Origin of the sequence: Inhella crocodyli (assembly GCF_004004565.1) — a bacterium.
Lineage (GTDB): Bacteria > Pseudomonadota > Gammaproteobacteria > Burkholderiales > Burkholderiaceae_C > Inhella > Inhella crocodyli.
This window is the reverse complement of sequence record NZ_SACM01000005.1, coordinates 1-112,901: the sequence shown is the minus strand read 5'-3', so window position 1 is coordinate 112,901 and position 112,901 is coordinate 1. Positions and strand designations below refer to the sequence as shown.

Annotated in this window: 100 protein-coding genes (1 of these 100 running past the window's edge); 54 read left to right on the top strand and 46 right to left on the bottom strand. The window is 69.2% G+C overall.

Annotated elements, in window-relative coordinates:
- Nucleotides 1-950, bottom strand: partial view of a M3 family metallopeptidase gene (locus EOD73_RS15475; RefSeq protein ID WP_164846104.1) — the 5' portion only. Its footprint begins 1,162 nt before the window's first position; 950 of the gene's 2,112 nt are visible here — the first part of the coding sequence; its start codon is at nt 948-950; the stop codon falls past the left edge of the window.
- A 283-nt stretch (nt 951-1,233) separates the two neighbouring features.
- Between EOD73_RS15475 and EOD73_RS15470 the strand changes: the two genes are divergently transcribed.
- Nucleotides 1,234-1,998 (top strand): N-acyl amino acid synthase FeeM domain-containing protein, encoded by a 765-nt coding sequence (locus tag EOD73_RS15470; protein WP_127683943.1) that lies wholly within the window; start codon nt 1,234-1,236, stop codon nt 1,996-1,998.
- A gap of 7 nt (nt 1,999-2,005) precedes the next feature.
- Here EOD73_RS15470 and EOD73_RS15465 read toward each other — a convergent pair whose 3' ends face one another.
- Together EOD73_RS15465 and EOD73_RS15460 are read right to left on the bottom strand one after the other, a co-directional pair.
- Complete coding sequence (locus EOD73_RS15465) at nt 2,006-5,023, bottom strand: putative bifunctional diguanylate cyclase/phosphodiesterase (RefSeq protein ID WP_164846103.1); 3,018 nt, start codon at nt 5,021-5,023, stop codon at nt 2,006-2,008.
- A gap of 66 nt (nt 5,024-5,089) precedes the next feature.
- Nucleotides 5,090-5,362: a GNAT family N-acetyltransferase gene (locus tag EOD73_RS15460; RefSeq protein WP_164846102.1), complete on the bottom strand. Its 273-nt coding sequence runs from the start codon at nt 5,360-5,362 to the stop codon at nt 5,090-5,092.
- A 36-nt stretch (nt 5,363-5,398) separates the two neighbouring features.
- Between EOD73_RS15460 and EOD73_RS15455 the strand changes: the two genes are divergently transcribed.
- Nucleotides 5,399-7,621 carry a sensor histidine kinase gene (locus EOD73_RS15455; RefSeq protein WP_127683940.1) on the top strand — a complete coding sequence of 741 codons (2,223 nt, stop codon included), beginning with the start codon at nt 5,399-5,401 and terminating at the stop codon, nt 7,619-7,621.
- A gap of 24 nt (nt 7,622-7,645) precedes the next feature.
- Here the strand turns inward: EOD73_RS15455 and EOD73_RS15450 are convergent, their stop codons facing one another.
- Nucleotides 7,646-9,763 carry a prolyl oligopeptidase family serine peptidase gene (locus EOD73_RS15450; RefSeq protein ID WP_127683939.1) on the bottom strand — a complete coding sequence of 706 codons (2,118 nt, stop codon included), beginning with the start codon at nt 9,761-9,763 and terminating at the stop codon, nt 7,646-7,648.
- Between the two features lie 122 nt (nt 9,764-9,885).
- Here EOD73_RS15450 and EOD73_RS17665 point away from each other — a divergent pair, with 122 nt between their 5' ends.
- Both EOD73_RS17665 and EOD73_RS15440 read left to right on the top strand, forming a co-directional pair.
- On the top strand, nt 9,886-10,569 hold the full coding sequence (locus EOD73_RS17665) for a hypothetical protein (protein WP_205702488.1): 684 nt from the start codon (nt 9,886-9,888) through the stop codon (nt 10,567-10,569).
- Nucleotides 10,570-10,572: 3 nt separating this feature from the next.
- On the top strand, nt 10,573-12,624 hold the full coding sequence (locus tag EOD73_RS15440; protein ID WP_127683938.1) for a M3 family metallopeptidase: 2,052 nt from the start codon (nt 10,573-10,575) through the stop codon (nt 12,622-12,624).
- A 10-nt stretch (nt 12,625-12,634) separates the two neighbouring features.
- Here the strand turns inward: EOD73_RS15440 and EOD73_RS15435 are convergent, their stop codons facing one another.
- Nucleotides 12,635-13,015, bottom strand: a complete 381-nt coding sequence (locus EOD73_RS15435) for a response regulator (RefSeq protein WP_127683937.1) — start codon at nt 13,013-13,015, stop codon at nt 12,635-12,637.
- A gap of 120 nt (nt 13,016-13,135) precedes the next feature.
- On the opposite strand from EOD73_RS15435, the gene EOD73_RS17595 reads away from it, so the two are divergent.
- The gene (locus EOD73_RS17595; protein ID WP_164846101.1) at nt 13,136-13,399 is read left to right on the top strand and encodes a hypothetical protein; all 264 of its coding nucleotides are present in this window, start codon (nt 13,136-13,138) and stop codon (nt 13,397-13,399) included.
- Nucleotides 13,396-13,881 (top strand): DUF1993 family protein, encoded by a 486-nt coding sequence (locus EOD73_RS17590; protein ID WP_164846100.1) that lies wholly within the window; start codon nt 13,396-13,398, stop codon nt 13,879-13,881. Before EOD73_RS17595 ends, EOD73_RS17590 begins: the two co-directional genes overlap by 4 nt.
- A gap of 9 nt (nt 13,882-13,890) precedes the next feature.
- Here EOD73_RS17590 and EOD73_RS15425 read toward each other — a convergent pair whose 3' ends face one another.
- Entirely contained in the window at nt 13,891-15,288 is a 1,398-nt protein-coding gene (locus EOD73_RS15425) for a DUF4397 domain-containing protein (RefSeq protein ID WP_127683935.1), read from the bottom strand.
- 101 nt (nt 15,289-15,389) lie between these two features.
- Between EOD73_RS15425 and EOD73_RS15420 the strand changes: the two genes are divergently transcribed.
- Together EOD73_RS15420 and EOD73_RS15415 are read left to right on the top strand one after the other, a co-directional pair.
- Nucleotides 15,390-16,109 carry a response regulator gene (locus tag EOD73_RS15420; RefSeq protein WP_259370334.1) on the top strand — a complete coding sequence of 240 codons (720 nt, stop codon included), beginning with the start codon at nt 15,390-15,392 and terminating at the stop codon, nt 16,107-16,109.
- Nucleotides 16,106-17,575, top strand: a complete 1,470-nt coding sequence (locus tag EOD73_RS15415; RefSeq protein ID WP_127683933.1) for a sensor histidine kinase — start codon at nt 16,106-16,108, stop codon at nt 17,573-17,575. Before EOD73_RS15420 ends, EOD73_RS15415 begins: the two co-directional genes overlap by 4 nt.
- Here EOD73_RS15415 and rsgA read toward each other — a convergent pair.
- Genes rsgA through EOD73_RS15400 form a run of 3 tightly spaced genes read right to left on the bottom strand, consistent with a single transcriptional unit; the run spans nt 17,569 to nt 20,155 of the window.
- A complete protein-coding gene (gene rsgA, locus EOD73_RS15410; RefSeq protein ID WP_240660742.1) occupies nt 17,569-18,516 on the bottom strand; it encodes a ribosome small subunit-dependent GTPase A in 948 nt (315 codons plus the stop codon). The two genes, EOD73_RS15415 and rsgA, sit on opposite strands and share 7 nt — an antisense overlap.
- Complete coding sequence (locus EOD73_RS15405) at nt 18,513-18,851, bottom strand: 4a-hydroxytetrahydrobiopterin dehydratase (protein ID WP_205702487.1); 339 nt, start codon at nt 18,849-18,851, stop codon at nt 18,513-18,515. The genes rsgA and EOD73_RS15405 overlap by 4 nt, the downstream gene beginning before the upstream one ends.
- 11 nt (nt 18,852-18,862) lie before the next feature.
- Nucleotides 18,863-20,155: a M48 family metallopeptidase gene (locus tag EOD73_RS15400; RefSeq protein ID WP_205702486.1), complete on the bottom strand. Its 1,293-nt coding sequence runs from the start codon at nt 20,153-20,155 to the stop codon at nt 18,863-18,865.
- Nucleotides 20,156-20,249: 94 nt separating this feature from the next.
- Here EOD73_RS15400 and orn point away from each other — a divergent pair, with 94 nt between their 5' ends.
- A complete protein-coding gene (orn, locus tag EOD73_RS15395) occupies nt 20,250-20,810 on the top strand; it encodes an oligoribonuclease (RefSeq protein WP_127683931.1) in 561 nt (186 codons plus the stop codon).
- A 7-nt stretch (nt 20,811-20,817) separates the two neighbouring features.
- Nucleotides 20,818-22,617, top strand: a complete 1,800-nt coding sequence (locus EOD73_RS15390; protein ID WP_240660741.1) for a chorismate-binding protein — start codon at nt 20,818-20,820, stop codon at nt 22,615-22,617.
- On the opposite strand, the gene EOD73_RS15385 is transcribed toward EOD73_RS15390, so the two are convergent.
- Nucleotides 22,594-22,860 (bottom strand): TfoX/Sxy family protein, encoded by a 267-nt coding sequence (locus EOD73_RS15385; protein ID WP_127683930.1) that lies wholly within the window; start codon nt 22,858-22,860, stop codon nt 22,594-22,596. The genes EOD73_RS15390 and EOD73_RS15385 overlap by 24 nt on opposite strands.
- A gap of 63 nt (nt 22,861-22,923) precedes the next feature.
- On the opposite strand from EOD73_RS15385, the gene EOD73_RS15380 reads away from it, so the two are divergent.
- The 4 genes from EOD73_RS15380 to EOD73_RS15365 all read left to right on the top strand — a co-directional run bounded on the left by EOD73_RS15380 (nt 22,924) and on the right by EOD73_RS15365 (nt 27,961).
- The gene (locus tag EOD73_RS15380; protein ID WP_127683929.1) at nt 22,924-23,748 is read left to right on the top strand and encodes a M90 family metallopeptidase; all 825 of its coding nucleotides are present in this window, start codon (nt 22,924-22,926) and stop codon (nt 23,746-23,748) included.
- Between the two features lie 150 nt (nt 23,749-23,898).
- Nucleotides 23,899-25,266 (top strand): response regulator c-di-GMP phosphodiesterase, NosR family, encoded by a 1,368-nt coding sequence (gene nosR / locus EOD73_RS15375; RefSeq protein ID WP_127683928.1) that lies wholly within the window; start codon nt 23,899-23,901, stop codon nt 25,264-25,266.
- A gap of 11 nt (nt 25,267-25,277) precedes the next feature.
- Nucleotides 25,278-25,823: a response regulator gene (locus EOD73_RS15370; RefSeq protein WP_127683927.1), complete on the top strand. Its 546-nt coding sequence runs from the start codon at nt 25,278-25,280 to the stop codon at nt 25,821-25,823.
- Between the two features lie 2 nt (nt 25,824-25,825).
- Nucleotides 25,826-27,961 carry a PAS domain S-box protein gene (locus EOD73_RS15365; RefSeq protein WP_127683926.1) on the top strand — a complete coding sequence of 712 codons (2,136 nt, stop codon included), beginning with the start codon at nt 25,826-25,828 and terminating at the stop codon, nt 27,959-27,961.
- 56 nt (nt 27,962-28,017) lie between these two features.
- Here EOD73_RS15365 and EOD73_RS15360 read toward each other — a convergent pair whose 3' ends face one another.
- Nucleotides 28,018-29,358, bottom strand: a complete 1,341-nt coding sequence (locus tag EOD73_RS15360; RefSeq protein ID WP_127683925.1) for a PAS domain S-box protein — start codon at nt 29,356-29,358, stop codon at nt 28,018-28,020.
- Nucleotides 29,359-29,615: 257 nt separating this feature from the next.
- Between EOD73_RS15360 and EOD73_RS15355 the strand changes: the two genes are divergently transcribed.
- Both EOD73_RS15355 and EOD73_RS15350 read left to right on the top strand, forming a co-directional pair.
- Nucleotides 29,616-30,092 carry a response regulator gene (locus tag EOD73_RS15355; protein WP_127683924.1) on the top strand — a complete coding sequence of 159 codons (477 nt, stop codon included), beginning with the start codon at nt 29,616-29,618 and terminating at the stop codon, nt 30,090-30,092.
- A gap of 24 nt (nt 30,093-30,116) precedes the next feature.
- The gene (locus EOD73_RS15350; protein ID WP_127683923.1) at nt 30,117-32,225 is read left to right on the top strand and encodes a PAS domain-containing protein; all 2,109 of its coding nucleotides are present in this window, start codon (nt 30,117-30,119) and stop codon (nt 32,223-32,225) included.
- Here EOD73_RS15350 and EOD73_RS15345 read toward each other — a convergent pair.
- The 4 genes from EOD73_RS15345 to EOD73_RS15330 all read right to left on the bottom strand — a co-directional run bounded on the left by EOD73_RS15345 (nt 32,222) and on the right by EOD73_RS15330 (nt 36,134).
- Nucleotides 32,222-33,493 carry a hypothetical protein gene (locus EOD73_RS15345; protein ID WP_127683922.1) on the bottom strand — a complete coding sequence of 424 codons (1,272 nt, stop codon included), beginning with the start codon at nt 33,491-33,493 and terminating at the stop codon, nt 32,222-32,224. The two genes, EOD73_RS15350 and EOD73_RS15345, sit on opposite strands and share 4 nt — an antisense overlap.
- A gap of 25 nt (nt 33,494-33,518) precedes the next feature.
- The gene (locus tag EOD73_RS15340; protein ID WP_127683921.1) at nt 33,519-34,832 is read right to left on the bottom strand and encodes a hypothetical protein; all 1,314 of its coding nucleotides are present in this window, start codon (nt 34,830-34,832) and stop codon (nt 33,519-33,521) included.
- Nucleotides 34,833-34,897: 65 nt separating this feature from the next.
- Nucleotides 34,898-35,470 carry a hypothetical protein gene (locus EOD73_RS15335; protein WP_127683920.1) on the bottom strand — a complete coding sequence of 191 codons (573 nt, stop codon included), beginning with the start codon at nt 35,468-35,470 and terminating at the stop codon, nt 34,898-34,900.
- Nucleotides 35,471-35,507: 37 nt separating this feature from the next.
- A complete protein-coding gene (locus tag EOD73_RS15330) occupies nt 35,508-36,134 on the bottom strand; it encodes a LysE family translocator (RefSeq protein ID WP_240660740.1) in 627 nt (208 codons plus the stop codon).
- Nucleotides 36,135-36,212: 78 nt separating this feature from the next.
- On the opposite strand from EOD73_RS15330, the gene EOD73_RS15325 reads away from it, so the two are divergent.
- Entirely contained in the window at nt 36,213-37,190 is a 978-nt protein-coding gene (locus tag EOD73_RS15325) for a helix-turn-helix transcriptional regulator (RefSeq protein WP_127683919.1), read from the top strand.
- 18 nt (nt 37,191-37,208) lie between these two features.
- Here EOD73_RS15325 and EOD73_RS15320 read toward each other — a convergent pair whose 3' ends face one another.
- On the bottom strand, nt 37,209-38,081 hold the full coding sequence (locus EOD73_RS15320; protein ID WP_127683918.1) for an alpha/beta hydrolase: 873 nt from the start codon (nt 38,079-38,081) through the stop codon (nt 37,209-37,211).
- 150 nt (nt 38,082-38,231) lie between these two features.
- Here EOD73_RS15320 and EOD73_RS15315 point away from each other — a divergent pair, with 150 nt between their 5' ends.
- The gene (locus EOD73_RS15315) at nt 38,232-41,522 is read left to right on the top strand and encodes an amidohydrolase family protein (RefSeq protein WP_127683917.1); all 3,291 of its coding nucleotides are present in this window, start codon (nt 38,232-38,234) and stop codon (nt 41,520-41,522) included.
- On the top strand, nt 41,500-43,227 hold the full coding sequence (locus tag EOD73_RS15310) for a S10 family peptidase (protein ID WP_127683916.1): 1,728 nt from the start codon (nt 41,500-41,502) through the stop codon (nt 43,225-43,227). Before EOD73_RS15315 ends, EOD73_RS15310 begins: the two co-directional genes overlap by 23 nt.
- A gap of 78 nt (nt 43,228-43,305) precedes the next feature.
- On the opposite strand, the gene EOD73_RS15305 is transcribed toward EOD73_RS15310, so the two are convergent.
- The 4 genes from EOD73_RS15305 to EOD73_RS15290 all read right to left on the bottom strand — a co-directional run bounded on the left by EOD73_RS15305 (nt 43,306) and on the right by EOD73_RS15290 (nt 46,701).
- Nucleotides 43,306-43,851 carry a tetratricopeptide repeat protein gene (locus tag EOD73_RS15305; RefSeq protein WP_127683915.1) on the bottom strand — a complete coding sequence of 182 codons (546 nt, stop codon included), beginning with the start codon at nt 43,849-43,851 and terminating at the stop codon, nt 43,306-43,308.
- A 112-nt stretch (nt 43,852-43,963) separates the two neighbouring features.
- Nucleotides 43,964-44,776, bottom strand: coding sequence for a DUF4261 domain-containing protein (locus tag EOD73_RS15300; RefSeq protein ID WP_127683914.1), 813 nt, complete (start codon nt 44,774-44,776; stop codon nt 43,964-43,966).
- Nucleotides 44,777-45,129: 353 nt separating this feature from the next.
- Complete coding sequence (locus EOD73_RS15295) at nt 45,130-45,657, bottom strand: O-acetyl-ADP-ribose deacetylase (RefSeq protein WP_127683913.1); 528 nt, start codon at nt 45,655-45,657, stop codon at nt 45,130-45,132.
- Between the two features lie 138 nt (nt 45,658-45,795).
- Entirely contained in the window at nt 45,796-46,701 is a 906-nt protein-coding gene (locus EOD73_RS15290) for a LysR family transcriptional regulator (protein ID WP_127683912.1), read from the bottom strand.
- Nucleotides 46,702-46,823: 122 nt separating this feature from the next.
- Here EOD73_RS15290 and EOD73_RS15285 point away from each other — a divergent pair, with 122 nt between their 5' ends.
- A complete protein-coding gene (locus tag EOD73_RS15285) occupies nt 46,824-47,246 on the top strand; it encodes a DoxX family protein (protein ID WP_127683911.1) in 423 nt (140 codons plus the stop codon).
- A gap of 37 nt (nt 47,247-47,283) precedes the next feature.
- On the opposite strand, the gene EOD73_RS15280 is transcribed toward EOD73_RS15285, so the two are convergent.
- Both EOD73_RS15280 and EOD73_RS15275 read right to left on the bottom strand, forming a co-directional pair.
- Nucleotides 47,284-47,943, bottom strand: coding sequence for a trimeric intracellular cation channel family protein (locus EOD73_RS15280; protein WP_127683910.1), 660 nt, complete (start codon nt 47,941-47,943; stop codon nt 47,284-47,286).
- Between the two features lie 2 nt (nt 47,944-47,945).
- Nucleotides 47,946-48,803, bottom strand: coding sequence for a hypothetical protein (locus tag EOD73_RS15275; RefSeq protein ID WP_127683909.1), 858 nt, complete (start codon nt 48,801-48,803; stop codon nt 47,946-47,948).
- A gap of 380 nt (nt 48,804-49,183) precedes the next feature.
- On the opposite strand from EOD73_RS15275, the gene EOD73_RS15270 reads away from it, so the two are divergent.
- From EOD73_RS15270 to EOD73_RS15255, 4 genes are all read left to right on the top strand, one after another.
- Nucleotides 49,184-50,128: an esterase/lipase family protein gene (locus EOD73_RS15270; protein WP_240660739.1), complete on the top strand. Its 945-nt coding sequence runs from the start codon at nt 49,184-49,186 to the stop codon at nt 50,126-50,128.
- Entirely contained in the window at nt 50,125-50,985 is an 861-nt protein-coding gene (locus tag EOD73_RS15265; RefSeq protein ID WP_127683908.1) for a lipase chaperone, read from the top strand. The genes EOD73_RS15270 and EOD73_RS15265 overlap by 4 nt, the downstream gene beginning before the upstream one ends.
- A 182-nt stretch (nt 50,986-51,167) precedes the next feature.
- Nucleotides 51,168-51,800 carry a hypothetical protein gene (locus tag EOD73_RS15260; RefSeq protein ID WP_127683907.1) on the top strand — a complete coding sequence of 211 codons (633 nt, stop codon included), beginning with the start codon at nt 51,168-51,170 and terminating at the stop codon, nt 51,798-51,800.
- Nucleotides 51,801-51,915: 115 nt separating this feature from the next.
- Nucleotides 51,916-53,214, top strand: a complete 1,299-nt coding sequence (locus tag EOD73_RS15255) for a hypothetical protein (RefSeq protein ID WP_127683906.1) — start codon at nt 51,916-51,918, stop codon at nt 53,212-53,214.
- A gap of 155 nt (nt 53,215-53,369) precedes the next feature.
- On the opposite strand, the gene EOD73_RS15250 is transcribed toward EOD73_RS15255, so the two are convergent.
- From EOD73_RS15250 to EOD73_RS15230, 5 genes are all read right to left on the bottom strand, one after another.
- Nucleotides 53,370-53,720 (bottom strand): hypothetical protein, encoded by a 351-nt coding sequence (locus EOD73_RS15250; protein WP_127683905.1) that lies wholly within the window; start codon nt 53,718-53,720, stop codon nt 53,370-53,372.
- Between the two features lie 1,007 nt (nt 53,721-54,727).
- A complete protein-coding gene (locus EOD73_RS15245) occupies nt 54,728-55,438 on the bottom strand; it encodes a DUF599 domain-containing protein (RefSeq protein ID WP_127683904.1) in 711 nt (236 codons plus the stop codon).
- Between the two features lie 27 nt (nt 55,439-55,465).
- Entirely contained in the window at nt 55,466-56,107 is a 642-nt protein-coding gene (locus EOD73_RS15240) for a YitT family protein (RefSeq protein ID WP_127683903.1), read from the bottom strand.
- Between the two features lie 45 nt (nt 56,108-56,152).
- Nucleotides 56,153-56,827: a DsbA family oxidoreductase gene (locus EOD73_RS15235; RefSeq protein WP_127683902.1), complete on the bottom strand. Its 675-nt coding sequence runs from the start codon at nt 56,825-56,827 to the stop codon at nt 56,153-56,155.
- 14 nt (nt 56,828-56,841) lie between these two features.
- Nucleotides 56,842-57,447, bottom strand: a complete 606-nt coding sequence (locus EOD73_RS15230) for a TetR/AcrR family transcriptional regulator (RefSeq protein WP_127683901.1) — start codon at nt 57,445-57,447, stop codon at nt 56,842-56,844.
- A gap of 155 nt (nt 57,448-57,602) precedes the next feature.
- Here EOD73_RS15230 and EOD73_RS15225 point away from each other — a divergent pair, with 155 nt between their 5' ends.
- Together EOD73_RS15225 and EOD73_RS15220 are read left to right on the top strand one after the other, a co-directional pair.
- Nucleotides 57,603-58,946, top strand: coding sequence for a fasciclin domain-containing protein (locus EOD73_RS15225; protein ID WP_127683900.1), 1,344 nt, complete (start codon nt 57,603-57,605; stop codon nt 58,944-58,946).
- 68 nt (nt 58,947-59,014) lie between these two features.
- Entirely contained in the window at nt 59,015-59,467 is a 453-nt protein-coding gene (locus EOD73_RS15220) for a fasciclin domain-containing protein (RefSeq protein WP_127683899.1), read from the top strand.
- 69 nt (nt 59,468-59,536) lie between these two features.
- On the opposite strand, the gene EOD73_RS15215 is transcribed toward EOD73_RS15220, so the two are convergent.
- From EOD73_RS15215 to EOD73_RS15175, 10 genes are all read right to left on the bottom strand, one after another.
- Entirely contained in the window at nt 59,537-60,658 is a 1,122-nt protein-coding gene (locus tag EOD73_RS15215) for an NAD-dependent epimerase/dehydratase family protein (protein ID WP_127683898.1), read from the bottom strand.
- Nucleotides 60,659-60,756: 98 nt separating this feature from the next.
- A complete protein-coding gene (locus tag EOD73_RS15210; RefSeq protein ID WP_127683897.1) occupies nt 60,757-62,019 on the bottom strand; it encodes an AGE family epimerase/isomerase in 1,263 nt (420 codons plus the stop codon).
- Nucleotides 62,020-62,051: 32 nt separating this feature from the next.
- On the bottom strand, nt 62,052-62,195 hold the full coding sequence (locus EOD73_RS17585) for a hypothetical protein (RefSeq protein WP_164846099.1): 144 nt from the start codon (nt 62,193-62,195) through the stop codon (nt 62,052-62,054).
- Nucleotides 62,196-62,275: 80 nt separating this feature from the next.
- Complete coding sequence (locus EOD73_RS15205) at nt 62,276-63,286, bottom strand: inorganic phosphate transporter (RefSeq protein ID WP_127683896.1); 1,011 nt, start codon at nt 63,284-63,286, stop codon at nt 62,276-62,278.
- A 14-nt stretch (nt 63,287-63,300) separates the two neighbouring features.
- Nucleotides 63,301-63,951, bottom strand: a complete 651-nt coding sequence (locus EOD73_RS15200; protein WP_127683895.1) for a DUF47 domain-containing protein — start codon at nt 63,949-63,951, stop codon at nt 63,301-63,303.
- A gap of 96 nt (nt 63,952-64,047) precedes the next feature.
- Nucleotides 64,048-64,926: a substrate-binding periplasmic protein gene (locus EOD73_RS15195; RefSeq protein WP_127683894.1), complete on the bottom strand. Its 879-nt coding sequence runs from the start codon at nt 64,924-64,926 to the stop codon at nt 64,048-64,050.
- Between the two features lies 1 nt (nt 64,927).
- A complete protein-coding gene (locus EOD73_RS15190; protein ID WP_127683893.1) occupies nt 64,928-65,161 on the bottom strand; it encodes a DUF2805 domain-containing protein in 234 nt (77 codons plus the stop codon).
- Nucleotides 65,162-65,237: 76 nt separating this feature from the next.
- On the bottom strand, nt 65,238-66,815 hold the full coding sequence (locus EOD73_RS15185; protein WP_127683892.1) for an ABC transporter substrate-binding protein: 1,578 nt from the start codon (nt 66,813-66,815) through the stop codon (nt 65,238-65,240).
- A 54-nt stretch (nt 66,816-66,869) separates the two neighbouring features.
- The gene (locus tag EOD73_RS15180) at nt 66,870-67,115 is read right to left on the bottom strand and encodes a hypothetical protein (protein ID WP_310733062.1); all 246 of its coding nucleotides are present in this window, start codon (nt 67,113-67,115) and stop codon (nt 66,870-66,872) included.
- A gap of 71 nt (nt 67,116-67,186) precedes the next feature.
- Entirely contained in the window at nt 67,187-68,029 is an 843-nt protein-coding gene (locus EOD73_RS15175) for a 2OG-Fe(II) oxygenase family protein (RefSeq protein WP_127683891.1), read from the bottom strand.
- A gap of 235 nt (nt 68,030-68,264) precedes the next feature.
- Here EOD73_RS15175 and EOD73_RS15170 point away from each other — a divergent pair, with 235 nt between their 5' ends.
- The 5 genes from EOD73_RS15170 to EOD73_RS15150 all read left to right on the top strand — a co-directional run bounded on the left by EOD73_RS15170 (nt 68,265) and on the right by EOD73_RS15150 (nt 75,650).
- Nucleotides 68,265-71,120 carry a 2-oxoglutarate dehydrogenase E1 component gene (locus tag EOD73_RS15170; protein WP_127683890.1) on the top strand — a complete coding sequence of 952 codons (2,856 nt, stop codon included), beginning with the start codon at nt 68,265-68,267 and terminating at the stop codon, nt 71,118-71,120.
- A gap of 21 nt (nt 71,121-71,141) precedes the next feature.
- Nucleotides 71,142-72,389 (top strand): 2-oxoglutarate dehydrogenase complex dihydrolipoyllysine-residue succinyltransferase, encoded by a 1,248-nt coding sequence (gene odhB / locus EOD73_RS15165; RefSeq protein WP_127683889.1) that lies wholly within the window; start codon nt 71,142-71,144, stop codon nt 72,387-72,389.
- 160 nt (nt 72,390-72,549) lie between these two features.
- Complete coding sequence (lpdA, locus tag EOD73_RS15160) at nt 72,550-73,974, top strand: dihydrolipoyl dehydrogenase (RefSeq protein ID WP_127683888.1); 1,425 nt, start codon at nt 72,550-72,552, stop codon at nt 73,972-73,974.
- A gap of 16 nt (nt 73,975-73,990) precedes the next feature.
- Nucleotides 73,991-75,088, top strand: coding sequence for a cell division protein ZapE (gene zapE / locus EOD73_RS15155; RefSeq protein WP_127683887.1), 1,098 nt, complete (start codon nt 73,991-73,993; stop codon nt 75,086-75,088).
- Between the two features lie 139 nt (nt 75,089-75,227).
- The gene (locus EOD73_RS15150) at nt 75,228-75,650 is read left to right on the top strand and encodes a hypothetical protein (protein WP_127683886.1); all 423 of its coding nucleotides are present in this window, start codon (nt 75,228-75,230) and stop codon (nt 75,648-75,650) included.
- Between the two features lie 72 nt (nt 75,651-75,722).
- Here the strand turns inward: EOD73_RS15150 and EOD73_RS15145 are convergent, their stop codons facing one another.
- Nucleotides 75,723-76,253 (bottom strand): GNAT family N-acetyltransferase, encoded by a 531-nt coding sequence (locus EOD73_RS15145; RefSeq protein WP_240660738.1) that lies wholly within the window; start codon nt 76,251-76,253, stop codon nt 75,723-75,725.
- Between the two features lie 5 nt (nt 76,254-76,258).
- On the bottom strand, nt 76,259-78,883 hold the full coding sequence (alaS, locus tag EOD73_RS15140) for an alanine--tRNA ligase (RefSeq protein ID WP_127683884.1): 2,625 nt from the start codon (nt 78,881-78,883) through the stop codon (nt 76,259-76,261).
- Nucleotides 78,884-78,963: 80 nt separating this feature from the next.
- On the opposite strand from alaS, the gene EOD73_RS15135 reads away from it, so the two are divergent.
- Entirely contained in the window at nt 78,964-80,451 is a 1,488-nt protein-coding gene (locus EOD73_RS15135; protein ID WP_127683883.1) for an NAD-dependent succinate-semialdehyde dehydrogenase, read from the top strand.
- Nucleotides 80,448-82,313, top strand: coding sequence for a PAS domain-containing protein (locus tag EOD73_RS15130; protein ID WP_127683882.1), 1,866 nt, complete (start codon nt 80,448-80,450; stop codon nt 82,311-82,313). The genes EOD73_RS15135 and EOD73_RS15130 overlap by 4 nt, the downstream gene beginning before the upstream one ends.
- On the opposite strand, the gene EOD73_RS15125 is transcribed toward EOD73_RS15130, so the two are convergent.
- Nucleotides 82,301-82,993, bottom strand: coding sequence for a pseudouridine synthase (locus EOD73_RS15125; RefSeq protein WP_127683881.1), 693 nt, complete (start codon nt 82,991-82,993; stop codon nt 82,301-82,303). The two genes, EOD73_RS15130 and EOD73_RS15125, sit on opposite strands and share 13 nt — an antisense overlap.
- On the bottom strand, nt 82,986-83,369 hold the full coding sequence (locus EOD73_RS15120; protein ID WP_127683880.1) for a YchJ family protein: 384 nt from the start codon (nt 83,367-83,369) through the stop codon (nt 82,986-82,988). Before EOD73_RS15120 ends, EOD73_RS15125 begins: the two co-directional genes overlap by 8 nt.
- 693 nt (nt 83,370-84,062) lie before the next feature.
- Between EOD73_RS15120 and EOD73_RS15115 the strand changes: the two genes are divergently transcribed.
- Nucleotides 84,063-86,393 carry a UvrD-helicase domain-containing protein gene (locus tag EOD73_RS15115; RefSeq protein ID WP_127683879.1) on the top strand — a complete coding sequence of 777 codons (2,331 nt, stop codon included), beginning with the start codon at nt 84,063-84,065 and terminating at the stop codon, nt 86,391-86,393.
- On the opposite strand, the gene EOD73_RS15110 is transcribed toward EOD73_RS15115, so the two are convergent.
- The 4 genes from EOD73_RS15110 to EOD73_RS15095 are packed head-to-tail and all read right to left on the bottom strand — an operon-like array spanning nt 86,380 to nt 89,213.
- Entirely contained in the window at nt 86,380-86,961 is a 582-nt protein-coding gene (locus EOD73_RS15110) for a tRNA-uridine aminocarboxypropyltransferase (protein WP_127683878.1), read from the bottom strand. The genes EOD73_RS15115 and EOD73_RS15110 overlap by 14 nt on opposite strands.
- Complete coding sequence (locus EOD73_RS15105; RefSeq protein WP_127683877.1) at nt 86,958-87,800, bottom strand: BPSS1780 family membrane protein; 843 nt, start codon at nt 87,798-87,800, stop codon at nt 86,958-86,960. The genes EOD73_RS15110 and EOD73_RS15105 overlap by 4 nt, the downstream gene beginning before the upstream one ends.
- A 7-nt stretch (nt 87,801-87,807) precedes the next feature.
- Complete coding sequence (locus EOD73_RS15100) at nt 87,808-88,773, bottom strand: homoserine kinase (protein ID WP_127683876.1); 966 nt, start codon at nt 88,771-88,773, stop codon at nt 87,808-87,810.
- Nucleotides 88,773-89,213, bottom strand: a complete 441-nt coding sequence (locus EOD73_RS15095; RefSeq protein WP_127683875.1) for a hypothetical protein — start codon at nt 89,211-89,213, stop codon at nt 88,773-88,775. The genes EOD73_RS15100 and EOD73_RS15095 overlap by 1 nt, the downstream gene beginning before the upstream one ends.
- A 39-nt stretch (nt 89,214-89,252) precedes the next feature.
- Here EOD73_RS15095 and polA point away from each other — a divergent pair, with 39 nt between their 5' ends.
- Nucleotides 89,253-92,015: a DNA polymerase I gene (polA, locus tag EOD73_RS15090; protein ID WP_127683874.1), complete on the top strand. Its 2,763-nt coding sequence runs from the start codon at nt 89,253-89,255 to the stop codon at nt 92,013-92,015.
- A gap of 75 nt (nt 92,016-92,090) precedes the next feature.
- Here the strand turns inward: polA and EOD73_RS15085 are convergent, their stop codons facing one another.
- A complete protein-coding gene (locus EOD73_RS15085; RefSeq protein ID WP_127683873.1) occupies nt 92,091-92,639 on the bottom strand; it encodes a hypothetical protein in 549 nt (182 codons plus the stop codon).
- A gap of 200 nt (nt 92,640-92,839) precedes the next feature.
- On the opposite strand from EOD73_RS15085, the gene EOD73_RS15080 reads away from it, so the two are divergent.
- The 19 genes from EOD73_RS15080 to EOD73_RS14990 all read left to right on the top strand — a co-directional run bounded on the left by EOD73_RS15080 (nt 92,840) and on the right by EOD73_RS14990 (nt 112,732).
- Complete coding sequence (locus tag EOD73_RS15080; RefSeq protein ID WP_127683872.1) at nt 92,840-93,226, top strand: DUF2946 domain-containing protein; 387 nt, start codon at nt 92,840-92,842, stop codon at nt 93,224-93,226.
- A gap of 106 nt (nt 93,227-93,332) precedes the next feature.
- Nucleotides 93,333-94,616, top strand: a complete 1,284-nt coding sequence (locus tag EOD73_RS15075; protein ID WP_240660737.1) for a PepSY-associated TM helix domain-containing protein — start codon at nt 93,333-93,335, stop codon at nt 94,614-94,616.
- A 135-nt stretch (nt 94,617-94,751) separates the two neighbouring features.
- Entirely contained in the window at nt 94,752-97,001 is a 2,250-nt protein-coding gene (locus tag EOD73_RS15070) for a TonB-dependent receptor (RefSeq protein ID WP_240660736.1), read from the top strand.
- Nucleotides 97,002-97,033: 32 nt separating this feature from the next.
- On the top strand, nt 97,034-97,477 hold the full coding sequence (locus EOD73_RS15065) for a copper chaperone PCu(A)C (RefSeq protein ID WP_127683869.1): 444 nt from the start codon (nt 97,034-97,036) through the stop codon (nt 97,475-97,477).
- 43 nt (nt 97,478-97,520) lie between these two features.
- Nucleotides 97,521-98,771: a lipoprotein-releasing ABC transporter permease subunit gene (locus EOD73_RS15060; protein WP_127683868.1), complete on the top strand. Its 1,251-nt coding sequence runs from the start codon at nt 97,521-97,523 to the stop codon at nt 98,769-98,771.
- Nucleotides 98,764-99,438: an ABC transporter ATP-binding protein gene (locus EOD73_RS15055; protein WP_127683867.1), complete on the top strand. Its 675-nt coding sequence runs from the start codon at nt 98,764-98,766 to the stop codon at nt 99,436-99,438. Before EOD73_RS15060 ends, EOD73_RS15055 begins: the two co-directional genes overlap by 8 nt.
- The gene (purU, locus tag EOD73_RS15050; RefSeq protein ID WP_127683866.1) at nt 99,435-100,289 is read left to right on the top strand and encodes a formyltetrahydrofolate deformylase; all 855 of its coding nucleotides are present in this window, start codon (nt 99,435-99,437) and stop codon (nt 100,287-100,289) included. Before EOD73_RS15055 ends, purU begins: the two co-directional genes overlap by 4 nt.
- A gap of 24 nt (nt 100,290-100,313) precedes the next feature.
- On the top strand, nt 100,314-101,141 hold the full coding sequence (locus EOD73_RS15045) for a TatD family hydrolase (RefSeq protein ID WP_127683865.1): 828 nt from the start codon (nt 100,314-100,316) through the stop codon (nt 101,139-101,141).
- Nucleotides 101,132-101,617 (top strand): DNA-deoxyinosine glycosylase, encoded by a 486-nt coding sequence (locus EOD73_RS15040; RefSeq protein ID WP_127683864.1) that lies wholly within the window; start codon nt 101,132-101,134, stop codon nt 101,615-101,617. Before EOD73_RS15045 ends, EOD73_RS15040 begins: the two co-directional genes overlap by 10 nt.
- 46 nt (nt 101,618-101,663) lie before the next feature.
- On the top strand, nt 101,664-102,407 hold the full coding sequence (locus tag EOD73_RS15035) for a class I SAM-dependent methyltransferase (RefSeq protein ID WP_127683863.1): 744 nt from the start codon (nt 101,664-101,666) through the stop codon (nt 102,405-102,407).
- Nucleotides 102,408-102,418: 11 nt separating this feature from the next.
- On the top strand, nt 102,419-104,212 hold the full coding sequence (gene tfpB / locus EOD73_RS15030) for a type IV pilus assembly ATPase TfpB (RefSeq protein WP_127683862.1): 1,794 nt from the start codon (nt 102,419-102,421) through the stop codon (nt 104,210-104,212).
- A 3-nt stretch (nt 104,213-104,215) separates the two neighbouring features.
- The gene (locus EOD73_RS15025; RefSeq protein ID WP_127683861.1) at nt 104,216-104,689 is read left to right on the top strand and encodes a tripartite tricarboxylate transporter TctB family protein; all 474 of its coding nucleotides are present in this window, start codon (nt 104,216-104,218) and stop codon (nt 104,687-104,689) included.
- Between the two features lie 3 nt (nt 104,690-104,692).
- The gene (locus EOD73_RS15020) at nt 104,693-106,195 is read left to right on the top strand and encodes a tripartite tricarboxylate transporter permease (RefSeq protein WP_127683860.1); all 1,503 of its coding nucleotides are present in this window, start codon (nt 104,693-104,695) and stop codon (nt 106,193-106,195) included.
- Entirely contained in the window at nt 106,195-107,070 is an 876-nt protein-coding gene (locus tag EOD73_RS15015) for a branched-chain amino acid ABC transporter permease (RefSeq protein WP_127683859.1), read from the top strand. The genes EOD73_RS15020 and EOD73_RS15015 overlap by 1 nt, the downstream gene beginning before the upstream one ends.
- A 13-nt stretch (nt 107,071-107,083) precedes the next feature.
- On the top strand, nt 107,084-108,160 hold the full coding sequence (locus EOD73_RS15010; protein ID WP_127683858.1) for a branched-chain amino acid ABC transporter permease: 1,077 nt from the start codon (nt 107,084-107,086) through the stop codon (nt 108,158-108,160).
- Nucleotides 108,157-108,933 carry an ABC transporter ATP-binding protein gene (locus tag EOD73_RS15005; RefSeq protein ID WP_127683857.1) on the top strand — a complete coding sequence of 259 codons (777 nt, stop codon included), beginning with the start codon at nt 108,157-108,159 and terminating at the stop codon, nt 108,931-108,933. Before EOD73_RS15010 ends, EOD73_RS15005 begins: the two co-directional genes overlap by 4 nt.
- Nucleotides 108,930-109,700, top strand: a complete 771-nt coding sequence (locus EOD73_RS15000) for an ABC transporter ATP-binding protein (protein WP_127683856.1) — start codon at nt 108,930-108,932, stop codon at nt 109,698-109,700. The genes EOD73_RS15005 and EOD73_RS15000 overlap by 4 nt, the downstream gene beginning before the upstream one ends.
- Nucleotides 109,697-111,550 (top strand): AMP-dependent synthetase/ligase, encoded by a 1,854-nt coding sequence (locus EOD73_RS14995; protein WP_127683855.1) that lies wholly within the window; start codon nt 109,697-109,699, stop codon nt 111,548-111,550. The genes EOD73_RS15000 and EOD73_RS14995 overlap by 4 nt, the downstream gene beginning before the upstream one ends.
- Nucleotides 111,551-111,577: 27 nt before the next feature.
- Nucleotides 111,578-112,732, top strand: coding sequence for an ABC transporter substrate-binding protein (locus EOD73_RS14990; protein WP_127683854.1), 1,155 nt, complete (start codon nt 111,578-111,580; stop codon nt 112,730-112,732).
- Nucleotides 112,733-112,901 lie beyond the last annotated feature (169 nt).

Sequence of the window (112,901 nt, the reverse complement as noted above, 5' to 3'; positions counted from 1 at the left end):
GCGTTCACGGTGGCCGTGCTGCCGGCGGTTTCGGTTTCCAGCGTGAAGTCGGCGTGGTGGGCGTGGCCCAGCAGCGCAGCGCGTTCGGCGCGCAGACGCAGCACCTGGCTGATGAGCTCGCGCGTGTCGTTGCCGTCGCCGCGGGCGTTGCGGCTCAGTGAGGCCTGCATCAGGCGCTCGCGCGTGGGGCGGTGGCTCAGCTGCGCCAGCAGGGGCTGGCCGCTGGTGTTTTGCAGGGGCAGGCGGTAGCGGCCGTCGCTCTGGCGCAGGGCATCGATTTGCGCCTCGCTCAGGCCGGCCAGCTCCTCGCGCGTGGCCACGGTCAAGGCGCTGGCGTTGACTTCGGCGAGCACCTTTTGGTTGAAGTCCGCGCCCAGCCGGGAGAGCTCGACGTTGATGGCCCGCAGGCGCGCTTGGGCCGCCGGCGGCAGTTGGGCGCCGGCGCGCAGCAGGTCCGCGTGGCGGCGTTCGAGCAGTCGGCGTTGCTCGGGGTTGAGCCGGAGTTGCTCGCGCTGCCGGTGCAGGGCGTCGATGCGCTGGAACAGGCCCGGGTTGAGCGCGATGGCGTCGCGGTGCTGGGCCAGCAGGGGGGCGAACTCGCGCTGCAGGCGCTGGCGCTCGGGGTTGCTGTCGGCGCCGTTGAGGCTGGACAGCACGGTGAGCGCGCGGTTGAGCAGGCGGCCGCTGCGTTCCAGCGCCTCCATGGTGTTCTCGAAGCTTGGCGCCGCAGGGTTGGCCACGATGGCGGCCACTTCGCGTCGCTGCACCGCCATGCCGGCGCTGAGCGCGGGGGCGAAATCGGCGTCGGCGATGGCGTTGAAGGGCGGGTACTGCAGGGGCAGGGGGCTGGGCTGCAACAGGGCGTTGGCCTGGGCCAGGGCCGGCAGCAGCAGCAGGCTGCCCAGCAGGCGGCGGGGCAGGGCACGGTCAAGCAGGGGACGAAGCAACATGGACGATCCAGGGTCGATGGGGTGGCGCCCCGGTGGGCGCGTGGGCGGTGCTGGGCCGGCGATCGAGCGGCGGTGGAACGGCCGGCGGCACCAGTCTGCCTCGGCATGCTCGCGCGAACGCAAAGTCACGGGGTCCTGCAGGGCCATGGCGCAACGCCTGCCGGGCGACGCGGCGTCCGGTTTGTCGGAATTCGTCTGACACGCGGGATGGGGGCCCGCCCACTGCGTGAATGGGGGGGGTGTTCCTAGAGTTCGGGTCGTCGCAGTCCTCCCGGGAGCTCCCATGTCCGTCGATATCGACCCCTTGGTTCGCCCCCGGCTGGACAGCGCCGGACGCCCCGCGCAGAGCCCCGCTTGGGAGGCGGCGCGCACCGCCGCCGTCCAGCCCGGCGCCCCCACCGCGTGGCTGCCCTTCACGGTGACGCGGGTTCGCAGCGAGGACGACCTGTTGGCCGCCGTCAGCGTGCGCCTTGCCGCCTACGCGCGCCACGTGCCCGACCTGGCGCGCCAGCTCCAAACCCCGGAGCCCGCCGACCTTTTGACCGACACGGTGATCCTCTTGGCGCGCAGCAAGCTCGACGGGTCGCCGCTGGGCACGATGCGCTTTCAAACCAACGAGCACGGGCCCTTGCCCATCGAGCACTCGGTGCCGCTGCCCTACCGGCTGACCCACCGCCGGCTGGCCGAGGCCACGCGACTGGGGGTCACGGCTTCCAGCCAAGGTCGCCTGGTGAAGATGGCCCTGTTCAAAGCCTTTTACCTGCATTGCCAGCAAGCGGGCGTGGACGACATGGTCATCGCCAGCCGCTCGCCGCTGGACCGCCACTACCGCCAGTTGCTGTTCGTGGACGTGTTCGAGCCCGGCTTTCAAGTGCCGCTGCGGCACGCCGCCAACCTGCCGCACGCGATTCTGCGATTCGAGGTGGGCACGGCCTACCAGCGTTGGTGCGCTGCCCGCCACCCGCTGACCGATTTCATGAGCCACACGGCCCACCCCGATCTCTTGGGCGTCGGCGCCCCGGCGGCGGCACCGAGCGCTGCGCACTGAGCCAGGCTCAGTGCCCGCCGCCACCCACCGGGCTGGGGGCGGCACCCACCACCAAGTCCGGCGTGCGCCCCAGGGTCTCCAGCCGGCGGGCCAGCTGGCGCATCTCGTCGGAGCTCAGGAAGTCGGCGCAGGACGCGTGCTGCACCAGGCGCTCGGGCGCCATGGGCTTGGCGATGGCGTAGCCCTGCACGTAGTCCACGCCGATCTCGGCCAAGGTCTCGACCGTGGCCGCGTCCTCGGCCCACTCGGCCACCGTCTTCATGCCCAGGTTGTGCGCCAGGCTGACCACGGCCTCCACGATGGAGATGTGCGCCGGGTGCTGGTTCATGTGCACGATGAAGCTGCCGTCGATCTTCAGCAAGTCGGCCGGCAGCTCGGCCAGGTAAGAGAACGAGGTGTAGCCCGCCCCGAAGTCGTCCAGGGCCACCTTGGCGCCCGTCTGGCGCACTTGGTGGATGAAGCGGCGCGTGTTGGCCAGGTCGTGCAAGGCCACGCTTTCGGTGACCTCCAGGCACAGGTGATGGGCCACGTCCAGGTGCCCCTTCAGCAGCGCGAAGGCGTCTTCCAAAAAGCGCTCGTCGTTCAAGGACGAGCCGCTGAGGTTCATGCAGACGAACTGGGTGCGGGTCAGTTGCGCCTCGTGCTGCCGCAACCAGCCCAGCACGTGCGCCAGCACCCAGCGATCGACCTCGCCCATGCGCCCGGTCTGTTCGGCCGCTTGGATCAGCCGGCCCACGGGGACGCGCTGGCCGTCGGCGTCCTGCATGCGCAGCAGCACTTCAAAATTCAGCGAGCCCCGAGGCTGACTCAGCGACATGATGGGCTGCATCTCCACGAACAGGCCGGTCAGGGGTTGTCGCGTGGCCAGGCGTTGCACCAGGGCCATCTCGGCGTGGTGCTCGGCAAAGTCGCTCGCGTCGTGCTCGTAGACCACCAGGCCCAGCGGGGTGCCGCGCTTGGCGGCGCGGCAAGCACGGTCGGCGGTGGCGATGGCGTCCTTGGCGCTGGTGCCGGCCGCGATCTCGGCCAGGCCCACCGAGCCGCCCACCTGGAAGGCCCGCTCGCCCACGCGGTACACCTCTTGGCCGATGGCGGTGGTCATGCCCTGGCACAGCAAGGCGGCCAAGTCCACCGGCAGCTGCGGCATCAACAACAAGAACTCGTCGCCGCCGACACGCCCGAAGGTCATGCCCGGTGACAGCAGGCCCTGCACGCGCTGGCAGACCTGCAGCAGCACCTCGTCGCCGGCCGGGTGCCCGTACAGGTCGTTGATGAGCTTGAAGCGGTCCAGGTCCAGGTAGGCGATGCACAGGTGCTCGCCCGCGCGCAGGTCGGCCAAGGCCTGCTCCAGGGCCCGCTGGATGCCCCGGCGGTTGAGCACCTGGGTCAGGGAGTCGTGCTCGGCCAGGAAGCGCAGGCGCTCGGTGGCCTTGGCGCGTTCGGTGACGTCTTGCAGGGACCCCTCCAGCACGTCGCCGGCCCAGGTGGCGCGGGCCATCAGGCGCGCCGCGTCGGACTCGGGCCCGGGAGTGGGCACGCTGAACTCGATCGCTTCGCCCGCGGCCGTTGCGTCGATCAAGCGCTGCCAACTGGCGTCACCCAGCCGCGCCGCCCAACGCTCGTGCCCCAGGTCCAGCGGCGGCTCGCCCATCAGGACGTGCATGGCCGGGTTGGCCGCCAGCCAGGTGCCGTCGCGGGCCACGGTGAAGAGCCCGAGGGGCATGGCGTCGTAGGTTTGCAGCAGCTTGGCCTTGGCCTCGCGGCGCGCCACGCGCTCTTGCTTGATTTGTTGGGCCACCGCGGCCACGGCCAGCAGGCTGGCCAGCAGGGCGCTGGTCACGTGGTTGAAGTGGCCGATCAGCGCCTTGTAGCCCCAGGCCGCAGCGACCACTTCGTGCAGGCTGGCCGCCAGCGTCACGCCGATGGCCGCGGCCCACCACAGCGCCACGCGCGAGCGCGTGACCCACAGGATGCGTGCCAAAAGCCCGACCAAGAGCGCGATGCCCAAGGGGGCCAAGACCCAGGTGGCTTTCAGGTAGGCCTCGAACGGCAGCACGGCGGCCAGGCCGGTGTTCAGCGCTGCGACCAGGCCGGCGGCCGCGAGCACCCGCGGATGACGAACCCGGGCCAGTTCCTGCGCGAAGAAGCGGCGGAACAGCGCGTAGGTGCACAGGAAGAAGGCCGCCACCGTGGCGTGGCGCAATGGCGTCAACCATTCGGCAGGGATGCGATGCCCGAGCCACTGCACGTCCCAGCCGCCAGACAACGCGGCCATGCGCAGGTTCAGCACCATCCAGGCGGCGAACAGCAGGTAAGTGACGTTGCGGTTGATCAAGGCGGCCAGCGCCAAGAAGCCGGCCAGGATCATCAGGCCGCCGTCCACGAGGCCCGCGTGGCGCTCGAAGCGTTGCAGGCCTTGCAACCAGGCCCCGTCGTCCAGGGCTTCCACCGTCAAACGGGCCGGGCCTTCCGCGCGCACGCGGCACAGGGCGGTCCGTCCCGCCTCCCCGGGCGGCGTGTTCAGCACGAAGCCCGCGTTGAAGGGCGCGATCTCGCCTTGGCTGGCCGTGCGCGTGGCGTGGCCCAGGCGCTGGCCCTGGGGGGCCAGCCAGCAGGCCCACTCGGTGGCGTGGCGCGAGGGCAGCGACCAACGTTGGGCCGACGTCCCGAGCGGAAAACTCAGCCAGTGGGGCGCGGTGGACAGGTGCGTGTCCAGGTGCTGTTGGGCAGCGGCTTGACCCGGCAGGCGGGCAGCGGCAGCGGCCCAGTCCCATTGGCCTTGCGCGTCCGGAAGCACGCGGAAGGCCACGGGGTGCGGCGATTCGGGGGCTTGGGTGGGGGCCCAACGCAGCCACGCCCCCAGGCTGATGGCCAGCAGCGCCGCAGGGATGCCCACGACCGCCAGCCAAAACAAGGCGCGGTCCAGCCGGGAGAACTCGTGGGTGATGCGGATGGAGGTGGCCCAGCGATCGACGAGGCGGAGGGCGCCCGATGCACGGGGCGGCGAGGGGTCTCGGGATGTCACTCGGTCCATTATGTGGGGGGGCTATGGACCCTCGACATGGGCCTTCCCCCAGGACTTCGCACCGAGTCAGGCGCGCAAATGCGCCCACTCGGGGTGGCGCTCGAGGTAGGTCGCGACATAGCTGCAACCGGCCTGCACGCGCCGGTGCTCGGCTTGCGCCCAGGCCAAGCCGGCTTCCACCAACTCCGCCGCCACCCCTTGGCCACGCAGCCCCGGGTGCACGCCCGTGTGGTGGAAGTTCACCAGCCCGGGGCCCAGGGCGTAGTCGAGTTCGCCGCGAAGGCCGGGCTGGGGTTCCAGCCAAAACTGCTGGCGCTGGGGATCGTGTTGGACGTTCATGGCAGGCCCTAGGATGGCTGAATCACCGACCCCACCATGATGCCTGCCGCCGCTGCCATTCATGCCCCGTCCCTGTCGCGCCAGCTGCTGGTCGGCGTCGGAGCGCTGGTGCTGGCGATGCTCACCGCCCTCATCGGCCTGGCGTACTGGGTCATCGGCCAGCGGGCCGAATCCGTGGCCCGCACGAGCCTGCTGCGCCAGGTGAGCCTGCAGGCGCAGGCGCAGGGGCAGATGCTGGCCGAAGGCGAGCGCAGCGTGCGGCGCCTGCACGCCACCTGGCAGGCCCGCGCCCAAGCGGCGTCGGTGCCCGCCGTGGCGGCGCGCTTTGCGCACTGGTTCGCCCCAGGCGCCGACGGTGTCTGGCGGCTCAAGCCGCAATGGGTGTCGCTGGCCACGCGCCCCACCTTTTACTTGCAGCCCGGTCCGGCCGTCAGCGAAGACACGCGCTTTCGCGCCGTGCTGAGCCTCGAACTGTTGAGCGAGCAGGGCCCGGCCCTGGTGCCGCCCTTCTTTTCGGCCTACGTGGACTTCGTCGAGAAGGGCCTGATGGTCTATTCCCCCGACTTCGACTGGGGGGCTGGCGCCACGCCGCAGACCGACAACTTCGGCTACCCCACCATGCAGGGCAGCGACCCGGCCCGCAACCCGCGCCGCAGCGTGTTTTGGACGCCGGTGTACTTCGATGCCGAGGCCAAAACCTGGATGGTCTCGGTCATCCACCCGCTGGACTGGCAGGGGCGCTGGGTGGGCACCGTGGGCCACGACCTGTCGGTCGATCGCCTGCGCCGCGATGTGGGCGTGGGGGCTGGCACCGGCGTCGTTGGCATGGTGCTGAGCCGAAAGGGCGAGCTCATCGCCCACCGCGACTGGGCGCAGCGCATCGACCAGGCCGAGGGCCAGTTGGCCTTGTCGCGCCTGAACGACCCGATGCTGGACGCGGTGTACCAACAGGTGCAGCGCAGCGGCGCCGAGCCCCAGGTGCAGCGCACGCCCGACGGGCGCTACTGGGTGGCCTCCGCCGGCCTGCCCGGCCCCGGGTGGTGGACGGTGCTGGTCCTGCCGCAGGCGGTGATCGACGCCGAGATGCGCCAGTTCGCCGCGGCCCTCTTGGCCCTGGGCCTGGGCAGCGCGGCGCTCATGCTCTGGGCCCTGCGCCGCGTGGTGCGGCGCACCGTCACGCAGCCACTGCGGCGCCTGCACGCAGGCGTGGCCGCGCTGGCCGAGCAGCGGCGCCCCGAGCCCCTGGCCCTGGCCGGACCGGCCGAACTGGCCCAACTCGGCGACGCCTTCGACCACATGGCGGCCGCCTTGGAGGCCGAGAAGGTGCGCCAGCGCCTGTACGCCCAAGAGCTGGTGCACCAAGTGGCCGAGCGCAAGGAGGCCGAGCAGGCGGTGCGCGAACTGAACCTGGCGCTGGAGCGCGTGGTGGCCGAGCGCACGCAGGCCCTGAGCGAGACCAACCAGCGTTTGGCGGCATCGGTGGACACCTTGCAGCGGGCTCAGCAGGAGCTGGTTCAGCAGGAGACCTTGGCCGGGTTGGGGGCCATGGTGGCGGGCGTGTCCCACGAGCTGAACACGCCGCTGGGCAATGCGCTGATCGCCGCCGACACGGTGCAAGCCCGCCTCCGGGAGTTGGCGCAGGAACTGGTCAGCGCCCGCCCGCGACGCAGCCTCATCGCGTCGCAGCTCGAGCAGGCGCAACAGGCCGTGGCCTTGGCCTGCGGCAATTTGCAGCGCAGTGTGGATTTGGTCGCCGGCTTCAAGCAGGTGGCGGTGGACCGCGCAGGCCTGCAGCGCCGCCCCTTCGACCTGGGGGCCACCGTGCACGAGGTGGTGGCCCTGCTGGGCCTGTCGCTGCGTCACCCAGGAGCAAGCCTCGATGTGGACCTGCCACCGGGCATTGCGATGGACAGCTACCCAGGCGCCCTCGGGCAGGTGCTGACCAACCTTGTGCAGAACGCCGTGCTGCACGGGCTGGCCGGCCGCGAGGACGGCCGCGTGACGGTCGGCTTGGTGTCGAAGGACGACGACCGGGTGGTGCTGGCCGTGGTCGACAACGGCACCGGCATCGCGCCCGAGCACCTGCCCCACATCTTCAAGCCCTTTTTCACCACCAAGCTGGGCCAGGGCGGCAGCGGCTTGGGCTTGCACATCGTGCACAACCTGGTGACCGGGCCCTTGGGGGGGCGCATCGACGTGGACAGCAAAAAGGGGCAAGGGACACGTTTCGTGCTCACCTTGCCCCTGAGGGCGCCCTGAGGGCGCTCGGTCGGCGCTAGCGCGTCAGCGCTGAGCCCCTTGGCCGCCGAGTTGCATCCAGAGGTAGGCGTACTCGATGGCCTGCCACACGGCGCGCTGCTCGTTGTCGGCCGCGCCACCGTGGCCGCCTTCGATGTTTTCCCAGTACAGCGGGGCGTGGCCCTGCTCGATCATGCGCGCCGCCATCTTGCGCGCATGGCCGGGGTGCACGCGGTCGTCGCGGGTGCTGGTGTTGATCAGCATGCGCGGCATCTTCACGCCGGCCTTCACGTTTTGGTACGGGCTGTACTTGGAGATGAAGGCCCAGTCGCCGGGCACGTCGGGGTTGCCGTACTCGGCCATCCACGAGGCGCCGGCCAGCAGCTTGTGGTAGCGCTGCATGTCCAGCAGGGGCACTTGGCAGACCACGGCGTTGAACAGGTCGGGGCGCTGCACGGTGACGGCCCCCATCAGCAGGCCGCCGTTGCTGCCGCCCATGATGCCGAGTTGCTTGGGCGTGGTGATGCCCTTCTTGATCAGGTCTTCGGCGATGGCGATGAAGTCGTCGTAGCTGCGCTGCTTGTTCTCGCGGATGGCGCTCTTGTGCCAACTGGGGCCGAATTCGCCGCCGCCGCGGATGTTGCTCATCACCAGCACGCCGCCGCGCTGCAGCCAGCCGCGGCCCCAGCTGGCGCTGTAGCGCGGGGTCATGCTCACGTCAAAGCCGCCGTAGCCGTACAGCAGGGTGGGGTTCTTGCCGTTGTTGGTCGCGCCCTTGGGGTAGATCACAAAGTAGGGCACCTTGGTGCCATCCTTGCTGGTGGCGAATTGCTGCTCGACGCGCATGCCGGTGCTGTCGAACCAGGTTTGGCGGCTCTTCAGGCGCAGGCGCTCGTCACTGCCGGCCTGCGCCAGGTACAGGGTGTCGGGCGTCAGGAAGTCGGCGTAGTTCACCAGGTAGCGGTCGGCCAGGCTGTCTTGGGCCAGGTCGGGGTCGCGCAAGCTGGCCACGCTCAGGTTGCCGGGGAAGGGGGCCTTGACCTCGCGGCGCTGCGGCGCGCCTTTGCCGGAGAAGTCCCACTCTTCCAACTTGCTGGCCACGTTGTCCGACACGTTCAGCACGACGTGGTGCTGGGTGGTCGTGAAGCCGGCCAGCGAGCGCGTGGCCGTGGGCGTGAACAGGGTGCGCCACGTGGCCTTGCCGGCCAGGAAGTCGGGCCAGGAGCCGACGAGCAGCGAGCCGGCCTTGTGCGTGGTGCCGCCCTCCTTCCAATCGGAGCGAAGCTCCACCAGCAGGCGCTGGTCCCAGCGTTGGAACTGGGCGTCGGCGGGCAGTGCCAGCTTGACCAGCTTGTCGCCCTTCACCAGGTAGCGGTCGAAACGGTAGAAGTCCAGCGCGCGCTGCACGATCACCGTTTGGTCCTTGCCCACGCCCTGCGCCGACGCGAAGACATAGGTGTCCTTCTTGTCGCCCTCGAACAGGGTCTTGGCCGCCGTCAGCGGCGTGCCGCGCTTCCACAGCTTGACGATGCGGGCGTAGCCCGAATCGGTCAGGCTGCCGGGACCGAAGTCGGTGCCCACGAGCACGTGGTTCTCGTCCTGCCAATCCAGCTGCTGCTTGGCTTCGGGCAGCGTGAAGCCGTCCTTCACGAAGGCCTTGGCCTGGGTGTCGAACTCGCGCGCCACGGTGGCGTCGGCCCCGCCGCGGCTCAGTTGCAACAAGCAGCGCTTGTACTCGGGCGCCAGGCAGGCGGCGCCGTTGAAGACCCAGCTTTCCTTTTCGGCCGCGCCCAGCGCGTCCAGGTCCAGCACGGGTTCCCACACGGGGTCGGGCTTGGCGTACTCGGCCAGGGTCGTGCGGCGCCACAGGCCGCGCTTGTTTTTGGCGTCGGTCCACAGGTTGTAGATGTGGTCGCCCATGCGCGTGAAGCGGGGGATGCGATCGCGGGCGTTCAGGCCTTCCAGCAGCTCGGCGCGCAGCGCGTCGAAGCCGGGTTGGGCCTTGAGCACGGCCTCGGTCTCGGCATTGCGTTCGCGCACCCAGGCCAGGGCTTTGTCGCCCGTCACGTCTTCCAGCCACAGGTAAGGGTCGGTGGCGGCGGGGGTCTGGGCGTGGGCCGCGCCCAGGGTCATCAGCGCGGCGGTCAGCAGGGTCTTGTTCATCGCATCCGGGGCGCCTTGTGGGCGCGTAGGGGCCAAAGGAGCGGGGATTATGTCCAGCGTGTGACCGCGTGCCGGAGGCCATGGCATCATGCCCGGCTACCCCGTTTGAAAGGCCTTTTGCCATGCGCTTGACCGCCGTTTTTGCCGCCCTTTGTGCCACCGCGATGTTCACGGCCGTGCACGCCCAGACCGCTCCCGCCAAGCCGGCGGCGCCCAAGGCCCCGGCCAAGCCGGCCGCTGCTGCGCCTGCCCCGGCCGCCAAGGCCAAGTCCAAGTTGATGACGCGCGACGAACTGCGCGCCTGCTTGCAGCGCGCCGACGACAACAAGGCCGAGGCCGACCTGGTCGAAGCCGATGACAAGAAGCTCGCCGAAGAGCGCAAGGCCGTGCTGGCCGAGCGCGACCTCATCAAAGAGAAGAACGCCGCGATCGAGGCCGAAGGCAATGCCTTGAAGGAAGAGATGGCCGCCGTGACCGCCAAGGCCAACGAGCTGACGGCCAAGATGAAGGAAATGAGCAAGAAGGAGCAGGTGGCGGCCAAGGCCGAGTACGACGCCCTGGCGGCCGCGACCAATGCCAAGGTCGATCCGCACAACCAAAAGCGCCGCGCTTTCCTGGAGGAGGTCAAGGCCTTCGAGGCCAAAGTCGACGCCTTCAACAAGCGCAAGGACGACCTGGGCGCGCGCGCCGACCAAGTGGGCGAGAAGCAAGACGCCTGGCGCGCCGAGTGCGGCTCGCGCCCGTACAGCGAAGACGACGAAAAGGCCATCCAGAAGGAAAAGGCCGCCGCCCGCAAGGCGGGCTGAGCGATGGGCGCCGGCAACCCCCTGCTGCAGGACTGGGACACGCCCCAGGGCCTGCCCCCGTTCTCGCAGGTCGAGCCGGCGCACTTCCCGCCGGCCTTCGCCCACGCGATGGCCGCGCAACGCGCCGAGTTGGACGCCATCGGTCGGTCGACCGAGCCGCCCAGCTTCGACAACACCGTCGCTGCCCTGGATGCCAGTGGCCGCTTGCTGGCGCGCATCGAGGCCTTGTTCCACACCCTCAACGCCTCCGTGTCGAGCCCCGCGCTGCAGGCCGTGCAGCGCGACATGGCCGAGCCCCTGGCCGCCCACTGGAGTTGGGTGGCCATGCACGCCGGCGTGTTCGCGCGCCTGGACGCGCTGGTGCAGCGCATCGACACCCTGGGCTTGGAACCGGACCAACGCCGGCTGCTGGAGCGCCTGCACCTGGAGGCCGTCCGCCAAGGCGCGAAGTTGGCGCCCGAGGCCCAACAGCGCTACGCGGCCATCATGCAGCGCCTGGCCAAGCTCAACACGCAGTTCGCCCAGAACGTGCTGGCCGACGAGGCCAGCTACCGCTTGGTGCTGCGCACCGAGGTCGAGTTGGCGGGGCTGCCGGACTTCGCCCGCGCGGTGATGCGCCAGGCGGCGGCCGAGCGAGGCCTGCCCGATGGCGCGCACCTGGTCACCTTGTCGCGCTCGCACATCGTGCCCTTCTTGACCTTCTCCGCCCGGCGGGACCTGCGCGAGCAGGCCTGGCGCGCCTGGGTGGGCCGGGGCGAGCACGAGGGCGACAGCGACAACCGCGAGGTCGCGCGCGAGATCCTCACCCTGCGCAACGAACAAGCCCGGCTCCACGGCCGCGACAGCTTTGCCGATTACGCCTTGGCCGACACCATGGCCCAAACCAAGGAGGCCGTGCAAGGCCTCTTGATGCGCGTCTGGGACGCCGCCTTGCAGGCCACCGAACGCGAACGCCAAGCGGTGCGGGGGGCGGCCCTGGCCCATGGCTTCGTCGACCCCATCGAGGCCTGGGACTGGCGCTTCTACGCCGAGAAGGTGCGCCAGGCGCAGTACGCCCTGGACGAGGCGCAACTCAAGCCCTACTTCCCGCTGGACGCGATGGTGCAGGCCGTGTTCGCCTGCGCGCAGCGCCTGTTCGGCCTGCGCTTCGAGCACCGCCCCGACTGGCCGGTCTACCACCCGGACGTGATGGCCTACGAGGTGCTGGATGCCGACGGCGCGCACCGGGCCGTGTTCCTGCACGACAACTTTGCCCGCGAGGGCAAGCGCAGCGGGGCCTGGATGAATGCCCTGCGCTGGGCGCACCGCAATGGCGCGCGCCAAACGCCGGTGATCCTCAACACCAACAACTTCGCCAAGGGCGCGCCGGGGCAGCCCACGCTGCTGAGCCTGGACGACGTGCGCACCCTGTTCCACGAGTTCGGCCACGGCCTGCACGGCATGCTCAGCGACACGCGCTACGAGCGCCTGTCGGGCACGCAGGTGCTGCGCGACTTTGTGGAACTGCCCTCGCAGCTGATGGAGCACTGGATCGCCGACCCGGCCGTGATGCAGCAGCACGCGCGCCACTGGCAGAGTGGCGCCCCCATCCCGGCCGAGTTGGTCGAGCGCATCAAGGCGGCCGAGCTGTTCAACCAAGGCTACGAAACGGTGCGCTACACCGCCTCGGCCTTGGTGGACCTGGCCATCCATGCGCTGGAAGACGATGAGGCGCCCGACATCACCGCCTTCGAGCGCGACACCTTGGCCCGCTTGGGCGCGCCGGCCGACTGCGGCATGAACCACCGCCTGGCGCACTTCCAGCACCTGTTCGTGGGCGACGGCTACGCCAGTGGCTACTACGTTTACCTGTGGGCCGAGGTGCTGGACTGCGACGCCTTCGAGGCCTTCAAAGAAGCCGGCGACCTGTTCGACCCGGCCACGGCCCGGCGCTTGCGCGAGCACATCCTGGCCAGCGGCAACAGCGTGGAGCCCGGCGCGGCCTTCCGGGCCTTCCGGGGGCGCGACGCGCAGATCGAGCCGATGCTGCGCGGCCGGGGCTTGATCCCGGCCTGAACGGCGAGGTTCAGGCCGTCGGTGGGAAGTGCGCTTCCAGGCCGGCGTAGAAGGCCTTGAAGTCGATGGGCTTGGTCCAGTAGGCATCGAAGCCGCCCTTCAAGGCGGCTTCGACGTCGTCGGGCATGGCGTTGGCGCTCAGGGCGATGCAGGGGATCGCGCGCGTGGCCTCCATGGCGCGCAGGCGCTGCAGCACGGCAAAACCGTCCATGTCGGGCAGTTGCATGTCCAGCAGCACCAACTGCGGGCGCCAAGCTTCGGCCTCGGTCAGGCCGGAGGCCCCGTCTTCGCAGCAGTGCAGCACGATGTCCGGCCGGCGGTTCATCAACTCCTCCACCACCAGGGTGTTGACCGGGTTGTCTTCGATGTAGAGCAATCGGTAGTCGGGCATGGCGCGCGGCAGGCGGTGGCGGTTGGGGGGCGATTCTGCCGCGCGACCGGGACCTTGCCTTGACAATCGGAGTTGCGCCCCCACCTCCGGGCACTCCCTGTCACCCCGCTGCCCCTCGCCGTGCTCAACACCTTGCTCCAAGTGGCCACCCGACTCGTTTTCGGCGTGGCCGTGCTCGTCCTGCTGCTGGGGCTGATGGCCCTGGGGGTGGTGGTGGCCCTGGTTTTCTTGCTCGTCACGCTCGTGACGCGGCGCAAGCCGCAGTGGGGCGCGCGCGCCCAGCACTGGGGCCAGCAGACTTGGCGGCGCTACGGCACGCCGCAGCGCCGCCCGGCGCCCGGGCAGGGCGAGGTCATCGAGGCCGACGTTCGCGAGATCCGGTGACACCCTCAGGCCAAGCGGCCGCCGCGCGGGCCCAGGGGGTCTTCCTCGACTACCTGCCGCGCCTGCGCCAGGCCTTGCTGCGGGCGCAAGAGGCCTTGCCGGCGGCGGTTTGGGCCTCGCGCTTGGCGCCGGACATGGCCCCGCTCTTGGAGCAGGCCGAAATGGCCGTCAATTTCGCCTTGCGCACCCACGCCGCCTTGCTGGCCCAGCCGGTGCGCTGGGGCCCCGCGGCCGGCTCGCCCGAAGGCGTTTTGCGGCGCCTGGAGCACGCAATCGCCGTCTGGCAGCGGCCGCCCTCGCCGGTGGTGGGCACCTGCGAGGACGGCGCCGGCCGGGCCGTGCACCGGGCGCCGCCCGATGCGTTCGTGGACCGCTACGCCTTGCCGAACTACCTTTTCCACCACACCCTGGTGCACGCCTTGCTGCGACACGCGGGCTTGGGCTTGGGCAAGGCCGATTTCGACGGCATCCACGCCTACTGACGGGCGCCCTCAGCGGTCCTTGCGCAACAGGCCGGTGGGCGTGCTGCGGCCGCCCAGCACGAAGGCGGTGTACACGCCTTGTGCCGTCAGGGTCACGTCGTCGTCGGTGTAGACCTGGTCGGCCGAGGTGCTCACGTCCAGGCGCACGCTGCTGCTGGCGTTCAGGGTGCTGAAGGCCGAGGCCGCGCCTTGCACCACCCCGGAGGCGGTGACGCTGTAGTCCACCGCCATGGTCAAGGGCTCGGTTCCCGCGCTGCCGTGGATCAGGCGCAGCTTGACCCGCGCGCTGTTGGTCGGCAGTCGGTTGTCGTCGGCGATCAGGCTCACGGCGCCGCTGCCCCAGACCATCAGCGTGTAGTCCACGCCCACCGCCAGGGTGCGCTGGGCGCTGCTGACGACTTGGCCGTTGACCAGCACGTTCATCGTTTGCGTGCCGGCGTCGACGCTGCTGTACGGGCCCACCGTCGGGCTGGACAGGGCGGCCGCCAGGGGCTGGCCGGCCCAGGTGACGCCCACGGCGCCGCGGCCGTCCGCACTGGCCACCACGCGCACGCGGGACTTGCCGGTGGCCATGGGCGTCACGTTGCCTTGCTGCGTCAGCGCGTAGCCGTTGACCAGCACGCCGCTGCTGGTGCCGGTCAGGATGAGGGTGGTGAAGGTCTTGGCCGTGAGCGCGATGGTGCCCACGTCCAAACGCAGATCGCTCGCGTCGCCGTACCCCGTCACACGCAGGCGGTAGGAGCCGGCGCTCATGTCGCGGTAGCCGCTCAACAGGCCCGATGCGACGGCGCTTTGCGCGGCGGTGGTGTCTTGCAGGTCCACGGCCGTGCTGGTCAGGTAGAGATCGAGCGCGCCGCTGTCGGCGCTGGCGTTGTAGACGCGGATGCGCGCCTTGCCGCTGTCCACGTCGTCGGGGTCTTCGTCTTCGGTCAAGGTCACGAAGGTCAGCGCCGTTTCGCGCCCCCACACCACCAGGGTGTAGTGCGCGTCCTTGGTCAGGGTGCGCTCGCCGCTGGCCAGGGCGATGGTGCTGCCGCTGCGACGCAGGCTGAAGTCGTAGCTGTCGGGGTCGACCTCCTTGTAATCCGTCAGCTGGGCCGTGGTGGCGCCGGTCACCCAGGTGGCGGCGTCCAGGTCGATGTCGAGGCTGGCCACGTCGCTGGAGAGGTTGAGCACGCGGATCTGGGCCTTGCCGGCGCTGTCGCTGCCGCCTCCGCAGGCACTCAGGCCCAGGGCGAGCGCCCCCGGGGCGGTGGCGAGGAGGTGGCGGCGGGACAGGCGAGGGGAACGGAACATGGCGATCGCAAACAAGGGGCTGAACACGGCGGTCATTGCACCCAGCACCAGCGCGGCTTGGGTGACGCGGTCGTGGCACCGGATGACGCCGTGTGACGCCTTGGATGTCATGCCGTGTCACACGGCGACATCGGGGCGGCACCTGCCCGCGGGTCCTGGGCGGCTATCGTGCGACCGTCCCCTGTTCGGCCCTGCCGCCCCGCTGTTTTCCTGTGACCGACGCCCGGCCCCACCACCTCTACGTCGTCGAAGACGACGTCGCCCTGCGCGACATGCTGGCCACCTACCTGGAGCGCCAAGGCATGGCCGTGACCGCCATGGCCAGCGCGGAAGAACTGCTCAAGCGCATGGACCGTTTGCGTCCTGACTTGGTCGTGCTGGACATCAACCTGCCGGGCCTCAGCGGCCTGCAGGCCTGCCAGCAGCTGCGCGCCCAGGGCGACCGCCTGCCCATCATCTTGCTCACGGCGCAAAGCGACGAGATCGACCGCGTGCTGGGCCTGGAGATGGGTGCCGACGACTACCTGGGCAAGCCGTTCAGCGCGCGCGAGCTGCTGGCGCGCATCCGCGCCGTGCTGCGCCGCGTGGGCACCGCGCCCGGCCTGCCGGTGCCCGGCGCCGCCCCCGTGGCGCTGGGCGACCTGCGCTTCGACCCGGCCAGCCGCACCCTGCAGGGTCCCGACGGCGCGCGCGTGCTCAGCACGGTGGAGTTTGCACTGCTGGCCGAGCTGGTGGCCAGCCCGCACGTGCCCTTGAGCCGTGAGCGCTTGCTGGCGGCCACGCACCAGCGCGCCGACAGCGTGGCCGAGCGCACCATCGACGTGGCCGTCATGCGCTTGCGCAAGCTGGTGGAGCCCGACCCTGCCATGCCGCGATTTATTCAAACCGTGCGCGGCCACGGCTACATGTTCGTGCCGGGCGGCAGCGCGTGAGCCGCACGCTGCAGGCCTGGTGGCGCCGGCTCGTCGTGCGGCTGCTCGGCGCGCCGGGCACCACGGTGCGCCGTTTGGCCCTGGGCGTGCTGGGCATTGGCCTGCTGGCCCTGGTGTTGCAGGGCCTCGCGCCCCTCGTTTGGCTGGGGCGCGACAAGGGCGGCCCGGTGCACGGCCTGGCCCGGGAGGTGCAAACCGTGGCGCTGGCCCTGTCGGCGGTGCCCGCTGAAGACCGTCCCGCGCTGGCCGCTCGGTTGCAAGAGGCTGGGGTGCTGCTCACCCGCCTGCCGGCCAGCGTCTCTCCGTCGACCGACGAGGTCAGCGAGCGCGATCCTTGGTTCAACCCGGTGCAGCGTTGGCTCGGGCCCGACTACCGCGTGCGCCTGCTGCGTGGCGAGGGGCCGCCGCGCTTGCTGGTGACCTTGCCGCCGATGGACGGCGAGCAGTGGCAGCTCGAACGCCGGTTCGACGACCGGCCCGGCCCGCCGCGGGTGGGGGCGTCGGCCGACCCTGGGAGCGGCCCCCGCCCAGCGCCGCCCGAGGGGGGCGGGGCCTTGGGTCGCGGCATCGGCACGCCGCCCTTCTTCGTCCCCTGGGGCAGTGTGCTGTGGCTGGTGGCCCTGGCGGCGGTGCTGTTCGCCGTGCAGGCGGTGGCCGTGCGCGCCGTCGCGCGCCCCTTGCAAGACCTGGCCGAGCAGTTGGACCGCCAGCACCCGCTGACCGATGCCGAGGTGCAGCCCTTGCGCGTGGACCCCGGCGCCGGCCAGGAACTGCACCAGTTCGTCGACCGCTTCAACCGCCTGGCCGAAAGGGTGCAGGCCGCGCAGCGCGAGCGCCGCGCGCTGTTGGCCGGCGTGAGCCACGACCTGCGCACGCCCTTGGCCCGCCTGCGCCTGCGCGTGGAAACGCAGCTGGAAGGGCCGGTGGTGGCCAGCCTGGAGGCCGACCTCACGGCCATCGAACACGTCGTCAACCAGTTCCTGGCCTACGTCCAGGGCGAGGCGGCCCCGCGCTTGGGCGAGCCCCAGCCCTTGGCGGCCACCGTGGCACGGGTGGTGGCGCAGGCCCGGCAGGCAGGGCAGGCGTTGCAGGCCCCGCAGCTGCCGCAAGTGCCGGCGGCGCGCCCCTGCCTCTTGCCCGAGCGGGCGGTGGAGCGGGTGCTGAGCAACCTCATCGACAACGCGCTGGCTTACGGCCGCCCCCCCGTGGGCGTGGCCGTCAGCGTGGCCGACGACGGCACCTGGGCCCTGCGCGTCAGCGACGGCGGCCCTGGCATGACGGCCGAGCAGTTCGCGGCGGCTTGCCAGCCCTTCGTGCGCTTGGACAGCACGCGGTCCGACTTGGGCCATTGCGGCCTGGGCCTGGCCATCGTGGCGCAGATGGCGCGGCAATTGAACGCCGAGCTGGCTTGCGTGCCGGCGCGGCCGGGGCAGCCCTTCGCCATCGAGTTGCGCGGCCGTCAGTAGATCGGCGGTCGGCTCAGCTCGTCGAACAGTTCCAGGTAGATCCGGTAGCGGCTGGCCGCGATCTGGCCGCCTTCCACCGCGGCGCGCACAGCGCAGGACGGCTCTTGCCGGTGCGTGCAATTCGCAAAGCGGCAGCGCGTGGCCGGCTCGGCGAAGTCGAGCATCAGCGACGCCAATCGCATGGGCTCGATGTGCTGGATGCCAAAGGTCTGGAATCCCGGCGAATCCATCCACGCGCCGCTGCCGATCGGTCCAGCAGTCAGGCTGTACCACTGCGTGTGCGTGGTGGTGTGCCGGCCGCTGTTCAGCGCCACGCTGATCTCGCCCACCTGCGCCTGCGCGTCGGGCACCAACAGGTTGGTCAGCGTGCTCTTGCCCGTGCCGCTGGGGCCCAGCACCAGGGTGGTTTTGCCCGCCAGCCAGGGCGCCAGCGTGCCCAAGCTGACGGCCGCATCGGCCTTCAGGGCCAGCTCCATCACTTGCACGCCCATGGTGGTGTAGGGCGCCAAGCGCTCTCGCGCCGCTGCCACGCCGGGGAGGTCGGTTTTGTTCAGGGCGATGCGCGTTTCGATGCCGGCCTCGGCGGCGGCCAGCAGCGCGCGGCTGAGCAGGCTTTCGCTGAACACCGGCTCCACGGCCACCAGCACCAGCAGCTGGTCGACGTTGGCGGCGAAGCTCTTGCTGCGCCATTCGTCCTGCCGGTAGAGCAGGTTGCGCCGGGGCTCTAGGCCTTCGATCACGCCCTCGCCAGGGCTGGTGGGCAGCCAGCGCACGCGGTCGCCCACCACGCAGTCGCTCTTCTTGCCGCGCGGCACGCACTGCAGGCGTTGACCGTCGTCGGTTTGCACCAGGTAGTGCCGGCCGTGGCCGCGCACCACCAAGCCGGTGTCCAGCGCCGCGCCCTCGCGCGCCGCTTGCTGCGCCTTGCGCCCCTTGTTCAAGGCGCCGCCTCGGGCAGGTGGCTCACCTGCGCGGCGCAAATCACGTCGTTCAGCGTCACCTGGTGGCCGGCGCTGTGGGTGCTGAAGCGCACCTCGGCCTGCCGGTAGCTCAGGGCCAGGTCGGGGTGGTGGTCGTGCATCTCGGCCACCTCGGCCACGGCGTTGGCGAAGTCCATGACCTCGCGGAAGTTGTCGAAGCCGAAGCGGCCCACCAGGGCGCCGTTCTCCAGGGCCCAGCCCGGCAACTCGGCCAGGTAGAAGTCGCGCTCCTCGGCGCTCAGGGCCGGGGCGTGGGCCGTGCAGCGGGCGGTCAGCAGGTTCAGGGCTTCGGTCATGGCGGGGCTCGTCAGGCGGCTTGCGGGGTGGCTGGGGTTTGGGCGCGAATGGCGGCGAGGCGCTCCACGGCGGGCGGGTGGCTGTAGGTCCAGCGCACCACCAGGGGGTCGGGCGTCAGGGTGCTGGCGTTGTCCTCGTGCAGCTTCAGCAGCGCGCGGGCCAGGGCCTTTCCGTCGCTGTGCTGGCAGGCGTAGGCGTCGGCCTCGAACTCGTGCTTGCGGCTGCCCGCGCTCATCCAGGGGCCCAGCGGGTAGGCCAGCACCGGCACCGCCATCAGAAAGAGCAGCAGGGCCAAGGCCTCGTTGCCGCCGTCCAGGTTGGGGCGCACGCCCAGGCCGGTGTAGAAGCCCGGCTGCTGCGCCAGCCAGCCCAGCAGCGCAAAGCCCAGCAGCGACACCACGGCGAACAGGGCCAAGCGCTTGGGGATGTGGCGGCACTTGAAGTGGCCCAGCTCGTGCGCCAGCACGGCCTCGATTTCGTCGGGGGCCAGGCGCTGCATCAGGGTGTCGAACAGCACCACGCGCTTGGACGCGCCCAGGCCGGTGAAGTAGGCATTGCCGTGGCTGCTGCGGCGGCTGCCGTCCATCACGAAGAGGCCCGAGGCCTGGAAGCCGGCGCGCGCGAACAGCGCCTTCACGCGCGCGGCCAGGCCTTCGTCCTTCAGCGGCTCGAAGCGGTTGAACAGCGGGGCGATCACCAGCGGGTACAGCAGCATCACCAGCAACTGGAAGCCGATCCACAGCGCCCAGGCCCACAGCCACCACTGCGCACCCGCGCCCTTCATCAGCGCCAGCACGGCCCACAGCAGCGGGCCGCCCAGCAGCAGGCCCACGCCGATGCCCTTGACCCAATCGGCCCAGAACAGGCCCGGCGTGGTGCGGTTGAAGCCGTGCGCCGCCTCCACGCGGAAGGTGCCGATCCACTCCAGCGGCAGGTCCAGCAGCATGCCGATGAAGGCAAAGGCCCCCACCAACACCAGGGGGCGGGCGTAGCCGCCCCAGGTGTCGGCCGCGACTTGGGCGTTGACCCATTGGTTCAGCGCCTCCAGCCCGCCCATCAGGGTCCAGCCGATCAGCAGCACGGTGCTCACCATCAGCGACACCGCCCCGAGGCGCGCTTTGGCCAGCGTGTAGTCGGCCGCCTTCTGGTGGGCTTCCAGCGTCACTTGGCCGGCAAAGTCGGCCGGCACCGCATCGCGGTGGCGGGCCACGTGCCGCACCTGGCGGGTCAGCAGCCACAGGCGCAGGCTGGTGGTGACCAGCACGGCCAGGGCAAACACAAGGGCCACGACAGGGGCAGACAAAGGGGCAGTCAACACGGGCAAGTTCGCAGGAAAGGGCGGTCGAAAAGTGTAGGCGGGCACAATTCCGGCCATTCATTCCCACCCGAGAACCCCCATGAGCGCCACGCTGGAACGCAACGACAACAACCTGGTCTGGATCGACTGCGAGATGACCGGCCTGGAGCCCAAGACCGACCGCATCATCGAAGTCGCCGTGGTCGTCACCAGCCCCGACCTGAGCGTGCGCGTCGAAGGCCCGGTGTTCGCCATCCACCAGAGCGACGAGACCTTGGACAAGATGGACGCCTGGAACAAGGGCACCCACGGCAAGAGCGGCCTGATCGACCGCGTGAAGGCCAGCACCGTGGACGAAGCCGCCGCCGCGGCCGCCACCATCGCCTTCCTGGAGCAGTACGTGGGCAAGGGCAAGAGCCCCATGTGCGGCAACTCCGTCTGCCAAGACCGCCGTTTCCTGGTCGAGACCATGCCCACGCTGGAAGCCTTCTTCCACTACCGCAACCTCGACGTGTCCACCCTGAAAGAGCTGGCTCGCCGCTGGAAGCCGGTCGCGATGGACGGCTTCAAGAAGGCCCAGGCGCACACCGCGCTGGCCGACATCCACGAAAGCATCGACGAGCTGGCGCACTACCGCGAGCAGTTCTTGAACTTGGCTTGAACCTGGCTTGAGCGCCCCCTTCGCCGCCTTCGACTTCCCGCGCCACCCCTTGGCGCGCGAGGACGGCGAGCGCGTGCGGGGCCAGTGGGCCACGCCGCCCGACGCTTGGCTGTGCGCACGCAGCGCGGACGAGTTGGCCAGGGTGCTGAACCAGGCCCACGCCGAGGCCCAATCCGGGGCCTGGGTGCTGGGCGGCCTGCGCTACGAGGCCGGCCCGGCGCTGGACCCGCGCTTGAGCGCGCCACCCGCCGAAGGCTGGCTGGCCGCCTTCGCCGTGTACCGCCGCGCGCCCGAGCCTTGGTCGCCCGTCGCGCACGAGGGCGTGCGCAGCGACGCTTGGGTGCAGGCCTTGCACGACGAGGCGCAAGACGCCGCCGCCATCGAGCGGGTGCGCGACTACATCCGCGCCGGCGACTGCTACCAGGTCAACCTCACCACGCGCCTGGCCAGCCGCCTCGCGCCGGGCGTGCCGCTGGCCGCGCTGTTCCACGGCCTGCACGCGGCGCAGCCCGGGGGCTTTTCGCTGTTCCTGGCCGAGATGGCGGGAGAGGGCGGGGTGGCCAGCGTGTCGCCCGAGCTGTTCTTCGACTGGCGCCCGCTGCCCGACCACCCGGCCACCTGGCTGCTGGCCGCCCAGCCCATGAAGGGCACGGCGGCGCGGGGCACTGACCGTGCCAGCGACGAGGCCGCCCAGGCCCACCTGCGCACCAGCGACAAGGAGCGGGCCGAGAACCTGATGATCGTGGACCTGCTGCGCAACGACCTGGGCCGCGTGGCCCGCGTCGGCAGCGTGCGCGTGCCGCGCCTCTTTGAACTGCACGAGCTGCCCACGGTCTGGCAGATGACCAGCACGGTCACAGCCGTCACGCCGCCGCAGCGCACGCTGGCCGAGGTGTTCGCCGCTCTGTTCCCCTGCGGCAGCGTCACCGGCGCGCCCAAGCGCCGGGCGATGGAGGTCATCGCCGAGTTGGAAGGTGCACCGCGCGGTTGGTACTGCGGCGCCCTGGGCCTGATCCAGCCCGGCGGGGCCGCCACCTTCAACGTGCCCATCCGCACCGTGGAGGTGCCCGCCGACGGGGCCTTGCGCGCCGGCGTGGGCAGCGGGATCACCCTGGACGCCGAGCCCGCGCCCGAGCTGGCCGAATGGCGCGCCAAGACGCGCTTCCTGGCCCGCGCGCAGGCGCCCATCGCCGCGCTGGAAACCCTGCGCCTGGACGGCGGGGCCTACCCGATGCGCGCCGCGCATTTGGCCCGGCTGGCCGCCACGGCCCGCCACTTCGGCCTGCGCCACCGGGCGGCCGATGTGCAGCAAGCCCTGGAGGCCGTCGCCAGCGCCCATCCGAAAGGCGCCTGGCGCGTGCGCCTGACCCTGGCCGCCGACGGCCACGCCGCCACCCAGGTGCAGCCGCTGACCGAGCCGCCTTCCAGCGTGGTGCTGAGCTTGGCGCAGCAGCCCATGCCCACGCGCGGTCCGCTGGCCGAGTTCATCCAGCACAAGACCACGCGCCGCGAGGTCTACGAGGCCCAAGCCGCCACCAAGCCGCCCGAGGCCTGGGACCTGGTCTTGTTCAACGAAGCCGGCGAGCTGACCGAAGGCACCTTCGGCAACCTCGCGCTGCGGCTGGACGGCCGCTGGCTCACCCCGCGGCGCGAAGCCGGCCTGCTGCCCGGCGTGGGCCGGGCGCACTGGCTGGCGCAGGGCCGCATCGCCGAGGCCCGGCTGACCCTCGACGACCTGGCCCGGGCCGAGGGCCTGGCCTGGTTCAACGCCCTGCGCGGCTGGCTACCGGCGCTGCTCTTGGAGTGATTCCAGCGCCAGCAGCAGGCTGGTGCGGTGCTCGCGCGCCACGTCCTGCCAGCGCAGGCCGGTCAGCGCGCCTTCCAGCGCCCACAGCAAGTTCAGGCTGGCGCGCGGGTGCAGCGCCTTGACCCGCGCGTAGGCCGCCACGGCGCCGAGGCGGCGCAGCGCCTGCACGGAGTCGATGCCGGCATCGGCCAGCATCTGGCGCGAGACGGGGCCGAGGTTGGGCAGGGCGTCGGGGCGGGGCATCACCGGGCTTGAATTGGGGCGAGGGCGACCCATGTGCGACTCACCCTTCGACGAGATTCCACCATGGCCCTGACCGTGTTGATGCTCTTGGGCCTGGCGGTGGTGGCCTTCCTCGTTGGCCAGCCGCTGTGGCGCTCGCACCGCCGCTGGCGCCTGCGCCAGCAACCGTTTCCGCTGGCCTGGCGCCGCATCCTGCGTCGCCGCGTGCCGCAGGTGGCGCGCCTGCCGGCCGATTTGCAGCTGCGCCTCAAGGGCCTGATGCAGGTCTTCTTGGCCGAGAAGGCCTTCATCGGCTGCGGCGGCCTGGTGGTGACCGACGAGATGCGCGTGACCGTGGCCGCGCAGGCCTGCTTGCCGCTGCTGGGCCACACACGGGGCTATTACCCCAAGCTCACCCAGGTGCTGCTGTACCCCGGCGCCTTCGTGGTCAACCGGCCGTTCAACGCCCCTGGCGGCGTGGTGCAAGACCAGCGCCGCGCGCTGCTCGGCGAAAGCTGGGGCGAGGGGCAGGTGATCCTCTCGTGGGCCGACGTGGTGCATGGTGCCGCCGTGCCCGACGACGGCCGCAACGTGGTCGTGCACGAATTCGCCCACCAGCTCGACCAAGTCAAAGGCGTCGCCAATGGCGCGCCGTGGATGCCGGTTCGGCGCGACCGCGAGCACTGGGCGGCGGTCATGGGCCAGGCCTATGCCGAGTTGCGCCAGACCCTGGCGCGCGGCGAGGTGCCCGCCCTGCTGGACCCCTACGGCGCCACCGACCCCGCCGAATTCTTCGCGGTGGCCTCGGAGGTGTTCTTCGAGCAAGGCGCCGCCTTGCAAGCGCAGCACCCGCCGCTTTACAGGGCCCTGGCGACGTATTACGGTTGCGACAGCGCCGCGTGGTTGTGACGATTAGTTACCCACATCGCCAAGAAAATCACTGAGCGGCGCGAATTTATCGCCTAACGCTTCCCACGGGCGGCGTCAACAGGCGCATGCTCAAGTCGCGCTGGCGGATGCACGGTCGCGGACCCTGGGCCCCAGCAGCAGGAGTCGATCATGGAAACGCCCAGCCTGCCCCTCGCGCCCCCCGCGGACTCGCCGGGATGCGTTTTGTTCGTGGACGACGAGGCCCCCATCCTGAGCGCCGTGCGGCGCCTGCTTCGCCCCCTCGGGCACCGGGTGCTGCTGGCCGAAAGCGGTGCGGCGGCCTTGGAGCTCCTGGCCGCCGAGGAGGTGGACCTGGTGGTGTCCGACATGCGCATGCCGCACATGGACGGGGCCCAGTTTCTGGAGCAAGTGCGGCAGCGCTGGCCCCGCGTGCAGCGGATGCTGCTCACGGGCTACGCCGACATCGGCTCCACCATCGCGGCCATCAACCGCGGCGAGATCCACCGCTACATCGCCAAGCCTTGGGACGACCAGGACCTGCTGCTGGCCGTGCGCGAAGGCCTGTCGCGCCGCCGGCTGGAGCAAGAGAACCAGCGCCTGACCGCGCTGACCCAGGCGCAGAACGCGGAGCTGGCCAAGGCCAATGCCGACTTGGAAGCGCGGGTCAAGGCGCGCACGGCCGAGATCGAGCAAGTCAACGGCATGCTCGAGCAGGCCTATGCGCAGCTCGAAGACAACTTCTTGCTGTCGATGGACGTGTTCGCCGGCCTGCTGGAGCTGCGCCAGGTGGGCGCCGCCGGCTACAGCCGCCAAGTGGCCACGCTGGCGCGCTCCATCGCCGAGACCCTGAAGCTGCCTGCGCGCGACGTGCAAGACGTCTACGTCGCTGGCCTGCTGCACGAGATTGGCAAGATCAGCCTGCCCGACGGCATGCTGAACAAGCCCTTCTCGGCGCTGACCAGCGAGGAGCAGGTGCGCTACCGCCGCCACGCCTTGGCGGCCGAGTCGGCCCTGATGCCCTTGGCCTCCTTGCAGCGGGTGGCGCGCTTGGTGCGCATGCAGCAAGAGCGCTTCGACGGCAATGGCTTCCCCGACGGCTTGGCCGGCGACGACCTGCCGATGACGGCGCAGATCCTGGCCCTGGCCTCGGAGTTCCGCGCCTTGGCCGAAGGACGCTTGAGCGTGCGCCGCCCCACCGAGAAGGAAGCGGTCCAGGTCATCGTCGGCCTGGCCGGCTCGCACTTCAGCCACGCCGTGGTGCAGGCCTTCAAAGACGTGCTGGCGCGCGAGGCGGCGCGCAACAACGACCGGCTGATCGAGGCCAGCGCCTTGCGGGTGGGCATGGTGCTGGCGCGCGACCTGCTCAGCCCCAAGGGCAGCCTGCTGCTGGCGGCGGGTTTCCGCTTCGACCCGCGCGTCGTGCGTCAGATTCACGAGTTCATCCGGCGCGAAGGGGGCAAGCTCACGCTGTACGTCCGCGCCGACGAACCCGGCACCGAGGCCGAGGCCTCGTCCGAGCCCGAAACCATCGCTTGAAGGAGATCGCCATGGACACGCTGCGACTGCTCTTGGTGGACGACGAGCCCCACATCCTCAGTGCCTTGGCGCGCCAGTTGCGCTTCCACTACCGCCAGGACCCCCGCGCCATCGTCATCGACATGGAGAGCGACCCCACCCGGGCCCTGGCCTTGATCGAGGAGCGGGCGTACGCCGTGGTCATCTCCGACTACCGCATGCCCGACCTCACCGGCGTGGAGGTCTTGACCTACATGCGCAGCACCCAGCCGCAGTGCACGCGCCTGATGCTGTCGGGCCAGGTGGACCAAGACGGCCTGACCAAGGCCATCAACTCCGCGCAAGTGCACCGCTTCCTGGCCAAACCCTGGACGGAAGGGGCCCTGGTCGATGCCGTCGAGTCGGCCCTGGCCCAGCACCACGCCGCGCGCGTCGAAGTTGAATTGCTGGACCGCGCGCGCAGCGATCAGGGCGAGATCAGCCCGCAGGAGCTGGAACGCCGCCGCCTGGAACGCCTGGAACCCGGCCTCACCCGCGTCGAGTTCGACCGCGACGGCGCCTACGTCCTGGCGCCCTGACCATGCCGGCCACCGTCCACCCCTGGCCGATCCAGGCCAACGCAACCCCCGCGCCGCGGCCCAGCGCCGACGGCCTGGCGGCGTTCGCCCGGGTGCTGGACGCGGTCAGTGCGCCCACCCTGGTGCACGCAGGGGGCAACCTGCTCTTGGCCAACGGCGCCATGCAGCGCCTGCTGGGCTATTCCTTGGCCGAATTGCAGGCCATGCCCTTCGATGCCTGGGCCGAGCCCGAGCAGCGCGTGGGCCTGCGTGCCTACGGGCTCAAGGCCTTGGAGTCGGCGGAAGAACTGCCGGTGTTGGAGGTGCGCGTCACCACCGGCAGCGGCGCCAGCCGCACCTTGGAGTTGACGGCGCGCCGCCTGGAAGAAGCGGGGGCGGTTTGGGTCTTGATGACGGCCCAGGACCTGAGCGACATGCACTTCGTGCAGCAGAGCCTGATGGACGTCAGCCAGATGCTGCACCAGATCGTCGAGAACGACCCGGTCCCCACCTTCGTGATCGACGCCAGCCACCGCGTGACGCACTGGAATGCGGCCTGTGCCCGGCTGACCGGCTGCCAGGGCTACGCGATGGTCGGTGCCGCCGAGGCCTGGAAGGCCTTCTTTCCGGCGGCCCGCCCGCTGCTGGCCGACCTGGTCGTCGACGGCTCGGCCGATTCCAAAGGCCTCGCGATTTACGGCGACGCCCTGCGGCCCTCGCCCCTGACGCAGCAGGCCTGGGAGGTCGAGGCCTTCGTGCCCCAACTGGGGCGCTGGGTGCACGCCACGGCCGCGCCCTTGCTGGACAGCGACGGCCGGGTCGTCGGCGCCATCCAAACCCTGCAAGACGTGAGCGACCGCCGCGAGGCCGCGGAAGCCCTGACGCGGCACCGCAACGAGTTGGAAGAAACCGTGGCCCAGCGCACCGCCGAGCTGCTGATCTCCAACCACGACCTGGACGCCTTCATGGAGAACGCGCCGGTGGGCGTCGCGGCGACCGAGGGCACGCGCATCGGCCGGCACAACCGCATGTTCGCCCGCATGTTCCAAATCCCCGAGGGCGAGGGCGCGGGCCTGCGCAGCCGCGAGCTGTTCTTCAGCGACGCCGAGTACGGCGCGTTCTTCGAGATGGCCCGCGGCGAGCTGGAGAGTGGCCGCATGTTTTCGCACGAGACGCGCATGCGCACCTTGCAGGGAGAGAGCCTGTGGGTGCAGGCCATCGCCTACGTGGTGGAGGCGGCCGATGGCAGCCCGCGCGTGTGGTGGTTGCTGCAGGACCGCTCCGACGTGATGCGCGCCCAGCGCGACCTGGTCGAGAACAACCGCGCACTGCAAGAAACCAACGACCGCTTGGCCGAGGCGCAGGGGCAGTTGTTGCAGTCGGAAAAGATGGCCTCCATCGGCCAATTGGCCGCCGGCGTGGCGCACGAGATCAACAACCCCATCGGTTTCGTCAACAGCAACTTGGGCTCGATGCGCCGCTACGTGGAAGGCATGTTGGCCCTGCTGCAGGCCTACGAACGCGGCGCCGACACGGCCGAGCTCCAGCCCCTGAGGAAGGCGGCCGATTTGGACTACGTGGCGGAAGACCTGCCCGTCCTGCTCAAGGAGAGCGAAGACGGCCTCAACCGCGTCAAGAAGATCGTCCAGGACTTGAAGGATTTCAGCCGCGTGGACCACTCCGAGTGGCAGGACGCCGACTTGAACGCCGGCCTGGAAAGCACGCTCAACGTGGTGATGAACGAGGTCAAGTACAAGGCGCGCGTGGTGCGCGAGTACGGCACCCTGCCGCCCGTGCGCTGCCTGGCGGGCCAGTTGAACCAGGTGTTCATGAACCTCATCGTCAACGCCGCACATGCCATCGAAAAGGACGGCGTGATCACGCTGCGCACAGGCACCGACGACCTGGGTAGCGAGCGCTTTGCTTGGGTTGAGGTGCAGGACAACGGCTGCGGCATGCCGCCCGAGGTGCAACGGCGCATTTTTGAGCCCTTCTTCACCACCAAGCCGGTCGGTCAGGGCACCGGGCTGGGCCTGTCCCTGTCCTTCTCGATCGTCAAGAAGCACGCGGGCAACATCGAGCTGGACTCGGCGCCGGGCGCGGGCACGCGCTTCCGGGTGTGGGTGCCGCTGCGCGGCCCCAAGACCGACGCGGCCTGAGGGCCGGAGCCGCCTCGGTGCGGGGCCGGTGCGTCAGCGCTTCAGGCCAAAGCAAGTCAATCGGGGGCGGCCAGCGTGGCGCTGCGGGCGCGCAGCTCGTTCTCGGTGCATCGCGTCAGGTCACCGAGAAAGACCAGCAGGCCGGGTTGGTGCTCCCACTCCACGCACACGGCGCTGAAAGCCAGCCACCGCACGGCCCCCGACTCGGCCACCAAGCCGACGGGCTGCTCGCTGACGAAGTGGCTGTCCTTGCCTTGGTCCAGCAAGCCCTGGCAAGCCTTGCGCAGGGTTCGGGCATCGGCTTCCGGCACCATCGAAAACAGGCGATCGACGGCGCGACCGCCGAGGTGCGCGCCGATCAGCCGGTCGGCCTTGGGATTGGCAAACACGATGCAGCCGTCCTGCACGACGAGGATGCCCTCTTGCGCGTGCGTCACCAACGCGCGGTGCAACTCTTCCGAGCGCCGCAGCGCGTGGTCCAGGCCCATGCGCTCGGTGAGGTCGGTGAACACGCCGATGACCGCCGGGCGACCGTCCCACACGATGGCCTCCATGCTGGCCTCGGTCCAGACCACCTTGCCGTCTTTGCGCAACGCGCGGAAGCGGTGGTAGCGCGGCGCCGCTTGCTGCTTCAAATGCTGGCGGATCCAGGCGGCCGTGGCCGGGATGTCGCCCACGTAGGTGGTCTGCTCGAAGGTCTTGCCCAGCAACTCCTCCGCAGCGTAGCCCGTCAGCCGGCAAGCCTTGGAGTTGCACAACACGATGCGGCCGTCTTGGTAGATGCACACGGCCTCGGACACGTGCTCGACCACGTTGCGGTAGCGCGCTTGCTCGGCCTGCATCGCCGCTTGGGCGTCTTGCATCGCCCGGTAGGCGTGGGCGTTGTTGATGCCGATGGCGCCGAAGGCGCACAGGGTGCGGAAGATGTGCCGTTGCGCGTCGCCATAGGCCTGCTCGTCGGGCGACTGGACCGAGAGCACGCCCATCACCTTCGCGCCCACCACCAATGGACCGAAGAGCGCCGAATGCATGGACTGCGTGCCGGGCATGTGCTGCGCGTCCTGCGTGCCGCGCGGCACGTTCAGCACCACCTCCACGCAGTCGCGCGCGCAACGCGCCACGTTGGAGCCCGGGTCGTGCCAGTCCACCCGTCGCGCGGGCAGGGGCTGCCCCGCTTCGTCGCCCAGGCGCAGGCTCAGGCCGGCGCCGTCGGGCTCGCGCCACCACAGCATGAAGGAGGTCGCATCGAGCAGCGATCCGGCCTCGCGGCGCAGGGCCTGGAAGACGCCATCGAGGTCGAGGTTGCCGGTCAGGTTCAGCCCGATCGTGGCGATGTGCTCCAGCAAATCGGCGTCCGGTGCCAACGAGGGGGCCGGCGCGGGAAGGGCAGTGTTCATGGCAACGAGCTCCTTGGCGCGGACGCAAGCCTAAGGACGGCGGCGGGCGCTGTCTGCCAATTCGTTCACGGTCGCGACAAAAGCCGCAGGCGCGGCAGGGAGATCGTGATGTCTTGGCGAACTCGAAAACTTATTCGCGCCGATCTGCGCACAAGGTCACTGCCCAGCGGTCGCGGCGTGGAGAAGAATGGGGCCGTGCATGACGCCGAGCCAGCCCGGGCAAAGCGCGCGTTGGTGGACCCTCACAGGAGCTTGGCATGACCCCTTTGCGCGTCTTGCTTGTCGACGACGAACCCCACATCTTGCAAGCCTTGCACCGGCAAATCCGGCATCACTTTCGCGATGCCTCGATCCCGGTGGAGGTGGACCTGGAGTCCGACCCGGTGGCCGCCGTGCAGCGCATTCAGACGCAGGCCTACGCCGTGGTGGTGTCCGACTACCGCATGCCCGGTCTCAACGGGGCCGACGTTTTGGCCGAGCTCCGCTGCCTGCAGCCGCACTGCGCGCGCATCATGCTTTCAGGCCAGGTGGACCGCGACGGCCTGGCGGCGGCCATCAACGCGGCGCAGGTGCAGCGCTTCTTGATGAAGCCCTGGAACGACGCGGAGTTGATCCTGGCGCTGGAGGCTGGATTGGCCCATTACCTGGGCGAAACGGCGCAGGCCGAGGCCCTGGCCCGCGCCGACTTCCACCCCGGCGAGACCTCGGGCAGCGAGCCCCCCGCGGCCGCCTGACGCGCGACCCTGCGCCGTCCTGCCATGGCCGTCGCCCCCTTTCCCCAGCCGGCCTCGGACCCTTTCGCGCTGCTGGACGCCAGCAGCGCGCCCACCCTGGTGTGCGACGCCCAGGGCCTGCGCTTCGCCAACACCGCTTTGCGCCAACTGCTGGGGCGCGAGGCCCCGGCCGGCACGCCGCTGGCCGGCCTGGACTGGTGGGTGGGCGAGGGCGGCCAGGCCCTTCAGGCTTACCTGGCGCAAGCCTGGGCCGGGGAAGCGGACACGAGTGGGGTCGAACTGCGCCTGCATGGCGCCGACGGCAGGGCGCGGGCGTTTGAGTTCAGCGCCCGGCCCTGGGCCGTCGGGCGTGATCGCGTGCTGGTGCTGACCGGGCGCGACCTGCAAGACATCCATACCAGCCAAGAAACCTTGCTGGAGCTCAGCCAGCTGCTGCACCAGATCATGGAGAACGACCCGGTGCCGGCCTTCGTGCTCGACGAGCGCGGCCGCGTCAGCTACTGGAACGCGGCCTGCGAGCGGCTCACGGGCGTGCCCTCGCGCGACATGATGGGGGCCACCGAGGCCTGGCGCGCCTTCTACGAGGCACCGCGCCCCTTGCTGGCCGACTTGGTGATGGACGGTCGCGTCGATCGCGTCGGGCTGGAGATTTACGGGACCGGGCTCAAACGATCGGCCTCCGACCCCCGGGCTTGGCAGTTCGAAGGCTACTTTCCCAACTTGGGTGGAAGGGGGCGATGGCTGCAAGTGACGGCGGCGCCCCTGCAAGACGAAGGCGGGCGTGTCGTCGGCGCGATCGAAACCCTGCAAGACGTGAGCGACCGCCGCATCGCCGAGGACGAGGTGCGCCGCCATCGCGCCGAGCTCGAGGACATGGTGGCCGCGCGCACGGCCGAGCTGCTGGTCACCCACCACGAACTGGACGCCTTCATGGCCAATGCGCCGGTGGGCATCGTGGCCAGCCGCGGTGGGCGCATCACCCGCGCCAACCGCACCTTCCACCACATGTTCGGCCTGGACGAGGGCGGCCCCGGCGGGCTCGGCGCCCGCCGCTTCTTCTTCAGCCGCGCCGAGTACCGCGACTTTTTGCGAACCGCCCGTGCCGCGCTGCGCGACGGCGACTCCTTCACCCACGAGGTGCACCTGCGCTGCGCCGATGGCAGCAGCCTGTGGGTGCAGTGCATTGCTTACCTGTCGGACGCGATCGACGGCGTGCCCCAGGTCTGGTGGCTGCTGCAAGACCGCACCGGTGTGATGCGGGCCCAGCGCGAGTTGGTCGGCAACTACCGCGCGCTCAAGGAGGTCAATCAGCGCCTGGCCGAGGCCCAGAACCAGCTCATCCAGTCGGAAAAGATGGCCTCGCTGGGACAGTTGGCCGCGGGCTTGGCGCACGAGATCAACAACCCCTTGGGCTTCGTTTGCAGCAACCTCGTGTCCATGCGCCGCTACGCCCTCGGCCTCATCGCCCTGGTGCGGGGCCACGAGCAAGGCGCTGCCCCGCAAGAGCTGGCGCGCCTTCGCCACGCCGCCGACGTGGACTACGTGCTGCAAGACCTGCCGCAATTGCTGGACCAAAGCGACGAGGGGCTGGCGCGGGTCAAGAAGATCATCCTGGACCTCAAGGACTTCAGCCGCGTCGACCAATCCGACTGGCAGGACGCCGACCTCAACGCCGGCCTGGACAGCACGCTGAACATGGCCATGCACGAGCTCAAGTACAAGGCCCGCGTGGTGAAGGCCTACGGCGAGATCCCGCGCGTGCATTGCCTGGCCGGTCAGTTGAACCAGGTGTTCATGAACCTCGTCGTCAACGCGGCCCAGGCCATCGAGCAAGACGGCGAGATCGTGGTGCGCACCGGCGTGGGCGCCCACGAGGGCGTGGATGGGGTGTGGGTCGAGGTGCAAGACAACGGCATGGGCATGACGCCCGAGGTGCAGCGCCGCGTGTTCGAACCTTTCTTCACCACCAAGCCCGTGGGGCAAGGCACGGGCCTGGGCCTGTCGCTGTCGTTCTCGATCATCAAGAAGCACGAGGGCCATATCGAGCTCGACTCCACGCCCGGCGTGGGCACGCGCTTCCGGGTGTGGGTGCCGGTGGCCGGGCCGCAGGGCGCCGGCCGCCCGCTGCACTAAGGTCGCGGGGCCAGCAGGCCCTTGCCCTTGTTGCCCTGGCGGTAACGCTCGCTCAAGGTCAGCAGCGCTTGGGGGTCTTGGGGCAGTCGGGCCTGCCACCAGGCCCAGGCGTCCTGGATCAGGCGCTCGCGGGTCAGCGCCTGGGTCACGGGGCTGGGCATGCAGGCCAGGGCGCGGGGCATGGCGTGCAGCGCCGCTTGCGCATCGTCGGCTTCCATCTGCCACATGGCCTCCACCTGTCGTGCGCGGGCGTCCCAGGCCGGGGAGCGCCCGCTGTGGGCCCGCACCATGGACAGCACCGTCAGCGCACCCATAACGTCGTTCGGGCCGAGGGCCCACATGCGCTCGGCCGCGCGTTCACAGGCCGCCAGCAGCGCGGGGTCGCGGGACCGGCTGCAGGCCTGTGTCATGGCCAGGGCCTGCGAAGGCAAGGCCTCTGCGGAGTAGACGCCCACGGCCCAGGTCTGGTGCATCACGGCCACGAAGCCGCCGCCATGGGGCGGTGCCGTGGCGTCCAGGCGCCGGAAGGCTTCCGGGAGACCGTTGTCGTTGCGCGTGGCCTGGGCCACGCGCGCGAGCAGTTCCTCAATCGGCAGCTTCTCGTGCGTCTGGGCGGCCCAAATCGCCGCCAAGTTCTGCGGCTCCGTGTCCCGCCACAGCAGGCCCAAGCGGGCCGGCCCGTCCTTGCGGTGGGCCAGGGCCAAGGCCAACGGGTCGCGCGTGGACTCGGCCAGCGCGTGCAGGGCGCTGAAGTCGTGGGGGGGCACCAACGTGGCGCGCCACCAAAGTCCCACCGCCTGGCTGGCCACGTCGCCCTTGGCCTGCAGCACTTGCTGCGCGCGCTGCGTCAAGAGGTCGGCCATTCGGCGGGAGTCATCTTCCGAGGGCATCCAGGCGGCCATCAACAGCGGGTGCAAGTCCGGGCTGGCTTGCAGGCTCTCCCGCAAAGGCTGCAGGGCCGCGCACCACTGCCGGTCGTAGGCCAACCAGTCGGCGTCGCTCATGCGGGTCTTGAGCTTCGGCTTGGGCGGGATCGCGGCTCGGGTGGCTTGCTCGGCGGCGGCCAGCAAGGTCCACGCCGTGGGTGCTGATGCGCTCGGTACGGAGGGCGATGCGGTGGCGGGTCGGGCGGGCGCGCTGACAGTTTCGCCCTGGGGCGCAGGAGGGCGATCGCTCAGCATCCAGCCCAGTCCGGCGCCGGCCAACAACAGCAGGGCCCCCCACGCCCAGCGTTGTCGAGCGAACAGGTTGAAGCGTCGGTGGGTCATGGCGATTGGCGGGCGCTGTAGGGCGTCAGAGGCGCGACTTGGACGGCTCGGGATCGATCAGGCTCCGACCCTGCCGCCCGGCCCGGAAGCGCGCCGCCAGGGCCGCCGTCGCCCCGGGCTGCGCACTGAGGTGGCGCTGGACCGTGGCCCATTCCCCCTGCACCCGGCTCTCCACCATCGCGCGCTGCAGGGAGGGCGCAGGCAGGCAAGCGATGCGCTTGGGGGTCTCGTCCATCGTGCGCTGCGCCTCGTCGGCCTGCCACTGGAAGCTCGCCTCCACTTGTTGCGCGCGCTCGTCCCACGCGGTGGAGCGCTGGGCGGGGCGGTCACGCACCATCTTCAGGGCCTCTGAGGCCAGCAGCACGCTGTCGGGTCCTAAGTTCCAGATGCGCTGGGCGGCCTGCTCGCACAAGGCAGCGCGGTCCGGTGCAACCGAGCCTTGGCAGGGTCGCGAGAGCGACCGGGCCCAGGGAACGGCCACGGCCGCCTGGCGTCCTGTGGCGGCCACCTGCGCCGTCCATTCAGAGGGGCCGCCGCGGATGGGCGGTGGCACGCCGAGCAGGAGTGCCATCGCGTCGTCCAGGTAAGTCTCGTGCCGTCCTGCCTGGGCGATGCGCTGCAAGAACACTTCGGGTGCCAGCTTCTCGTCGCCCCGCGCCAGCAGCAATGGGGCCAGGTTGTCGGGCTCCAGTTCGCGCCACAGGGCACGCGCCAGTTGCGCCGACGCTGGGTCGCGCAAGGTCTGCGCAGCCAAGGCCACGACCATGGGGTCGCGGGTGCTTTGCGCCAGCGCCAGCAGCGCGGCACCCGGGGCGGGCTCCGCCGAACCGCTGCGCGCGCTGTGCGCCCACAGTGCCACGGCACGGCTGCGTGCGTGGTCCTTGGTCAGGAGCGCTTGCTCGGTCCGCTGCGCGAGCAGTTCGTGCATCAAGTCCTGCTGGTCCTTGGACAGTTCGAAGCGCTCGGGGTCTTCCATGGCCACGCGCACCGAGTCGAGCCAGCTGCCGCCTCCTTGCAGACGCTCGCGCACCGGGGCCATGGCCGCGCACCATTGGCGGTCGAAGGCTTGCCAGTCGGCCTCGCTCATTTCGGGCTTGACCTGGGGCATGGCGGGTGGTTCGCCGCTTTGCGCGCTTTGCGCGCTTTGCGCCGCGGCCAGCAGCCCCCAAGGGTCGCCGCCAGAGGCGTTCGGTGCAGGCGCGCTGGCGCTGACTGTCGGCACGGGCCAGGGCGCCGTCTGCCCATGGGAAGGGACTTGTGGCGCCAAGCCCCACCACCCTAGCAGCCCCGCCCCGCTCAGCAGGGCGATCCACAGGAAGGCAAGGCGGCGACGGGGCATCGGATCGTTCCGCTGGCGTAGCGGCGCAGGCAGGGCGGGGCGCGCATCCTAGGGCGCGCCCGGGCTCAGCCCACGCGTGTCCAGTCCATGAACCAGTTGCCCTCCCAGGTCTGGCCGCCGTCGCGCGACACCGCCTGGTGCCAGCGGCAGCTGGTGGGCGTGATGCGGTCCCAGACGCCGCGCACGCGGATGGGCTGGCCGTTGTCGTCGTCGTCGGCCTCGAAGGTGCCCACGCCGTCCACGAAGCCGCCGGGCATGCCCGGGGGCGAGAGCACGCCGCTCTTGGCGTTGACCCAGAAGTCGCGCCACACACGCTCCTTCACGTCCAGCAATCGCAGGCCCATGCCCGCAAAGCCGCGGTCGGGGATGCGCAGCTCTTCCACGCTGCCCACGCCGCCCAGGAGGCTCCAACAGGTGGCCTCGCCACGGAACGCGTCCCACTCGCCGGGGGCTTTGAGGCGGCGGTGGGCGATGCGCCACTCGCCGTGCAGGAAGTGGAAGTCACCCGGCTGGCCGGGCGGGATGGCGGGCGCGGTCGTGGGCAACGGGGCGGCGTTGGCGGGCAGCGCCGCGTGGCCGCCGGCGGCCAGGGCGGTGACGGCTTGCAAGAGGGTGCGGCGTTGGGGCAGGTTGGGCATCGAAGGCTCCTGGAGGGGTGGGGGAGAGGGACAGGGGTCAGGCACGCCAGGCTTGGGCCAGGGTGAGCGCGGCGGTGCCCGCCAGCAGCAAGGCCACGCCGCGCTGCAGGTGGGGCCGAGGGGCGCTCCGGGGGCGACCGGCCAGCAAGGCCAGGCCGCCGTACACCGCCACCTGGGTGCTGGCGGTGATGGCCGCCAAGCCCAGCGCGCGCGCCCACCAGTCGGTGGCGCTGGCGCCCGGGGGCGGCAGGAACTGCGGGAAGACGGCCACGCCGAAGAGGTAGGCCTTGGGGTTGAGCAGGCAGGTGAGCGCGCCGCTGGCGAAGGCCTGGCGCGCGGGCCGGCCGGGCGCCGCCGATGCATCCGGCCCGGCCAGCGCTGGGGCGCACCACAGGCCCCAGGCCAGCCAGGCCACGTAGGCGGCGCCGGCCACCAGCAGGCCGTTGAACAGCGCCGGCCAGGCCTGCAGCAACAGGCCCAAGCCGGCCACGCCCAGGCCCACGTGCACCAGGCCGCCGGCCACGATGCCGCCCAAGGCGGCGAAGCCCGCGCGGCGGCCGTGGGCCAGCGCGCTGCCCGTCACCAGGGCCATGTCCATGCCGGGCAGGGCCACGATGCCGGCCACCAGCAAAAAGTACAGCCACAGGGGGTTCGATTCGGTCACGGCAAGGGCCCAGCGTTGATGTGGGTGCGATGCTGCGCCCTCAACCATGACAAGGCGTGTCATGTTTGAATCCGAACCATGCAAGCCAGCCGTTTGTTGTCGATCCTGATGCTGTTGCAGTCCCGCGGGCGCATGACGGCACCGGCCCTGGCGCAGGCGCTGGAGGTCTCGACCCGCACCATCCTGCGAGACATCGACCAGCTCAGCGCCGCGGGCGTGCCGCTGTGGGGGCAGCCGGGGCGGCAAGGAGGCTTCCAGCTGCAAGCCGGCTGGAGCACGGCGCTGACCGGCATGACCGAGCCCGAGGCCCAGGCCCTGCTGCTGGCCGGCCTGCCCGGCGCCGCGGCCGAGTTGGGCCTGGGCGGCGCCGCGGTGAGCGCAAGGCTCAAGCTGCTGGCCAGCGTGCCCTTGCCCCTGCGCGACCTGAGCAACCGCGTGGCCCAGCGCCTGCACCTGGACCCCTTGGACTGGTACCGCGCGCCCGACGAGCCCCGCTTCCTGCAAGAGGTGGCCCATGCCGTGTGGCACGCCCAGCGCCTGCGCCTGCGCTATGCCAGTTGGACCGGCGAGGCCGAGCGCACGCTGGAGCCGCTGGGCCTCGTGATCAAGGCCGGGGCTTGGTACTTGGTGGCCCGGCGTGCGGCGCAAACCGCGGGGCGGACCTACCGAACCTACCGTTTGGCCAGCATCCAAGCCCTGCGCGCCACGGGCGAGGGCTTCGAGCGCCCGGCCGACTTCGATTTGCCCACGTGGTGGCGCGAATCGGCCCAGCGCTTCGAGGCCGAGCTGCGGCGTTTGGAGGTGCGCGTGCGCGTCACACCGCGGGGCCTGGGCTGGCTGCGCAACGCGCGGCTGCTGCACGCGCCGCTGCCGGCGCCGCCCGAAGGGCAGGGCACCGAGCTGAGCTTGGCCTTTGAAAGCGAAGAAATGGCCGCCCGGCAGCTGCTGGCCTTTGGGGCCGAGCTGGAGGTGCTGGCGCCCGAGGGCGTGCGCCAAGCGGTGGCGGACCAAGCGCGCGCGGTGGGCGCGCTGTACGCCCGCCCGCGCCGCGCCTGAGGTGGCGGCTGACGGCCCTCAGTTCGCCTGGGTCACGCTGCGCGCGAGTGCGGTCAAGGCCTCTTTCGTCTCGGGCCGTTGCAGCAAACCGTTGTGCCCGACTTCCGGCACCAGCACCCAGCGCTTGGCCGGGCTCGGCAGGGCATCGAACACGCGGCGCGCGGCGGCCGGCGGCGTGGTGCGGTCCTCGGCCCCGCTGATGACCACCGCCGGCGCTTTCACCGCGGCCACGGCCCGCAGGTTGTCCACGGGCTCCAGCGCCGGGTCGATCTTCAGGGTCACGAAGGGCACGGCGTACCAAGGCAGCTGGCCCCGGATCAAATCGGGCACCGTTGTGCCCGTGCCCACCAGCGCCAGGCCGTCCACCGGGCGCTGCTGCGCCACGTGGCCGGCCACGAAGCTGCCCAGCGAGAAGCCACCCACCAGCAGCGGGCCACTGGTGCGGGCGCGGGCGACGTCGTAGAGCTTCACCGCGTCTTCGGCCACCAAGGCCACGGTGGGGGCGCCCGGGCTGCGGCCGTGGCCCCGGTGGTCCACCAGCACCAGGTTCACCGGCGCGTCGGCCCAGGTGCGCATCAAGCTGGCGGCGGTTTCGTCGGCGCGGAACAGGTTGCCGCCGAAGAACAGCACCGTGCCCTTGGCGCCCGGGCGCTGCACGTGCAGCGCGCGCAGGGCCAGGTCGGGCGCCACGGGCACTTGCCACTCGGCCACGGTGGCCTGGGGCCAGACCTTCTGCGCGGCGGTGCTGTCGAACACCGGCGCCAGCGGCGGGTTCTTCAGCGCGGCGTTGGAGCGCAGCAGGTCTTGCTCGCCCACGGCGATGGTTTGGCAGGCGCTCAGGCCCAGGGTCAGCAACAGGGCGCCGAGGCACTGCAGGGAGGAAAGACGCATGTCGAGCCAGGAAAGTGTCGAAGCCGCGCATCCTGCCCATGCGCAATGCACGTGTCGTCCGTCTTTGTGACGAAGTGCATTCCCAGGCCCCTAGGGTCTGCCCTGAGTGCCAATCGTCAGGGGGGGTGCGGCCTGCCTATCCTCGTGGCCATGACCCAACGCCTTGCCCCGCTTTGTGCCGCCCTCCTGGGCGCTTGCCTGCTCACCGCCCCCGCCTTGGCCCAAGACGCCGCCAAACCCGCCGCGCCCGCCAAGTGGAACGTCAACCAACCCCCGGGCACCGCCAAGACGGTGACGCTCGACACCCGCACCGGCACCTGGATGAGCGTGGACGTCAGCCCCGACGGCAAGACGGTGGTGTTCGACCTGCTGGGCGACCTGTACGTGATGCCCATCACCGGCGGTCCGGCCAAGGCGCTCACGCACTCCATCGCTTGGGAGATGCAGCCCCGCTTCAGCCCCGACGGCAAGCAGATCGCTTTTGTGAGCGACGCTGGCGGCGGCGAGAACGTGTGGGTGATGGACGCCGACGGCAGCAACGCCCGCGCCATCAGCACCGAGGACTACCGGATGATGAACAACCCGGTGTGGCACCCCAACGGGCGTTACATCGCGGCGCGCAAGCACTACACCGGCACCCGCTCGGCCGGCTCGGGCGAGATTTGGCTCTACCACCTGGACGGCGGCAAGGGCGTGCAGCTCAACGAGAAGCCCAACTGGCAAAAGGACCTGGGCGAGCCGGCGATCTCGCCCGACGGTCGCCACCTGTACTACTCGATGGACGCCACCCCCGGCCGCACCTTCGAGTACAACAAAGACAGCAACAAAGAGATCTTCCGCATCGTGCGGCAAGACCTGAAGGACGGCAGCAGCGAGCCCTTCGTCACCGGCCCCGGCGGCGCCATCCGGCCCACGCCCTCGCCCGATGGCAAGCACCTCGCCTTCATCCGCCGCCAGCGCCAGGCCGACGGCACGCAGGCCAGCATGCTGTACCTGAAGGACTTGAAGTCCGGCGCCGAGCGCGCCGTCTGGGGGCCGCTGGAGCGCGACATGCAAGAGGCCTGGTCGGTGCAGGGCGTGTACCCCGGCATCGCCTGGATGCCGGGCAGCCGCGAGATGGTCGTCTGGGCCCGCGGCCAGATCTGGCGCGTGGACGTCACCCAGGGCACGGCCGCCAACATCCCCTTCCACGTGCAGCACACCCGCGAGGTGCGCGAGCCCCTGCGCGTGCAGCACGACGTGGCGCCCGAGCGCTTTGACGTGCGCCAGCTGCGCTGGGTGAACACCTCGCCCGACGGCAAGCAGGCCGTGTACTCGGCCCTGGGCCAGCTCTACGTCAAAGACCTGCCCAACGGAACGCCCCGCCGCCTGACGAACCAGAACGAGCACTTCGAGCTCTTCCCCTCGTTCTCGCGCGACGGCAAGTCCCTCGTCTACAGCACCTGGCACGACGAGAAGCTGGGCGACGTGCGTGTGCGCAACCTGGCCACCGGCAAGGAGGTCGTGGTCACGCAAGAGCGCGGCAAGTTCGTGGCCCCGCGCCTGTCGCCCGATGGCCAGCAGGTCGCCTACGTCAAGGCCCGCGGCGGCTACCTGACCACGCCCTGGCAAGGGCTGGGCACCGGGGTCTTCACCGTGGCGGCCGATGGCAGCGGCAAGCTCACGCGCATCAGCAAAGACGGCGAAGCGCCGCAGTGGGGCGCCGACGCCAGCAGCCTGTACCTGACGCGCACCACCTACCCGAGCGAGGTCGACATGCTGCGCACCCTGGTGCGCATCGACCTGGCCACGCGCGAAGAAACCCCCGTGGCCAAGAGCGACTTCGCCAGCGAGTACGCCGTCTCGCCCGACGGCCAGTGGCTGGGCTTCGTGGAGCGCTTCCACACGTACGTCACCCCCATGCCGCAAACCGGCAAGCTGGTGAGCGTGGGCCCCAAGATGGACGCGCTGCCCGTGCGCCAGCTGGACGTGAACGCCGGCGAGTATTTGCACTGGTCGGGCGACAGCGGCACCCTGCGCTACAGCCTGGGCGACGAGCTGTTCAGCATCCCCGTGGGCGCCGCCTACGCCAAGGACTTCAAGCGCCCCGAACAGGGTCTGAAGATCGGCTTCCAACAGGCCGCTGACAAGCCCCAAGGCGCCACCGCCTTCGTGGGCGGCCGCATCGTCACCATGAAGGGCGACGAGGTCATCGACGGTGGCGTGCTCGTGGTCCAGGGCGACCGCATCGTGGCCGTGGGCCGCCAGGGCGAGGTCGGCATCCCGGCCGGTGCGCAGGTGGTCGACGCCAAGGGCAAGACCCTGGTGCCCGGCTTCATCGACGCCCACTGGCACGGCGCCATGGCCGAGACGCAGTTCATCCCGCAGCAAAGCTGGGTCAACTACGCCAGCCTGGCCTTCGGCGTCACGGCGCTGCACGACCCCAGCAACCGCACCAGCGACATCCACACCGCCGCCGAGATGCAGCGCGCCGGTCGCATCGTCGGGCCGCGCATCTTCAGCACCGGCACCATCCTCTATGGCGCGAAGGCCGACGTCACGGCCGTGGTCAACAACCTCGACGATGCGCTCACCCACCTCAAGCGCCTCAAGGCCGCCGGGGCCATCAGCGTCAAGAGCTACAACCAGCCCCGCCGCGAGCAGCGCCAGCAGGTGCTGGAGGCCGCCCGCCAAACCAACATGATGGTCGTGCCCGAAGGCGGCTCGCTGTTCCAGGCCAACATGACCATGGTGGTGGACGGCCACACCACCGTGGAGCACGCGCTGCCCGTGGCCAAGGTGTACGACGACGTCAAGCAGCTTTGGGGCCAGAACGGCGTGGGCTACACGCCCACGCTGAACGTGGGCTACGGCGGCCTGGACGGCGAGCACTACTGGTACGCCAACACCGAGGTGTGGAAGCACCCCATCCTCAGCCAGTTCGTGCCGCGCAGCGTGCTCGAGCCGCGCGCCGTGCGCCGCCTGACCGCGCCCACCGAGGACTTCAACATCATCCAAGTGGCCAAAACCGCCACCGAGATGCAGCGCGCCGGCATCAAGACCAGCATCGGCGCCCACGGCCAGCGCGAGGGCCTGGGCACCCACTGGGAAATGTGGATGTTCGCCTTGGGCGGCATGACCCCCATCGAAGCCCTGCGCACCGCCACCCTGAACCCCGCCCAGGTGCTTGGCCTGGACAAGGACCTGGGCTCGCTCGAGGTGGGCAAACTGGCCGACGTGGTGGTCATCGACGGCGACGTGCTCAAAGACATCCGCCAGAGCGACCGCATCCGCTTCGTGATGCAAGGCGGCCGCCTGTTCGACGTGCCCACCATGAACGAAGTCGGCGCACGCCCCAAGGCCCGCAAGCCCTTCTTCTTCGAAGGCGCCGCGCGCGATGTGGCGGTGGACGAGCACGCGCTGGACGACGCGTCGGGCTATGGGCACGTTTGCAAGCACTAAAACGCGCGGCGCTGCCGCGCTGCTCGCACTCTTCCTCGCCGCCTGCGGCGGCGGAGGCGGTGGCAGCGCGCCGGCCCCCACACCCGCGCCCCCGCCGGTCCAGCAGACCGACGGCTCGCTGGACGACCCCACGGTCTACAGCAGCGGGGCCGACGCCGCGCTGGCCAGCGCGATCGAGGCCGCGGCCGTCACGCCGCGCAGCCTGGTGCTGGGCGGCCAGCGGCTGGACTACACCGCCACCGCCGGCCACCTGATCGCCCGCGAGCCCGACGGCGCGCAGCGCCCGCAGGCCAGCTTCTTCTACGTGGCCTACACGCTCAACGGCGCCAACCCCGCCACGCGCCCCGTCACCTTCTTCTACAACGGCGGCCCTGGCTCGGCCAGCGTGTGGCTGCACCTGGGCTCCTACGGTCCCAAGCGCCTGGCCACCGGGGCGCCCAGCACCACGGGAACCCAAGACTTCCCCCTCGTCGACAACGCCGACACCCTGCTGCCGCAGACCGACCTCGTCTTCGTCAACGCCATCAGCACCGGGCGCTCGCAGGCCATCGCGCCTTTCAGCAACCGCAGCTTCTGGGGCGTGGACGCCGACGCCGCCGTGTTCCGCGACTTCGTGCGCCGCTACCTCGACGTGAACCAGCGCAACGCCTCGCCCAAGTTCCTCTTCGGCGAAAGCTACGGCGGCCCGCGCACCGCCGTGCTGGCCCGCCGCCTGCAAGACGCCGGCGTGATGCTGGACGGCCTGGTCCTGCAGTCCCCGGCCCTGGACTACAACAGCAACTGCGACATCGGCAGCGCGCCCACCATCGCTTGCACCGGCTACGTGCCCAGCTACGCCGCCACGGGCGCCTGGTTCGGCCTCAGCCGGCCCGTGCCCACCGACCTGGGCGCCTGGGTCAACCAAGTCCGCCAGTTCGCCAGCACCCGCTACGCCCCGGCGGTGCAAACCTTCCTGAGCCAAGGCAGCGTGCCGGCCGACCTGCCGCCGCTGCTGGCCGACTGGACCGGCCTGCCCGCCGTGCAGTGGCAAAGCCAGTTCAACCTGCCGCCCAGCCCCTACCGCAGCCGCTTGCTGCCGGGGCAATTGCTGGGCCGCTACGACGCCCGCATGGCCGCGCCCAACGGCAGCGTCTTGGCCGCCGAGGGCGACCCCAGCAGCACCTTCATCAGCGGCGGCTTTGCCCGCGCCATCGACCGCTACCTGCGCGACGAGCTGCGCTACCGCAACGCGTCCACCTACGTCGTGCTCAGCAACGCCATCCAGCTCTGGGACTTCCGCCACGCCGGCCGCAACCTGCCCGACACCGTGCCCGACCTCGCCGCCGCGCTCGCACAAAACCCCCGCCTGCGCATCCTGGCCGTCAACGGCGTGCACGACCTGGCCACGCCCTTCCACACCACCGAGCTGGACCTCGCCCGCCTGGGCTCCGACCGCGTGCAGGTCAGCAACCACGCCGGCGGCCACATGAGCTACCTGGACGACACCAGTCGCCCCGCCCAGCGCGCCGCGCTGGCGCAGTTCTACGCCCAGGTGCTGGCCAACCGCCCGGCCAGCGCCGCGCCCGAACGCCAAGCCCAAGCCGCCCGCGAGCGGCCCCCGGCCGACCGCGTGGGCGTCTGGCCGCCGCAGCCCCAGGCGCCCGTGGCGCCCGAGCCGGCGGTGCAGGGCGTGCTTTGCGATCCTTGCGTGCCGCCGAGGCGGTGAGGGTCCTAGCGCCGACCGCTGGACTGCCGCGCCACATGGCCCGTCGCCGCCGCCATTGGCATGATGCGGCCGGTTAAGTCAAGTGCCGGAGCGCTCGGTCCGTAGCTGGGCCAAGGCCGCCAATGCGGCATGCGACGACTCGACTTGGTGGTTCAACGCTTCTCGCAAGCGGAGGGCCCTTGCAAAGCGTTCATCTGCGTCGTCAAGCCGGCCTTGCTCGACCAAGCTGCGGCCCCAGTGGTGAAGGGCCATCGCCTCGATGCGTCGCCACCCGCGTCGGTCAGCCAACGCCACAGCCAAGGCGAAGTGGCCATCGGCCAGCTGACGTTCTCCTACGTACTGTTCTGCTGTGGCCAATGCCGTCCAGAACCAAGCGATGGGTTCTTCAAGAGGCAGAGACTGCGCCAGTGCCTCGTGCCCCTGCAGCAAGGTCAGCGCTGCGTGTTCTTGCCGAGCGGTGGTGAGCAAGCCCCCGAGATCGGCAACAAGGTCCAGCACTGTGGCGTCGTCGCCCGCAGCACGTGCGGCCGCCAGGTCTGCACGCGACTGCTCAATGCGACGTGCCAGCGCCTCTGGGTCGGGCGCTGAAAAGCGCATGAATTCAAACGGGGCAGGGTTCGGCATGGACCGAGGCGTGTTGGTGTTGGTGAGGCTGGTCGGCTGCCTTCCATGGGCCGATGCATCAGCAGTTCGGGCGACGTCCCAGGGTCACGATGGACCGGCAGAGGACCGAAGCCTAGGCCACACTCAGCCGCCACAAGCCGTGCGGATTGAAGAAGGGCTCATCGGCCGCGTGTCTTGCGTCTGCCTCCAACTGGATGCGGTAGCGCGGGGCGGTGCTCGTTAGGCTGAACGTGTGTTGGTCGGCGAGCACGGGCGTTTCGGTCAGGCGCCAATGGTTGAACCGGTTCATCAGTTCAGCGGCGGCATCTGGGGACAGCGTGCGCGGCACTTCGCAGTCCGGCAGGGAGAAGTTGTGCATGCCGCACGAGTAATAGTGGTCGCGATCTGCGACCAGTGTGACGACGGCGGCGTACAAGTCGAAAGCGGTCCCGGACACCAACTGGCTCCAGCGCTCCCATGTGTGGGCAACGCCGGTCGATTCGACCTTGATTGCCAGACCCCCCACGCTCTCCAAGAGCTTGGTGAACTTGGCGACCTTGGCCCGCTCCTCCAACAGACGCGGGGGGGCGCGAAGGTAAGCGACGCTGGCATGGCGGTCGATGGCCGCCAGCGCCGCCTCCGTGAGCTTTCCTTGCCCGGCCAACTCAAACGCACGCTTGATCTGCGGATCGCGAGGTTGCACTTCGAGCCCGACGTGCTCCTTCTCTTGCATGTCCGCCAACACCATGCCCGCAAACATGAACCGTCCCTTGGGCTCGTGGGTGACGACGCGTCGAATGAAGTCGGAACGACCGTCCCACATGCCAGGAATGCAGAAGATGGCTTCGGTGACGGGCATTGGCTGGGCCATGGGGGTCTCGGTGAGCAAGAAAGCTGTCGCGCTTGATGTGATGACGCCAAGTGCGCTGCGCCTGGAGGTGTTCATGAGAGCTGGTCGCGTTGATGGCGATGGATTTCACCCCTCGCGGCTTGGGGGGCGGGTCGCTGCCGGGGTGGCTGCCCTGCAATGGGCACCATTTTGGCGAGCCAGCAGGGAGGCTTCGCAGCGAGCTTTCGATGACCGCCCTTGGCGTTATCGGTCATAGGCGTGGTGCTCGTGGTCGCTAAGCGGGACACAACACCAGCCGACTTCGACAAACCGCTGATGGCTCGCAAGCGTTCTCGAACGATCGGCCTACTCGCATGAACTAGGTCCAGGCGATGGCGTGAACGGCGCTTTTCTGTTGAGCGATGGATTCAGGGCAGGGCGCCGGCTGGACGGTAAGGTGGACCGGCGGCCTACCGGGGCTGCGCTGCACCTGCGTTCAGTAAGCGTTCGTAGACGTGCAAATCCCCCGCCGAGAAGCAGCAGAACACCACCTCCTCCAGCGAATCAAACCCCGCGACCGCCGCCTTCACGGTCGACACCGCGACCTGGGCGGCCAGTTCGATCGGGTAGCCGTAGATGCCCGTGCTGATGCTCGGGAAGGCGATCGAGCGACAACCGTTCTGGGCGGCAAGGGCCAGCGACTTTTCGTAGCAGGACTGCAGCAGCGCGGGCTCGCCGTGCTCGCCGCCGCGCCACACCGGGCCCACCGTGTGGACGATGAACTTCGCCGGCAGGCGGTGGCCCTTCGTGAGCTTGGCCTCGCCCGTTTTGCAGCCGCCCAGCAAGCGGCATTCGTGCAGCAGGTCAGGCCCTGCGGCGCGGTGGATGGCGCCGTCCACGCCCCCGCCGCCGAGCAAGGACGAATTCGCGGCGTTGACGATGGCGTCGACGCTCAGGGTGGTGATGTCGGCCTGGAGGGCGTGGATTCGGGTGGGCATCGCAGGGGGAGGAGGGGCGGTTTCAGGCGTCGACAGGGCGGCACGGCCACGCCGCCGTCGGCTCGTCCCCTACGCCGTGGGGGCGCGCCCGTGGCCCGCAGCGGTGGGTCAGGTCCCGTTCGAGGACGCGCCGACGGTTCACGTGGGCCGAGGCCATGGCTGTTCCTGCAGCGCGACGAGCAGACGCCGAGCGCCGAGCCCCAGTGGGTGGATGCGGTCGTGGATGGCAAACAGGCCGATGGACGGCGGCAGCACGCCCGGGTCTTCGATGCGCAATGGCACCAGCGCGCCAGCGTCGAGGTGGGCTTGCACCAGATGGCGGGGCATGGTGCCCCAGCCGAAACCCGCCAGCAGGAACTCCAGGCGCCGGGCGATGTCGACAAAGCGCCAGACCCGGGTGCTCACCACGCTGAAGCGCGGGCCGGGCCGCTGCTGCGGGTCGGTCAAGATCAGTTGCACTTGGTCTTGCAGCAGGTCGCGCGTGATGGGGCCCGTTTCCTGCGCGAGTGGGTGGGAGGGGGCCACCACTGGCACCATCGTGATTTGGGTCAGTGGCATGGCCTGCAGGTCTTGGGCGACTGAGGGCAGCAAGGCGCAAAGCCCGATCGTGGCGCTGCCATCGCGCACCCGGCGCTCGGCCGAGCCCATGCCCTCGGTGAACAGCGTGACCGCCAAGTTGGGGAACTCGGATTGCAAGAGCGCCAGCGCTTGGATGACCGGTGGCGAGGGCACGAAGCTGTCCATGGCAAGGGACAACTCGGGCTCCATGCCGGCCGCGATGTCTTGGGCCGTGCGCTCGAAGCGCTCCGCCTGGCGCAGCACCTGGCGGGCTTGGGCCACCAGCGCCCGGCCCGCGTCGGTGAAGCGTGGCGTGCGTGTGCTGCGATCGAAGAGTTGCACCCCTTGGCTGTCTTCCAGGCCCTGAACGGCGTGGCTGATGGCCGACTGCACCCGCCGCAGGCGCCGACCCGCCGCGGAAAAGCTGCCCGCTTCGTCGATGGCGACGAGCACGCGCAATTGGTCGAGGGTGAGGGCGCCGATCACTATCTATCTACAAACAAGATTAAATTGATCGAAATGTTATCGCTTCCATAAATGGAACGCAGGTCCTACCGTTGCATCCGTGCCGCCGACCGTCGTCGGCCACTGCAACTCAGGAGCATTTCATGACGACCGAATCCCTCGCTCTCGCGCGCCCCCGCAACCTGCTCGGCGCTGGCCTCTGGTTGGCCCAAGGCGGGCTAGCCTTCTTTTTGCTGTGGGGGGCTTACATGAAGCTCGGCATGCCCTTGGACGAGGCCGCCAAGATGGCGCCCTGGGTGGCGGCCCATCCTGGTTTGGCCCGCTTCACCGGTGTGGTGGACCTGCTTGGGGGCTTGGGCATCGTGCTGCCCGCGCTGCTGCGCATCTGGCCCGTGCTGAGCGTTTGGGCCGCCGCGGGCATCACCGCCTTGCAGGTGCTGGCGATGGGCTTTCACATCGTTCGCGGCGAGGCCATGGTGCTGCCCATGAACCTGGTGCTGCTGGCGCTGGCGGTCTTCGTCCTTTGGGGCCGCACGCGGGCGCGGCCCTTCGCGGCGGGACGCTGAGCGGGCATGCGCTGGGTGCGGGGTTGGTGGCCCCGCCTCACTCCCAAGACGGCAACCGAAAGTCCGTCGCCAACGCCAGCAGGCGCAGTCCGCTGGCCAGTCCGGCGCCCACCAGCAGCACCGCCCCTTCGGGCCAGCCCAGGGCCTGGGCGCCCACCACGGCCCAGCCGCCCAGGAAGGCGCACACGGCGTAGGGACGGTGGTCGTGGAAGGCGCTGGGGATGTCGTTGCACACGATGTCGCGCAGCACGCCGCCGCACACGGCGGTGATCACGCCCATCAGCACGGCCACGATGGCCGGCTGGCCCATGGCCAGCGCCAGCTGCGTGCCGGTGGCGGTGAACAGGCCCAGGCCCAGGGCGTCGGGCCATTGCATGGCGCGCTCGGTCACGGCCAGGTGGCGCTTGCGCAGGAACAGCATGGCGCCCAGGCACAGCAGCACCAAGGCCCACAGCCAGTTGGCGTGCTCCACCCAGAAGAAGGGGCGGCGGTCCAGCAGCACGTCGCGCAACGTGCCGCCGCCAAAGGCGGCCAGGCCGGCCACCACGATGAGGCCCACGGCGTCCAGCTTCTTGCGCGCGCCGGCCAACAGACCGGACAGGGCAAAGGCCACAGTGGCGGCGATTTCGATGGCCGACACCAAGGTCGACGGGCTCAGTGCCGGGCTCAGGGCCGAGGGCAGGGCGATCAGCGGCATGTTCAGGGCTCGTTCTCGGGGTCGTTGCGCGCGCGCTGGGCCGCGGCGGCGGCTTGCCGCAAGGGCGCGGCGTCGGCGGCCGGGTCGCGTGCCAGCGCGACCGACGTGGCCTCCACGGCCTCGGCCCATTGCGTCAGGGCCCTGTGGTGCTTGGGCAGCTCGGACTGGCAGGCCGCCAGCACTGGGGGCACCAGGGCCAAATAGGCCTCGAAGAAGGCGCGGTCGCTGGCGGGCTCGCCCAGCGGGAAGAGCTCGGGGTTCAGCTGCACGCGCAGGCTGCGCCACCAGTAGGTGCACACCTCGGCGGGCATGTCCTCGGCCCGCTGCCAGCTGCCGGGCGCGGGGGTGAAGCTGGCGCGCAGCCAGCCCATCACCGGCGCCAGCTGCTCGGCGGGCTTGGCGCCGGGTTGGCGCGCGCGGGCCACGGCGATCAGGCCTTTCAAGGTCCAGTAGTCGGCGTTGGTGCAAGGGTTCTGCGTGGCGCCGTAGGCGGCGTGGCAGTGGTCGGCCATGCGCTCGGCCAGGGCCATCAGGCTTTCGAACTCGGCCGGCTTCAGGTCGGCTTGGAACTCGTTGGCGCGGTCCAGCACGAAGGCCGCGCTGGCGCGCATCTTCACGGGCTGCGCTGGGCCCACCAGGCCCGAGGGCACGGCCGAGAGCGAGTCGGCCTGCGACGTCAGCCAGTCCCGCAAGGCCGTGCGCAGCGGGCCGCGGCGGGGCTGGGCGTCCAGCAGGGCCTCGGCGTCTTTCGACCACCCGTGCAGCTGCTGCCGGAACGCCGACGGCGACTGAGCGCTGGCCGGGCCCGCCATTCCCAGCGCCAGCAGCGCTGCACCGATCCCGATCCGCCAAGCTCCCATGCCCCTGCGCCCCTGAGTTTCAAAAGGGGACGATGCTAGCCAGTCACTTTCGCGAAGGAAGCGCTGCAGGTACGGGAAGTTACGGGTACGTAACCGCATGTACCTCGCCACACTCCGCAGCGCTCCAGTCGCCCCCACGGTCGGCTGGCCCCCGTAGTTGGTTGTAGGGGCGTTGCGCCACAGCCATGCGGTACCGGCCCCTTGCGCGTCGCCTTGTCCTTGTCCTGCCCCCCCCGTTGGGACTGCACTTGCGCCGCTCTGTTCGCCCCGAAGGTTTCGGTGGGCAACACGGGGCTCCGAACCTTCACCCTTCAGTGGGGGTGAAGGGGCGACGGAGCGGCCGAGTCGGTCCCTGATTCGAGCCCTCAGGAGACCTGGCCGTGAACCGAAAGAACTTCCCCTTGCGTTGGGCCGCCGCTGCGGCCTTGTCCGTTGGCATGGCGCTCGCGCCCCTGGGCGCCGCCCAGGCCGACACCTACACCCAGACCAAGCACCCCATCGTGCTGGTGCACGGCCTGCTGGGCTTTGACGCCCTGGGGCCCGTGCAGTACTTCTACGGCGTGCCCAGCAACCTGCGCGGCGGCGGCGCCACGGTCTACACGGCCAGCGTGTCGCAAAGCAACAGCACCGAGGTGCGCGGCGAGCAGCTGCTCAGAGAGTTGCGCGGCCTCAAGGCCCGCTACGGCCACGCCAAGTTCAACCTGCTGGGGCACAGCCACGGGGGCAACACCGCGCGCTACGTGGCCGCCGTGGCGCCGGACCTGGTGGCCAGCGTCACCACCGTGGGCACGCCGCACCAAGGCAGCAAGGTGGCCGACGCCATCCAAGGCATCACCAGCGCCACCGGCACCACGGCCGCCGTGGCCGCCGTGGTGAACGGCTTGTCGGCCGTGGTGGCCTACCTCTCGGGCAGCGGCGCCAACCCGCAGAACGCGCTGGGCTCGCTGCAGTCGCTGTCCACCGCCGGCGCCAAAGACTTCAACCGCCGCTTCCCGCAGGGCGCGCCCACCACCGCCTGCGGCAGCGGCCCGGCCAGCGTCAACGGCGTGCGCTACTACTCCATGGGCGGCACCTGGGTGCTGACGAACGCGCTGGACGTGTCCGACGCCTTCCTGGGCGCCAGCGCCGTGTTCTTCGGCTTCGAGGCCAACGACGGTCTGGTGAGCCGCTGCTCCAACCACTGGGGCACCGTGCTGCGCGACGACTACGGCTGGAACCACATCGACCAGATGAACCACGTGTTCGGCCTGCGCAGCATCTTTGCGTCCGACCCCGTGGCCGTGTACCGCGCCCACGCCAACCGGCTGAAGAACGCCGGCCTGTGAAGCCCGCCGTGCTGCTCGGCGGCGGCCTGCTGGCCGTGGCGCTGGGCTGGGCCGTGTTCGGGGGCCCGCCTCGCGGCGAGCCCGCGCCGGCGGGTGCGCCGACCGCCGTCACGCCCCCGCCCGCCGCCCCGGCGCGGGCGGCCGCGCCCGGCCTTGCCCCCAGCGCGGCCTCGGCTGCCTTCGCGCCGGTGCTGGGCCGCGGCTCGCTGGCCGGCACCGAGCTGGACGGCGATTGGGCCTGGCCCGGCCAAGGCGGCTTGCGCCCCAGCGCCGGCCTGCGCCGCCGCTTCGACCACCTGCTCAGCCGCCAGGGCGAACTGCCCCTGGCGGCGTTGCAGGCTGAGCTGGCGCGCCTGGCCCGCGCCGAGCTGCCGCCGCATGCGGCCGACGAGGTGCTGGCCCTGTGGGGGCGTTACCTCGCCCTGCAGCAGCACCCCTGGCGCACCCACGTGCACCCCCGCCGTCCCGAGACCTGGCGCCCCGCGCTGGCCGAACGCCAGCAGGTGCGCCGCCAGCACCTGGGCCCCGCTTGGGCCGCGGCCTTCTACGCCGACGAGGAGCGCGAACTCAGCGCCACCATCGTCGCGCTGGAATCCGGCCAAGCCGCCCCGGCCGCCCCCGAGCCCACGCCGCCCCTGCACCCCCAAGCCGCCGAGCGCGAAGCCGCCGTGCAGGCCGAGTGGGAAGCCTGGGAACGCCGCCTGGCCCAGGCCCGCGCCGAGCTGGTCCGCCTGCAAGCGGCCCCCGAACTGAGCGCGACGCAGCGCCACGCGGCGGCCGAGCGGCTGATCGCCGAGCGGTTTCAGGGCACGGAAGCGGTGAGGGCGCGGGCGCTGTTGGGCTTGCCGCCCCCCTGACCCCCCGGGGTGTCCCTGAAGGGTGCCGCCTCAGCGGCCGCCGAAGCGCCAACAGCCGACACACCCGCCAGCGCCGGCCCCGCGCAAAACGTCCCTTGAACATCCCATGGCGAGATGGCTGCTCGCGTCACCAACGAGCGCCTCCCTGCTAGCCTCGGCCCCATGCTTGGGATGGGTCGTCCATGAACGCTGTCGAACTCTCGTTTCTGGGCTTGGTCGCGTTCGCCGCCGTTGGCTTGGGCCTCGTCATTTTTTTTGGCACGCGGGCAAGGCGCGCGCAAGAGCTCGAGGGCGAAGCCCTGACCGTGGAGCAGGTGCGTCAGGCGCTCAGTCGCGATCTGCTGCCCGGCCCGCTGGTCTGGGGCGTGTGGCAAGGCCTGCTGTCGGCCGGGGCGATGTGCCTTCGGGTGCGCGATGGACAAGGGCTGCCAGTCGCCAACATCAGCTACCACGCACTGCCCATGGACGGCGTGCGCCAGTCCTTTGAGATGGCCGATCGGCGCTACGAATGCGTCTCACGCGGCGTGCTGAGTGGTCGTTCGCTGCTGCGCGATGCGCAGAGTGGCGAGATCTTGTTCTCTTGCGAGCACCGCGCATTCCGCCTGCGCTTCTTCCGTGGCGACAGCGACGAGCTCCTGTTCGAGCTGACAGGTCTGACCGTTTTCCATTCGTATGCGCGCCTGATGCGAGAAGGCCGCGAGGTGGGCCGCCTGCTTCGCCTCAACGAAGGGGCGGGGGCGCCCGTGGTACTGACACTCGCAGAGCCGGGAACACCGTCCTTGGCGCTTTGCTTCGTGCTGCTCAGCCCGAGCTGACCGCGCCGCAGCACCAAGCGGCGGGCGAGCGGCTGATCGTCGAGCGGCTTCCAGGTACGGAAGCGGTGACGGCGGGCCTTGCCGGGGCTGCCGCCGCCCTGATCACAATGCCGGCATGCCCCACCCCTTGCACGGTTTGCCCCTCTCGTCTCAATTCAAGGACCGCGGCAGGCAATTGCTTTGGCTCGCGCCCGCATTGGTGGTGGCGCTGTGGCTCGGCTGGCAGGTTCAGCAGCGGCTGACCTGGGTGACTCACGGTTTGCACATCCCGGCGCAGGTGATCGAGCTCAGTCGCAGCCATTCGCGCAGCAGCACGGCGAGCGGGCGAAGCGCGCTTCGCCTGGACGTCGTGGTGGACGTCCCCGACCCACGCCGAGAGGGGGCGGTCGAGCGCTTGCACTTCTTGGCGCCCTTGCTTCATGCGGTGCTCCACGTGGGCGATTCGGTCCTGGTGCTGCACGACCCGCTGACCCTGTCGCCGCAGGAGCCCTTTGTTCTCGCGCACCCACTGCAACTGTGGCAAGGCCCGGCCTTTGGCCTGCTGCTGCTGGGCGTTTGCTGGGCGCTGCCATATGCCGCGCTGCACCGCCGCTATCCGGCGCCCGAAGCGCGGCGGCGGGCCTTGCGTCGGCGGCAGTGGGCGCTGGGCGTGGCGGTGATGGTGCCGGTGCTGGTCGGCCAAGCCCTCGCCCTGCGCGACCGAGCCGCGCAGGACGGCGACCGCGCGCTCGAAGCCCGTTGGCCGGCCTGGACCGAGTTGGACGCCGAAGTCCCGCGGCCCTGGTGGTGGTCGCGCCTGCCTTGGCATGGCGTCGATCCCGTGACCGACGAGGCCGGCGCTCAAGCCTGGCGCAGCGCACCCGTGGGCCCAGGTCTCGTGGGCTGGGGGGACGTCGGGGCCTCTGAGCGCCGCTTCAAGTTCGTGCGCGCCCGCATGCTGGCGCTGCGCGAGCAGCCGGGGGCCCTGGCCGGCTTGCTCGGCCAGGGGCACGACCCCAACTTCATCCCGCTCTACCGCTTCTTTCTGACGCACTACCTGGACGCGACATGGAGCGCACCGGGCTGCTCGCGCTGCAACGACAGCAGCCAGGTCACCGAAATGGCCGGCGACCTGATGCTGATGTTGGTGCAAGACGGCCGGCTGGACGAAGCCGCCCGGTGGGCGCCGCGCATCGTGGCCGACAAGCTGCCCGGTGCCGATGCCCGCGCGCGCCTGTCGTTCCTGATCGCCTACCGATCGCTGCTGGAAGCCCAACTCGGTCCCGAGGCGGCGCAGCGTCAGTTGCAGGCCTTGGTTGACGACGCCATCGCTGCGGCACGTGCCCATGGTGAAACCTGGGCCTTGGAGCGCTGGGCCGGCTTTTGGCGGGGCTACGTCGCACGGCCGCGTCGAGGGCTTGCAGCGACGCGCTGATCCAACACGTCCCGGGACGCTGGATCGGCGGTGGGGCCCCGTGGGTCCGTGGCGCCGCAGTCAGCCGGGGGCTGCAAGGATGCGCGGCTCTTAGGGGCAACGGGCCAGACCTGCAGCCAAGGGCTCGCGGTGACTGCCTTGAGCTTGATCCCGGCTCAGGCCTTGGGGCCGCCCGCCTGCTCGGCCGCGGCCCGGCGTTGCTTGAACAACTGCCACTCCGCCCAGGCGTAGACGAAGGGGAAGGGCAGGGCCGGCAGCGTCACGCCGATGCAGGTGTCGCCCGAGCAACTGTGCGCCACCTCGGTCGCGTAGGCCGCCCACACCAGTGCGCACCAGAACACAAAGGCCAACAAGAACGCGAAGCGCACCATGCCCAGCCCAGGCAAGGGCGGGGTGCCTTGGCGCGTGAAGCGTCCCGTCACGGCCTGCGCCGCGCGAATCGGGGCCATGGCCACGCCGGCAAACAGCACGAGGGAGACGGCGAGGCCGGGGAGGCTGAAGGTCATGGCTTGGGTCGACAGGCAAACTTGGGGCAGTTGGGGCTGAAGGAGGGGCGGTTGGCTTTTATGGCGCGCGCTGGTTACCAAAGGGGGCAAAAGGCAAGACCTGACCCTAGTACCCCCAGAGTTTCACTTTCAAAACAAGCCGGCTAGTACTAAAAAGGCCGGGAGGGCAAGCGCGTAAAGCATCAGTGATTTGTCAAACAAGTCTGCCATGTGGGCGTCCTCTTTTCGAATGGATAAAGTGGCCAAAGTGGCTTCCTGTCCATTCAATCTTCGGTGGCATGTGTAGGAACAAATAATCCAAATGCCAGTGACAAGATCAAAACCAAAATCATGGCTTGACCCGTCCTCGCTGCCAAAGTTGCCCAGCTAGCGATGTACAGAATCGGTGATGCATACCGGAGGACTAGCAGCTGCCATCTGCAATGGTTGGAATGTTATCTTTGGGCATCGTTGATATTTGGATGGACAGTTAACGCTAATCTCTCGGTTGCCGAAGTCTCTTGGTAACCATTGCGATGGCTGACAGCAGCATCAGTGCGGTGCCAAGTATGACGGCGATCTGCGCTTTGTCGGTAACGCCCCCAATGGACCGATAGACCGTCACGCTGAGAAGCGTCAATACAACCACTCCGATGAATCGTGCGTGATCAAAGCCCGCCATTGAAAACCAGTATCCGACAAATACAATGATGCCACCCGCGATACCAGTCAGTGCTATCTGCCACTGAAGCAGCCCACCAAGTGCAAACGCGAGCAGTAGGCAACTACTCAGGAGAAAAATGGACGTCGATGAACGCTCAATGCGCATCCATTTCTGCCCGTGCTCACAGTGGGCAGGCGGTTCGTGGACCAAAGCGCTCCAAAGTCGTGTGCGCAAGTTTTTCAAAATGCATCGCCCCCTTTGAATTCGTGGCTTGGTTGAGTGGGTCTGGGGCCGACCGATTGCGGTCGAACCCGGCGATCGCTGCGATGGCACGCAGTGACCCGCGGCATGGGGGCGTTTTCCTTCACAACCCCTCCCTCAACGTCGCCAACACATCGCTGTGGAACTCCCGCCGGTACAGCACCCACACCACGAAGGCGGTGGCGCCGATGAAGGCCCAGGGGGTGAAGAACCAGGCGACGACGGCGAAGGAGAGGTAGTAGGCGCGCAGGCCATCGTTGAAGGTTTCGGCGGCCATGCCCATGAGGCGGCCGGCGCGGTCGGCAAAGGCGTGGCGGGCGGCTTCGTCGGGGAATTGGTCGGCGTCGGGCGCGGCGCCCACCAGGATGGCGCCGAAGCTGTATTGCCGGATGCTCCAGGTGAAGCGGAAGAAGGCGAACACGAAGATGGCCGTGAGCACGGCCAGCTTGAGGTCGAACACCAGCATGCTGGTGCGGGCGGCGAAGGGGATCTCGCGCACCAGCTCGGTGGCCTTCTCGCTGGAGGCCAAGGCGGCGAGCAAACCGCCAATGATCAGGATGCTGGTGCTGGCAAAGAAGGCCGGGCTGGCCGACAGCGACTGCGTGACGGCGGCGTCGACGATCCGGTTGTCGCGCCGGGTGGTTTGCAGCATCCACTCGCGCCGCCAGCGGTTGGTGGTTGCCAAGATGGAGAGCTTCTTGCCCGCGCGCCAGCGCGACCAGTGGGCGTAGCCCCACCAGGCGGCAAAGAACAAGGCGAGCGCGAGCCAGTCGGCCCAGGGCAAGAAGGCGAAGGCGGAAGAGAAGGGCGGCATGCGCCGCAATGTAAGTCGCGGCCCGCGTCAGAAGGCCAGGTAGCGCCCAGGGCGGTGGTTCACGGCCAGGGCCAGGTTCATGGCCACGGCGGCCACGATGGACAGGGCCAGGCGCGGGCCGTCCAGCCAGGGCCAGGCGCCCAGCAGGATGGTGGCGTCCAGCCCCAGCTGCACCCAGCCGGCGCGCCAGCCGAAGCGGTCTTGGCACCACAGCACCAGCACGTTCAGCCCGCCCAGGCTGGCCCGGTGGCGGAACAGGATGACGAAGCCCACGCCCACCAGCAGGCCGCCGGCCACGGCCGCAAAGCCAGGCGCCACGCGGGCCCAGGCCAGCCACTGCGGCAGCTGCGCGCTGGCCAGCGAGAGCAGCGAAACGGCGGCCACGGTTTTGAGCGTGAAGCGCGGGCCCATGCGGCGCCAGGCCAGCGCGTAAAAGGGCAGGTTGAGCGCGAAGAACAGCGCGCCGAAGGGCCAGCCGGTGGCGTAGTGCGCCAAGAAGGCCAGGCCCACGATGCCGCCGGTCATCAGCCCCGCGTGCTGGAACAGGCTCAGCCCCAGGGCCACCAGCAGCACGCTGGTGAGCAGGGCCTGCACGTCTTCGTACAGGCGGTGGCGTTGCAGCGCGGGGGGCGCGGGGGGCGCAGGACTTGGGGTGGGGGCGGCCGGCATGGCCCGCATCGTCGCCGTGCGGCGACGATGCGGCCTTGTTTCAGGTCAAGCGGGGCCGGGCGTGGCGGCCGCGATTTGGCGCAGGGCCTGCTCGAAGGCCTCGGCCGGCTGGCCGCCGCTGATGAGGTGCTTGCGGTTGATGACCACGGCGGGCACCGCGCGGATGCCGGCTTCTTGCCACATGGCCTCGGTCTCGCGCACCTCGTCGGCAAAGCGGCCGCTGGCCAGCACCGCGGCGGCCTCTTGGGCGTCCAAGCCCACCTGGGCGGCCAGGGCGGTCAGCAGCGCGGCGTCGCCTGGGTTGGCGCCGTCGCCGTGGTAGGCCTTCAGCAGCGCTTGCTTGAGTTGCCACTGTGCCCCATCCGGTTGGCCGGGCAAGCCGGCCCAGTGCAGCAGGCGGTGGGCGTCGAAGGTGTTCCAGATGCGCGAGCGGGTGCCGAACTGGAAGCCCACCTCGGCACCGCGCGCGTGCAGCACGGCGCGGTTTTGTTCGATCTGCTCGGGGCCGATGCCGTACTTGGCCGTGAGGTGCTCCACCACGTCTTGCCCCTCGGGCGGCATGGCGGGGTTCAGCTCGAAAGGCTGGCACTCGATGTGCGCGGTGATGCCGGGCGCCACGCGGTTCAGCGCGGTTTGCAGCGCGTGCAGGCCCACGGCGCACCAGGGGCAGGCGATGTCGCTGACGAAGTCGATTTGCAGTTCGATGCGGGGGGTGCTCATGCAGGGGCTTTCGTTCAGCGCGCGGCCAGGCCGTCGAAGCAGGTGCGCAGCAGGCAGCTGATGGCCTGTTCCTCGGTGTAGCTGCCGCCGGCCTTGAGCACGCCGAGCACGGGGTCGCATGCGCGGGAGAACAGGGTGTAGAGCACCACCTCGGCGGGCACCTCGGGGCTGAGGGCGCCGTCGGCCTGCGCGGCCTCGATCCACTCGCCCAGGCGCTCGCTCAGGGCCATGAGGCGGTCCATGTAGTCGCGGTTGGCCACCAGGGCGCTGCGCAGGGTGCTGTTCTGCGCGGGCAGCGAGGGCATTTCGCCGGCCCACTGCACGTGCATGGTCCAGCGAGCCACGGCCTTGAGGCGGTCCAGCGGCTGGGGCAGGGCGGCGGCCTCGGTGTCGCAGAAGGCCTGGGCGCGTTCCAGCACGCGCACCATGGCCGCGGCGGCCAGGGCTTCTTTCGACTCGAAGTGCTTGTAGAGGCTGGCCTTGGCGATGCCGACTTCGGCGGCCACGGCGTCGACCGTCATGGCGTCGAAGCCCTTGTCGGCCAGCAATCGGTTGACGGCGTCCACGATGGCGTCTTCGCGCGCCTGCAGCACCTGTTCGCGGAAAGAAGGCTTGTTCATCCCGGCATTGTAGGAAGTCGCGACTGCCCGTTTCTTTGTGCAACTGATCGGTATCGATAAAAACCACACAGTTCACTAAAGTTACTGGGCGGTATACGCTGCGACTCATTGGTTTGCGGCGCTGGGCCGGCAGACCGCTAACCCGGAGAGCACCCATGACGAATTGGCTACGCCGCTGGAGCGCCGCCTTGTTGGCCGGCCTCACCCTTGCCGCCTGTGGCGGCGGTGACGAGAAAACCACCGTCTTCGACGTGATCAAGGCCGACCCCAGCTCGCAGGTGCTGGCCGAGGCCGTGACCGCCGCGGGCCTGGAGTCGGCCCTGCGCGCCGATGGCGCGATCACGGTGTTCGCCCCGAGCGACGCCGCCTTCACCGCTCTGCTGGCCGAACTGGGCGTGAGCAAGGCCCAACTGCTGGCCGACAAGCCCCTGCTGACCGCCGTGCTGCAGTACCACGTGCTGGGCAGCCGCGTGGCCAAGGCCGACGTGCCGCTGGGCAAGCCCATCACGCCGCTGGGCGGGGGCATCTTCAAGATCGACCAGGTGGGCAGCGACCTGGTGATCACCGACGGTCGCAACCGCACCAGCCGCATCACCGCCGCCGACGTGCCCGCCGACAACGGCCTGGTGCACAAGGTCGACAAGGTGCTGCTGCCGGCCAACCGCACGGTCGTGCAAACGGCGCAGTCGCTGAGCGACTTCAGCATCCTGGTGGAGGCTGTGGTGGCCGCCGACCTGGCGCCGACCCTGTCGGGCAACGGGCCGTTCACGGTGTTCGCCCCCACCAACGCCGCCTTTGCCAACCTGCTGACCGAACTGGGCCTGACCAAGGCCGAGCTGCTGGCCAACAAGCCGCTGCTGACCAAGGTGCTGACCTACCACGTGCTGCCCGGCCGCGTGCTGAAGGCCGAGGTGCCCGTGGGCCCGGCCATCGCCACCGTGCAAGGCGAAAGCTTCACCATCAACAGCGCGCTGGAGATCACCGACCGCAACGGCCGCAAGGCCAAGATCACCGGCACCGACGTGCTGGCCAGCAATGGCGTGATCCACGTGGTGGACAAGGTGATCCTGCCCAAGATCCCGACCGTGGTGGAGATCGCGCAGAGCAGTCCGGACTTCAGCATCCTGGTGGAGGCCGTGGTGGCCGCCGACCTGGCCGGCACGCTGAGCGGCCCGGGCCCGTTCACGGTGTTCGCCCCCACCAACACCGCCTTTGCCAACCTGCTGACCGAGCTGGGTCTGACCAAGGCGCAGTTGCTGGCGAACAAGCCGCTGCTGACGAAGGTGCTGACCTACCACGTGCTGCCTGGCCGCGTGTACCGCAGCGGCGTGCCCCTGGGCGTGCCCGTCACCACCGTGCAGGGTGGCACCTTCACCGTGGGCGCTGACCTGCGCATCACCGACGCCAACGGTCGACGCGCCGGCATCACCGCCACCGACGCCTTGGGCCTCAACGGCGTGGTGCACACGATCGACCGCGTGATCCTTCCCGCGCTCTGAGCTTCACGAGCGCATTTCCCCGGGGCGACCGCGTCGCCCCATTTCTTGACCCCTGAGGAGTGGTACCCATGAAAAAGTTCATCGCCCTGGCCGCCCTGTCCCTGTCGGCCCTGGCCGTGCAAGCCAAGGACATCGTCGACACCGCCGTGGCCGCCGGCCAGTTCAAGACCCTGGCGACGGCCCTGCAAGCCGCCGGCTTGGTCGACACCCTGAAGGGCAAGGGCCCGTTCACGGTGTTCGCGCCCACCGACGCCGCCTTTGCCAAGATCCCCAAGGCGCAGCTGGACGCGCTGCTGGCCGACAAGGCCAAGCTGACCGCCGTGCTGACCTACCACGTGGTGCCGGGAAAGGTGATGGCCAAGGACGTGAAGGCCGGCAAGGTGAAGACCGTGCAGGGCGGCGAGCTGACCCTGGGCACCACGGGCGGCGTGACGGTGGACGGCGCCAAGGTCGTGCAAGCCGACATCGCGGCCGACAACGGCGTGATCCACGTGATCGACAGCGTGGTGCTGCCGAAGTAATTCCGGCGCCCTGAATGCAAAAGCCCCGCGGCGGTGCCGCGGGGCTTTTGCATTGGGTGGGCGTGGGGTTCAGCCGCGCAGGCGTTGCAGCAGTTCGGCCTCGCGGGCCGGGGCCAGGCCAGCGCGCAGGGGTGCCGTGCGACGCTTCTCGTCCAAGCCCTGCCACCAGGCCACGGTGTCGCGGCCGGTGTCGGCCAGGGGCCGGAACGTGAGCCCGGCGGCCACGGCGCGGGCGTTGCTGCGGCGGTGAAAGCCCGCCGTTTCGCCCTGGCCCGGGATCCACACGGGCAGGTCGCCCCAGGCGGAGACTTTTTCCTTCTCGAGCCACTCGGCGCTGGCTTCGACCCATTCCGCCTTCGAGCCCAAGGCGCTGCGCAAGGTGTCGAGCATTTCGCCCATCGTGAGGTTGCCGGTGGGGCCCAGGGCGTTGTAGGCGCCGGTGGCGCGGGCCTCGGCCAGGCGGATCGTCCATTCGGCCAGGTCGCGGGCGTCGATCAGGCGCACGGGGTCGGTGCGCGGCGGCACGAGCGTGGGCCCGCCGCGCTGCACGCGCAGCGGCCAGTAGGTGAAGCGGTCGGTTTCGTCGCCGGGGCCCACGATGAGGCCCGGACGCACGATGGCGCTGTGCGCCGCGCCGTACTGGGCGATCACCTCGTCCTCGCACGCGGCCTTGAGCGGGCCGTAGAGGGCCATGTTCTTGCGCAGGCTGGCCATGGTCTCGGCGAAGCGGTCGGGGCCGGTGTAGCGCTCGCGTTCGGCGCTCTCGTCAGCGCCGACTTGGGCGTTGTCGGCGTAGACCGAGACCGTGCTGATGAACAGGTGGTGGGCGACGTTGCTCTTGAGCACGGCGGCGGCGTCGCGGACCCAGTGCGGCACGGCGCTGGGGTTGTCGATGCAGACGTCGAAGCGCCGGCCTTTCAGCGAGGCGTAGTCGTTGGTGTCGCGGTCGCCGGTGAGTTCTTCCACCTCGGCCGGCCACTCTTTGGGGCGGCGCCCGCGGTTGAACAGCGTGACCTTGTGGCCGCGCGACAGCGCGTAGCGCACTTGGTGCGGGCCGACGAAGCCGGTGCCGCCGAGGATGAGCAGGTGCATGGGGCGGGGTGGGGCGCTCGAGGCCCCTTGCGCCCAAGCGGGCAGGGCGGCCGCGCCGAAGCCGGCGGCCAGCACGTGGCGGCGGGGGAGGTGGGGCATCGTGGCTCCTCGAATCAAAGGAGCCCCAGCCTACGCAGGGGGCGGCCGCCTGCGATTCGTCACGCCGGGAGAACCCGGCTCGGTTCGGGGCCGCCGGCTCAACCGGCCAGGCGCCAGGCGGCCCGGTGCATCTGGGCCATGTGGTACGGGTCGGGCTGCAGGTCTTCGCAGGTGCGGCTCAGGCAGTCGGCGCCGGGGCGCCAGCCGCCGTGCTCGGCGTCCACCAAGGTGCGCTGCACCCAGGCTTGGGTTTGTTCCACGCGGCGCCACAACTCGGGGCGCTGCGTGGCGTCGGCCGCCACCATCAGGCCGTGCAGGCACTCGGCCTGCTGCCACCAGCCTTTGGCGCGGTCGATGCTGCCGTCGGGCAGCAGGCGGTTGAAGCAGCCGCCGTCGATGTCGTCGTAGCCCTTGGCCAGGGCGAACTGCAGCACCCGGTCGGCCACGGCGCCCAGGGTGGGCGACACGCCCAGGCGGTTGGCGTCGATCAGCAGGTGCACCCATTCGAACTGGTGGCCCAGGTCGGTGAAGCCCTTGGCGTCGGTGTGGGGTTTCCACTGCCGGTCGTACCACTCGGGCAGGTGGGCGCTGCCGTCGGGCAGGCCTTGCACCAGGCTGCCCAGCACCCACGGGGCCAGCTGGCGTGCGCCCGCCAGCCCGGCTTGCGCCATGGCGGGTTGCGGCGCTTGCGCCATGGCCAGCAAGGCCTCGAACAAGTGCATGCTGGGGTTTTGCGTACGCGATTCGTCCTGCCCGTGCGCGAAGCGTCGGTCGGCGTTGCTGACCAAGGCGCCGAAGCGGTCGAGCAACTGCTGCGAGATGGTTTGCCAGGTTTGAAACGCGGCGCTGGCCCAGCCGGGGTCGGGGCTGACGCGGGCGAGCTCGCTCAGGGCCAGCAGCGCGAAGGCGTGGCCGTAGCCGCGCTTGGCGTCGGCCTCCGGCTTGCCCTCCAGGTCCACCTGGTGGAAAAAGCCGCCGTGGACGGGGTCGCTGAAGTGCTTCAACAAGAAGCGACCGGCGGATTCGGCGGCTGGCAGGCAGCGCGGGTCGAGCCCGGCGTCGTGACCGGCCACCAGCGCCGCCACCAGGCGGGCCTGGTGCGTGAGCTCGACGGCGGGGCGAGCGTTGGGGCGCAGGCGCCAATCGCGGGTGAAGCCGCTGCGGCAGGCGCCGTTGGGCAGAAGGGCCACGCGCAGCCAGTGCGACAGGTGCCCCTGCACCAGCGCCTGCCGGTGCCAAGGGCCATCCAGTCGCTGGCCGCTGTGGGCCGGCTCGCAGCCGACCAAGGCCATCAGTGGCAGCAGGGGCAGCAGGGCCCCCAGGCGCAGGGCGTGGCGGCGGGGCGGGCCGGGGGGCGTCATGCGGCGCGTGCGCGGGCGGAGCGCCAGGGCGCTCAGGCGCTCTTCTTCTTGCCGCGCTCCATCACCTGCGGCGCGGGCGGGGCGACGGGGGCGCCGCCCAAGATCGGCTTGTTGGTGCCGGCGTCTTTCTTGGGCTTCTTGGACTCTTTGTTGCTGCGCTGTTGACCTTTGGCCATGGTGACGCTCCTGGCCCGCAGGCCGGTGGAAAAGCGCGCAGGGTAGACGATCTCCTGCGCGCTGGCGCTCCGTCAGCGCGTCAGAACAGCTGCAGGCTCAGCCAGTAGGCGCAGCCGGCCACGAAGGCCGAGGCGGGGATGGTCAAGATCCAGGCCCACACGATGTTGCCGGCCACGCCCCAGCGCACGGCGCTGGGGTTGCGCGTGGAGCCCACGCCCACGATGGCGCCGGTGATGGTGTGCGTGGTGGACACCGGGATGCCCAGCATGGTGGCCAGGAACAGGGTCATGGCCCCGCCGGTTTCGGCGCAGAAACCGCCCACGGGCTTGAGCTTGGTGATGCGCTGCCCCATGGTCTTGACGATGCGCCAGCCGCCGAACATGGTGCCGGTGGCGATGGCCACGTAGCAGGCCACGATGGTCCAGGTGGGGGGCGAGGCGTCTTGCGCCGAGGCATAGCCCGTGGCCAGCAGCAGCATCCAGATGATGCCGATGGTCTTTTGCGCGTCGTTGCCACCGTGGCCCAGGCTGTAGGCGCCGGCCGAGACGAGCTGCAGGCGGCGGAACCACTTGTCCACCTTGTGCGGGCGCTGCCGGCGGCAGATCCAGGCCACGGCCACCATCATCAAGGAGCCGAGCAAGAAGCCCAGCAGCGGCGAGATGAAGATGAAGGCCATGGTCTTCAGGATGCCCTTGGCGATGAGCGCGCTCACGCCGGCCTTGGCCATCACGGCGCCCACGATGCCACCCATCAGTGCGTGCGACGAGCTGCTGGGGATGCCGTAGTACCAGGTGATGACGTTCCAGGTGATGGCGCCCACCAGCGCGCCGAAGACCACGTGGGTGTCGACCACCCCGGGCTCGACGAAGCCTTTGCCCACCGTGGCGGCGACGCTGAGGTGGAAGACGAAGATGGCGATGAAGTTGAAGAAGGCGGCGAAGACCACGGCCTGCCCGGGCTTGAGCACCCCGGTCGAGACCACGGTGGCGATGGAGTTGGCCGCGTCATGAAACCCGTTCATGAAGTCGAAGGCCAGCGCCAGCGCCACCAGCAGGACCACCACCGCCAAGGCGGTTTGTGTCGTTTCCATAGCCGGACCTGCGATCAGCTGTTCTCGAGGATGATGCCCTCGATGATGTTGGCGACGTCTTCGCAAACGTCGGTGATCTTTTCCAGCAGCTCGTAGATGGCCTTGAGCTTGATGAGCTCGCGCACGTCCATGTCGGGGGTGCGGAACAGCTTGCTCATGGCCATGCGCATCACGCGGTCGGCGTCGCCTTCGAGCTGGTCGATCTCTTCGCAGGTCTTGAGCGCGGCCTCGGTGGTGGCCGGGTCGGCCAGTTTGGGCAGCAGGCGCACGGCGTCGCGCACGCGCTCGCAGCACTTCAGGCTGAGGTCGGTCAGGCGCGTGATTTCCTCGGTCATCGTCTGCACGTCGTACAGCGCCATGGTCTCGGCCGAGTCCTGCAGCAGGTCGGCCACGTCGTCCATGGTGTTGATCAGCGCGTGGATCTGCTCGCGGTCGATCGGCGTGATGAAGGTGGTGTGCAGCACGCGGTTGACCTCGTGCGTCACGCGGTCGGCGGCGTGCTCGGCCTTGTCCACGGCCTCGTTGTACTTGGCCCGCAGCTCGGGGTTGCTGTAGTTGGCGACCAGGGCGGCGAAGGCCTTGGCGGCTTCGACCGTGTGGTCGGCGTGTTGGTTGAACAGGTCAAAAAAATTGCCCTCGCGGGGCAACAGCTTTCCGAACAACATGCGGGGGCTCCTGGCTGTGTGGGGGATGACACTTCGGTGACATCGCGCAAGGCCGGCATTGTCTGCCGGAATTCCTTGCCCGCCGTGGGGTTGTCGTCAGTGCGAGCCGGTGCCCCGAGCGCCCGGGCGCTTGCCCGGGGTGGCGGGCGGGGTGGCCGCCGGGGTCAGGGGCTGCAGGAAGCCCTCCCGCAGCTTGGCCAGCTCGCCCTGGCGGGCCATGGCCTCCAGCTCTTGGTTGATGGCGCCCATCAGCGCCTGGCCCTCGGGGCGGGCCCGGGTGGCCATCATGTAGAAGCGGCTGGGCGCCCGGTCCTCCAGTGCACCGATGCCCAACTCGGTGTCGCCGCTGAAAGCGGCGTTGCCCAGGGCGGCATGGCCCAGCATGACGCCCTCGTTCACCAGGGCCACGTCGACGCGGCCGAGGTGCAGCATCTGCAGCAAGGAGCGGTAGTTCGGGGCCCGGACGAGCCGGCTTTCGGGAATCAGGTCCAACTGCGAGTAGCTGTAGCCCTGGACCCCGCCGATGCGCAAGGGCGCCAACTCGGCCTGCGTGCGCAGCGTCAGGCCCTCGGGCCGTTGGCGCTTGCTCCACAGGTACAGCAGCCGGGTTTCGTAGATCGGGGTGGACAGCCAGTAGTCCCGCTCCCGCTCGGGCGTGCGGATGGCATTGAGCAGCAGCAGTGCCTCGCCCGAGCGCACGGCTTCGAGGCAACGCTTCCACGGCAGCATGTCGATTTGCAGCCGCCAGCCCTGGCGGGCGGCGATGCGCCGCAGCAACTCCACGGTGAAGCCGGTGACGTGGGCGCTGGGCTGGCCTTGAACGCGCGCGAAGTAGGCGTAGGGCGGCCATTCGTTGGCGTCGTCGCACACCCGGATCGGTTGGCCGGCGAGTTCGGCGCCCCAGACCAGGGGGCTGGCGATCAGACCCACCAGCAGCGCCCAAGCGCGCGCGCCTCGCCGCCAGGCCTTGGGCATCTCAGCGGCCGTAGGGGAAGGTCGAGCGAACGGTGGGCCGCTTGGCCTTCTTGTCGCGCGCGGTCCAGAGCTTGAAGGCGGCGGGGGACAGCTCGCGCTTCATCAGCTGGACCAGGGCCCCCGGGCCGACGCCGTACTCGAGGCGGATGCGGTCGTAAGGGGGGAGTTCGTCCCAGGCGGCGGCCACGACCCGCTGGACGGTGTCGGGGCTGAGGCGGGGAATCGGTTGGGCCATGCCGCGATTGTCGGGGCTGGGCGCTGCCGCCGGCCCGAAGCCTTCGTGAGGAATTGCCTCGGGCGCCCGGCGGGACTCACTTCATTTGCGTGAAGCGCACCTCGGGCTTGTCGTCCGAGCGGTGGGTCGTCTCGATGTTGCGCTTCATGGCCCAGGGGCGGACCTGGTAGTGGATGGGCGCGAACAGGTGCTCGTCGCGCACCCGGCTGAGGGCGCTTTGGATCAAGGCGTTGCGCTTGGTCGCGTCGACTTCGGTCTTGATGTCGTCGATCAGTGCATCCAAGCGGGCGTCGCTGATCTTCCAGTAGTTGCCATTGCCGTCGGCGCCGGCGCCGCGCGTGCGCACCAGGGCCTGCAGCACGTACAGCGCGTCGTAGGTGGGCACGCCCCAGCCGTAGAGGAAGAACTGGTAGTCGAACTTCTGCACCCGCGGGCTGTAGGTGGCGAAGCTTTCGGTCTGCAGCTTGGCCTTGATGCCCACGCGCGCCCACATGCTGACCAGGGCTTGGCAGATTTCCTCGTCGTTGACGTAGCGGTTGTTGGGGCAGTTGAAGGGCAGCTCGATGCCATTCGGGTAGCCGGCCTCGGCCAGCAGCTTCTTGGCGCGCTCGCCGTCGGCCTTGATCACGGTGTCCAGGCTGGCCGTGTAGCCGTTGGCGCCCGGGGGCACCATCAGCCCGGCGGGCTGCGACAGGCCGCGCATGATGGCGCGCTGGATGGCGGCGCGGTCGATGGCCAGGCTCACGGCCTCGCGCACGCGCTTGTCTTTGAAAGGATTGGCGCCCTTGACGCTGCTGTTGCGCAGTTCGTCCGAGCCCTGGTCCATGGCGATGAAGATGGTGCGGACCTCGTTGCCCTCGAGCACCTTCAGCTTGGCGTCGGTCTTGAGCCGGGCCACGTCCTGCGTGGGCAGGTCGGTGACCAGGTCGACCTCGCCGCTGAGCAGGCCCGCCACGCGGGTTTGGTCGCTCTTGATGGGCGTGTAGACCACCTGCTTGACGTTGCTGGCGTTCTTGGCGTCCCACCAGTCGGGGTTCTGCACCATGGTGATGCGCTGCTCGGGCTGCCAGCCGGTGATCTTGTAGGGCCCGGTGCCCATGGCGTTGCGCGTGGCGAAGGTTTCTTCCTTGGCGCTGACGTTGGGCGGGGCGCTGGCTTTGTTCTTGTCGGCCCAGGCCTTGCTCATGATGCGGAAGTCGATGATGGTCCGCGTGAGGATGGGGTTGGGCGCGCTGAGGATGAAGTCGACGGTGTGGCTGTCGACCTTCTTGATCTCGGTGATGCCCGCCACAAAGGGCTTGAGCGTGCTGTGCGGGCTGTTGATGCGGCTGAAGCTGAACACCACGTCGTCGGCGGTGAAGGGGCTACCGTCGTGGAACTTCACGCCCTTGCGCAGGTTGAAGCGGATCTGCGTCGGGCTGATGGCCTTCCAGTCGGTGGCCAGCGCGCCTTCGATTTGGTACGTGCGGTTGTAGCGGGTCAGGCCTTCGTAGGCGTGCTGCAGCAGGGCGCTGGTGGTGCTGTGGTTCTGGCTGTGCGGGTCCAGCGTCAGGATGTCGTTCTGCGCGGCCCAGCGCAGGGTTTGGGCGTGGGCCAAGGGGGCCATGGCGGCCAGGGTGGCGGCCAGCGCCAGGGCGCGGAAGGCGGGCTTCATCAACGGGCACTCCGGAAGGTGGGAGGCCAGGATGCTAGCGAGCCGGCTTTTCCCTCACGGCAATTCGGCTTCCAGGGCGGCGTCGCACCCCAGGCCGGCGGCGATGTGCCGGCGCACCCAAGGCCGCAGCCAGCGGTCCAGGCGCGGCATCGGCCAGCCCAGCAGGTGGCGGGTGGGGGTGCGCAGCACGCCGCAGCGGTAGCAGGCCTGGTCGGGGTCCCACTCCAGCGCGGCGCAAGCGCCTTGGCGCCGGCGGCTGGCCACCATGCCGATGGGGCAGGGCGCCCACAGGCAACACACGCCGCACCCGTTGCACGGCGCGCCCAGCGCCGGCTTGGCCGGCGCCTCGGCTTGGATGTGGACGACCCGCTTCAGCCCTTGACGCCCAGCTCGCGCAGGCGCTCGTCGAGGTAACTGCCCGCGGTGTGCCGGTCGCTCAGCACGACGTCGTTGCGCGGGTGCAGGAACAGCGGCAGGCTCACGCGGCTGCGTTTGGCGCCTTCGCCCGTGGGGTTGAGCACGCGGTGCAGGGTGCTGGGGTAGTAGCCCTGGCTGGCCTCTTCCAGCATGTCGCCGATGTTGATGGCCAGGGTGCCGAAGTCGCAGGGCACGTCGCGCCACTGGTGGTCGGTGCCCTGGATCTGCAGGCCGGGCTCGTTGGCGGCGGGCAGGATGGTCAGCAGGTTGATGTCGCCGTGCGCCGCGGCGCGCAGCGCGCCTTCGGGCTCGTTGCCGGTCAGGGGCGGGTAGCGCAGCACGCGCAGCAGGGTGCCGCGGCTGTCTTTGATCATGTGGCTCAGCGGCTCGCGGTAGTGCTTGGCGATTTCGGGCGGCGTGTAGCGCTCGACCCAGCCCAGCAACTCGGCCGCCAGGGCGTTGGCCTGCTCGTAGTACGCCAACGCGTCGGCCTTGAGGCTGTCGGGGATGCGGCCCCACGGGTAGACGTGGAAGTACTCCTTGATGTCCTTCTGCGTGGCGCCCTTGGCGGTTTCGCTGATGGCGGTGCTGAAGTAGCCGTCTTGGGTCTCTTTGCTGAACGTGAAGTCGTGCTTGGCCTCGCTGTTGAAAAAGTCCAACCACGTGGCGTAAATGCGCTCGACCAGGTCCTGCGGGATGGGGTGGTTCTTCAGCACCCCAAAGCCGGTTTCGTGCAGGCTGCGGGTGAACTTTTCGGCCGCGTCGGGGGCGCGGTAATCAACGACTTGAACGTCCATGTGAAGCTTTCCGGGGTTTTCGGCGGCCAGTCTACGACCAAGGTTTCAAACGGTTTCCGCCGCAAAAAACCCGGGTACAGTCGGCGCCCCATGCCGGATTTCTGGCGTGCGTTTGATTTGTAAAGCCCTTCCCGTCCCCACTTACGGGTCGCAATCCGCTAACCGGTCTGGCCGTGTCGCGGAAGGTTCTGTAACCAGCCAACTGCTTTGGAAGCCGAAGCGTGAGGTCAGCGAAATGATGCAGCAATACAGGTTGAACTCGTACCTCTTTGGGGGCAATGCGCCCTATGTCGAAGAGCTGTACGAGGCCTACCTCGACAACCCCGGCTCGGTGCCGGACAACTGGCGCGCCTACTTCGACGCGCTTCAGCACGTCCCCGCCACCGACGGCAGCGACGCCCGCGACGTGGCGCATGCCCCGGTCGTCGAGAGCTTCGCGCAACGCGCCAAAGCCGGCCAACTGACGCAAAAGGCCTCCAGCGCCGACCTCGCCGTCGCCCGCAAGCAGGTGCACGTGCAGTCGCTGATCGCGGCCTACCGCTTCCTGGGCAACCGCTGGGCCGAGCTCGACCCGCTCAAGCGCGGCGAGCGCCCCAAGATCCCCGAACTCGACCCCGCGTTCTACGACCTGAGCGAGTCCGACATGGACATCAGCTTCTCGGCCGTGAACAGCTACTTCGGCGGCGAGACCATGACCCTGCGCCAGATCGTGCAGGCGCTGCGCGAGACCTACTGCGGCAGCATCGGCGCCGAGTTCATGCACTGCACCGACCCGGCCGAAAAGCGCTGGTGGCAAGAGCGCCTGGAGAAGGCGCGCGGCAAGCCCAGCTTCACCGCCGACGAGAAGAAGCACATCCTCGAGCGCCTGACGGCCGCCGAGGGCCTCGAGCGCTACCTGCACACCAAGTACGTGGGCCAAAAGCGCTTCAGCCTGGAGGGCGGTGACAGCTTCATCGCCGCCATGGACGAGCTGATCCAGCGCGCCGGCGAACGCGGCGTGCAAGAAATCGTCATCGGCATGGCCCACCGCGGCCGCTTGAACGTGCTGGTCAACACCCTGGGCAAGATGCCCGCCGACCTGTTCGCCGAGTTCGAGCACAAGGCGGCGGAAGACCTGCCCGCGGGCGACGTGAAGTACCACCAGGGCTTCAGCTCCGACGTCTCCACCCCCGGCGGCCCGGTTCACCTGAGCCTGGCCTTCAACCCCTCGCACCTGGAAATCGTCAACCCGGTGGTCGAAGGCAGCGTGCGCGCCCGCCAAGACCGTCGCGGCGACAAGGTCGGTGTGCAGGTGCTGCCGGTGCTGGTGCACGGCGACGCCGCCTTTGGCGGCCAAGGCGTGGTGCAAGAAACCCTGGCCTTCAGCCAAACCCGCGGCTACGGCACGGGCGGCACGGTGCACATCGTCATCAACAACCAGATCGGTTTCACGACCAGCGACCCGCGCGACCTGCGCAGCACGCACTACTGCACCGACGTGGTGAAGATGGTCGAGGCCCCGGTGCTGCACGTGAACGGCGACGACCCCGAAGCCGTGGTGTGGGCCATGCAGCTGTGCATGGACTACCGCGCCGAGTTCAAGAAGGACACGGTGCTGGACATTGTCTGCTTCCGCAAGCTGGGCCACAACGAGCAAGACACCCCGTCGCTCACCCAGCCGCTGATGTACAAAAAGATCGGCGCCCACCCGGGCACCCGCAAGCTGTACGCCGACAAGCTGGTGGCCCAGGGCACGGTCGCGGCCGACGAGCCCGACAACATGGTCAAGGCCTACCGCGCCGCCATGGACGAAGGCCGTCACACCGTCGACCCGGTGCTCACCAACTTCAAGAGCAAGTACGCCACCGATTGGTCGCCCTTCTTGGGCAAGAAGTGGACCGACAACTGCGACACCGCCATCCCCGTGGCCGAGTGGAAGCGCCTGTCGGAGCGCCTGACGACCCTGCCCAAGGACTTCGCCGCCCACAACCTGGTGCAGAAGGTCTACGCCGACCGCGCGGCCATGGGCCGGGGGGAGATCAACGTCGACTGGGGCATGGGCGAGCACATGGCCTTTGCCAGCCTGGTGGCCAGCGGCTACCCAGTGCGCCTGTCGGGCGAAGACGCCGGCCGCGGCACCTTCACGCACCGCCACGCCGTCATCCATGACCAGAACCGCACGACCTGGGACGACGGCACCTACATCCCGCTGCAGCACGTGGCCGATGGCCAAGCGCCGTTCACCGTCATCGACTCCATCCTGAGTGAAGAAGCGGTGCTGGGCTTTGAATACGGCTACGCCGCCGCCGAGCCCAACACGCTGACCATCTGGGAAGCGCAGTTCGGCGACTTCGTCAACGGCGCGCAGGTGGTCATCGACCAGTTCATCGCCTCCGGCGAGGTGAAGTGGGGCCGGGCCAACGGCCTGGTGATGATGCTGCCGCACGGCTACGAAGGCCAGGGCCCCGAGCACAGCTCGGCCCGCCTGGAGCGCTTCATGCAGTTGGCCGCGGACAACAACATGCAGATCGTGCAGCCCACCACGGCCGCGCAGATCTTCCACGTGCTGCGCCGCCAGATGCTGCGCATGTTCCGCAAGCCCTTGGTCATCATGACGCCCAAGAGCCTGCTGCGCGCGAAGGACGCCACCAGCCCGCTGACCGACTTCACCAAGGGCGAGTTCAAGACCGTGATCGGCGAGGTCGATGCCTCGATCAACGCCGACAAGGTCAAGCGCGTCATCGTCTGCTCGGGCAAGGTCGCCTACGACCTGATCCGCAAGCGCGAGGAGAAGAAGAGCACCGACGTCGCCATCGTGCGCGTGGAGCAGCTCTACCCCTTCCCGCACAAGGCCTTCGCCGCCGAGCTGAAGAAGTACCCCAACGCCACCGACATCGTGTGGTGCCAGGACGAGCCGCAGAACCAAGGCTCGTGGTTCTTCGTGCAGCACCAGATCCACGAAAACATGGCCGAGGGCCAGAAGCTCGGCTACGCCGGCCGCCCGGCCAGCGCTTCGCCCGCTTGCGGCTACGCCCACCTGCACCAGGAACAGCAAAAAGCCCTGCTGGACCAGGCCTTCGCCAAGCTCAAGGGCTTCGTGCTGACCAAGTAAGAAAAAGGAACGAACAACACCATGGCACTCATTGACGTCAAGGTCCCGCAGCTGTCCGAATCCGTGGCCGAAGCCACCCTGCTGCAATGGAAGAAGCAACCCGGTGAAGCCGTCGCCATCGACGAAATCCTGATCGAAATCGAAACCGACAAGGTCGTGCTCGAAGTGCCGGCGCCCGCCGCCGGCGTGCTGTCGGCCCACGTGGTGGCCGGTGGCGGCACGGTGACCAGCGACCAGGTCATCGCCACCATCGACACCGAGGCCAAGGCCGGTGCCGCAGCGCCTGCGGCGGCCGCCCCCGCCGCCCCGGCGGCCGCGCCCGCCGCGGCCAGCGCCGACAAGAGCGGCGTGGCCATGCCCGCCGCCGCCAAGATCATGGCCGACAACGGCCTGGCCGCCGGCAGCGTGGCCGGCACCGGCAAGGACGGCCGCGTGACCAAGGGCGACGTGCTCGGCGCCCTGGCCAACCCGCCCGCCGCCGTGGCCGCGCCCGTGGCCGCCCCGGTGCCCGCCGCCGTGGCCAAGCCCCTGCCGGCCGTGGCCGCCCCGGTGCCCGTGAACCTGGGCGACCGCCCCGAGCAGCGCGTGCCCATGAGCCGCCTGCGCGCCCGCGTGGCCGAACGCTTGATCCAGTCGCAGTCCACCAACGCCATCTTGACCACCTTCAACGAGGTCAACATGGGCCCGCTGATGGAGATGCGCAAGAAGTTCCAAGAGAAGTTCGAGAAGACGCACGGCGTCAAGCTCGGCTTCATGAGCTTCTTCGTCAAGGCCGCGGTGCACGCGCTCAAGCAGTTCCCGGTGCTGAACGCCTCGGTCGACGGCAACGACATCGTCTACCACGGCTACTTCGACATCGGCATCGCCGTCGGTTCGCCGCGCGGCCTGGTCGTGCCCATCATCCGCAATGCCGACCAGATGTCGTTCGCCGACATCGAGAAGAAGATCGCCGAGTTCGGCCAGAAGGCCAAGGACGGCAAGCTGAGCATGGAAGAGCTCAGCGGCGGCACCTTCTCGATCAGCAACGGCGGCACCTTCGGCTCGATGCTGTCCACGCCCATCATCAACCCGCCGCAGTCGGCCATCCTGGGCGTGCACGCCACCAAGGAGCGCCCGGTGGTGGAGAACGGCCAGATCGTGATCCGCCCGATCAACTACCTGGCCATGTCGTACGACCACCGCATCATCGACGGCCGCGAAGCCGTGCTGGGCCTGGTGGCCATGAAGGACGCGCTCGAAGACCCGGCCCGTCTGCTGTTCGATCTCTGAGCAAGGGCTACTGCGCGACCTCATGGCGTCGTTGCGGGTCCCGTCCTCCGCATCCTCACGTAGCGACGCTACGTTCCGGTGCGTCGGCACCCGCGCCTAGCCCTGAGGTCGCTCGCTACGCCCCACTTCGGTGGGGCTTTTGCGTGAAAAGGAATTCAACATGAGCACCCAGCAATTCGACGTCGTCGTCATCGGCGGCGGCCCCGGCGGCTACATCGCCGCCATCCGCGCCGCGCAACTCGGCTTCAACACCGCCTGCATCGACGAGTGGAAGAACGACAAGGGCGGCCCCGCGCCCGGCGGCACCTGCACCAACGTCGGCTGCATCCCCTCGAAGGCCCTGCTGCAGTCCAGCGAGCACTACGAGCACCTGAACCACCACTTTGCCGAGCACGGCATCACGGCCGACAACGTCCAGATCGACGTGGCCAAGATGCTGGCCCGCAAGGACACCGTGGTGAAGCAGAACAACGATGGCATCCTCTACCTGTTCAAGAAGAACAAGGTCAGCTTCTTCCACGGCCGCGGCGCCTTCGTCGGGGCCAAGGACGGGCTGTACGAGATCAGCGTCAACGGCACACCCACGCTGGCGGCCAAGCACGTGGTCGTGGCCACCGGCTCCAACGCCCGCGCGCTGCCCGGCACGCCCTTCGACGAAGACAAGGTCCTCAGCAACGACGGCGCGTTGCGCATCGGTGCGGCGCCCAAGAAGCTGGGCGTCATCGGCGCCGGCGTCATCGGCCTGGAAATGGGCTCGGTGTGGCGCCGCCTGGGCGCGGAAGTGACCGTGCTCGAGGGCATGCCCACCTTCCTGGCCGCCGTGGACGAGGGCGTGGCCAAAGAGGCCGCCAAGGTCTTCAAGAAGCAGGGCCTGGACATCCAGCTCGGCGTGAAGATCGGCGAGATCAAGACCAGCAAGACCGGCGTGACGGTGGCCTACGCCGACGCCAAGGGCGAGGCCAAGACCCTGGCCGTGGACAAGCTGATCGTCTCCATCGGCCGCGTGCCCAACACCATCGGCTTGAACGTCGAAGCCGTGGGGCTGAAGCTGGACGAGCGCGGCGCCATCGTGGTGGACGCCGACTGCAAGACCAACCTGCCCAACGTGTGGGCGGTGGGCGACGTGGTGCGCGGCCCCATGCTGGCGCACAAGGCCGAGGAAGAGGGCGTGGCCGTGGCCGAGCGCATCGCCGGCCAGCACGGGCACGTCGACTTCGACATCATTCCCTGGGTCATCTACACCAGCCCGGAGATCGCCTGGGTCGGCAAGACCGAGCAGCAGCTCAAGGCCGAAGGCCGCGCCTACAAGGCCGGTCAGTTCCCCTTCATGGCCAACGGCCGCGCGCGGGCGCTGGGCGACACCACCGGCTTCGTCAAGATGCTGGCCGACGCCAAGACCGACGAGATCCTGGGCGTGCACATCATTGGCCCCTTCGCCAGCGAGCTGGTGGCCGAGTGCGTGGTCGCCATGGCCTTCAAGGCCAGCAGCGAGGACATCGCCCGCATCTGCCACGCGCACCCGTCCTTGAGCGAAAGCACCAAGGAAGCCGCGCTGGCCGTGGACAAGCGCACGCTGAACTTCTGAGCCTGGACTTCCGTCGATGACCACGACCTCGGCCTACCAAGCCGAGTTGCAGGCGCGCGGCTTCACGGCCGACGCGGCGCAGCTGCAGGGCCTGGCGGCCCTGCAGCGCTGCGAGGACGCTTGGATTGCCTACAAGGCCCGGCGCAGCAACGCCGTCACCAAGCTCTTGGTGCGACCGCCCCTGCCCAAGGGCGTGTACCTGTACGGCGGGGTGGGCCGGGGCAAGAGCTTCCTGATGGATTGCTTCTTCCAGGCCGTGCCCTTGCAGCGCAAGGTGCGCCTGCACTTCCACGAGTTCATGCGCGAGGTGCACCGCGAGTTGCACGAGCTCAAGGGCATCGCCGATCCCATCGACGAGCTGACGCGCCGCATGGCGCGGCGCTACCGGCTGATCTGCTTCGACGAGTTCCACGTCGCCGACGTGACCGACGCCATGATCCTGCTGCGCTTGCTGGAAGGCATGCAAAAGCACCGCATCAGCATCGTCACCACCAGCAACTTCCGCCCAGACCAGCTCTACCCCAACGGCCTGCACCGCGACCGCATCCTGCCAGCCATCGCCTTGCTGATGGCCACGATGGAGGTGGTCAACGTGGACGCGGGCGTCGACTACCGCCGGCGCACCCTGACCGACGCCAAGCTGTACCACTGCCCACTGGGCCCGATCGCCGAGGCGGCCTTGGCGGCGCTGTTCGACCAGCTGGCCGAGGCGCAGGACGAAGACCCGAAGCTGCTGATCGAGCAGCGCGTGCTGCGGGCCAAGCGCCGTGCAGGGGGCGTGGTGTGGTTCGACTTCACGACCCTGTGCGGCGGGCCGCGCTCGCAGAACGACTACCTGGAGCTGGCCACGCAGTTCCACACCGTGATCCTCTCGGACGTGCCCGAGATGCCCATCCGCCTGGCCAGCGAAGCGCGGCGATTCACCTGGCTGGTGGACGTGCTGTACGACCGTCGCGTCAAGCTGGTCGTGTCGGCCGCGGTGGAGCCGGAGCAGCTCTACACCGAGGGGCCCTTGGCCCACGAGTTCCCCCGCACGGTCAGCCGCTTGCGGGAGATGCAATCGGCCGAGTACCTGGGGCTGGCGCGACGCGACGTCGACACCGGCCTGACCTGAGCGCCGCGGACGGGCCGCCATTGGTCGAGCGGATTGGCAGGTCATCCCGCCATCCGTGCAATTCGTCACTTCGGGATTGGTGTCCAATAGCGGGCTGGGCACATTACGTCCTGTGGCATCGTCCTGGGAACCCGCCTCCATGAAAGCTTTGCGATTTCTGCTCCTGTCGCTGACCGTCGTGTCGGCCAGCTTGGTCCCGCAAGTCCCGTCTCAGGCCAGCGAGCTGGTCAAGTTGGGTCGCTTGCTGGTGACGGGCAAGCGCGCCCCGGCCGCCCCGGTGGTGCCGCCCACCGTCGTCAGCGACGAGGCCAAGCCGGCCGCCCCCGTTGCCCGTCCGAATGCCGAGGCCAGCGAGCGCAGCTCGGCCGCGCCACGGGCGACCGAGGTGATGCAAGAAGCCCGCGAGGGCAGCGCGTCGCCGTCGGCCGCCGAGCGTCCGTCGACCCTGGAGCCCAAGTCCCTGGACCGCGGCAGCGTTGGGGGGGGCGGCAGCGTGTCGTCCTCGGGCGAGCGGGCTGGCTTGATCGGCTTCTCGCTGCGCAGCTGGTTGCGCGGGGTCTGACGCCCGACTCGGGCGCTTAGCCCCAAAGAAAAGCCCGGCTTGGCCGGGCTTTGTCGTTTCTGGGGCTGGGGCTCAGGTGCCCGGGCGCGAAGGCGGCTGGGGGTTCCAGCGGGCCATGGCGTGGCAATCGACCAGCACCCCGTCGCGCAGCGCGTAGCCGCGGTGCGTGCCTTCCATTTCGAAGCCGAAGCGCCGGTACAGGGCGATGGCGGGCGCGTTGTCGACGTTGACGGTCAACTCCAGGCGCAAGACCCCCATCCAGCGGTCGGCCACGTCTACCAAGGCTTGCATCAGGGCCGTGCCCACGCCCTGGCCCTGGGCGCTGCGGGCCACCCACATGCCCAGCATGCGCGCATGGGCCCGCCGCGGTGACGGGCCGACGCTGTGCAGGCCGGCCAGGCCGACCACCTCGCCGTCGCGCTCGGCCAGCAGCATCCAGTCGCTCGCGCCCAGCTTGAGCGTGTCTTCCAGGCGCTGGCGCCAAGCGGCTTCGCTGGGGTAGGGCATCTGCAGCAAACCACCGAACACCGCCGGATCGCCCACACCGGCGGCGATGGCCGGGGCATCGGCCAAGGTGGGGCGGCGGATGGTGACGGCGCCCATGCCCATCAGGCGCGCTGCGCGATCCAGTCTTTGACGCTGGCCAGCGCCGCCGGCACGCCCGCAGGCTGGGTGCCGCCGGCCATGGCCATGTCGGGCTTGCCGCCGCCCTTGCCGCCCACTTGCTGGGCCACGAAGCTGACCAACTCGCCGGCCTTGATCTTGGCCGTCAGGTCGGCCGTCACGGCCGCGCCCAGGTTGACCTTCTCGCCGTCCACGGCGGCCAGCACGATGGCCGCGCTCTTGAGCTTGTCGCGCAGCTTGTCCAGCGCGTCGCGCAGGGTCTTGCTGTCGGCGCCTTCCAGCACGGCGGCCAGCACGCGCACGCCGCTCACGTCCATGGCCTGGCCGACCAGGGCGTCGCTCTGGCTGGAGGCCAGCTTGCCCTTGACGGCGGCCAGCTCCTTGTCCAGCTGCTTGATCTGGTCGAGCAGGGCGTCCACGCGATGTCCCGCATCGGCCGGGGCCACCTTCAGGCGGCTGGCGATCTGTGCGAGGCGGTCTTCCAGGGTCTGCAAGTAGGCCAGGGCGTTGGCGCCGGTCACGGCTTCCACGCGGCGGATGCCGGCAGCCACGGCGCCTTCGGCGACGATCTTGAACAGGCCGATGTCGCCCGCGCGCTGCACGTGGGTGCCGCCGCACAGTTCCTTGCTGCTGCCGATGGTGAGCACGCGCACGGTGTCGGCGTACTTCTCACCGAACAGCATCATGGCGCCGCTCTTCTGGGCGTCTTCGAGGGCCATCACCGCCGCGTCGGTGGCAGCATTGGCCAGGATCTCGGCGTTCACCAGGCGCTCCACTTCGGCGATCTGCTCGGCCGTCAGGGCCTGGCCGTGGGCGAAGTCGAAGCGGGTGCGATCGGCGTTGACCAGCGAGCCCTTTTGCTGCACGTGGGCGCCCAGCACCTCGCGCAGGGCCTTGTGCATCAGGTGGGTGGCGCTGTGGTTGCGGGTGGTGTGGGCGCGGGCTTCGCCGTCCACGCGGGCCACCAGCACGTCGCCCACCTTCAGCTCGCCCTCGGCCACGCTGCCGTGGTGGCCGAACACGTCGGCCTGAATCTTCAGCGTGTCGTGCACGCTGACGCGGCTGGTGGCGTTGCGCAGTTCGCCGCGGTCGCCCACCTGGCCACCGCTCTCGGCGTAGAAGGGGGTGTGGTCGAGCACGACGACCACGTCGTCACCGGCCTGCGCCTTGTCGACGGCGCTGCCGTCCACGTACAGCGCGGTGATCTTGCTGGTCTCGCACACCAGGTGCTCGTAGCCGTGGAAGGCCGTGGGCGTGCCGCTGTAGGCCAGGCCCTGGGCCATCTTGAACTTGCCGGCGGCGCGGGCGCGGGTGCGCTGCTCTTCCAGCAATTCGTTGAATCGGGCCTCGTCCACGGCCACGCCGCGTTCGCGGCAAACGTCGCCGGTCAGGTCGACCGGGAAGCCGTAGGTGTCGTGCAGCTTGAAGGCGGTGTCGCCGTCCACGCCCTGACCGCCGGCCAAGGCCGCTTCCAGGATTTCCATGCCATTGGCGATGGTGCGGAAGAAGCCGGTCTCTTCCTGCTGCAGCACCTCGGTCACGCGGGCTTCGGCTTGGCGCAGCTCCGGGTAGGCCTCGCCCATCTGGGCGACCAGGGCCTTGACGAGCTTGTGGAAGAAGGGCGTGCGTGCGCCCAGCTTGTAGCCGTGGCGGATGGCGCGGCGGGCGATGCGGCGCAGCACGTAGCCGCGACCGGCGTTGCCGGGGATGACGCCGTCACAGACGGTGAAGCTGCAGGCGCGGATGTGGTCGGCGATGACCTTCAGGCTGGGGCTGTTGGCGTCGCAGTCGCCCGCGCCGGCCTCGTCCACGGCCTGCTTGGCGGCGGCCAGCAGGGCTTGGAACAGGTCGATTTCGTAGTTGCTGTGCACGTGCTGCAGCACGGCGGCCAGGCGCTCCAGGCCCATGCCGGTGTCCACGCTGGGTTTGGGCAGCTTGTGCATCACCCCGTCTTCGGTGCGGTTGAACTGCATGAAGACGTTGTTCCAGATCTCGATGTAGCGGTCGCCGTCCTGCTCGGGCGAGCCCGGGGGGCCGCCGGCCACGTCGGGGCCGTGGTCGTAGAAGATCTCGGAGCAGGGGCCACAGGGGCCGGTGTCGCCCATCATCCAGAAGTTGTCGGACATGTAGCGGCCGCCCTTGTTGTCGCCGATGCGCACGATGCGCTCGGCGGGCAGGCCAATGTCCTTCAGCCAGATGTCGTAGGCCTCGTCGTCCTCGGCGTACACCGTGGCCCAGAGCTTGTCGGCCGGCAGCTTGAAGTGAACGGTCAGCAGCTCCCAGGCGTAGGCGATGGCGTCCTTCTTGAAGTAGTCGCCGAAGCTGAAGTTGCCCAGCATCTCGAAGAAGGTGTGGTGGCGCGCGGTGTAGCCGACGTTGTCCAGGTCGTTGTGCTTGCCGCCGGCGCGGATGCACTTCTGGCTGGTGGTGGCGCGGCTGTAGGGGCGCTTGTCGAAGCCCAGGAACACGTCCTTGAACTGGTTCATGCCCGCGTTGGTGAACAGCAGGGTCGGGTCGTCGCCAGGCACCACGGGCGAGCTGGCCACGATGGCGTGGCCTTTGGACTCGAAGAACTTCAGGAAGGTGGCGCGGATCTCGGCGGCTTTCATCGGGGTGCGGCTCGGGTCGGTTACAGATGGAGGGCGGCGCAGCGGCTAGAGTGCGCGGCTCGCCGACCGAGGAGACCCCCATGAGCGATGCCGTGACTGCGCTGCCAGCCCTCCATGATGCCAGCCTGCTGCGCACCGACGCCCTGTTGGGTGGCGAATGGGTGACGGGCCCTAGCCGTTTTGCGGTGCACAACCCGGCCCACGGCGGCGCCTTGGCGGAGGTGAGCAGCGCCGACGCCGACTTGGCCCGGTTGGCCGTGGAGGCCGCCGAGCGGGCCCTGCCGGCCTGGCGCGCGCGCAGCGCGCGCGAGCGCGGGCTGTTGCTGGGCCGCTGGGCGCAGCTCTTGCGCCAGAACGCCGACGACCTGGCCCAGCTGATGACCGCCGAGCAGGGCAAGCCCCTGGCCGAGGCGCGCGGCGAGGTCAGCTACGCCGCCAGCTTCCTGGAGTGGTACGCCGAAGAGGGCAAGCGGGTGTACGGCGAAACCATCCCCAGCAGCGACACCAACAAGCGCCAGTGGGTGTGGCGTCAGCCCGTGGGCGTGTGCGCCGCCATCACGCCCTGGAACTTCCCGCTGGCGATGATCACCCGCAAGGTGGCGCCCGCGCTGGCCGCCGGCTGCACCGTGATGGTCAAACCGGCCGAGCAAACGCCGCTCACGGCGCTGGCGGCCGCCGAACTGGCCTTGCGCGCCGGCCTGCCCGCCGGCGTGCTGGCCGTGCTGCCGGCCAGCGCCGAGGACTCGGTCGTGGTGGGCCAAACCTGGTGCGCCCACCCCACGGTGCGGCACCTGAGCTTCACCGGGTCCACCGAGGTGGGGCGCATCCTGATGGCGCAAAGCGCCAGCACGCTCAAGCGCCTGTCCCTGGAGCTGGGCGGGCACGCGCCCTTCATCGTGTTCGACGACGCCGACCTGGACAGCGCCGTCGAGGGCGCCGTGCAGGCCAAGTACCGCAACACGGGCCAAACCTGCATTTGTGCCAACCGCCTGTTCATCCAAGCCGGCATCCACGACGCCTTCGTCGAGAAGCTGGCCGAGCGCGTGGCGGCGCTGCACCTGGGCGTGGGCACGCAGCCGGGCGTTCAGGTCGGCCCCTTGATCGACGCGCAGGCGCTGGCCAAGGTCAAGGCCCACGTGGACGACGCCCTGGCCCTGGGGGCCACCGCCCGCGTCGGGGGCAACCTGCGCACCGACCTGGGCCCCACCTTCTTCGAACCCACGCTGTTGACGGGCGTGACGCCCAAGATGCGCTGCGCCGTGGAAGAAACCTTCGGCCCTGTCGCGCCGGTGCTCAAGTTCGACACTGAAGCCCAGGTCATTGCCCTGGCCAACGCCAGCGAGTTCGGCCTGGCTGGCTACTTCTACAGTCGCGACATCGGCCGTGTCATCCGCGTGGCCGAGGCCCTGGACTACGGCATGGTCGGCGTCAACACCGGGCTGATCAGCAGCGCCGAACTGCCCTTTGGCGGCATCAAGCAAAGTGGCTTCGGGCGCGAGGGTGGTCACCAAGGCCTGGACGAGTACCTCGACACCAAGCTGGTTTGCGTGGGGGATGTGAGCGCATGAACGCACGGGTTGTCGGCGCCGGGGTCGGCGTCTTGCTGTTGAGTGCGGGCGTGGCGCTGGGCACGGCCGCCGCTGCGTGGTTCGCCCTGGGACGCTTGATGGCCTGGCCGCCGTCGCCCGAGCACGAGGCCTTGGCCGTCGGGGGCATGGCCCTGGTGATGGTGCTTTGGAGCCTGTTGCTCTGGGCCAGCGTGCGCTGGTGGGCCGCCCGCCGACAGCGCGCGGCTGAGCGCAAGGCGCAGGTGGCGGAGTTGACCCAACAGCCGGTGCTGACCTTGGACGGCTTGGGCCATGTCGACTGGGCCAATGCCGCCTTCAGCCAGCGCACCGACCGCCACGGCCCCCACGTGCTGGGCCGCGACCTGGCACAGGTGCTGGGCTTGCCCGAGTGCGAGGCCCGCACCGAGCTGGAAACGGCAGTGGCGCATGGCCAGGCCCTGGCTCTGAGCTGCCAGGGCAGCGACCTCCATGGCAACCCGCTGAACTGGCAGCTCGAGATGCAACCGCTGCGCGACGCCAAGGCCCGCTGGCTGGGCGCCACCGTGGTGGCCATGGACGGCAGTGCGCTGGTGGAGGCCACCGCACGCTTCGAGGCCCTGCAAGCCGAGGAGACCCGCACCCATCAGGCGCTAATGGACAGCTTGGACGCCGAGCGGCAACGTGCCGAGGCCGAGCGAGAGGCCTGGAGCCTGGAGCGCACCCGCTGGAACGCCGAGCAAGACGCACTGGCGCACGCCCGCGCGGAGGCCGAGGCCCACGGCGATCGCCTGCACGAGGAGCTCAACACCCTGCACGAAGGTCTGGAAGCGGCACAGACCGGCACCTGGCAGGTGGACCTGGACACCCACCGCGTCGCCTTGGACACGGGCGCCATGCGACTGGTGGGCGCGGCCTCGTCCGTGTTGCTGAGCCGGCCCTTCGCGCATTGGGCCGAATGGCTGAGCCCCGACGATTGGGCCATGGCCCGCGCCCAGTTCGCGCCCCTGCTGGCCGGCACGGCCACGCACCGCGACGCCGTCGTGCGCTTGCGGGCGCCGGGGGCCGAGGAGGGCCAGGCCCTGTGGATCAAAGCGGCCGTGGTCGCCTATGGCGCCGACGGCCAGGCCGAGCGCATCGCCGGCACCGTGCAGCGCGTGGGCGATGCCGTTCAAGGGCTGCAGCAGCAGTGGCAGTTGCTGCGCGACGGCGAGGCCCTGCACGGGGCCGCCGTGTTCCGCTTGGACGAACACAGCCTGGTGCTGCAGGCCTCCCCACAGTTCTTCCACCTGCTGGGCCGCCCGGCGCAGGGCGGCGAGATGGGATGGGGCCAGTTCGTGCACCAAGTGGACGACGATGGGCACCGCCATGCGCTGCAGAACGCCCTGGACGACGCCTTGGCCGAAGACGCCAAGGGCTGGGACCTGACCCTGCCCCTGCGCACCGCCTTGGGCGCGCCCTTGTGGGTGCAATGCCGGGCAGAGCCGCGCGCGCAGTCGGCCGGAGAGCGCGCCTGGTTGGGCGTGCTGCAGGCCGTGCCCGAGCCCGCCCGCATCGACGTGGCCGCCCCTGACCCCGCGCCCGAGCCGCCCGTCCGGGACCCCCTGGACGACCGCGCTGCGGCCGAACGCCGCTTGGGCCGCGACCTGGGGCGGACCGGCCGCTTGCTGGCGCCTGCCTGGTTGAACCTGCCCACCCAGGTTCGTCAAGCCGACTCGGCCGACGAGCGCCGCGCCGCCGCCCGACGCGTGGCCATGCTGGCCCGCAGCCTGGGCGCGGCCTGTTTGGCCGATGGCCTGCAAGCCTGGGACGGTGCCGAGCCCGAGCTGCCGGAGGCGCTCAAGGCCGAGATCGACGCCGTCGTCGACGCCTTTCAGATGGCCTGAAGCCGCGCCCATTCGGGGCCGAGCGGAGCCTCGATGGCGAGGGCGGCCCCGGTGTGGGGGTGCGCCAGCGCCAGGTGCTGCGCGTGCAGCCACAGGCGTTGCACGCCCCAGTGGGCCGCCAAGGCCCGGTTGAACGGGCCCTTGCCATGGGTGGCGTCGCCCACGATGGGGTGCGCCATGTGCTTGCAATGCCGGCGAAGCTGGTGTCGGCGCCCCTGCTGCGGCGCCAGCCGCAGCAAGGCGGTGCGGGTGGTGGCGAAGGCCGAGTGCGTCGTCACGGGCCATTCGCGCCGGTCCAGCACCTGCCAGTCGGTTTGCGCGTCCAGCAGGGGTTGGCCGGCGCTGGGCCTTTCGGGATCGCGGGCCAATGGGTGGTCCACACGGCCGGCGGCGGCTTGGGGCCAGCCGCGGACCCAGGCCAGGTACTGCTTGCGGGTTTGGCCGCCCATGAAGGCCTCGCCCAACAAGCGGGCAGTGTCGGCGTCGCGGGCGAACAGCAGCACGCCGCTGGTGCCTTTGTCCAGCCGGTGCGCGGGCCACAGGCGTTCGCCCCACTGGGCCTGCGCCTGCTCGTGGGCGCTGGTGGTTTCGTGGGCGTCCAGCAGCGTGCGGTGCGTCAGCAAGCCCGGCGGCTTGGCGATGGCGCGCAGCCAGGCGTCTTCGAACAGCAACTCAAGCAAGGTCGCCGTCCACGTAGAACCACTGCCCGTCTTCGCGCACGAAGCGGCTGGTCTCGACCAGCCGGTGCGCCCGCCCGCCCAGCTTGCTGCGGGCCACGAAGGCGACGGTGGCGGTGTCGCCCATCTCTCGGTGCGCCTTGACCTCGAGCCCCAGCCACTTCAAGCCGGCTTCAGGCGCTTCCAACCGTTCCGGGCGCGTGCGGAGGTGCCAACTGGCCAGCAGGTAGTCGCGCAAGTCCAGCACGAAGGCGCTGTAACGGCTGCGCATCAGCGCCTCGGCCGTGGGGGCGGTGAGGCGGCCGGTTTGGTCGAAGGCCGCATGGTGGGGGCCGCAGCAGTGCTCGTAGGGGCGGGTGGGGGTGCAGGGGCAGGGCATGGGGTGGGATTGTTGGCTGGGCGCTCCTGGCGGGGAAGCCCGCAGGGCGCTTCGCCCCTGCACCCCGACCCCATTTGGTCTTGGCCAAATGGGGGAAAGCCGCCTGCCCCGGCTCCTACGCCCCTGGCTGTGCCAGGGGTCCCCTACGCTGCTCGTTCCGGGGGGCTGCGGGATTGAACTCCCTGCGTTCGCTGCGCTCACTGCGGTCAGACAGCAATCCCGGGTCAGTTCACGAAGCGCGCTGAAGCGCGCGCCCCCCTGCACTGCGCTGCTCGGCGCCTCCGAACGGGGCAACAACCGAACACAAAACAGCCGAATGCCGAACAGCCCGGACTTCAACCTGCTGCGCTGTTTCCCGGCTGTTGGCTGCTGGTTGCTCGGCTGTTTGCCCCGTTCGGAGGCGCCGAGCAGCGCAAGGGCGTCAGGCGCGGGCGTGAGCCCGCTTCAAGCACTGACTCCGCCCGACTGTTTGACCGGAGCGAACGCAGTGAGCGCAGGGAGTTTCGGGCGGGCCTGGCGACCTGAGCAGCGCAGGGCACCCCAGCCGCAGGCTGGGGCGCTGGAGTCGGGGCGGGCGGTTTTGGCTACTTTTTCCAAGAAAAAAGTAGCCCGGGGCGCAGGGGCGGAGCGCCCTGCGGGCTTCATCGACGAACAAGCATCCTGTGACGACGCCCAACGACAATCCCCCCAACCATGAATTCCACGCTCCTCGCCCACCTCAACCCCGAACAACTCGCCGCCGTCACCCTGGAAAGCGAACCCGGCCTCATCCTGGCCGGTGCCGGTTCGGGCAAGACCCGGGTGCTGACCACGCGCATCGCGTGGCTGCTGTCCACGGGCCGCGTGGGGCCCGGGGGCATCATGGCCGTGACCTTCACGAACAAGGCCGCCAAGGAGATGCTCACGCGCCTGTCGGCCATGCTGCCGTACAACGTGCGCGGCATGTGGATCGGCACCTTCCACGGCCTGTGCCACCGCTTCTTGCGCGCGCACTGGAAGGCCGCCGGCTTGCCGCAGGGCTTTCAGATCTTGGACGCCAGCGACACCGTGGCCGCCGTCAAGCGCGTGTGCAAGGCCATGAACCTGGACGAGGAGCGCTACCCGGCCAAGCAGGCGGCGCACTTCATCGCCCACGCCAAAGAGCGGGCCGAGCGGCCGAAGGACGTGGTGCCGCGCGACGAGCAAGACCGCCGCTTCATCGAGGTCTACGCCCAGTACGACGCCCAATGCCAACGCGAAGGCGTGGTCGACTTCGCCGAGCTGATGCTGCGCACCTACGAGCTGATGCGCGACGACCCCGCGCTGCGCGCGCACTACCAGCAGCGCTTCCAGCACGTGCTGGTGGACGAGTTCCAAGACACCAACGCCTTGCAGTACGCCTGGCTCAAGCTCTTTGCGCCCCCCGGCGGCCAACAGGCCGTGTTCGCCGTGGGCGACGACGACCAAAGCATCTACGCCTTCCGCGGCGCCGAGGTGGGCAACATGGCCGCCTTCGAGCGCGAGTACCGCGTTCGCTTGCAGGTGAAGCTGGAGCAGAACTACCGCAGTTGCGGCCACATCCTGGACGCGGCCAACCACCTCATCAGCCACAACGAGCGGCGCCTGGGCAAGACCCTGCGCACCGACGGCCCGCAGGGCGAGCCCATCCGGGTGAACGAGTCGCCCACCGACTTCGAAGAGGCCAAGTGGGTGCTGGAAGAGGCGCAAAGCCTGCACCGCGCCGGCACGCCGCGCGCCGAGATCGCGCTGCTGTACCGCAGCAACGCACAGAGCCGGGTGCTGGAGTCGGCGCTGTTCAACGCCGGCATCCCCTACCGCGTCTACGGCGGCCTGCGCTTCTTCGAGCGTGCCGAAATCAAGCACGCGCTGGCCTACCTGCGCCTGTTAGAGAACCCGAACGACGACACCAGCTTCCTGCGCGTCGTGAACTTCCCGGCCCGCGCCATCGGTGCGCGCACGCTGGAGCAGCTGCAAGACGCCGCGCGCAGCAGCGGGCGAAGCCTGTGGCAGTCGGTCTCGGCCCTGAGCGGCAAACCCGGTCAAGTCCTGGCCAAGTTCACCGCGCTGGTGGAAGAGCTGCGCCGCGCCACCGAGGGCCAAACCCTGCGCGGCATCGTCGAACACGTGGTCGAGGGCTCCGGCCTGGCCGCCCACTACCGCAGCGACAAAGACGGCGCCGAGCGCCTGGAGAACTTGGACGAACTGATCACCGCCGCCGAGAGCTTCGTCACCCAAGAGGGCTTCGGTCGGGACGCCGTGGCGCTGCCGGTGGACGAGCTTGGCCAGGGCCCGGGCCTCACGCCCGACGCCGAAACCGGCGAGATCATGAGCCCGCTGGCCGCCTTCTTGACCCACGCCAGCCTGGAGGCCGGCGAGCACCAGGCCATTGCGGGCGCTGATGCCATCCAGCTGATGACGATCCACGCCGCCAAGGGCCTGGAGTTCGACGCGGTGTTTCTCACCGGCCTGGAAGAAGGCTTGTTCCCCAACGAACGCGCGCTGTCCGACCCCGATGGACTGGAAGAAGAACGCCGCCTGATGTACGTGGCCATCACCCGCGCGCGTCAGCGCCTGCACCTGAGCTTCAGCCAGACGCGCATGCTGCACGGCCAGACCCGCTACAACGTCAAGAGCCGCTTCTTCGACGAGCTGCCGCCCGACGCGCTGAAATGGCTGACGCCGCAGGGCGGCGGTTTTGGCAGCGGCTTCGAGCGTGACTACGCCAGCGCCTGGCAGCGCGGCAGCGGGCTCAAGGGCATCGTCGGCGCTGGCCGCGAAGGCTGGGAGCCGCCGCGCCCGCGCTGGGGCAACGCGTCTGCCGCGCCGGCCCCCGCGCCCGTGCTGCCCAAGAGCGGCCACGACAGCGGCCTGCGCCCGGGGCAGGGTGTGTTCCACACCAAGTTCGGCGAGGGCGTGGTGCTGGCCTTGGAGGGCAGCGGCAACGACGCGCGCGCCCACGTCCGCTTCGGCCGCCACGGCGACAAGTGGCTGGCTTTGTCGGTGGCCAAGCTCACGCCGATTTGATCGGCGCCTGGCGCCGCGCCGCGGCGGCTGCCCCGAGGTCGGCGACCAGCCCGTCCAAGATCGCCAGCAGGGGCTCGACCGGCGCGGGCGCCGGCAGCGCGTAGGCCACCGCCTCCAAGGTGGAAAGCTGGTGCGCCGCCTGCGCCTTGCGCACGCGGTAGCGCGAGGGCGGCGGGGCGTTCAAGGGCCAACGGGGCAGGGCTTGCAGCCAAGGGTTGCGGTGCAGCAGCAGGCGACTTTTGCGCCAGGTGCCGTCCAGCACGTACAGGCGCAAGCGCTCGGGCGGGGTGCCGGCCGGCAGGGCCGTGGCGCCTTCGCCGGGGTAGAGCAGGGCCTCGATGCGGCCTTCGGGGTTGGGCAGGGGGCTGAACTCCTCGCCCACGTGCAATTGGCATCCGCGCAGGCCGAGCTGCAGGAGCCGGGCGGTGCCCTTGACCTCGTGCACCTCCAAGGGATGTTGGAGCACGACCACCTCGGTCGGGTGCTGCAGGGGCGGGTCGGGCACCAGGGCGCACAGGCAGCGCGCCCGCGCGCAGCGCGCGCAATGGCGCGCGCCCAAGCGCGTCATTCGCCGGGGGCGGCCGCCGGCGGGTCGGCGGTGAACCGGAAACTGTCCACGAACATGAAGTACAGCCCGGCGTAAAACACGCTGCCCACCAGCAGGGTCGCGGGCATGGCCATGAGTTGAATCAAAACCGGCGAGCCCAACAAGGCGCTGAGCAGGGCCATCACCATCCCGGCCGCCAGGACGACGCCGATCCAGCCCAGGCCGTTCATCAGGAAGGCCGAACGGTTGCGCCACAGGCCCAGGGTGCTGGAGAACAGGGACTGGAACGCCGTTTGGCCCCCCCAGTGCACCAGGGCCGGGGCGTACCAAAACGGCACCGACAACAGCAGCGCGCCGAAGGTGCGCAGCGCCACGCCGTTGAGGAAAGCGGGGTCTTGCAGCGCGGCCCAGAGCAGCGCGTTGCCTTGCTCGGCGGCGTCTTTGGCCTCCGGGGGGATGGCCGCCAGCGCGTCCTGCAGGCGTTCCATGGCGCCACCATCGGTGACATGGGCCAGCACCATCACGCCGACCATGCCCAGCACGTACAGGCCGCCCAGCGCCAATTGGCTGCGCGTGCGCTGCGCGCTGAGCTTGAAGGGCTGCGCCCACAGCGCCCAGCCCAGGGGGCGCTGCTGGAGCGAGTGGTGCGTGTGCAGCATGTACACCAGCGACAGCATCGGCATGGCGCCGATGGCCACCACCGGTCCCAACAGGGGCACGAGCGTGGCCACCATCACGCCCACGAGGTACAGGGCCAACAGGGCCGAGAACGCCAAGGGCGCGCGGCGGAACACCGCCCAGCCTTGGCCCACCCAGCGCAGGCCCTGGGCGGCGGGAACGGAGTGCAGGGTCAAACGCATGGGCAAATCACAGGGCGTGCCAGGCCAGGGCCCGGCGTTGGCGCAGCACCCGCTCGAAGTGACGCGGGTCGTGGGGTTTGAGCAGCTCGGCCTCGCGCGGCCGGTGCCAGTCGTCGAGGCGGCTGAGCCAAAAGCGCAGTGCGGCGGCGCGCATCAAGGCCGGCAGCAGGCGGTGCTCGGTCGCGCTCAGGGGGCGTTCCGTTTCGTAGGCCGCCACCAGGGCACTGGCGCGAGCTTCTTCCAGGCGGCCGGTGGGCAGGTCGATGCACCAGTCGTTCAGGCACACGGCCAGGTCGAACAAGAAGGTGTCGACACCGGCGAAGTAGAAGTCGAAGACGCCGCTGAGCTGCTCGCGGCCCGGCAGGCCCTCGAACATGGCGTTGTCGCGAAACAGGTCGGCGTGCACGGCGCCGGTGGGCAGCTCTTGGTGGCTGCCGCTGGCGGCCAGCTCCAGCTGGAAGTGCATCTCATCGCGCAACAGTTCAGCCTCGTCGGCACTCAGCTTGGGCAGCAGGGCGCTGGCCGTGGCCTGGCGCCAAGGCAGGCCCCGCAGGTTGGGCTGGTGCAGCGCAAAGTCGCTCACCGCCCGGTGCATGCGCGCCAGGGTCTGGCCCAGTTGCTCGCAGTGGAAAACGTCGGGCGCCAGTTGGTGGCCGCCGTTCAAGCGGCTGACCAGCGCGGCGGGCTTGCCGTGCAGGCTGAACAGGGTGTTGCCTTGCGCATCGACCGCCGGGGCGGGCACGGGCAGGCCTTTGCGCGCCAGGTGCTGCATGAGGCCCAGGTAGAACGGCAGCTGGTCGTGCGTCAGGCGCTCGAACACCGTGAGCACGAAGCGGCCGCCCTCGGCATCGACGAAGAAATTGCTGTTCTCGATGCCCGCCTGGATGCCTTTCAGGCCCTGCAGGGCCCCCAGGCCGAGGCGGCTGAGCAGGGCTTGCGCGTCGGCCTCGCCGACGGGGGTGAACACCGCCATCAGAAGCGCGCCACGGGCCAGACGGCCTGGCCCTCACGCCGGTTGGGGCCCTGCGGGTCGGCCACGTAGCCGCTGCGGTGGGCCGCGTCGGTGCTGCGCGTGCGACCCGCGCCGACCAAGATCTCGTACGCCGGCGCGCCGGACTTGGGCCGGATCACCACCTTCACCACCTGCTCGCGGTTGTTCAGGTGCTCCTCGATGGCGTTGAAGCGGTCTTCGCTGTGCCGGATGCGGGTCACCTCGCCCTCGCAACCCGCCACGCAGCGGCGCTTGGGCGCGCTGGCGGGCTGTGCGGGCGCCTCGGGCGCGGAAGCGGCCACCGCGGCAGGTGCCGGCAGCTCGCTCAGGGTCGGAGGGGCTGGCTGGGCCAGGCTGGGCAGGGGGGAAAGGGCCAGGGCAGCCGCCAGGCCGGCCCACTGGCCGCAGGCGCGGCGCTTCATGGCGCCAATTCTAGGGAGCCGGCCCCCGACAATGCTTTCATGAGTGAACAAGCCCAACCCTTGGTCCTGCTGGTGGACGGCAGCAGCTACCTGTACCGCGCCTTCCACGCCATGCCCGACCTGCGCGGCCCCGCCGGGCAGGCCACCGGCGCCGTGCACGGCATGGTGGCCATGCTCAAGCAGCTGCGCGACCGCTACCCCGGTGCCCATGCCGCCTGCGTGTTCGACGCCAAGGGCCCCACCTTCCGCGACGCCTGGTACCCCGAGTACAAGGCCCAGCGCGCGCCCATGCCCGACGCCTTGCGAGAGCAAATCCCGCTCATCCACGAGGTGGTGGCCTTGCTGGGCTGGCCCATCTTGGAGGTGCCTGGCATCGAGGCCGACGACGCCATCGGCACCCTGGCCCGCGTGGCCGAAGCCAGCGGCCACCAGGTGGTGATCAGCACGGGCGACAAAGACCTCGCCCAGCTCGTCACCCCCAAGGTCAGCCTGCTCAACACCATGAGCAACGAGCGCCTGGACGAGATGGGCGTGCTGGCCAAGTTCGGTGTCCCGCCCAATCGCATCGTCGACTACCTGACCCTGATGGGCGACGCGGTGGACAACGTGCCCGGCGTGGAGAAGGTCGGCCCCAAGACGGCCGCGAAGTGGATCGGCGAGCACGGCAGCCTGGACGGTGTGATCGCCGCCGCGGCCAGCATCAAGGGCGTGGCCGGCGAGAACCTGCGCAAGGCCCTGGACTGGTTGCCCATGGGGCGCCAGCTGGTCACCGTGAAGACCGACTGCGACCTGGGCGAGCACTTGAAACCCTGGCCCTCGGTGGAGGGCCTGGCCTTTGGCGAGGTGAACCGCGAAGGCCTGCTGGCGTTCTTCACGCAGCACGGCTTCAAAACCTGGAAGCGCGAGATGGAAGGGCAGGGCGTGACCGCCGCGCCGCGCGCGCCCGCCGCCGCCGAAGAAGCGGCCGCCGCGCCCCCGCCGCCGCCCGCGCTGCAAGACAAGCGTTACGAGACCATCACCACCTGGCCGCGCTTTGACGCCTGGCTGGCCCGCCTGCACGCCGCGCCCTTGGTGGCGCTGGACACCGAGACCGATTCGCTCTCGAACTTGGACGCTCGCATCGTCGGCCTGAGCTTCAGCGTGGAGCCCTTCGAGGCCTGCTACGTCCCGCTTCGCCACGCCGGCATGGACGCGCCCGAGCAGTTGCCGCTCGAAGAGGTGCTGAACCGCCTCAAGCCCTGGCTGGAGGACGCGCAACGCCCGAAGCTGGGCCAGCACGTCAAGTACGACACCCATGTGTTCGCCAACCATGGCATCGCCGTGCAGGGCTACGCCCACGACACCATGCTGGAAAGCTACGTGCTCGAGGCCCACAAGGGCCACGGGCTGGAGGCCCTGGCCGACCGCGAGCTGGGCCGCAAGGGCCTGAGCTACGAGGACCTGTGCGGCAAGGGCGCGAACCAAATCGCTTTCGCGCAGGTGGATGTGGCGCGCGCCGCCGAGTACTCCTGCGAGGACAGCGAGATGTGCCTGGGCGTGCACCTGCGGCTGCACGAACGCCTCGCGGCCGACGACAAGCTGCGCTTTGTGTACGAACAGATCGAAATGCCCACCTCGGCCCTGCTGGCCCGGGTGGAGCGCCACGGCGTGCTCATCGACGGCCCCATGCTGCAGCAGCAAAGCCACGAGTTGGGCCAACGCCTGCTGGCGCTGGAGCAAGAGGTGTACGCCATCGCCGGCCAGCCCTTCAACATGGGCAGCCCCAAGCAGATCGGCGAGATCCTGTTCGGCAAGCTTGGGCTGCCGGTCAAAAAGAAGACTGCCACCGGCGCGCCGAGCACCGACGAAGAGGTGCTGACCGAACTGGCCGCCGACTTCCCGCTGCCGGCCAAGATCCTGGAGCACCGCAGCCTGGCCAAGCTCAAGGGCACCTACACCGACAAGCTACCGCTGATGGTCAATCCCCACACCGGCCGGGTGCACACGCACTACGCCCAGGCCGTGGCCGTGACGGGGCGCCTGAGCAGCAACGACCCCAACCTGCAGAACATCCCCGTGCGCACGGCCGAAGGCCGCCGCATCCGCGAGGCCTTCGTGGCACCGCCGGGGCACCAGATCGCCAGCGCCGACTACTCGCAAATCGAGCTGCGCATCATGGCCCACCTCAGCGAGGACCCGGCCATGCTGGCGGCCTTTGCCAGCGGGGAGGACATCCACAAGGCCACGGCCGGCGAAGTCTTCGGCGTGCCCTTGGCCGAGGTCACGGGCGAGCAGCGCCGGGCCGCCAAGGCGATCAACTTCGGGCTGATCTACGGCATGGGCGCCTACGGCCTGGCCAGCCAACTGGGCATCGACCCCAAGGCGGCCAAGGACTACATCGACAAGTACTTCGCCCGATTCCAGGGTGTGCGCCGCTACATGGACGACACCCGCGCCAGCGCCAAGGCCAAGGGCTACGTGGAAACGGTGTTCGGGCGCCGGCTGTGGCTGCCCGAGATCCACAGCGGCAACGGCCCGCGCCGCGCCGGCGCCGAGCGCCAGGCCATCAACGCGCCCATGCAAGGCACCGCCGCAGACCTCATCAAGCTGGCCATGCTGGCCGTTCAGCGCGCGCTGGACGAGCAAGGCCTGGCCACGCGCATCGTCATGCAGGTGCACGACGAGTTGGTGTTCGAGGTGCCCGACGACGAAGTGAGCTGGGTGAGGGACGAGGTGCCTCGGCTGATGGCGGGCGTGGCGGCGCTGAAGGTGCCGCTGCTGGCCGAGGTGGGCTTCGGCGCCAGTTGGGAAGCCGCTCACTGACGCAAGCACCTGCCGGGGCGGTGCCACAAGGTCAAAGGGCGGCCTGGGCCGCCCTTTGACTTTGGACTTCGACGCTCAGCGGCGGCCGGTTTGGCGGCGCTCGGCGCGGCGCGCCAGTAAAGCGCCGGCCACGGCATCGCCCACCCCCATGCGGGTTTGGCGCTGTTGGAAGCGCAGGTCGGCCAAGGCCATCCAGTCGCTGAAGCTGCGCCGGGCCTCGTGGGCCCGGGCGGCGCCGAACACGATGGCAAAGCGTTCCTGCGAGTTCGAGGCCACGCGGCGGTTCAGCCGCAGCAGCAGGCGCTTGACCTCGTCGTTGCTGGCGCGGGGCAGGGCCACGCAGGCTTGGCCGTCGCGCAAGGCGTAAACCGGCAGACCCATGCGCACCAACTCGGCGTGCATCAGGTCTTGGCCCTCGGTGGCGGGCAGGTCGTCCAGGCCGAGACCGGGTTTGTGCTGGGCGTCCAGCAGCAGCAGCACGCAGTCGAAGCCGGGTTCCATCAGCATGGCTTCGTGGTGCTGCTCCAGGGTCGCGCGCAAGGCGCGGCGGTCGCGCAATTGCTGTTGCGTCAGCGCACGACTTTCCAGGCTTTCGCGCTCCAACTCGTCCAACCAAATGCCCACGGTGCCCGTCCTTCCTGGTTTGTTTTTTCTGCCCTCGATGGCCTGGGCTCCAACCCGTCCACCGCGTTGTAACAATTGCAACACGCCGACGGCCTGCCGACGACGCCCCCCAAGGATGACGAAGGCCGAGTCCGGAAGGAAGTCACAGGGGCCCCCCAAGGTTTGGGGGTCATGGCGGCCTCACTACACTGCCACCCCCCATGCAGGTGCTTCGCTCTCACCGTCAACCTTGGGTCTGGCTCGCGATCGTCGCGGTGCTGGCCCTGGCGCTCATGCCTTCCCTGGCACGGGCGTGGGTGAGCGCGCAGGCCGCCCATGGCGGCGACTGGGTGGAGCTGTGCACGGCCGAAGGCACCCGGTGGGTGCAACTGCGCGACGGCGAACCGGTGCAGCAGTTCGCGATGCCAGATGCGTGCGACTTCTGCCAGCTCCAGTCGCAGTTGCCCATGTTGCCCGTGGCCGACTTGAATTGGGCCCTGCCGCCGGTGATGGCCGAGGCCCCCCCGCTGTTTTGGCAGGCCCCTCGCCTGCTGTCGGTGTGGCGCAGCGCGAGCTCGCGCGGGCCGCCCACGTTCGCTCTGACCTGACCTGACCTGAGCGAACACCCGGCCTTGCGGGGTCGGTGTTCTCCCGCCATCCGCGATCCCCCAGCCGGGCATGCCCCCGGTGGCGGGAGCGCATGGGGAGCCTCCCTTGTCGACGACTTTTCTTGCGACCGGCCGCGCCGCGTCGCGCGCGGCGCTGTGGCGCCTTCATGGCTTGGCCGCCCTCTTGGCCTCGCCCTTTTTGATCGTGGCCGCCCTGACCGGCTTGGTGTACGTGGCCGTGCCCCAGGTCGAAGCCTGGCAGCACGGTCACCTGGACCGGGTGGCCCCAGCGCCTTGGCGGCCCCTGGAGCGCTTGGTGGCGGCCGCCGAAAGCGCGGCGCCATCGGGCTCCGTGCTTCAGCATGTGACCCCGCCCTCCCAGCTGGGCGACAGCCTGCGCGTGCGCTTCGCGCCGCACCACCGCCCGTCGGGCGGCGAGCACGTGCACGACGCTGCCAGCGGCCCGGTGGACGTTTTCGTCGATCCAGGCACGGGCGCGGTATTGGGCGTGCAGCCCGAATCGGCGCGATTCAGCCATTGGGCCAGAAACCTGCACTCGCGGCTCTTGCAAAGCGAGGGATGGCGATGGGCCATCGAGTGGGCGGCCACCTGCCTGCTGGTGATGCTCGTGACCGGCCTGGGCTTGGCGTTGCCGGTGCTGGGCGGCTTGATCAGGCCAGCGCAGGGCCGTGCCCGCTGGCGGCGATGGCACCTGGTGGGGGGCGTGGCCTTGGCGGGCTTGAGCCTGGTGATCGTGGTGACGGGGCTGACTTGGAGCCAAACCGCTGGCGCGCAGATCCGGGCCCTGCGCGATGCCACGGGCCAAGCCCCACCGCGCATGCCGAAGGACTTGCGCAGTGAAGCGCTCTCGTCGGGGGAGCCCATGCTTTCCTGGGATGCGCTGTGGGCGATCGCCCAACGCGAAGCACCAGCCCAACGCCTCCAGATCGCCCCCCCGAAGCAGGCTGCGGGCGTCTGGCGGATCAACACGCCAGATCGTCACCGGCCATGGGCCCGCGTGGAACTGGCGCTTCATGCCCAGGACGGCCGCGTGCTGTGGCGCAGCACTTGGGCGGATCAGACCTGGTTCAGCAAGGCCACGGCCATCGGCATCCCTTTCCACCGCGGCGAATTCGGCCTGTGGAACCAAGCGCTGCTCGCCGTGTTCGGCCTGGGCGTGTTGGCCTCGACGTTCACCGGCTGGGTCATGTGGTGGCGCCGCCGCTCGGCAGGCGGCCCCGTGCTGTTGCGCCCCACCGCATGGGCCGAGGTGCGCTGGCGCTGGCCCGTTTTGACCACCGTCTTGGCGCTGTGTGCTTTGGTCCCGCTGCTGGCCGCCTTCGTGTGCGTCGTGCTGCTTCTGGAAGTGCTCCCCCGCTCGCGGGCTTGAGCCTTCTCTCCCACCTTTTCTGAATTTTTTTTCACCATGCGCTTGTTTCTTCCCCTCCGTACCGCCTTTGCGTTGACCCTGTGTGCCTCTGCCGTGGCGGCATTGGCCCAAGAGGTCGCCCTCCCCAATGGCGAAATGCCTGCCGACGACACCCGCGTTGAGAAGCTCGGCACGGTCACCGTCACGGGAGGCCGCGTCACCACGCTGCCCACGACCCTGCCCACCACCATCGAGGGCATCAAGGCCGAGCGCATCGACCGCGTCATCAACGCCACCGACAGCGCCGACGCGCTGAAGTACTTTCCCAGCCTGTTGGTGCGCAAGCGCTACATCGGCGACTACGACCACGCGGTGCTGTCCACCCGTGCCAGTGGCACGGGCAACAGCGCACGCTCGCTGATCTACGCCGACGGCATCTTGCTCAGCAACCTGCTGGGCAACGGGGCCAGCTTCACGCCGCGCTGGGGCTTGGTCACGCCGGAGGAATTTGCCCGCGTGGACGTGCTCTACGGCCCCTTCAGCGCCGCCTACCCGGGCAACAGCGTGGGCGCGGTCGTCGACGTCATCACCCGCATGCCCGAGCGGTTCGAAGCGCACGGCAAGCTCACCTTTGCGCAGCAGCATTTCACGCTGTACCGCACCGACGTCACGCCGAAGACGAAGCAAGGCAGCGTCTCGCTGGGCGACAAGTGGGGCGACTGGAGCTGGTGGTTCAACATCAGCCGCCAAGACAGCCAGAGCCACCCGCTGGTCTACGCCACCCGCACGCCGTCCACGGCCAATCCCGCCACCGGCGCCACCGTGGTGACCGGCGCCGTGGCCGAGCTCAATCGCTTCAACCAGCCCTGGCTGCTGATCGGTACCACCAACCATGCGGACACCCAGCAGGACCACGCCAAGCTCAAGCTGGCCTGGCAGGTTGCCCCCGGGCTCAAGGCCAGCGTCACCCTCGGTCTGTGGGACAACACCGTGGCCCGTGCCAGCGAGGGCTGGCTGACCGATGCTTCGGGCGCCCGCATCGAGCTCAACCCGGGCAACCTGCCCATCAGCGGCAGCCGCGCCGTGAGCCTGGACGGGAAGGGCTACAGCCTGACGGCCGCCGATTTCGGCCAAACCCGCGAGAAGCTGCAGCATGTGATGCATGGCGTGGCCTTGCGCCAAGCCACCGGCGGTGCCTTCGATTGGCAGCTGGCCGCCAGCCGTTATGACTACCGCCAGGACCAAGTGCGTGCCTGGGCGCCCACCACCGGCGCGGCCTTCAACCCGAACGCCGGTCGCTTGACCGACCAGAACGGGACCGGCTGGAACACGCTGGCCGCGCGCGGCACCTGGCGCGGCCTGGCCGACCACGTCGTCGAGTTCGGATTGCAGCGCGAGGCCGCCCAACTGCGCAACGCGGTGAGCAACATCGCCGAGTGGACGGCCGGCGTTCCCAGCAGCGCCCCCGTGTCGCGCTTTGAGGGCAACACCTCGCTCACCAGCCTGTGGGCGCAAGATGCGGTGAGTCTGGGCGAGCATTGGCAGGCGGTGTTGGGCCTGCGGGGCGAACAATGGTCGGCCAGCCGTGGACTAACCGCCAACGGTGCAGCCGTGTTCCAGCACCCCACCCGCAAGGTCAGCGCCCTGTCGCCCAAGTTCGCCATCGGCTGGGCCTTCAGCGACGAGGGCACGCTGCGCCTGTCCACCGGCCGCGCGGTGCGCTTCCCCACGGTCAGCGAGTTGTTCCAAGGCGGGGTGAATGCCAGCACCGGGGCGCTGACCAATGGCGATCCCAACCTCAAGCCCGAGCGCTCGCAAACCACCGACCTCAGCGCCGACTGGAAGTTGTCGGTGGGCACGCTCCGCGCCACGGTGTTCCACGACGCCACGCGCGACGCGCTGTACAGCCAGACCAACACCACGGTCACCCCCAACGTCACCAACATCCAAAACGTCGACCGCATCCGCACCTGGGGCGTGGAATTGGCCGCCGCGCTGAACGACGCCATGGTCCGGGGCCTGGACCTGAGTGCCAGCGTCACCTTCGCCGACTCGGTCATCACCGCCAACGCCAAATTCCCGGCCTCGGTGGGCAAGTGGCAGCCGCGCGTGCCGCGTTGGCGCGCCAATGCCGTGGCCAGTTACCGCTGGGACGATGCGCTGAGCACGACCTTGGGCCTGCGCTACGGCGGCCAGCAGTTCAACAGCCTGGACAACACCGACCCCAACGGTGCCCGATACCAGGGTGCCAGCGACTTCTTGGTGCTGGACGCCCGCATTCGCGTCAAGGTCAACCCAACCTGGAGCGCAGCGCTGGGCGTGGACAACCTCAACAATGAGGTTTATTGGAACTTCCATCCCTACCCTGCACGCACTTGGGTGGCTGAGTTGCGTTTTGACCTTTGATCCTTCCAACGCTTGTGATTGAAACGAATCCCATGAAATCCATTGCCTTTGCCCTCGCCTTGATCGCCGCTTCCGCCCACGCCCAAACCACCGTGACCGACCCTTGGGTGCGGGGCACGGTGGCGCAGCAAAAGGCCACCGGCTTGTTCGTGCAGCTCACCTCCGCCCAAGGCGGCAAGCTCGTGTCGGGCAGTTCGCCCGTGGCCGGCAGCGTGGAGATCCACGAAATGGCCATGGTGAACGACGTCATGAAGATGCGCCAAGTTCCAGCGCTGGACTTGCCGGCCGGCAAGACCGTGGCGCTCAAGCCCGGCGGCTACCACCTGATGCTGATGGACCTGAAGCAAGCCCTGCCCGCGGGCAGCACGGTGCCGGTGACCTTGGTCGTGGAAGGTGTGGACGGCAAACGAGAGACTTTGACCCTGCAGGCGCCTGTTCGGGCCTTGGGGGCGGCCCCCGTGAAGCAAGGCCACTGAGGGCCAGTCACCAGAGGGTGGGGCGGGCAGAATCCCGCCCCACATGAACCTGCCTTACGAACTGCAAATCGGCTGGCGCTACCTCCGGGCCGGCCGCGGGGGGCGCCGCAACGCCTTCATCTCCTTCATCTCGGGCGTGTCCATGGTGGGCATCGCGCTCGGCGTGGCGGCGTTGATCGTGGTGCTGTCGGTGATGAACGGCTTCCAGCGCGAGGTGCGCGATGCCATGCTCAGCGCCATCGCCCACGTGGAAGTCACCCGCTACGACGGCGGGCCGGCGCAAGACTGGCAGGCCCTGGCCGCCGTGGCCCGACACGATCCCCGCGTGGCGGGTGTGGCGCCTTTCGTGGGCAGCCAAGCCTTGTTGGCGCGGGGCGAGGACATACGGGGCGTGATGGTCCGCGGCGTGGACCCTCGTCTGGAGCCCACGGTGACTCCGATGGCCCAGAAAGCGCCGGGCTTGAGCGAACTGGCCCCCAAGGCCTGGCGCATCCTGATTGGGCAAGAGTTGTCGCGCCAGTTGGGTTTGCAAGTGGGCGACTCGGTCACGCTGCTGGCCCCGGGGGGCAACGTCACCCCTGCGGGCTTGATGCCACGCTCGCGCACCTTCACGGTGGCGGGCGTGTTCCAGGCGGGGCACTACGAGTACGACGCCGGCCTCGTCATGATGCACATCGACGACGCAGCGCTGTTCTTCCGCACCGGCGGTCCCAGCGGCGTGCAACTCCGCCTGACCGACCTGCACCAGGCCCGCGCCGTCAACGACGCGCTGCAGCAGCAGGTGGGCCCCGACTGGCGCTTGCGCGACTGGACCCGCGCCAACCCCACGTGGTTTGCTGCGGTGCAAGTCGAGAAACGCATGATGGGCATCATCCTCACGCTCATCGTGGCCGTGGCCGCCTTCAACCTCGTCAGCACCCTGGTGATGGTGGTGACCGACAAGCAGAGTGACATCGCCATCTTGCGCACCCTCGGGGCCACCCCCCGCAGCATCCAAACCATCTTCATGCTGCAAGGGGCCTTCGCCGGCGTCATCGGCACCTTGGCCGGCGTGGCTCTGGGCCTGTTGGTGGCCTTCAACGTGGACGTGATCGTCCCCGCCATCGAGCACCTGTTGGGCGCCAAGTTCCTGCCGGCCAACATCTACCTGATCCACCAAATGCCGAGCGACCCCCAGCGCGGCGACATCGTGCCCATCGCCGTCATTTCCTTGCTGCTGGCCCTGTTGGCCACCCTGTACCCCAGTTGGCGCGCCGCCCGCGTGCAACCCGCCCAGGCCTTGCGCTATGAGTGAGCTCGTTTTGCAAGCCCTGGGCCTGGGGCAGCGCTTCGTGGAAGGCCCCTTGGACGTGCAGGTCCTCAAGGGCCTGGACCTCTCGGTGTCGCGCGGCCAAACCCTGGCCATCGTTGGCGCCAGCGGGTCGGGCAAAAGCACGCTGCTGCACCTGCTGGGCGGCCTGGAGAAGCCCAGCGCCGGACGCGTGCTGCTCAAGGGGAAGGACCTGGCGCAGTTGGGGCAAACCGAACTAGGGGCCTGGCGCAACCAGCACCTTGGCTTCGTTTACCAGTTCCACCACCTGCTGCCCGAGTTCTCGGCGCTGGACAACGTGGCCATGCCCCTGCGCATCCGCCGCGTGCCCGTGGCCGAGGCGCAGGCCCAGGCCCGGCACATGCTGGCCCGGGTGGGCCTGAACGAACGGGTGGATCACCGACCGGCCGAACTGAGTGGGGGCGAGCGCCAGCGCGTCGCCATTGCGCGTGCGCTGGTCACGAAGCCGGCCTGCGTGCTGGCCGATGAGCCCACGGGTAACCTCGACCGCGAGACGGCCGATGGCGTGTTCGCCCTCATGCTGGAAGCCGCCCGCGAGCAAGGCACGGCCTTCGTGCTCGTCACCCACGACCATGACCTGGCCGCCCGCTGCGAGCAGCGCTGGTTGCTGAAAGGCGGACACCTGCAATGAGCCACTCCTTCATCCTCAAGCTCAGCTGCCCCGACGGCCCCGGCATCGTTCACGCCGTCACCGGCGTGCTGCTGGCGCACCAAGGCAACATCCTGAGCAGCGCCCAGCACGGCGACGCGGACACGCAGCGCTTCTTCATGCGCATCGCCTTTGAAAGCCCCTCCAGCCAAGACGCGCTGCGCGAGGCCTTCGCGCCGCTGGCGGCGCAGCGTGGCATGGACTGGGAGCTGGTGGACGCCACTCGCAAGGCCCGGGTGCTCATCCTGGTCAGCAAGTTCGGTCATTGCCTGAACGACATCCTGTTCCGCGTGGCCACGCAGCACCTGCCCATCGAGGTGGTGGCCATCGCCAGCAACCACCGCGACTTCTATCAACTCGCGGCCAGCCACAACATCGCGTTCCACCACTTCCCGCTGCTCAACGCAACGCCCGAGCAGAAGGCCGCTCAAGAGCGCAAGCTCATCGAGCTGATCGACGAGCAGCAGGTCGACCTCGTGGTTCTGGCCCGCTACATGCAAATCCTCTCGCCCGCCTTGTGCGAAAAGCTCGCCGGCCGCGCCATCAACATCCACCACAGCTTCCTGCCCAGCTTCAAGGGCGCGCGGCCCTACCACCAGGCCTTCGAGCGCGGTGTCAAGCTCATCGGCGCCACGGCGCACTACGTGACTGGCGACCTCGACGAGGGCCCGATCATTGAGCAAGAGGTCAGCCGCATCGACCACGCCTACGGCCCCGAGCAACTCGCGGCCGTGGGCCGCGACACCGAATGCTTGGCCTTGGCCCGTGCCATCCAGTGGCACGCCGAGCACCGGGTGCTGCTGAACGGCAAGCGGACGGTCGTCTTCCGCTGAGCACCGGCCGGGGCTTCGGGTCGCATGTGGATCGATACCCACTGCCACTGGGACGCCCCCGAGTTCGCCGCCGACCGCGATGCCGTGCTGGCCCGTGCCCAGGCGGCGGGCGTGCACACGGTCGTGGTGCCCACCGTGCAGGCCCGCGACTGGGCCAGCACCCAAGCGATGTGCCGCGCGGCCGGTCAGCCGTACGCGCTGGGCATCCATCCCTTGTTCACGCCCAAAGCCAGCGACGGCGACTTGATCGCGCTGGATGCCGTGCTGACCGAAGCCGAAGGAGACCCGCTGCTGGTGGCGGTGGGCGAGATCGGGCTGGACTTCTTCGTGCCGGGGCTGGATGCCGAGTGCCAGCAGCACTTCTACCTGGCGCAGTTGAAGCTGGCCAAGCGCCACAGCTTGCCCGTGATCCTGCACGTGCGCCGCAGCGCCGATCCCCTCTTGGGCGGCCTTCGTCGCGTCGGCTTGCGCACGGGCGGCATCGCCCACGCCTTCAACGGCAGCGCCCAGCAGGCGCAAGCCTTTGTCGCCTTGGGCTTCGCCTTGGGCTTTGGCGGCGCCTTGACCTTCGAGCGCGCGCTGAACTTGCGCCGCCTGGCCGCCAGCCTGCCGGCCGAGAGCCTGGTGCTCGAGACCGACGCGCCCGACATCCCGCCGCAGTGGCTGTACCGAACCGCGGCGGCGCGGGCGGCAGGGCAGGGGAGCGGACGCAACGAGCCGGCCGAGTTGCCGCGCATCGCCCACACCCTGGCCGAGCTGCGCGGTTGGTCCTTGGCCGAAACTGCCGCGTTCACCAGCGCCAACGCCCGCCGCGTGCTGCCCAAGCTCGCGTCGCTGCCCCCATGCGCTTGAGTGGCTTGGCCCCGGTGTGGCGGGCCGACGCGCGCTTGTTGATCTTGGGCAGCTTTCCCGGCGCCGCCAGCCTGCAGGCCCAGCAGTACTACGCCCACCCGCGCAACGCCTTTTGGCCGGCGATGGCCTCGCTGCTGGGCGACCCGGTTTTGCCCCGGCGACCGTATGCCGAACGCCTGCAGGCGCTGGTCGAACACCGCATCGCCCTGTGGGACGCCGTGGCCGCCTGCGAGCGCCCCGGCAGCCTGGACGCCGACATCCGCGCGGCCGAACCCAGCGACGTGCCCGCGCTCGTGACGCGCCTTGCGGACTTGAGGGCCATCGCGTGCAACGGCGCCGCGGCGCACCGGCAAGCGAGTGCCTTGTTGCCGGGCCGCTTGCTGCTGCGCCTGCCGTCCACGAGCCCCGCCCATGCCAGCCGCTCGCCCGCTGACAAGGGCGCCGAATGGGCCCAGGCCTTGCGGCCCTGGCTGTGATCGGCGCCGCGCGCTAGAGTCCGCGCCCCGATCGAAAGAGCTCCGCATGGCCGCCGACGACCTGCCCGATGTCACCGTTTCCGAGTTCATGGGCGTTCGCTCGCTGCACTTGGACTCCATTTGGGTGCAGGGCTCCATGCGCGTGAGCAAGCCGCTGGCGCTGGAGCTGAGCTACGTTCAGCGCATGATGGCCCCGCTGCTGTGGCAGGAGCCGTCCACCTGGCGCACGGGGGCTTGCGTCCAGCTCGGATTGGGGGCGGCGGCACTGACCAAGTTCTGCCACCAGGTGCTGGGCCGGCCAACGACGGCGGTCGAGATCCATCCCGGCGTACTGGCCGCCTGTCGGCAGTACTTCGCGCTGCCGCCCAACGGCGAGGGCCTGGAGGTGGTGTTGGAAGACGCCGGCCGTTGGGCCCGCGACCCGGCGAATCAAGGCCGCGTGGCGCTCTTGCACGTGGACTTGTACGACCACGAGGCCGCGGCCCCGGTGCTCGACGACGCCGACTTCTACGCCGCCTGCCGCGCCCTGCTGGCCCCCGGGGGCGCCATGGCCGTCAACCTCTTCGGGCGCCGGGCCAGCTTTGCCGACAGCTGCGAGCGCATGGCGCAGGCCTTCGGGGCCGATCGCGTGTGGCGCTTGGCGGCCACCAAGGAGGGCAACACCGTGGTGGTGGCCACCCGGGAAATCCCGCTGCCCGACGGGGCGGAACTGAAAAGGCGCGCCACTAACATGGACAGCGCCCTCGGATTGAAAGCGCAGCCCTGGCTGCGCGGCCTGCGGGCGGTTTGATCGCTTCCTGCATGGCTGCCACGACGTCCCGCTCCGCCCGATCCCCTGCCGCTGCCCCGCACCGCCTGGAATGGCGCGAGCTGCTGCGCGCCATGAAGGCCGACGGCCTGGTCAGCGCCGAGACGGCCGCCGCCACCGAGGCCCGGTTCGGGGCCGGTGACACCACCTTGCACCCGCTGGTGCGCCTGGGGCGCGCCGGCCTGCCACGGCAGAGCGACGGCAAGGTGCTGGACATTGAGTTGCTCACCGAATGGCTGGCGGGCCACGTCCGGCTGCCCTACCTGCGCATCGACCCGCTGAAGGTGGACGTCGGCCGCGTGGCGGAGGTGATGAGCGGCGCTTACGCCGAAAAGCACCGTTGCCTGCCGGTGGCAGTGGGCCTCACCGACGTGACCATCGCCACCTGCGAGCCCCACGACACCGAGTGGGTGACGCAAATCGAGAGCCACAGCCGCAAGACGGTCAAGCTGGTGGTGGCCAGCCCGCTGGACATCACCCGCTACATCACCGAGTTCTTCACGCTGGCCAAGTCGGTCAAGGCGGCGGCGAAGACGAGCGAGAGCGGGGCCCAGGCCAGCTTTGAACAGCTGGTGGAGCTGGGCAAGAGCAACAAGCAGCTCGACGCCAACGACCAGGGCGTGGTCCAGGTGGTGGATTGGCTTTGGCAGTACGCCTTCGACCAGCGCGCCAGCGACATCCACTTGGAGCCGCGGCGCGAGATGGGCGTGATCCGTTTCCGCATCGACGGCGTGCTGCACCCCGTGTACCAGTTGCCCGTGCCCGTGATGGCCGCCATGGTGGCGCGCATCAAGCTGCTGGGCCGCATGGACGTGGTGGAAAAGCGCCGCCCGCTGGACGGCCGCATCAAGACGCGCAACCCCGCCGGCGAAGAAGTGGAAATGCGCCTGGCCACCTTGCCCACCGCTTTCGGTGAGAAGCTGGTCATGCGCATCTTCGACCCCGACAACGCGCTCAAGACTTTGGACCAGCTCGGTTTCGGCCGGCACGACACCGATCGCTGGCAGCAACTCATCGGGCAGCCCAACGGCATCATCCTGGTGACCGGCCCCACCGGTTCGGGCAAGACGACCACGCTGTACAGCACGCTCAAGCGCCTGGCCACGGAGGACGTGAACCTCTGCACCATCGAGGACCCGATCGAAATGATCGAGCCCTCGTTCAACCAAACCCAGGTGCAGCCGCAGCTGGAGTTCGGCTTCGCCGAGGGGGTGCGAGCGCTGATGCGCCAAGACCCCGACATCATCATGGTGGGTGAAATCCGCGACCTGGAAACCGCCGAGATGGCGGTGCAGGCCGCCCTGACGGGGCACCTGGTGTTCTCCACCCTGCACACCAACGACTCGGTGTCGGCCGTCACCCGGCTCGTGGACCTGGGCGTGCCGCGTTACCTGATCGGCGCCACCCTGATCGGGGTGCTGGCCCAGCGCCTGGTGCGCACCCTGTGCCCGCACTGCAAGGCCCCCGACGAGCGCATGACCCCCGAGGTGCTCAGCGAAACCGCCAAGCCCTGGCGCTTGCAAACGGTCAAGGGCGCCTACAAGCCCGTGGGCTGCCTGGAGTGCCGCCACACCGGCTACCGTGGCCGGGCGGGCTTGTACGAACTGCTGACCTTGGACGAGCCGCTGCGCCAACAGCTGAGCAACGAAACCAGCTTGGCGGCGCTGCGGCGCACGGCGATGCAGCAAGGGCTGCGCAGCCTGCGCTTGGCGGGCGTGCGCAAGGTGGCCGAAGGGCAGACCACGCTGGAAGAAGTGCTGCGCAACACGCCGAACTGGGAAGTCTGAGCGATGCGACCCAAGAGCGAGAGAGATTTCGTCGCGGGGTTGCTCTTCATGCTGACCGGCGGGGCCTTCGCCTGGGGGGCTCTGGGTTATGGCTTCGGCAACGGTCGCAATCCGGGGCCCGGCTACTTCCCCTTCGGCTTGGGCCTGCTGTTGGCCCTGCTGGGGGGCTTCCTGGTGTTCCGGGCGCTGACGGTCGAAACCGACGGGCGGGAGCCCATCGGTCGCATCGCGTGGCGGCCCTTGTTGGCCGTGGTGGGGGCGATCGCCTTCTTCGCGGCTGCCTTGCCGCGGTTGGGCCTGCCCCTGACCGTGGCCATCGCGACCTTTGGCGTGTCGTTCGCCACGCCGGAGGCGCGCTGGCGCCCAGCGCTGCTGTTGGCCCTGGTCATGGCCGGGTTCTGCACGGCGGTGTTCGTGGGCGGCCTGCGCTTGAACCTGCCTTTGTGGCCCCTGCCATTCCACCACTGGGGGGGCTGATCCTTGCTCGACAACCTCCTGCTGGGCTTTTCCACGGCGCTGAGCCTGCAGAACCTGGGTTATGCCTTCGTCGGCGTGGCCCTGGGCACCTTGATCGGTGTGCTGCCCGGCATCGGCCCGGTGGCCACGATGGCCATGCTGATGCCCACCGTGTACGGTTTGGACGCGACACCGGCGCTGATCATGCTGGCGGGCATTTACTACGGCGCCCAGTACGGCGGTTCCACCACGGCCATCTTGCTGAACGTGCCAGGCGAGGCCAATTCGGTGGTCACGGCCCTGGACGGCTACCAGATGGCGCGCCAGGGCAGGGCGGGCACGGCGCTTGGGATTGCTGCACTCGGGTCCTTTTTTGCCGGCTGCGTCAGCACCTTGGTCATTGCCCTGTTTTCACCGCCCTTGGTGCAACTGGCCTTCCTGTTCGGTGCGGCCGAGTACTTCGCCTTGATGGTGCTCGGGCTCATCCTGGCGGTGGTCTTGGCTTCGGGTTCCACGCTCAAGGCCTTGTGCATGATCGTGCTGGGGGTGCTGTTGGGGCAGGTCAGCACGGACGTCATCAGCGGCGTTCCGCGATTCGACTTTGGGCGGCCTGAACTGAGCGACGGCATTGGCTTCGTCGTCATTGCCATGGGCTTGTTTGGCTTCGGCGAAATCATTGCCAACTTGGGCCGACCGGCCGAGCACCGCGAGGTGTTCACCGACCGCGTGGGCGGCCTGCTGCCCAGCCGGCAGGACCTGCGGCAAGCCTTCCCGGCGGTGCTGCGAGGCACGACCCTGGGGTCGGTGCTGGGCGTGCTGCCAGGCAATGGCGCGCTGTTGGCGGCCTTCGCCTCGTACACCTTGGAGAAGAAACTTGCGGCCGATCCCAGCCGCTTCGGGCAGGGCGCGATCGAGGGCGTGGCCGCGCCGGAAAGTGCCAACAACGCCGGGGCGCAAACCAGCTTCATCCCCATGCTGGTGCTGGGCATCCCGCCCAATGCCGTCATGGCGCTGATGGCCGGGGCCATGACGATCAAGGGCATCACGCCGGGCCCCCAGGTGATGACCGACAACCCTGCCGTGTTCTGGGGCCTCATCGCCAGCATGTGGGTGGGCAACTTGATGCTGGTGGTGCTGAACCTGCCCTTGATCGGCATCTGGATCCGGCTGCTGCGCATTCCGTACCCGCTGCTGTTTCCTGCCATCGTGGTGTTTTGCTGCATCGGGGCGTTCTCCATCAACGGCAACACCTTCGACGTGGCCCTGACCGCGGGCTTCGCGCTGGCCGGCTATGCATTCCACAAGCTGCAGTGCGAGCCAGCGCCGCTGCTGCTGGGCTTCATCTTGGGGCCCCTGATGGAGGAAAACCTCAGGCGCGCGCTGCGCATCGCGCATGGAGACTGGAGCACTTTCGTTTCGCGACCGGTATCGGCCGGTTTGTTGGTGGCGGCGGTGCTGCTGCTCTTGGTGGTGATGCTGCCGAGCATCCGCGCCAGGCGAGCGGAAGCCTTTCAGGGCGAGGACTGATGGCGATTCTTCAAATCTTGCTTTCGGGCGTGGCGCAAGGCTGCATTTACGGCCTGATCGCGCTTGGCTTCGTGCTGATCTACAAGGCCACCGAGACCGTGAGCTTCGCCCAGGGCGACGTGATGATGGTCGGCGGCTTTGCCGCCTTGATGCTGCTCAACGTGATGGGGCTGCCGCTGGCCGTGGCCTTGCCCCTCGCCATTGCCGGCATGGGCGCGATGGGCTGGGGCCTCGAGCGGACCTTCATCCGCCCTGTGCTCGGCCAGCCGGCCTTCGCCATCGTGATGCTGACCTTGGGCCTGGGCTACATCGCGCGAGGTGCCATCACCATGCTGCCCAACATCGGCACCGACACCCATGCCCTGAAGCTGCCGTACGGCGGTCCGGTGGAATTGGGGGGTGGGGTGACGGTGGGGGCAGAGCAACTCATCGTCATCGCCGCCACGCTCTTGCTGTGCGCACTGTTGTACGCGCTGTTCCGCTTCTCGCGCGTGGGCATTGCCATGCAAGCTGTGTCTCAAAACCAATTGGCGGCCTACTACATGGGCATCCCGGTGCGTCGATTGAACGGCTACGTCTGGGCCCTGGCCGCGGCGGTGGCCGCCATCGCCGCGGTGCTGCTGGCGCCCATCACCTTCGTGCACGCCAACATGGGCTTGATCGGCCTGAAGGCCTTCCCTGCGGCAGTGATCGGTGGCTTTGGCAGCTTGCCAGGGGCCATAGTTGGGGGCGTGATCATCGGCGTGGTCGAGTCGATGTCGGGCTTCTTCCTGCCCGAGGGCTTCAAGGACATCAGCGCCTACGTGCTGGTGCTGGTAATGCTCATGGTCCGTCCCCACGGCCTGTTCGGCGAACGCCTCAGCAAGAAGGTCTGAGGGGTCGGTCACCATGCGTTTCCTGTTCAAGACCTCGTACGACCAAGACATCAACCTGATCGAACATCGCGGCCAGGCCTTCTGGTACGGCCTGTTGCTGCTCGCGCTGTTGGCGGCCCCTTGGTGGCTGGAAAGTTATCCGCTTGCGCAGCTGAGCGTGGTGCTGATCTACGGCACTGTCGGCCTGGGGCTGATGGTGCTGGCCGGTTACACGGGTTTGTTCTCCATGGGCCACGGGGCCTTCTTGGGAGTGGGGGCCTACACGCAGGCTCTGCTCACGGCGGCGGGTTGGCCCTTCTTCATCAGCATCCCGGTGGCTGGCGGTTTGGCCGCGGCCGTTGGCGTGGTGGTAGGCCTGCCGGCCCTGCGTGTCAAGGGCATCTACCTGGCCATCGCCACGCTCGCCTTTGGCTTCATCGTGGAAGAGGGCATCGCCCGCTGGGAGTCCGTGACCGGCGGCAACACCGGCTTGATGGTCAAGAAGCCCCAGGCCTGGGGCTGGACGATCGACAGCGACACGGGCTTTTACTTCTTGTGCTTGACCGTGGCCGTGCTGAGCACCCTGGTGGTGCTGAACTTGTTGCGCTCGCCCACTGGGCGCGCCTTCGTTGCGGTTCGGGACTCCGAGGTGTCGGCCCAGTGCATGGGCATCCACCTGGCACGCACCAAAACCTTGGCCTTTGCCATCAGTGCGTTCTTCACGGGGGTGGGCGGGGCCTTGTACGCCCACAAGTTCACGTACCTGACCCCGGAGCAGTTCGGCATTGTGCAAAGCATCGATTTGCTCCTGCTGGTCACCATCGGTGGCCTGGGTTCGGTGCACGGTGCCTTCCTGGGGGCGCTCTTCTTGGTGGCGGCGCCGCAGGGCATTGCGGTGGTCAAGGATTACCTGCCGCCGGCCATCGGGCAGGCTCCCGGCCTGCAGCAGTTGGTCTACGGGCTGGTGCTGGTGGCCATCGTGCTGTTCGAACCCCGGGGCCTCTACGGGCGTTGGTTGAAGGTGAGGACCTGGCTGCAGTTGTTCCCCTTCTACCGGCGCGGACTGTTCAAGCGCCAGAAGAGCTACCAGAAGTCGGAGCGCCTGCGATGAGCGACGTGCTGCTGTCCGTGCGCGACCTCAGCCGCCACTTTGGCGGCGTCAAGGCCGTGAACCGCGTGTCCTTCGATGTGCAGCGGGGTGAGGTGTTCACGCTCATTGGCCCGAATGGGGCGGGCAAGACCACGGTCTTCAACCTCATCAGCCGTCTGTACGACCCCAGCAGCGGCGAGATCCGCTTCGAGGGCGAGTTGCTGTCGGCAAAGCCGGCGCACGCTATTGCGCGGATGGGCATTGCCCGCACCTTCCAGAACATCGAGCTGTTCGAGTACGCGAGCGTGCTGCAGAACCTCCTGATCGGGCGGCACGTTCACATGCCCCGTTCGCTCTGGCGGGAGGCCTTGTTTTTGCCGAGCGTGCGGCAAAACGAACGCGAGGCGCGGCGCAAGGTGGAGGAGGTGATCGATTTCCTCAACCTGCAGCACCACCGTGACACCCTGGTGGCTGGCTTGCCGTATGGGGTGCGAAAGGTGGTGGAGTTGGCCCGCGCTTTGTGCATCGGGCCCAAGTTGTTGCTGCTGGACGAGCCCAGCAGCGGCTTGAACGTGGACGAGACCCGCGACTTGGCCTATTGGATCGACGACATCAAGCGCCTTCTGGGCGTGACAGTGCTGATGGTGGAGCACGACATGAGCCTGGTGTCCCGGGTCAGCGACCGCGTGCTGGCGATGAACCAAGGCGAGGTGTTGGCGCTGGGCACAGCCTCAGAGGTGCAGCGCGACCCCCGGGTCATCGAGGCCTATTTGGGCACGGGGGTGGCACCTTGAACTTGCTCGAAGTCGCCAACTTGGAGAGCGCCTATGGCCCGGTCAAGGCCGTGCGGGGCGTGAGCTTGGCGGTGCCCGAGGGGCGCATCGCCACCGTTTTGGGGCCCAATGGCGCCGGCAAAACGACGCTGCTGAAGACCCTGAGCGGCATCATCGATCCGAAGCGGGGCAGCGTGCGCTTTGGCGAGCAAGACATCACGGGTCGAGACCCGTCCCACATCGTTCGCATGGGGCTGGTCCAGGTGCCCGAGGGTCGCGAGGTGTTTCCCTTGCTGAGCGTGCGAGACAACCTTTTGATGGGGGCTTACACCCGAACCGATCGTGACGGCGTCGCCCGCGACCTGGAGGTGGTGCAAGGCTACTTTCCCATCTTGCGAGAGCGTGCGACCCAGGACGCAGGGCTGCTCAGCGGGGGGCAGCAGCAAATGCTGGCCATCGCCCGGGCCTTGATGGCGGCCCCCAAGATGATCCTGCTGGACGAGCCCAGCTTGGGTCTGAGCCCAAAGCTCACGCAGGAGATCTTTGACATCGTGCTGCGAATCAATCGCGAGAGAGGCACCACGCTCTTGATCGTGGAGCAAAACGCCCACCTGGCCTTGGGCGTGGCCGACCTGGGCTTCATCTTGGAGAACGGGCGCATCGTGGTGGAGGGCGCCTGTGCCGTCCTGCGCGAGCGGGCCGACATCCAAGAGTTTTACTTGGGCCTGCAGCACGACGCCGGCGCCCGTGGCGAGCGTCGCTGGAAACGCAAGAAGAGTTGGCAATGACCCGCAGCGTGCTTTGGGCGCCCGTTTTGCCGGGCACTGCCGTTCATGATCTGCCCGGCGACACCATTCCAGCGATGTTTTGGAATGGGGTGGCCGCCCGCGGTGATCGGGTGTTTCTTCGCGAAAAGAAGCTCGGCATTTGGCAATCCTGGACGTGGACGGAGGTGGGGAAGGCCGTGCAGGAGATGGCCGCGGGATTGATGGCACTGGGCTTGGCGCACCGGGATGTGGTCGCCATCCTGTCCAACACGCGGCTGGAATGGTTGTTGGCCGACCTGGCCATTCAAAGTGCAGGCGGCACGGCCAACGGGATCTACCCCACGGATGCGCCGTCTCAGGTGCAGTACCTGTGCGAAGACTCTCGCACCTCCGTGATCGTCGTGGAAGACGACGAGCAGCTGGACAAGGTGCTGGAGGTCCGCGATCAACTGCCCACCTTGCGTTGGATCGTGGTGATTGATACGCGCGGCTTGGAGCGCTTTGACGACCCGATGGTGCTGAGCCTCGATCAATTGCGGGCCCGCGGCGCAAGTGCGCTGGATGTTTTGCCGCCCCGCTTGGCCCAAGTGCACCCTGACGATTTGGCCATCTTGGTCTACACCTCGGGCACGACGGGCAAGCCCAAGGGCGCCATGCACACGCATGCGGGTTTGGTCTACGGCGTTCGAGCCGCGGCGACCAACCTGCCCCAGAGTGACGCCGACGAGCGCATCTGTTTCCTTCCGTTGTGCCACATCGCGGAGCGGATGATCGGTGCCTATTCAGCGGTGCTGACGGGCGCCACCTTGAACTTCGTGGAGAGCCCTGAGACCTTTGCCGAAAACGTGAGAGAGGTGGCGCCGCACGTGCTGTTCGCCGTCCCCCGCGTTTGGGAGAAGTTCTATTCCGGCGTGCGCATCGCCATTGCCGAAGCCACGCCGCTACAGAGGCTTGCTTACGGCTGGGCCATGGGCGTGGGCGGACGGGTCGCGGAGCGGGTGTTGGAGGGGCGGCCGGTGCCTGCCAGCCTGAAAGCACTGTTCCTCTTGGCCGATGTGCTGGTGCTGGGCAACGTCAAGCGCCTGCTCGGCATTCATCGGGCGCGCGCGTTGCTGAGCGGTGCCGCGCCGATCTCCCCCGATCTCATTCGGTGGTACCTCAGCCTGGGCGTGCCCATGCTGGAGGGATGGGGCATGACCGAGACGGGGGCCTATGGGACGCTGACGCGTCCCGACCAGATCCAGCCCGGCAGCATCGGGCCCGCTGCCCATGGGGTCGAGATGAAGATCGATCCCTCCACGGGGGAGATGCTGACGCGGGGGCCGCACCTGTTCAAGGGCTACTTGAACCTGCCCGAGAAGACGGCCGAGGTGATCGATGACGACGGCTGGTTTCACACGGGCGACGTGGGCGTGGTCGACCAGCAAGGTCGCTATCGGATCACCGACCGGATGAAGGACATCATCATCACGGCGGGGGGCAAGAACATCACGCCCAGTGAGATCGAGAACCAACTGAAGTTCTCGCCCTACATCACCGATGCCGTGGTGATCGGAGACCGACGCGCGTACCTCACCGCGCTGGTGATGATCGATCAAGAGAACTGTGAGCGTTACGCCCAAGATCGCGACATTCCCTTCTCCAGCTTCGGAAGCCTGGCGCGTTCTCCTCAGATTCAGGCCTTGATCCAGTCTGAAGTCGACCGGGTAAACCGCGAGTTCGCCCGGGTCGAGCAGATCAAACAATTCCGTGTCCTCGAAACCCAGCTCACCGCCGAGGATGAGGAACTGACCCCGACGATGAAGCTCAAGCGCAGCTTCGTGCAGAAGAAGTACGCCGCCTTGATCGAAGGCATGTACGGCGGCCATTGACGAGCCCCATCAACCAGGAGACCCTTCATGAAACGTGTGTTGATTCCCGCCCTGCTGGCTGTTGCCTCCGCCGCGGCAGGCGCCCAGGCGCAAGGTGTTAGCAAGACAGAGATCGTGGTGGGCACGATTCAGGATTTGTCCGGCCCCTTGGCCGGTTATGGCAAGCAGGCGCGCAACGGCATGCAGCTTCGTGTGGACGAACTGAACGAGCAAGGCGGCATCCACGGCCGGCGCATGGTCTTGAAAGTCGAAGACTCGGGCTACGACCCTCGCAAGGCGGTGCTGGCGGCCCAGAAGCTGGTCAACCAAGACAAGATCTTCATCATGGCCGGCCACATCGGCACCGCCCACAACTTGGCGGCGATGCCGATTCAGTTCGAGAAGAACGTCATCAACTTCATGCCCCTCACCGCGGCTCGGGAGATGTACGAGCCCTTCCACAAGCTCAAGTACTCCTTCGCGGTGCCCTACTACGAGCAGGTGCGTGTGATGTTGCCCAGGCTGGCCAAAGAAAAGGGCAGCAAAAAGGTTTGTGTGCACTACCAGGACGACGACTTTGGCCAGGAAATCTTGAAAGGCACGGAAGCGGCCACCAAGGCCATGGGCGTCGAAATCGCAGAGAAGACCAGCTTCAAGCGTGGGGCGACGGAGTTCTCGTCCCAAGTGGCCAAGCTCAAGGCGGCCAACTGCGACATGGTTGTCATGGGGACCCTCATCCGGGAGACCATCGGAACAATCGGCGAAAGCCGCAAGACGGGCTTCAATCCGACCTTCTTGGGCACCAGCGGGGCATACACCGACTTGATCCCCCGCCTTGGCGGGAAGGCCATGGACGGCTTCTACGCCGCCATGACGACCCAGCACCCGTACTTGGACGAAGCGAGCCAGCCCATCCGCTTCTGGGCCAACAAGTACAAGACCAAGTTCAATGAAGACCCGACGGTCTTTTCCGCTTACGGCTACATCATCATTGATGCGCTCGTCCGTGCAGCTGAAAAGGCGGGCCCGAATCTCAATACCGAGTCCTTTGGCAAAGCCATGGACGGCATGAACTACCCGGCCGACATCTTTGGCTCCGCGCCGTCGAGCTTCACCGCCACCAAACGCTTGGGCAGCAATGCGTCGCGTCTGTCGCAACTGCAAGAAGGGCGTTGGAAGGTCGTTGCCGACTACGGCAAGTGAGTGCGGCGGCACCCGGCAAGGCGTAACTCCTTGATTTAAAACCCCTTTCGCTCTGAGCGGGAGGGCTTTTGAACTTTTTTGCAGGAAGTGCTTGCAAAGTTCTTCGGGTATGTCCTATGATGGCGGGCTCCGCTGCTGATGAGCAGCTCGCTGAAGCGAGTGGCTGGCA

Bases quoted from the DNA above. Each gene is read 5' to 3' on its own strand.
- EOD73_RS15470 (WP_127683943.1), top strand. From the start codon at position 1,234: ATGTCCGTCGATATCGACCCCTTGGTTCGCCCCCGGCTGGACAGCGCC.
- EOD73_RS15460 (WP_164846102.1), bottom strand. From the start codon at position 5,362: ATGAACGTCCAACACGATCCCCAGCGCCAGCAGTTTTGGCTGGAACCC.
- EOD73_RS15455 (WP_127683940.1), top strand. From the start codon at position 5,399: ATGATGCCTGCCGCCGCTGCCATTCATGCCCCGTCCCTGTCGCGCCAG.
- EOD73_RS15450 (WP_127683939.1), bottom strand. From the start codon at position 9,763: ATGAACAAGACCCTGCTGACCGCCGCGCTGATGACCCTGGGCGCGGCC.
- EOD73_RS17665 (WP_205702488.1), top strand. From the start codon at position 9,886: ATGCGCTTGACCGCCGTTTTTGCCGCCCTTTGTGCCACCGCGATGTTC.
- EOD73_RS15440 (WP_127683938.1), top strand. From the start codon at position 10,573: ATGGGCGCCGGCAACCCCCTGCTGCAGGACTGGGACACGCCCCAGGGC.
- EOD73_RS15435 (WP_127683937.1), bottom strand. From the start codon at position 13,015: ATGCCCGACTACCGATTGCTCTACATCGAAGACAACCCGGTCAACACC.
- EOD73_RS15425 (WP_127683935.1), bottom strand. From the start codon at position 15,288: ATGACATCCAAGGCGTCACACGGCGTCATCCGGTGCCACGACCGCGTC.
- EOD73_RS15405 (WP_205702487.1), bottom strand. From the start codon at position 18,851: ATGACCGAAGCCCTGAACCTGCTGACCGCCCGCTGCACGGCCCACGCC.
- orn (WP_127683931.1), top strand. From the start codon at position 20,250: ATGAGCGCCACGCTGGAACGCAACGACAACAACCTGGTCTGGATCGAC.
- EOD73_RS15385 (WP_127683930.1), bottom strand. From the start codon at position 22,860: ATGCCCCGCCCCGACGCCCTGCCCAACCTCGGCCCCGTCTCGCGCCAG.
- EOD73_RS15380 (WP_127683929.1), top strand. From the start codon at position 22,924: ATGGCCCTGACCGTGTTGATGCTCTTGGGCCTGGCGGTGGTGGCCTTC.
- nosR (WP_127683928.1), top strand. From the start codon at position 23,899: ATGGAAACGCCCAGCCTGCCCCTCGCGCCCCCCGCGGACTCGCCGGGA.
- EOD73_RS15370 (WP_127683927.1), top strand. From the start codon at position 25,278: ATGGACACGCTGCGACTGCTCTTGGTGGACGACGAGCCCCACATCCTC.
- EOD73_RS15365 (WP_127683926.1), top strand. From the start codon at position 25,826: ATGCCGGCCACCGTCCACCCCTGGCCGATCCAGGCCAACGCAACCCCC.
- EOD73_RS15360 (WP_127683925.1), bottom strand. From the start codon at position 29,358: ATGAACACTGCCCTTCCCGCGCCGGCCCCCTCGTTGGCACCGGACGCC.
- EOD73_RS15355 (WP_127683924.1), top strand. From the start codon at position 29,616: ATGACCCCTTTGCGCGTCTTGCTTGTCGACGACGAACCCCACATCTTG.
- EOD73_RS15350 (WP_127683923.1), top strand. From the start codon at position 30,117: ATGGCCGTCGCCCCCTTTCCCCAGCCGGCCTCGGACCCTTTCGCGCTG.
- EOD73_RS15345 (WP_127683922.1), bottom strand. From the start codon at position 33,493: ATGACCCACCGACGCTTCAACCTGTTCGCTCGACAACGCTGGGCGTGG.
- EOD73_RS15340 (WP_127683921.1), bottom strand. From the start codon at position 34,832: ATGCCCCGTCGCCGCCTTGCCTTCCTGTGGATCGCCCTGCTGAGCGGG.
- EOD73_RS15335 (WP_127683920.1), bottom strand. From the start codon at position 35,470: ATGCCCAACCTGCCCCAACGCCGCACCCTCTTGCAAGCCGTCACCGCC.
- EOD73_RS15325 (WP_127683919.1), top strand. From the start codon at position 36,213: ATGCAAGCCAGCCGTTTGTTGTCGATCCTGATGCTGTTGCAGTCCCGC.
- EOD73_RS15320 (WP_127683918.1), bottom strand. From the start codon at position 38,081: ATGCGTCTTTCCTCCCTGCAGTGCCTCGGCGCCCTGTTGCTGACCCTG.
- EOD73_RS15315 (WP_127683917.1), top strand. From the start codon at position 38,232: ATGACCCAACGCCTTGCCCCGCTTTGTGCCGCCCTCCTGGGCGCTTGC.
- EOD73_RS15310 (WP_127683916.1), top strand. From the start codon at position 41,500: ATGGGCACGTTTGCAAGCACTAAAACGCGCGGCGCTGCCGCGCTGCTC.
- EOD73_RS15305 (WP_127683915.1), bottom strand. From the start codon at position 43,851: ATGCCGAACCCTGCCCCGTTTGAATTCATGCGCTTTTCAGCGCCCGAC.
- EOD73_RS15300 (WP_127683914.1), bottom strand. From the start codon at position 44,776: ATGAACACCTCCAGGCGCAGCGCACTTGGCGTCATCACATCAAGCGCG.
- EOD73_RS15295 (WP_127683913.1), bottom strand. From the start codon at position 45,657: ATGCCCACCCGAATCCACGCCCTCCAGGCCGACATCACCACCCTGAGC.
- EOD73_RS15285 (WP_127683911.1), top strand. From the start codon at position 46,824: ATGACGACCGAATCCCTCGCTCTCGCGCGCCCCCGCAACCTGCTCGGC.
- EOD73_RS15280 (WP_127683910.1), bottom strand. From the start codon at position 47,943: ATGCCGCTGATCGCCCTGCCCTCGGCCCTGAGCCCGGCACTGAGCCCG.
- EOD73_RS15275 (WP_127683909.1), bottom strand. From the start codon at position 48,803: ATGGGAGCTTGGCGGATCGGGATCGGTGCAGCGCTGCTGGCGCTGGGA.
- EOD73_RS15260 (WP_127683907.1), top strand. From the start codon at position 51,168: ATGAACGCTGTCGAACTCTCGTTTCTGGGCTTGGTCGCGTTCGCCGCC.
- EOD73_RS15255 (WP_127683906.1), top strand. From the start codon at position 51,916: ATGCCCCACCCCTTGCACGGTTTGCCCCTCTCGTCTCAATTCAAGGAC.
- EOD73_RS15250 (WP_127683905.1), bottom strand. From the start codon at position 53,720: ATGACCTTCAGCCTCCCCGGCCTCGCCGTCTCCCTCGTGCTGTTTGCC.
- EOD73_RS15245 (WP_127683904.1), bottom strand. From the start codon at position 55,438: ATGCCGCCCTTCTCTTCCGCCTTCGCCTTCTTGCCCTGGGCCGACTGG.
- EOD73_RS15240 (WP_127683903.1), bottom strand. From the start codon at position 56,107: ATGCCGGCCGCCCCCACCCCAAGTCCTGCGCCCCCCGCGCCCCCCGCG.
- EOD73_RS15235 (WP_127683902.1), bottom strand. From the start codon at position 56,827: ATGAGCACCCCCCGCATCGAACTGCAAATCGACTTCGTCAGCGACATC.
- EOD73_RS15230 (WP_127683901.1), bottom strand. From the start codon at position 57,447: ATGAACAAGCCTTCTTTCCGCGAACAGGTGCTGCAGGCGCGCGAAGAC.
- EOD73_RS15225 (WP_127683900.1), top strand. From the start codon at position 57,603: ATGACGAATTGGCTACGCCGCTGGAGCGCCGCCTTGTTGGCCGGCCTC.
- EOD73_RS15220 (WP_127683899.1), top strand. From the start codon at position 59,015: ATGAAAAAGTTCATCGCCCTGGCCGCCCTGTCCCTGTCGGCCCTGGCC.
- EOD73_RS15215 (WP_127683898.1), bottom strand. From the start codon at position 60,658: ATGCCCCACCTCCCCCGCCGCCACGTGCTGGCCGCCGGCTTCGGCGCG.
- EOD73_RS15210 (WP_127683897.1), bottom strand. From the start codon at position 62,019: ATGACGCCCCCCGGCCCGCCCCGCCGCCACGCCCTGCGCCTGGGGGCC.
- EOD73_RS17585 (WP_164846099.1), bottom strand. From the start codon at position 62,195: ATGGCCAAAGGTCAACAGCGCAGCAACAAAGAGTCCAAGAAGCCCAAG.
- EOD73_RS15205 (WP_127683896.1), bottom strand. From the start codon at position 63,286: ATGGAAACGACACAAACCGCCTTGGCGGTGGTGGTCCTGCTGGTGGCG.
- EOD73_RS15200 (WP_127683895.1), bottom strand. From the start codon at position 63,951: ATGTTGTTCGGAAAGCTGTTGCCCCGCGAGGGCAATTTTTTTGACCTG.
- EOD73_RS15195 (WP_127683894.1), bottom strand. From the start codon at position 64,926: ATGCCCAAGGCCTGGCGGCGAGGCGCGCGCGCTTGGGCGCTGCTGGTG.
- EOD73_RS15190 (WP_127683893.1), bottom strand. From the start codon at position 65,161: ATGGCCCAACCGATTCCCCGCCTCAGCCCCGACACCGTCCAGCGGGTC.
- EOD73_RS15185 (WP_127683892.1), bottom strand. From the start codon at position 66,815: ATGAAGCCCGCCTTCCGCGCCCTGGCGCTGGCCGCCACCCTGGCCGCC.
- EOD73_RS15175 (WP_127683891.1), bottom strand. From the start codon at position 68,029: ATGGACGTTCAAGTCGTTGATTACCGCGCCCCCGACGCGGCCGAAAAG.
- EOD73_RS15170 (WP_127683890.1), top strand. From the start codon at position 68,265: ATGATGCAGCAATACAGGTTGAACTCGTACCTCTTTGGGGGCAATGCG.
- odhB (WP_127683889.1), top strand. From the start codon at position 71,142: ATGGCACTCATTGACGTCAAGGTCCCGCAGCTGTCCGAATCCGTGGCC.
- lpdA (WP_127683888.1), top strand. From the start codon at position 72,550: ATGAGCACCCAGCAATTCGACGTCGTCGTCATCGGCGGCGGCCCCGGC.
- zapE (WP_127683887.1), top strand. From the start codon at position 73,991: ATGACCACGACCTCGGCCTACCAAGCCGAGTTGCAGGCGCGCGGCTTC.
- EOD73_RS15150 (WP_127683886.1), top strand. From the start codon at position 75,228: ATGAAAGCTTTGCGATTTCTGCTCCTGTCGCTGACCGTCGTGTCGGCC.
- EOD73_RS15145 (WP_240660738.1), bottom strand. From the start codon at position 76,253: ATGGGCGCCGTCACCATCCGCCGCCCCACCTTGGCCGATGCCCCGGCC.
- alaS (WP_127683884.1), bottom strand. From the start codon at position 78,883: ATGAAAGCCGCCGAGATCCGCGCCACCTTCCTGAAGTTCTTCGAGTCC.
- EOD73_RS15135 (WP_127683883.1), top strand. From the start codon at position 78,964: ATGAGCGATGCCGTGACTGCGCTGCCAGCCCTCCATGATGCCAGCCTG.
- EOD73_RS15130 (WP_127683882.1), top strand. From the start codon at position 80,448: ATGAACGCACGGGTTGTCGGCGCCGGGGTCGGCGTCTTGCTGTTGAGT.
- EOD73_RS15120 (WP_127683880.1), bottom strand. From the start codon at position 83,369: ATGCCCTGCCCCTGCACCCCCACCCGCCCCTACGAGCACTGCTGCGGC.
- EOD73_RS15115 (WP_127683879.1), top strand. From the start codon at position 84,063: ATGAATTCCACGCTCCTCGCCCACCTCAACCCCGAACAACTCGCCGCC.
- EOD73_RS15110 (WP_127683878.1), bottom strand. From the start codon at position 86,961: ATGACGCGCTTGGGCGCGCGCCATTGCGCGCGCTGCGCGCGGGCGCGC.
- EOD73_RS15105 (WP_127683877.1), bottom strand. From the start codon at position 87,800: ATGCGTTTGACCCTGCACTCCGTTCCCGCCGCCCAGGGCCTGCGCTGG.
- EOD73_RS15100 (WP_127683876.1), bottom strand. From the start codon at position 88,773: ATGGCGGTGTTCACCCCCGTCGGCGAGGCCGACGCGCAAGCCCTGCTC.
- EOD73_RS15095 (WP_127683875.1), bottom strand. From the start codon at position 89,213: ATGAAGCGCCGCGCCTGCGGCCAGTGGGCCGGCCTGGCGGCTGCCCTG.
- polA (WP_127683874.1), top strand. From the start codon at position 89,253: ATGAGTGAACAAGCCCAACCCTTGGTCCTGCTGGTGGACGGCAGCAGC.
- EOD73_RS15080 (WP_127683872.1), top strand. From the start codon at position 92,840: ATGCAGGTGCTTCGCTCTCACCGTCAACCTTGGGTCTGGCTCGCGATC.
- EOD73_RS15070 (WP_240660736.1), top strand. From the start codon at position 94,752: ATGCCTGCCGACGACACCCGCGTTGAGAAGCTCGGCACGGTCACCGTC.
- EOD73_RS15065 (WP_127683869.1), top strand. From the start codon at position 97,034: ATGAAATCCATTGCCTTTGCCCTCGCCTTGATCGCCGCTTCCGCCCAC.
- EOD73_RS15060 (WP_127683868.1), top strand. From the start codon at position 97,521: ATGAACCTGCCTTACGAACTGCAAATCGGCTGGCGCTACCTCCGGGCC.
- EOD73_RS15055 (WP_127683867.1), top strand. From the start codon at position 98,764: ATGAGTGAGCTCGTTTTGCAAGCCCTGGGCCTGGGGCAGCGCTTCGTG.
- purU (WP_127683866.1), top strand. From the start codon at position 99,435: ATGAGCCACTCCTTCATCCTCAAGCTCAGCTGCCCCGACGGCCCCGGC.
- EOD73_RS15045 (WP_127683865.1), top strand. From the start codon at position 100,314: ATGTGGATCGATACCCACTGCCACTGGGACGCCCCCGAGTTCGCCGCC.
- EOD73_RS15040 (WP_127683864.1), top strand. From the start codon at position 101,132: ATGCGCTTGAGTGGCTTGGCCCCGGTGTGGCGGGCCGACGCGCGCTTG.
- EOD73_RS15035 (WP_127683863.1), top strand. From the start codon at position 101,664: ATGGCCGCCGACGACCTGCCCGATGTCACCGTTTCCGAGTTCATGGGC.
- tfpB (WP_127683862.1), top strand. From the start codon at position 102,419: ATGGCTGCCACGACGTCCCGCTCCGCCCGATCCCCTGCCGCTGCCCCG.
- EOD73_RS15025 (WP_127683861.1), top strand. From the start codon at position 104,216: ATGCGACCCAAGAGCGAGAGAGATTTCGTCGCGGGGTTGCTCTTCATG.
- EOD73_RS15015 (WP_127683859.1), top strand. From the start codon at position 106,195: ATGGCGATTCTTCAAATCTTGCTTTCGGGCGTGGCGCAAGGCTGCATT.
- EOD73_RS15010 (WP_127683858.1), top strand. From the start codon at position 107,084: ATGCGTTTCCTGTTCAAGACCTCGTACGACCAAGACATCAACCTGATC.
- EOD73_RS15005 (WP_127683857.1), top strand. From the start codon at position 108,157: ATGAGCGACGTGCTGCTGTCCGTGCGCGACCTCAGCCGCCACTTTGGC.
- EOD73_RS14995 (WP_127683855.1), top strand. From the start codon at position 109,697: ATGACCCGCAGCGTGCTTTGGGCGCCCGTTTTGCCGGGCACTGCCGTT.
- EOD73_RS14990 (WP_127683854.1), top strand. From the start codon at position 111,578: ATGAAACGTGTGTTGATTCCCGCCCTGCTGGCTGTTGCCTCCGCCGCG.